Consider the following 112,469-nt stretch of genomic DNA (forward strand, 5'->3'; position numbering starts at 1 on the left):
CATCATTGCTGATGGGTCGCTCACTCAAAAAACTGACAGGCCACTACTTTCGTAGCGCCTATTTCATTATTTCTTGTGAACATTTGATATTTTAAGTTTTACAGCGACCCGAAGATCACTGCTGCACTTACATCAAATGCCCACACTTATCGACTGTTAATTGTTAAAGAACGTATTCGGTACTACTTATTTATCACTCTCGCGCTATCGACAAAGCGTTGTGTTTGTCAGCTGCGAAGAAGAAAGAGTATGAAGCGTTTCGGCTATTTCGTCAACCTTCTTTTTTCACCCTGCTTTACTCTGCATTTACATGCGTCGTTCAGCGAGGGGGCGAATTATAGCCCTGGCCCGCTTGCGTCGCAAGGACTATTTTGCGACCTTTTTCAGCTGGGCAAATATTGCTGTGTGATATCTTAGCGCTGGCAATACCCTGCCTCATTCACCTTGACTCTCATGCCTATTCCACACATCACCCCCACAGCCGATCCCGTACTGGCTAGCGAACTCGAACACTGTATCAATAGCAAAACCAAGCCGCTGGGCAGCCTGGGCCTCCTGGAAACTCTGGCCCACCAGATCGGCCTGATCCAGCAAAGCACGCAATTGACATTGCAGCAACCGGCCATCATCGTTTTTGCGGCCGACCATGGCGTGGTCGCCGAAGGCATCTCCGCCTATCCCCAAAGCGTAACTTGGCAAATGGTGGAAAATTTCCTCGGTAACGGCGCTGCCATCAACGTCTTCGCCCGCCAGTCCGATTGCGTGCTCTATATAGTAGATGCGGGCGTGAACCACGACTTCGGCCCACGCGACGGCTTGCTCGACCGCAAGCAAGGCCCGGGCACGCGCAACTTTGCCAAGCAAGCCGCCATGAGCAAGGAGCAGTGCATGGCCGCCATGCAGGCTGGGATGGACCTGGCCACCACGCTCGATGGCAATGTGCTGGGCTTTGGCGAAATGGGCATCGGCAACACCACCGCCGCCGCCGCACTCATGCACAAACTGACGCAAACACCGGTCGCCGATTGCGTGGGTGCCGGCACCGGCCTGTCCAAGGAAGGCATATTGCACAAACAGCATGTGATCGAAGCGGCCGTCGCGCATCATGCGGCAATCAATGATCCGCTCGACGTGCTCGCCACCTTTGGCGGTTTCGAGATCGCCATGATGGCAGGCGCCATGCTCAAAGCAGCCGAACGGCGCATGATTTTGCTGATCGACGGCTTCATCGTCAGCAGCGCCTTGCTGGTAGCGGCGCGTCTGCAACCTGCCATCCTTGATTATTGCGTGTTTTCGCACTGCTCCGATGAAAACGGTCACCGCCAACTACTGGCCAATCTGGGAGCGCGTCCGCTACTGCACCTCGATTTGCGCTTAGGTGAAGGTACGGGTTCGGCACTGGCCTTGCCGCTGCTGCATGCGGCCGTCAACTTCATGCGCGAGATGGCCACCTTCGCCTCGGCCCAGGTCAGCGAAAAGTCCACGCCGGACTAAGACGATGACTAATCCCGTTTCCGCTGCAGTCCATCAGTGCCGCCTGTTCTTCATTGCGCTACAGTTCTTCACGCGCCTGCCGATCCCGCGCTGGGTGGGTTTCGAGCCGGCCTGGCTGCAGCATGCCTCGCGCTACTTTCCGCTGGTCGGTGTCGTGGTAGCCACAATGTGCGGCGCCGTGTATCTGCTGGCCAGCTGGCTACTGCCTTCGGCGATGGCCGTGCTGCTGGCCGTCGCCGCCGGCATTTATCTGACGGGCGCCTTCCATGAAGACGGTTTCGCCGACATGTGCGACGGCTTTGGCGGCGGATTGACGCGTGAGCGGGTGCTGGAAATCATGAAGGATTCGCGCATCGGCGCGTATGGCGCCATCGGCATCGCCTGTCTGCTGGCCATCAAGTGCGCGGCGCTCGCTTCGCTGCCGCCAGCGGCCGTCGTGGCGACCTTATTCGTCGCCCATCCGCTCTCGCGCTTGGGCGCCGTCTCGCTGATCTGGTTGATGGACTATGCGCGCGGCGAAGGCAAGGCCAAGCCGATGGCGCAGCAGATGACGACGACTGAATTCCTCATCGCCGCCGTCTGCACCCTGTTGCCCATCATCGCCTGCGCCCTGCTGGGGATAATTGACTGGGCAGCGCTGGTCTTTGCCATCTTGGCGGCTGCAGCCGCCGCATTCTGGCTGGGCCGCAAATGCCAGCGCCGCCTGCAAGGCTACACGGGTGACTGCCTGGGCGCCGTGCAGCAACTGGCGGAAGTGGCGATTTACCTGGTCATCCTGTCCAGCTTTCAGCCACCAACACACTTCTAACTACTATTCGCCTCATGCGCCTGATTCTCGTTCGCCACCCCGCGCCGCAAGTGAACAGCGGCACTTGCTATGGCCGCAGCGACGTGGCGGTGGCGCCGCGCGCAATGGCCACGGTGCGCGCCAACCTGCAAGCGACTTTGCCGACCGGTGTGCCGCTCTACACCAGTCCGCTACGCCGCTGTGCCGGGCTGGCAACAGCATTGGCGCAAGACTTGCCTTCCAGCACCTTGCGCTTCGATGCGCGGCTGGCCGAAATGGATTTCGGTACCTGGGAAATGCAACCCTGGCACGCGATAGCGCGCGCGGACATCGATGCCTGGGCTGCCGACCTGGCCTATTACCGCCCTGGTGGAGGCGAGAATGTGCTGGCGATGGCCACCCGCGTCCATGCATTTCTAGGCGACCTGTTGTGCGAACAACACGAAACAGCCATCATCATCTGCCATGCGGGCACCATCCGTCTGCTGTTGGCACTACAGGCCCGGTTGCCATTGGAGGAAACCGCTCTGCGGGCCGCCAATAACGCCCACAAAATCGCCTACGGTGAGACGGTTGTCGTCGATTTCTGATGTCGAATCGTCCAGCCAGCCATTTCAGTCCACGCCCGCTGCACGTATAATAGCGGGGTTTTGGTGCCCGCGCTCATGTCCATGAGCGCAGTTAAACGGGAAACACGATGCCGCAACCGCGGCGCGCGTGTGCTGCCCCCGCAACGGTAAGCAAGTGTCTCCCCCTTCCTACAGGAAGCGGACGACAAGCTATCTCTAACAACCACTGTGCTTGCAATCATCGAGCATGGGAAGGTGGGATAGCCGTACTTGCCAGCCCGGATACCGGCCAGGACAGGTGGAAGTGCGGGCCTTGCCGGGTGCCGCTCCTTCCGTTGAATCTGGCTTGCGGGGACGCAGGCTGGATGCTTTTTCCGAAGAAAACGATATCATGACTGCTCCCGTATTACACCGCCGCACGCCGGCAATGGCGCCGCGCGCCCTGGTTTCCGCCATCTCCCTGTGTTTCGTCATCGCCGCTCCAGCATTCGCGCAAATCGCAAATAAGACGCTAGACAAGATCGTCGTCACGGGCTCCCGCTTCAACAGCGACCCGGCATTGCAACCGATCGGCGCCACGATCATCACGGCTGATGAGATCCGCCACGCAGGGATCACCGATGTAAATCAGGCTATCCGCAAGATCGGCGGCGTGTATGGCCGTCAAAGCCTCACCGGCAGTCCTGACTTTACCCTCGACCTGCGTGGCTTCGGCGCCACCGCCAGCCAGAACACGGTCGTGGTCCTCGATGGCGTACGCCTGTCGGAAAATGAGCTGACCGACCCAGTCCTGGCCAGCATCCCCATCGATAGCGTGGAACGCATCGAGATCACGCGTGGTGGCAGCAGCGTTCTGTACGGCGACGGCGCCACGGGCGGTGTAATTAATATCGTCACCAAGCGTCCAGGCAAGCAGGCTGGCCGTGGTACTGTCTTCGCCGAAGTGGGCCAACTGGGTCAGCGCGAAGTACGCGGCTCCGCAGCCCAGACCTGGAATAACGTTACTCTCGATGCCGCTGTCGGCAAGCAGGAAACCGACAACTATCGCGACAATAACGAATACAAACAGACCAACTTCGGCGGCGGCGCGCAATGGGCAGGCAAGGATGTACGTGCAGGTGTGCGTATCGGCAGCACACGTCAGGATAGTCGCTTCCCTGGCTCAATTACATTGGCCCAGTTTGACGCCAATCCGCGCCAGGCTAAAACACTGAAAGATTTTGGTTCGGTCGACAGCGACCGCTACACAGCATTCGCCGAAGGCCGCCTGGGTACCATTGATCTGGCAGCAGAACTGTCACATCGCGAAAAGACGGCTAAGTCCACCTATTTCAGCAGCTTCGGTCCTTCCGCATCAGAGCGCAAAACCAAGCAAAACCAGTTCTCTCCGCGTCTGCGCCACTTGGGCCAGTTCGACGGTATGCTCAATGAAATTGTCGCTGGCGCCGACTTCATCAAGTGGGACCTGGCGGTCGACGCTTCGTACTCCCAAGCAAAAGCAAAGCAGAAATCGCAGGCATTCTATGTGCGCGATGAACTGAAATTCGCTGACCCGAAAAACTTCCGCGTCGCGGCTGGCGTGCGCCACGAAACTTTTGACAAGGACTCCGTCGATCCGGCACCGTTCAGCACTGCCACCTACAACATCAAGCAGAACCTCAATGCCTGGGACGTACAAGGTAGTTTCGATGTTGTGCCGCAGGTAAATTTGTACGCCAAGGCTGGCCAGAGCTATCGCGTTGCTAACGCCGATGAAAATGGCTACACCCCTATCGCGAACAAACCCTTGCAAGGCCAAACCTCGCATGACCTAGAGCTGGGCGCGACCTACGACAACAGCATCGTCAAGCTAGATGCACGCATCTTCCGCCACAAGCTGAGCAACGAGATCTATTACGATCCGACGGCAGGCGAATCGGGCTGGGGTGCCAACACCAACCTGGATCCAACCAAACACCAGGGTGTTGAACTTGATGCCAGCGCGAACATTGCGGCCGATTGGCGTGTCAGCGGCCACTACCAGCACGTAAAGGCGACCTTCACCGAAGGCGTCAACTCGGGCAAGGAATTGACACTGATCCCGAAAAATACCCTGTCGACCCGCCTGTCATGGGTGCCGAAAGATGGCCAGAGCGCGGACATCGGCGCGCAATGGGTGGACAGCCAGCGCTATGGCAGCGATTTTGCCAATACCTGCGCTGCCAAGGTGCCTTCATTCACCACCTTCGATGCTCGCTATGCACGCAAGTTCGGCGCCTGGGAAGTTGCGGTCAATGCCCTGAACCTGACCGACAAGCAGTACTTCACCAACGCCTACAGCTGCAAAGGCGGCATCTATCCTAGCAATGGCCGCCAGATGAAACTCTCGGCACGCTACGATTTCTAAAGTGGCCAGGAGTTGACTACAATGGCCCGTACGCGCATCCGCATGCGGGCCATTTTTTTGCATTCTCACCATCAACGCATCTAAAGAAGTCCGCAGCCACTTGCACCGTTCCCGCTTCACCTAAGGCAGTCCATGCACCCATTTTTCCGCACTATGCGCCACCGCGCCACCGTGATCCTCACGGTGCTGGTCGTGTGCGCGATTGCCAGCCTCATTTTCTCCGGCATGATCGGTTCGATCGCGATTGCGCTCGCCGACCTGCCTTCCGCCCTGTTCCATGTCGTGCAGGGCAAGCCCGATACCCTCGCCGCCACCCTGCTCGACCTGCGCCTGGGGCGCGCGCTGACGGCCTTTGTCACCGGTGCGGCGCTGTCGCTGGCTGGCCTGATGATGCAAGCCCTGCTGCGCAATCCCCTTGCCGACCCGTATGTGCTGGGCATTTCCGCTGGCGCTTCCGTCGGTGCGCTGGCCGCGCTGCTATTCATGTGCGCGCTGTGGGTCGTTGACGCGGCCGCCTTTGCCGGCGCCGTCGGCGTGTCGCTGCTGCTGTACTTCTTTGCCCGGCGCGACCTGCGCGGCGGCACGGCGGCCGAAGGCGGCGCGTCGCTCTTGCTGCTGACGGGCGTGATACTCGCCTCGGCCTGCATGTCCATCGTCACCCTGATGCTCTCGATCGCTCCTGAAAGCCGCTTGCGCGGCATGGTGTTCTGGATGATCGGTGATCTGTCTGGCGCCCCCGCGCGGCTGATGCCTTGGCTAGTCCTGGCCGGCGCCATGGTGTTTGCGCTGCGCTGCGCGCGATCGCTGAACGTCATGGCGCTACATGCGGAAGCGGCCAGCACGCTGGGCGTGCGCGTGGGCGCCCTGCGCAAAGGATTGTTCTTCTGTTCCGCCCTGCTCACGGCCAGCGCCGTCACCAGCGCCGGCAGCGTGGGCTTCGTCGGCCTGATCGTGCCGCATGCGCTGCGCTTTGCCTGCGGCCCCGATCATCGCCTGCTGATACCGGCCGCCGCGCTGACCGGTGGCACTTTCCTGGTACTGGCAGATACCTTGGCGCGCACCGTGCTGGCGCCGTTGCAGTTACCCGTCGGCGTGGTCACGGCCATGATAGGCGCGCCCGTCTTCCTGTACCAGCTGCATCGATTGCGCAGGGGATGAAACAAACATGATACGCACCTACCAACTGGGCCTGAAAGCGGGCACGCGATGCCTCGTGGCAAACCTCACCTGGCAAATCAGGGATGGCGAATGCTGGAGCATCATCGGCCGCAATGGCGCCGGCAAGAGTACCTTGCTGCGCGCGCTGGCCGGCTTGCGCGAACCGGACGCCGGTCACGTAACAATACAAGGCCGTGCCCTGATCGACTGGCCTTTGGCAAAGCTGGCGCGTGAACGCGCTTTCCTGGCGCAGGCACGCCATGATGCGTTTTCGTATCGCGTGATCGAGACCGTGCTGTCGGCGCGCCACCCATATCACGACAACCATTACTGGGAAGGCAGCGACGACCAGCGCATCGCCCTGGCGGCGCTGGCTTCGATGGAAGTGGAACACCTGGCCGAACGCGATGTACGCAGCCTATCCGGCGGCGAACGCCAGCGCGTGGCGATTGCCGCCATGCTGGCGCAAGACACGCCCTTGCTGCTACTGGACGAACCGGCCAATGCGCTGGACCTGGCGCACCAGGTCAGCGTCATGCGTTTGCTATCGAGCTTGTGCCGCGAACAGCAGAAAACCGTGGTGATGGTGGGGCATGACCTGAACCTGGCGCACAGCGTCTCGACCCACGCACTGCTGCTGATGGGCGACGGCGCCTGGCTAGCCGGCACCGTCGCCGAAGTAATGCAGGCATCCATCCTGGGCGACTACCTGGGCCACCCGATCGACATCATCGAGCACGGCAAACGCAAGATATTCATACCGAAAGAAGACTGACATGAGCGACAACATCGACGCGGATTTGGCTGCCAATACCGCAGCTAATATCGACGCTATAAACGAACGCCACCGCGTGCGCATGGAGAGAAAAAAGGCCATCATCGACGCAGCCATCGCCAAGGCTGACAAGGAAATCGGCATCATCATCGTCAATACGGGCAATGGCAAGGGCAAGAGCTCAAGCGGCTTCGGCATGGCTATCCGCGCCATGGGCCACGGCATGAAGGTGGGCGTGGTGCAGTTCATCAAGGGCGCCATGTCGACCGGTGAAGAAAAATTCCTGCGCCGCTTCCCCGACGAAATCAGCTTTCATGCGATGGGCGAAGGCTATACCTGGGAAACGCAGAACCGCGAGCGCGACATCGAAAAAGCCGAACTGGCATGGGAACAGGCGAAGACCTTCCTGACCGACCCAAGCTACGGCCTGGTGCTGTTCGATGAACTCAATATCGCCCTCAAGTACAACTACCTCGACGTGCACAAGGTCATCGCCGACCTGCTGGAACGCCCGGCCATGCAGCACGTGGTCATCACGGGCCGCGGCGCGCCGGACGAATTGATTGCCATCGCCGACACTGTCACCGAAATGGCCGTCGTCAAGCATGCGTATGCGGCCGGCATCGGCGCACAAATCGGCACCGAGTGGTAGCAGCGCCATGACGCGCACCCTGGTCTTCGGCGGCGCCCGTTCCGGCAAGAGCGCCTATGCGGAAAAGCTGGCCCGCGAGTCGGGCAAGGAAGTCGTCTACCTCGCCACCGCGCAGGCGGGCGATGGCGAAATGGCCACGCGCATTGCGCATCACCGGCTACAGCGCCCGGCCCAATGGGCCACCGTGGAAGAACCGTTGCGCCTGGGCGACGTCATCTTGCAACAGGCGCGCCCAGGGCGTTTGCTACTGGTCGACTGCCTGACCCTGTGGCTGACCAACTTGATGTTTTCCACCGGCGAGACCTATCCGGACGTCGGCGATATCGCCCTGCCCGAACGGTTCCACAGCGAGCGCGCGCACCTGCTGTACGCGCTCGCCGAAGTGGAAGAAACCGGCGCCGACCTTGTGCTGGTATCGAATGAAGTGGGCATGGGCATCGTGCCGTATGGCGCTATCTCGCGTTGTTTCACCGATGAAGCGGGCCGTCTGAACCAGGCCGTGGCGGCCATCTGCGAGCGGGCCGTGTTTGTCGCCGCCGGCCTGCCCCTGTACCTGAAAGGCGGCCCATGTTAAGCGGCTTGTCGCTGCCCATGCTGGCGGCGCTGATGACGGCTGGCGTGCTGCTCGACCTGGTTCTGGGCGAGACGCGCCGCTGGCATCCGCTGGTGGGCTTTGGCCGCCTCTCCAGCGCGCTCGAGCGCCTGCTGAACCGGGGCCGGGGACGTTTTCTGCGCGGCGCGCTGGCCTGGTCGCTGGCCGTGCTGCCGATCAGCTATGCCGCCTACTGGCTGTGCGGCCTGGCCGGTGCGACGCTGCATGTTTTTTTGCTGTACCTGTGCCTGGGCTTGCGCAGCCTGCGCGACCACAATCAACCGATCGCCGATGCCCTGGCCATGGATGACCTGGACAAGGCGCGCCTGCTGACGGCGCGCATCGTCAGCCGCGACACGGCCAACGCCGACGCGACCAGCCTGGCCAAGGCCAGCACGGAATCCCTGCTGGAAAACGGCAACGACGCCGTCTTTGGCACGCTGTTCTGGTTTGCCGTGGCCGGTGGGCCAGGCGCGGTGCTGTTCCGCCTGGCCAATACGCTCGACGCCATGTGGGGCTACCGCACTGCGCGCTACGACTGGTTCGGCTGCTGCGCCGCGCGCATCGACGACATCCTTAATTACCTGCCGGCGCGCCTGACGGCCCTGTCCTATGTCTTGCTGGGCAAGACTATGGCCGACAAGCAGCGCGCCTGGCACTGCTGGCGCAGCCAGGCCCGCAACTGGGGCAGCCCGAACGCGGGCCCGGTGATGGCCAGCGGCGCCGGTGCCCTGGGCCTGGCCCTCGGTGGTGATGCCATCTACGACGGCGAACTGGAACGCCGCCCGCCGCTGGGCGCAGGACGCCCCGCCGAAGCGCGCGACATCGACCGCGCCTGGCGTCTGGTGGCTGAAACGGCCGTGCTGTGGCTGATCTGGATGGCGTTACTGGCCGGCCTGTACCACCTGCAGGGGCGATACCTTGCTTGAACATGGCGGCAACCTGCGCGACGCCGCGCGCGAGTATGGACGAGCGCTGGCCGACTGGATCGACCTGTCGACCGGCATCAACCCACACTGGTATGCAGCGCCAGCACCGCACGCCAGTGCATGGCACCGTCTGCCGGAAGCCGATCCAGCCTTGGCGGGCGCTGCCTGCGCCTACTACAAGGCGCCAGCCATGCTGCCGGTCGCGGGCACGCAAGCTGCCATCCAGGCCCTGCCGCGCTTGCGCGCCCCCTCGCGCGTGGTCGTGGCCGCGCCATCCTACGCGGAACACGCGCACCACTGGGGTCAGCATGGCCATCAATTGCGGCAAGTGCCGTATGCGCAACTGGGCGCAGCCGTCGACGGCTGCGACGTGCTGGTCGTCTGCAATCCCAACAATCCCACGGGCGAACGCATCGCGCCAGAGCTGCTACTGGAATGGGCCGCCAAGCTGGCCGCGCGCGGTGGCTGGCTGGTGCTCGATGAAGCGTTTGGCGACACGGAAACGCAAGCCGGCCTGGGATCGCACACGGGCAAGCCGGGACTCATCGTGCTGCGCTCGGTGGGCAAATTCTTTGGCCCGGCAGGACTGCGCCTGGGCTTTGTCGCCGCCCATCCCGCTTTGCTGGCCCAGTTGGCCGATATGCTGGGGCCATGGAGCGTCGGCGGCCCGGCGCAGCAGGTGGCGCTGGCAGCCCTGAACGACACGCACTGGCAGGAGGCAATGCGCGAGCGCCTGCGCGGCGAAGGCCTGCGTCTGCACCAGCTATTGGCAGCACACGACATCGCCAGCACTGGCACGGCGCTGTTTCAATGGTGGCCGGAAGAACGCGCCACCGCTTTTTGGCGCCACATGGCACAAGCAGGCATCTGGGTGCGCCTGTTCCGCCAAGCCGCCCATGGCATCCGCCTGGGCCTGCCCCCCGACGAACATGCCTGGCTGCGCCTGCAGCAGGCCCTCACTGCATGGAAGCACTTATGACGCACTTGAAAACCGCACTGCTGCTAGCCGGATTGATCTCGCTGCAGGCGCATGCCGCCATCACCGTGCGCGACGACGACGGCAATACCGTCACCGTGGAAAAGCCGGCGCAACGCATCTTGGCGCTGGCACCGCACGTCACGGAGCTGCTGTTCGCAGCCGGTGGCGGCGACAGGATCGCCGGTGTCGTCAGCTATAGCGACTATCCGGAAGCGGCGAAAAAAATCGCGCAGGTCGGCGACAACCGACAGTACGATATGGAGCGCATCATCGCCATGAAGCCCGACTTGATCGTCGTCTGGATGCATGGCAGCGCCGAGCGCCAGATCGCCATGCTGCGCCAGTTGAAGGTACCGATCTATCATAGTGAACCGCGCAAGCTGGCCGATATACCGGACAGCATGGAGCGCCTGGGCCAGCTGATGGGAACGGAAAAAGTCGCGAAAGCGGCCGCCGCCCAGCTGCGCGCGAAACTGGCAAGCTTGACGGCGCAGTATGCGCAACGCCCGCCCGTACGCGTGTTTTACCAGGTGTGGGACAAACCGATATATACCTTGAGCGGCGCGAGCATCGTCAGCGATTCCATGCGCTTGTGCGGCGCGCACAATATCTTTGCCGCGATGAAGGTGGTGGCGCCCGTCGTCACGCCGGAAGGCGTGTTGCAGGAAGACCCGGAAGTCATTTTCGGCACCAGCGAAAAAAGCGATCCGCGCAGTGAAGGCGGCTTGTCCATGTGGCGCGCCTTCCCGTCGATGACGGCCGTGCGCAGCAATAACCTGTTCCGTCTGAATGGCGATCTGCTGAACCGCGCCGGTCCGCGCATGATCGAGGGCACGGCCGCCATGTGCGAGCAGCTGGAAGTGGCACGCCAGCGCCGCGCCAATCCCGCCTCCAAGGGTGCAAAATGAGCCACACCGCGAGTCACTACCAGCGTATCGCCTGCCTCTCGACAGAAGCCGTGGAGACGCTGTATGCGCTCGGTGCGCAAGACGTCATCGCCGGTATTTCAGGCTTTACCGTGCGCCCGCCCCGCGCGCGTGCCGAGAAAACCAAGATCAGCGGCTTTTCGTCTTCCAGCCTGGAACGCATCCTGGCCGTAAAGCCCGACCTGGTAATCGGCTTTTGCGACATGCAGGCCGATATCTGCCGCGACCTGGTCAAGGCCGGCATCGAAGTGCACCAGTTCAACCAGCGCACGGTGGACGGCATCTTGCGCATGATCGCCGTGCTGGCCGCGCTGGTGCAGCGCGAAGAGGCCGGGCGCGTACTGATCGCCAGCCTGCGCGCGGACATCGCCGCCGCCCGGACCCGCGCCGCTTCCTGGACGCGCAAGCCCGTGATTTACTTTGAAGAGTGGAATGATCCACTGATGAGCGGCATCGGCTGGGCGGCAGAGTTGATCGGCATCGCCGGCGGCACGGACGCTTTCCCGCAATTATCCGTGCATCCGGGCGCCAGGGAACGCATTATTGCCGATCCTTTGGAGGTGGTGCGGCGCGCGCCCGACATCATCATCGCCAGCTGGTGCGGCAAGAAGTTCCAGCCCGCGCAATTTACGGCACGCCCCGGCTGGGACGCGATTCCCGCCGTGCAAAACAAGATGCTGTTCGAGATCAAGTCGCCCGACATTCTTTCGCCCGGTCCGGCCGCCATCACGCAAGGCTTGCGCCAGATCAGCGACATCATCGCGCAGTGGCAGCAGCAGGCATGAACGCCGCCTTCCCCGTCCTGATGGTGCAGGGCACGACTTCCGACGCGGGCAAGAGCACCGTCGTCGCGGCCCTGTGCCGCCTCTTGAAACGGCGTGGCGTGACGGTGGCGCCGTTCAAGCCGCAAAACATGGCGTTAAATAGCGCGGTGACGAGCGACGGCGGCGAAATCGGCCGCGCCCAGGCCTTGCAAGCACTGGCTTGCGGCATCGCGCCGCACACGGACATGAATCCGGTACTGTTGAAACCATCATCGAACACGGGCGCGCAGGTAATCATTCACGGCAAGGTGCGCGCCGAAATGGATGCGCGCGACTATCAGCAATACAAAACCATCGCCATGGGCGCCGTGCTCGAATCGTACACGCGCCTGCGCCAGCAATACGCCGCTGTCATCGTCGAGGGCGCCGGCAGTCCCGCCGAAGTCAACTTGCGCGCGCGCGATATCGCCAACATGGGCTTTGCCGAAACCGTCGACTGCCCCGTGATCCTGGTAGCCGACATCGACCGCGGCGGTGTCTTCGCGCACATCATCGGCACCCTGGCCTGCCTGTCCGACAGCGAGCGCGCGCGCATCCTCGGCTTTGTCATCAACCGCTTCCGCGGCGATATATCGCTGCTGCAACCGGGCATCGATTGGCTGGAGCAGCAAACGGGCAAGCCCGTGCTGGCCGTGCTGCCGTATTTGCAAGGCTTGTTTCTCGATGCGGAAGATGGCGTGGCAACGATGCAGGCCGAACGTGGTGCCTTCAAGGTAGTGGTGCCGCAACTGCCGCGCATCAGCAACCACACGGATGTCGACGCGCTGCGCGCGCACCCCGATATCGACCTGCAATTCATTCAACATGGACAGCCCATTCCACCAGCCGATCTGGTGATACTGCCCGGCAGCAAAAATACGCGCGGCGACTTGGCCTGGCTGCAGCAGCAGGGCTGGCCCACTTACCTGGCAAAACACCTGCGCTATGGCGGCAAGGTGCTCGGCATCTGCGGCGGCTTCCAGATGCTGGGACAAAGCGTGCGTGATCCGCTGGGCGTGGAAGGCGCGGCGGGCGAGTCCACGGCGCTGGGCCTGCTCGACATGGTGACAGAATTGACGGCAGAAAAACGCCTGCAGCAGGTCGCTGGCCACTGCGCGTTTGCCGGCGCGGCCGATGCGCCCGTGTCAGGCTATGAAATCCATATGGGCGTCTCGCATGGCGCGGCGCTGGCGCAGCCGGCCTTTGTCATCGATGGCCGCGCAGAAGGAGCCGTGTCGGATGACGGGAACATCCTGGGCAGCTATTTGCACGGCATGTTCGACACGCCCGCCGCGTGTACGGCGCTGCTGCGCTGGGCGGGGCTGGACTCCCGCCACACGGTGGACACCGCCGCCCTGCGCGAGGCCAGCCTGGAGCGTATCGCCGATGCGGCGCTGCCGCTGCTGGCCGCCCTGGAACACCTCCAACGCTAGCGACTATTGTTTCAGGCACATGCCCATGTACGAACGGTCGGTCGAAAACTCGACTGCCATGCTCGACGACACGGGCATGAACATCGAATAGTCGGCTGGCACATCGGCCGGGTCCTTGAATACGGCGACGCCATCGAAATCGACGGCTTGCGCGCCCAGGCCCAGCTTGTTGACGGTGATGGTTTCCGCATGCGTCTTGCCAGTCGTATTATTCGTCACGGTGGCGGTACTGCCGGCAACGACAATCTTCCCGCTGATGCCCTGCGCTGCGCAGGCGTAGCTGCCATTGAGTTCCGTGCCGATCTTCTGCTGTTTGGCGGCCACGATGGTGCCCACGCGCATGACGTTTTCCTGGTTGCGGCCGTAGCGATCGATAAACAGCGCCAGCCCCCGGTCCCCCGCATGCACATGCACGATGCCGAAGTCCTGGTCACCCTGGCGGGCGACGAGCAAGCCGCTCTTCGCATCCTTGACCAGCGTCAGGCTGGCGTTTTCCGCTGCCAGTTGCGGCGATACTGCAGAGCACACGCCTTGCGCGTTGAAGACGCCGCCATTGCACAGTTGGGCCGCTCCGTCGGCTGCGATCTTGAGAGTGCCTTTCGGATGGAAAGGGAAAGCGCCGTTCGAAGCATTGCGCATGGTCCCCAGGAAAATATAGTTGCCGGCCAGCTTGGCCACGTCACTGACCGCATAGCCGCTGCCGCTGACGGTCGAGACCATATTACCCAATTTGATATTGCCCGACAGCAGACGCGTGCGCGCATCGACGGTGACGCTGAAATCTGTCGCCGTGTCCGTGTAAGTGGTGAGATTGCCGCTGGTGCTAGCGCTAAACGTACCGCTGCGGTCACTCAAGCCGAACTGCGTCGACAAGACACGGATGGCATAGGTTTTCTTGACGCTGTCAAATGTGATGCGCCAGGTGTCGCCGATATCGGCGGCCACGTCATACACGCTTTCATCGGCGCTGGCGCCGGCAATGATATTGAGGCCAGCCTCTTTCGCCACCGCTTGCGATGCCAGCGTCACGCTGTCGGCAGGGACCACGGGAGGCGTCACCACAACGGGTGGCTTGACCGGTACTTCCGGCGCGCCACCATCGCTGCCGCCACCGCATGCGGACAGGGCCGCGCCCAACAAAACGATCGAAATTGTATTCTTCATCATTGACCTTCCAGGATTCTAGGACAAATTGCGAGTAACAGAGCCCGCAACGACAGCACTCATGCTAGATCCGGACGGAAGTTAATACTATGGAACAATTGTTCTATAGACTTTCTACGGCAACCTCTCGCTCAGCACGGCCAGCGACGGCGCCAATGCCGTCTTGTTATCCACATCGAACTTAATTCTCCCATGGTGCAATGGATCCACTTTCATCGGGCGATGGCGGCATTGTGCTGCGCGACACAAGACATGCCAAAATTGCAAGCATGGCAGGCCAGGAGGCGCGAGCGGCACGTCTGCGCCATCTATGTAACAATTCGCCCTACTGTAGGCTTTCCTCGCCAGGCGCACATCCATGAGCAGTTCTCCCGTTAAAAGCTACCTTCCATGGGTGGTTGCCACCGCCCTGTTCATGGAGCAACTCGACTCCACCATCGTCAACACCGCCATCCCCGCCATGGCCGCCAGCCTGCATGTGACGCCGCTCAGCCTGAAGGCCGTCGTCACCAGCTACATCCTGAGCCTGGCCGTCTGCATTCCCATCAGCGGCTGGATGGCCGACCGCTTCGGCACGCGGCGCGTGTTTTCGGCCGCTGTGGCCATCTTTACCCTCGCCTCCATCCTGTGCGGCCTGTCCGTGAATGCCCCCATGCTGGTGGCCGCGCGCCTGCTGCAAGGAGTGGGCGCAGCCATGATGATGCCGGTGGGCAGGCTCACCATCATCCGCACCTTTCCCAAGTCGCAATTGCTGGCGGCCATGAATTTCGTCATCATCCCGGCGCTGATCGGCCCCCTGCTGGGTCCCACGGTGGGCGGACTGATCGTGCACTGGCTGTCGTGGCGCGAGATTTTCTTCGTCAACGTGCCCGTGGGCCTGGCGGCGCTGTACCTGGCGCACCGCTACATGCCCGATTACTACGGCGACAAGCCCCGTCCGCTGGACTTGATCGGCCTGGTACTGTTCGGTACCGGCATCGCCTTGCTGTCGTGGCTGCTGGAAATCTTTGGCGAGCACAAGATCGATCCCACCTCGGCGGCCGTGCTGCTATTCATTTCCATCAGCCTGCTGGCCGCGTACGTCTGGCATGCGAGCGAAGTGCTGCACCCGCTGTTGCGTCTGACCCTGTTCAAGATTCGTACCTTCCGCGTCTCCGTGGTGGGCGGCTTTGTCACGCGCCTGGGCGTGGGCAGCCTGCCCTTTCTCTTGCCGCTGCTGTACCAGCTGGGCCTGGGCTTGCCCGCCTGGCAATCGGGCTTGCTGATGATGCCGTCGGCCGCAGCCGCCATGGGCATGAAATTCATTTCCGCGCGCGTATTGGCACGCTTCGGTTACCGCCAGGTGCTGGTCGTCAATACTGTGCTGATCGGCATCACCATCGCCATGTTTTCGCAGGTGGGCGCGGGCACGCCCCTGTCCCTGATCGTCGCCATCAGCCTGTGTTTGGGCTTTTTCAATTCCCTGCAATTTTCCAGCATGAACACCATCGCCTATGCCGATGTCGACCAGAGCGACTCCAGCATGGCCAGCACCATCGCCAGCTCGATGCAGCAACTGTCGATGAGCTTTGGCCTGGCCTTCGGTTCGCTGATCACGGGCTGGTACCTGGGCGACATGGCGCAGTCGGATCGCGCCATGCTCAGCACCGCCCTGCACCACACCTTCCTGACACTGGCCGCCCTGACGGTGCTGTCTTCGCTGACCTTCTGGACCTTGCGCCGCGACGATGGCGAAAGCATCAGCAAGGGCACGGACCGCGACGCGGAAGATGCGGCCGGCGTGAAGGCCCTGGCCCTCGTACAGACGGCAGTAAAAAGTACAAAAGGCTGAACCAGATCAAGCCTGCCGCAAGCGCCGCTGGTGCTTTTACCTGACGCTGCTACCGTGACGGCAGGAGGTGCGCATGGCGGCAGAGCGGCGGTTTGCATGGAAGGGTATCGACCGCCGTGGCAAGGCGGTCGATGGCATCTTGCGCGCCGCCGACGCCACCGCTGCCAGCATGGCCTTGCGGCGCCAAGGCATCCTCGCCACCAAGGTACGGGCTGCACGGGCCGCGCCGGGCAAGGCCATCACCGGCCAGGATATCGCGCTGTTCACGCGCCAACTGTCGACCATGATGGCGGCCGGCGTGCCGTTGCTGCAGGCCTTCGACATTGCCGGCAAGGGCCAGGTCAAGCCCGCCGTCACCGAGCTGATGCGCGACTTGCGCCACGACATCGAAGCGGGCAGCAGCCTGCAGCAGGCCTTCCGCCAATTCCCGCTGCTGTTTGACGAACTGTATTGCAAGCTGCTGGCCGCCGGCGAGCAGGCTGGCATCGTGCAAGATTTGCTGGCGCGCCTGGCCACGCACCAGGAAAAGGCCATTGCCCTGCGGCGAAAAATACGCGGCGCGCTGATGTATCCGCTGGCCATTGTGTGCGTTGCCATCGCTGTCACGGCCATCATCATGAGCGTAGTCGTGCCCGCCTTCCGCCAGGTATTTGACAGCTTCGGTGCGCCATTGCCATTACCGACCCTGCTCGTCATGGGCTTGTCCGCCTTTCTCGTGCGCCACTGGCTGGCCTTGCTGACGGCAGTGCTGCTGGCCTCGCTGCTAGCGCACCTGGCCTGGCAGCGCTGGCCTGCCCTGCGGCGCAAGATGCAACTGTGGGCCTTGCGCCTGCCCGTGTTCGGCGCGCTGCTGCGCAAGGCGGCAATTGCCCGCTGGACGCGCACCCTGGCCGCCATGTTCGCCGCAGGCGTGCCGCTGCTAGACTCGCTCGGCCTGGTAGGCGACGCCTCCGGCCACGCGCTGTACCAGGAAGCGACGACGCGCATCGAACGGGAAATCCGCGCCGGTGGCAGCCTGGCCCTGGCCATGCAACACAGCGCCGTGTTCCCCCCGCTGCTGACGCAGCTGGCGCTGATCGGCGAAGAATCTGGCGCGCTCGACGCCATGCTGTCGCGCGCGGCTGATATCATCGAGGCGGACATCGACGCCACGGTCGCCACCCTTTCGACGCTGCTGGAACCGGCGCTGATGGTGGTGCTGGGCGTGCTCGTCGGTTCACTCGTGATTGCCTTGTATTTGCCGATTTTCAAGCTGGGTGCCGTGATTTGACTGCGCCCTGCGCAAAACATCCCCATGTGCTGGCAGATGTTTTACACTACGGTCGTGCCAGGCAATGTTTGCGCGGCAACGATCTTCACCTCAGACAAATCCACCATGCTGCAAGATACCCTGCTGTTCGCTGCGCCCGGCAACCTGCCTGTCGCCCTCATCGCCGCCCTGTTCGGCCTGATCGTGGGCAGCTTCCTCAACGTGGTGATCCACCGCGTGCCAAAAATGATGCAGCGCGAGTCTGATAATTACGTGGCGCAAGAAAGCGGCTTGCCCCTGCCGCACACGCAGCGCTACAACCTGATGCTGCCGCACTCGCAATGCACCGCTTGTGGTCACCGCATCACGGCCATGGAAAACATTCCCGTCATCAGTTACCTACTGTTGCGCGGCAAGTGCAGCGCCTGCCAAGCGCCTGTCTCCGTGCGCTATCCACTGGTCGAGCTGCTGACGGGCGCACTGTCGGCCCTCTTGATCTGGCACTTCGGCAGCGGCTGGACGGGCCTGGCCACGCTGGTGTTTGCCTGGCTGCTGATCGCCATGACCTTCATCGATGCCGACACGCAAATGCTGCCCGACGACCTCACCTTTCCCTTGCTGTGGGCGGGGCTGCTGGTCAATATCAACGCCACCTTCGTGCCGCTGCAAGACGCCGTCATCGGCGCAGCCGCCGGCTATCTGGCCCTGTGGGCCGTCTATTGGGCCTTCAAGCTGGCGACAGGCAAGGAAGGAATGGGCTATGGTGATTTCAAATTGCTGGCGGCGCTCGGTGCCTGGCTGGGCTGGAGCATGTTGCCGACGATCATATTGTTGTCCTCGCTGGTCGGCGCCGTGGTCGGCATCGGCCTGATCGTCTTCGCCAAACGGGGCCGCGACAAACCGATCCCGTTCGGCCCTTACCTGGCAGCAGCAGGTCTGATCGCCCTGCTGTACGGCACGCCACTGTCGCGGCTGACGCTGGGCCTGACCGGCTGACCGGCGCAGCAGCGTGCACCTGATGGATAAACACATGCAACAACAAAACGCCCCTTATTTCAGCGTCGGTCTCACCGGCGGCATCGGTTGCGGCAAGAGCACCGTGGCCGACCTGTTCGCCGCGCGCGGCGCTTCCATCGTCGACACCGACCAGATCGCCCACAGCCTGACAGCGCCAAACGGCGCCGCCATGCCGGACCTGTTGGCGCAATTTGGCGCGGACTACGCCGATGCTCGGGGCGCCCTCGATCGCCCAAAAATGCGCAAGCTGGTGTTTTCCGATGCCGCCGCCAAGGCCAGGCTGGAAGCCATTCTGCATCCGCGCATCCGCCAGGCCACGCTGGCGGCGGCCGCCGAAGCGACGGGCAGCTATGTGATCTTTGCCGTGCCCCTGCTGGTCGAGTCAGGTGGCTGGGTGGAGCGCGTCAACCGCGTGCTCGTCATCGATTGCCCGGAAAGTTTGCAAGTATCACGTGTCATGGCGCGCAACGGCTTATCTGAAGAACAAGTCAAAGCCATCATGGCCACGCAAGCCACGCGCGCCATGCGCCTGGCGGCGGCGGACGATGTGATCGACAATCATGCCGATTTGGACGCCCTGACACCGCAGATTGCCCAGTTGCACGATTTATATCTGGCATTTTCAAAAAGAATGGCCGGAATCGGGCCGCAACGTTTGTAATTTGTCGACGCTTGGTTCAAAATCACGGGATTGTTTGCAGGTCCTTACTTAAGGGAATTATTTTGATTGTCTACGAATACCCTTTCAACGAACGCATACGTACCTTATTGCGACTGGAAGACCTGTACGACAAATTCAAGTTCTTCATCCAGCAAGAACATGCAATGCAGCATCATGTTGCCTTGGCGACTATTTTTGACATGCTCGAAGTGGCCGGCCGCGCCGACCTGAAGTCCGACCTGTTGCAAGAACTCGAACGCCAACGCCAAAGCCTGCTCGGTTACCGCAGCAATCCGAACGTGGAGCCGGAAACCCTCGATGCCATCCTTGCTGAACTCGACAGCGTCAGCGGCGCCCTGGTGGCCGCGCAGGGCAAGACGGGCCAGAATATCCGCGACAATGAATGGCTGATGAGCATCCGCGGGCGCACCATCATCCCGGGCGGTGCCTGCGAATTCGACTTGCCTTCCTACTTCGCCTGGCAAAAGCGCAGTTCCGAGCAGCGCCTGAACGATATCCACGCATGGTTTGCGCCGCTGGCACCGCTGTTCGATGCGCTGGCCTTGGTATTGCGTCTGCTGCGCGATTCCGGCGGCCCCGTGAAACTGATCGCCAATGGCGGCAGCTACCAGCAAATGCTGCAGGGCAAGGTGTACCAGATGCTGCGCCTGAGCCTGGATGAGAACAGCGGCGCCATCCCGGAAATCTCCGCCAACAAATATATGCTATGGATACGCTTCACTACCCAGGGCGGTGACTTGAAACCGAAGCCGCTGGAAGAAGATGTTCCGTTCGAGCTCACGCTCTGTAATTTTTAACTGCTACTTATTTGCCCCATCATGACCGTCGTTAACTGCCCTACCTGCGCTGCCAAAGTCGAATGGACTGAAGCCAATACATTCCGCCCCTTCTGCTCGGAACGCTGCAAGCAAATCGACCTGGGTGCCTGGGCCGAGGAAAAATATACGATCCCCGCCGCCGACCCGTTTGAAGATCCTCTGGCGGACGAAGACAACAAGCCGCAGTAAGCCGCAATTAGCCACAACTAAACGGATTTTCCAGGCGCAGCGCCTGCATGACGAACCTGTCGAGCCTGCCGCTCACCACCGTCAAGCCGTAGGCAATACCCATCGCCGCGATCTGTCCATCCACGCCGTGCGCGTGGCCGCGAGCATGCAGACGCGCACAGACATGTGCGCAATCGAGGTCAAATTCCAGCAGTCGCGGCGCATACTCTGCCAGCACAGCCTCCAGCCAGCCTTCCAGCGCCAGTGCTTCCAGCGCCGCTTCGCGCCGCCAGCTGTGCTGTATGCCTGCGCGCAACTGCGCGATCACCTGCACCGGCACATAGCGCGCCTCGGGCGGCACCCGTTCCAGAAAGGCGAGCACGCCTGTCGGCGCAACGCTACCCATGCGCGCCGCAACGATCACATCCGTATCGACCAGATAAGCGAGCGTAGGCATGGCCGGTCAGGAGCGGCGCCCGAAATCCGTATCGAGCCCGACGTCGGGCATGCTGGCCAAAATATCGTCGAGCGGACGCTTAGTCAGCGGCCGCAAGGCGCTGCGCAGGATGTCGCGATGCTCATCTTCGATGCTGCGCCCATGCGCTCGGGCACGCTTGTGCAGCGCGGCAATCAGCAATTCATCGGTATCGGTAAAGGTCAGTGTCAGCGGCATGCGAAACTCCCCGGTGCTTGATGCAAGCACTGTAGCGCACAGCGCGCAAGATACAAGGAGAGCAAAAGGAAAGTTTGCGCCAGCGCGCAGCATGGCGCTGCCCGCTGGCACTATTGAAGATCAGGCAGACGCCAGCAATTCCCGGCGCACCTCATCGAGCCATTCCAGCAGGGGAATGGTGGCCGGAAGCAAGGGTTCCACGCCGACCGTGCCCTGCCAGGCGAACGCCTGCCCTTCCAGGCTTTGCGGCTCGCCCCGCCAATGGCGACTGATATAAAAATGCAGGCGCACATGCGCATGCGGATACACATATTCGACGCCGCACCAGGCCTCGGCACTGTCAATATACAGCCCCAACTCCTCGACAAACTCGCGTTTCAAGGCGTCAAAGATGGCCTCGCCCGGTTCGACTTTGCCACCTGGAAATTCCCAATAACCGTCATACGGCTTCCCAGCCGGGCGCTGGCCCAGCAGTACGTCACCATTCGGCTTCATCAAGATACCCACGGCCACATCGACAGGCTGGACTTTATCCTTCAAGCTCACTTCGCTCATTGCGCCAGCTTTCCCGCGTAATCGCGCGCAAATTGCCAGGCCACCCGGCCCGAACGGGAACCGCGCTGCAAGGCCCAGCGCAGCGCCTCGCCACGCGCTGCCGCAATCTGTTCCGGCGTGCAGCCAAAGCTAGCGAGCCAGTGCGCGACGATGTCCAGATAGTCATCCTGCTTGAACGGGTAGAACGACAGCCACAGGCCGAAGCGCTCGGACAGCGAGATTTTCTCTTCCACCGTCTCGCCCGGATGCAAATCGCCATCGTCGTCCGTCTTGTAGCTGGTATTGTCCGACATCCGTTCCGGCATCAGATGACGGCGGTTCGACGTGGCATAGATCAGCACATTCTCCGATTGCGCGGCGATGCTGCCATCGAGCGCTACCTTCAACGCCTTGTAGCCGCTCTCGCCCTCTTCGAACGACAGGTCGTCGCAAAAGATGATGAAGCGCTCAGGGCGCGCCGCCACCAAGTCAACAATGTCGGGCAGGTCGACAAGATCGGCCTTGTCCACTTCGATCAGGCGCAAGCCCTGGCTGGCGAACTGGTTCAGGCACGCCTTGATCAAGGAAGACTTGCCCGTCCCCCGCGCGCCCGTCAGCAGCACGTTGTTGGCCGGACGCGCACCGACGAACTGGCGCGTGTTCTGTTCAATTTGCGCTTTTTGCGTGCCGATATTGTGCAAGTCATCCAAAGCGATCGATGACACGTGGGCCACAGCCTGCAAATAGGCTGCTGCGCCCTGGCGCCGGCGCCAACGGAAGGCAAAACTGTTCCAGTCGGGCGCGGGCGTCGGCTGCGGCAGGATCGCTTCCACGCGCGCCAGCAAGGCTTCGGCGCGGATCAGGAATTGATCGAGTGTGGTCATGAGCGGTAGTCGGCGTTGATCGACACGTAGTCATGCGACAGGTCGCACGTCCACAGGGTCGCCGTGGCATCGCCACGCGCCAGCTTCACGCGGATGGTAATTTCGCTTTGCTGCATCACGCGCTGGCCATCCTGTTCCTGGTAGTCCGGGTTGCGGCCGCCATTCTTGGCCACCCACACGTCGTCCAGGTATAGATTCAACTGGCCCACGTCGAGGTCGTCCACGCCCGCATAACCGATGGCGGCCAGGATGCGGCCCAGGTTCGGGTCTGAGGCGAAGAAGGCCGTTTTCACCAGCGGCGAATGGGCGATGGAATACGCGATCTTGCGGCACTCTTCCACGTTGCGGCCGTCTTCCACGGTCACGGTCATGAACTTGGTCGCGCCTTCGCCGTCGCGCACGATGGCTTGCGCCAGGAACGTCGACAGTTCGGTAACGGCAGCGGCCAGTTCGGCATAGTGCGGCGAATCGGTCGAATCGATATGCAGGCTGCCAGCGCCCGTGGCCACCAGCATGAACGAGTCATTGGTGGAGGTATCGCCATCGATGGTGATGCAGTTGAACGATTTATCGGCCGCCTGCTTCACCAGCTGGTCCAGCACGGGCTGGGACACGGCGGCGTCAAACGCGAGGAAACCGAGCATGGTGGCCATGTTCGGCTTGATCATGCCGGCCCCCTTGCTGATGCCCGTCAGCGTCACCGTGTGGCCACCGATGGTGACGCTGCGCGAGCCCGCTTTCGGCTGCGTATCGGTGGTCATGATGGCTTCGGCCGCCGAGAACCAGTTGTCTGAAGTGAGCGCGGCCACGGCTTGCGGCAAGCCGGCGACCAGGCGCTGTACGGGCAGCGGTTCCAGGATCACGCCGGTGGAAAACGGCAGAATCTGCTGCGGCGTGCAGCCCAGCAGCTCGGCCAGTGCGGCGCAGCTCGCTTGTGCATCGGCCAGGCCCGATTCGCCCGTGCCTGCATTCGCGTTACCCGTGTTGACCAGCAGCGCGCGGATAGGCGCAGCGCCGGCCGTCACGGCAGCGAGGTTGGCTTTCGAGATTTGCACGGGTGCAGCGCAGAAGCGGTTCAGGGTGAACACGCCGGCCACGGTGGCCGTCGGCGCCAGTTTCAATACCAGCAAATCTTTGCGGTTGGGTTTCTTGATGCCGGCTTCGGCAACACCGATTTCAATGCCGGCGACGGCTTTCAGGTCGGCGGCGACGGGCTTGGGGGAATTGACGGCCATAGGAGTTCTTCTGCGAGGGAAAAAGGAAACGCTATTGTAGCGCCTTCGCGGCGCCGCTCACATATGCAGCATGCAACAAGCCATCTGTCCATGCGCTCACTTCTGCCACGCGGCTACTTCCAATCTCCGCTCTACCCATTCGCGTCACGGCCACAGCAGTCATATCGGACATCTTCAATAAAGTCAGATGGAAGGTATTAGGTCAGCGTGCACTTTGGATAGCAGCATTGCACATGCGTATAATTTAAGAAATTGCAAAATTATATTTGCATATTAATGATCCCAATATGCAGTAGAATTTCGCCCCCCCTTCGCGCAAGCCTGAATGGCTGGCGCGGTGGAGACTCCAGCCACCCATTCGTTATTTATAAAAAAATAACGGCATTTATTGTTCCTATATGAAAAAAACTTCTTTGAGCATTCTGCTTTCAGCAGTGCTGCTTGCGGCATGCGGTTCAGGAGGCAAGGATGCTCCCGCTCCCGAGATACCAGCGCCCACCCCAACCTTCAAGACATTCACCGAAGCGGTTCGCAAGGCTGAAACTAGTGGGAGCATTCCTGTGCTCGATCGCAGCGCGACGCTGTCAGGCACGGACAGCAATGCGAACGGCATACGCGACGATATTGAAACCCATATCAACAGCATGCCAGATACCGCAACTCAAAAGAACGCGCTTCGGCAAACCGCGCAGGCATTTACCTCGGTACTCACCACGAATCTGGCTGACAGCAGCGCGTTGACGGCGTCGTCCACCAAACTGTCGAATGCATCGTCGTGCCTGTTCAGCCGATATCCGAGTCCGCTTGCGAGCAAGCGCGCCAGAGAAATGGAAAAGTTACATATCAATACCAGGCAGCGCTTCGATGCCTATGATGCATACAATGCAGCCCTGAGCGGTACGACTTCCCTGGCACCGGCAGGAGACGGCTGTGAAAATTAAGGCCTATTTTTTCCACAAACTGCTGGCCCTGATCTTGATCCCTGCCTTGCTGGCTCCGGCCTACGCAGCCATCCCTGCAAATGCACTTTGCACGCCGAAAGGTTATACGCTCGGCTTTTTTAATGGCGTCTGGAATACCAAGTTCGAAGCTGACAATGGACGCGATGCATTGCGAAATCTGCTGACTGACAGCTATAACAGCGAGAACGTCAAGTACGAAACCTTTTATAACTACAGCGGCAAAAATCCCGGTAGCGGCGCAACGATGATGCAAGATGTTGCCGAGGTATTTATTCAACGCGCGCGCGAAATCGACTCCAGCGGCGAAATGGGCAACAGATTTGAGTATTTCTGGGACAATCTTTCTGGGGACAAATCGTTCACCAATAAAATCCGCAATTTTCTGCCGTCCGCCGCCTTGATACTCGATCAGATCGCGACAAGCATCATGAACAAACTGATCGGAGCAATCAGTTCGCTCGTCAGCAATCCGCCAACCGAGGCCACCTACTCCCTGCACAAAACGCGGATCGAAGCGCTTTCAGTAGAAGGACAAAAGCTGATTTTTGTTGCTCATTCGCAAGGCAATCTATTCGTCAACCGCGCCTACGATTATGCGCTGACAAAAATCAGCGCATCGAGCATCGCTGTTGCGCAAATTGCGCCTGCATCGACGACCCTGCGCGGCGGCCATCTGCTGGCAGACATCGACCTGGTCATCAACGGCCTGCGTTTGACAGGCATCACTTCAGTGCCGCCGATTAACTTGAACCTGCCTGCATCGACTGCCGATGCTTCCGGCCACATGCTGGTGGAAACCTATCTTGATGCGAGCCGGCCGGCCCGCGCGCAGGTCAAATCGCTGGTGGAAAGAGCCATGCAGCAATTGCAGGCGCCGCCCAAGCAGGGTAACGTCGGCGCATTTACCGTGACGCTCACCTGGGACGGCCAGGGCGATGTCGATTTGCACAGCCTTGAGCCAAACGGCATGCAGGTCTATTACGCCAACCGCAATGGCAACGTCGGACGTCTCGATGTCGATAATGTCATTGCAAACGGACCCGAGCATTATTTCGCTTCGTGTGATGCAAAAGTGCTGCAAGCTGGAACGTACTCGTTCGGCATCAACAACTTCTCCGGCGCGACCGGGCGCACTGCAACAGTCCAGGTGTCCACCTCCAGCGGTGGCGTACTGTCATCCAAATCAGTCAATGTGGGGGCGGTCAGGGGCTCATCTGGCAGCAGCGCTCCCATCCCCGTCGTCAAGCTTGTGGTATCAAAGGATGCGAGTAGCGGGGCATTTGACTTCCTCGCCCAATAAGCTACCAACAGGGCGCAGCATAAAAAAACGGAGACCGCGGTCTCCGTTTTTTGTCAGGCTGTGAAACCGCCTTACGCCAGCTTGCCGTGGCAAGCCTTGTACTTCTTGCCGCTGCCGCAAGGACATGGGTCGTTGCGGCCCACTTTCAGGCCCATGCTCACGCTCATGTCGTCGACGTTGTCCATCTTGCCGCCGGCTGTAGGCGCCAGCAATTCTTCCGGCGCCGCGTTGGGGTCGAATTCAGCATGCTGGTAGTGCACGTTTTCCACGTGCGACTGCTGCATCGCCTGTTCGGCCGCATCGACTTCGGCGCGCGACTGGATACGCACCGTCATCACGTGCTTGGTGACATCGTTCTTGATCATGTCGAGCATCTGGCCAAACAGTTCAAACGCTTCGCGCTTGTATTCCTGCTTCGGATTCTTCTGTGCGTAACCGCGCAGGTGAATACCCTGGCGCAGGTGATCGAGCGCCGCCAGATGTTCGCGCCAGTGGCTGTCCACGCTTTGCAACATGACATTGCGCTCGAAGCCGCCAAACGAGTCCTTGCCGACGATATCGATCTTCGACTGGTACACGGCATCGGCTGCAACCAGCACTTTTTCCAGAATCTCTTCGTCCGTCAGGGTCGAATCGGCTTCCAGCATGGCCTGCAACGGCAAGTCAAGCTGCCATTCGCCCGACAGGGTGTTTTCCAGGCCCTTGATATCCCATTGTTCTTCCACTGATTCGCGCGGCACGTACTCATACACCAGGTCGGTGAACACGCCATGGCGCAACGAGCCGATCATTTCCGAAATATCGGTCGTTTCCAGCAGCTCGTTACGCTGCTGGTAAATCACCTTGCGCTGGTCGTTGGCGACATCATCGTATTCCAGCAATTGCTTGCGGATGTCGAAGTTGCGCGCTTCGACCTTGCGCTGCGCCGATTCGATCGAACGCGAGACGATGCCCGCCTCGATCGGTTCGCCTTCCGGCATTTTCAAACGGTCCATCACGGCGCGCACGCGGTCGCCGGCGAAGATGCGCAACAGCGCGTCGTCGAGCGACAGGTAGAAGCGGGACGAACCCGGATCACCCTGGCGACCGGCACGGCCACGCAACTGATTGTCGACGCGGCGCGATTCATGGCGTTCGGTGCCGATGATGTGCAAGCCGCCCGCATTGACCACGTGGTCATGCAGCGATTGCCATTCATCGCGCAAGGTCTGCGACTGGGCGGCCTTGTCGGCATCGCTCAGTTCAGCATTGGCTTCAATGAACTTGATCTGGTTTTCGACGTTACCGCCCAACACGATGTCGGTACCGCGACCGGCCATGTTGGTAGCGATGGTGATGGCTTTGGGACGGCCTGCCTGGGCGATGATTTCCGCTTCGCGGGCATGCTGTTTCGCGTTCAGCACGTTGTGCGGCAAACTGGCCTTGTTCAAGATGCCCGACAGCAGTTCCGAGTTTTCGATCGAGGTCGTACCGACCAGCACGGGCTGGCCGCGCTCGTAGCAGTCACGGATGTCGTTCAACATCGCGTTGTATTTTTCCGCCGACGATTTGTAGACCTGATCTTGACGATCCTTGCGCTGCAACGGACGGTTTTGCGGAATCACGACCGTTTCCAGGCCGTAGATTTCCTGGAATTCATACGCTTCGGTATCGGCCGTGCCGGTCATACCGGCCAGCTTGGCGTACATGCGGAAGTAGTTCTGGAAGGTGATCGAGGCCAGGGTCTGGTTCTCGTTCTGGATCTTGACGCCTTCTTTCGCTTCGACGGCCTGGTGCAAGCCATCGGACCAGCGACGGCCCGTCATCAGACGGCCCGTGAATTCATCGACGATGACGACTTCACTGTTCTGCACCACGTAGTGCTGATCCTTGAAGTACAGCGCGTGTGCGCGCAATGCCGCATACAGATGGTGCACGAGGGTGATATTGGCCGAATCGTACAGCGAAGCGCCTTCTGGCAGCAGCCCCATTTCCATCAGGATGCGCTCGGCCTTTTCATGGCCCGCTTCCGTCAGCAACACCTGGTGCGCCTTCTCATCCTTGGTGTAGTCGCCCGGTACGTCAACCTTGCCCTTGCCGTCCGGCGTTTCTTCGCCGATCTGCAAAGTCAACAGCGCTGGCACTTCATTGATCTTGTAATACAGATCCGTGTGGTTCTCGGCCTGGCCCGAAATGATCAAAGGCGTGCGCGCTTCATCGATCAGAATCGAGTCGACTTCATCGACGATGCCGAAGTTCAGGCTGCGCTGCACGCGCTCGCGCGCTTCGTAGACCATGTTGTCGCGCAAGAAGTCGAAACCAAATTCATTATTCGTGCCGTACGTGATGTCGGAGTTATACGCCTGTTGCTTGGCGCTGTGCTCCATCTGCGACATGTTCACGCCCGTCGACAGGCCCAGCCACGCATACAGGCGGCCCATGGTCTCGGCATCGCGCTGCGCCAGGTAGTCATTGACGGTCACGATATGCACGCCCTTGCCCGACAAGGCATTCAGGTACGCTGGCAAGGTGGCCATCAGGGTCTTGCCCTCGCCCGTGCCCATCTCCGCGATCTTACCAAAATGCAAGACCATGCCACCGATCATCTGTACATCGAAATGGCGCATGCGCAGGACGCGCTTGCTGGCCTCGCGACAAACGGCAAACGCTTCCGGCAACAAGGCATCGAGCGATTCGCCAGCGGCGATGCGTTCCTTGAAGGCCGGCGTCTTCGCTTGCAGCTCGGCATCCGACAGCTTTTCGATGGCCGGCTCGAGCGCATTGATCTCGCGTACCGTTTTTTGGTATTGCTTGAGCAGCCGCTGGTTGCGGCTACCGAAAATCTGGGTCAGTAATGACATGCTTGAATTCTTGAAAAAACGCCGTTAAAAAAAGCTCGGTAGGTAACAACGAGGTAACAATCGCGTGACCGCACGGAGTTCGACTATGGCAAAAGACGATGATTTTATCATGCGTCACCGTCAAGGTTGGGGTAATGCACTATATAACAATATCTTAATAGCAAACAAATGGCAGAAATTGCGGACATTTGCCATACTGTAAAGCAAACCAGCCCGCGCGCTTGCATCACGCGGGCCACCGCACTCGTCATGCGCGGGCGAGTGTGCTATGTTTCGGCCATGCGAACTCCCACTTACTTGAAGGCAGAGCGCCGCAGCTACGGCTTTGCCCGCTCAGGCCCGGCCGTGACGGGCGCAACCGATTTTCTGCGCGGCAATGCAACGATGGCATCGCTGATGCCCACCGTCATGCGCCTGGCCGCCCTGCAAAAAGATTGTGCCAAGGCATTGCCGGCGATGTTCGAACATTGCGACATCCTGCAATTCGAAAGCGGCCAGTTGGTGCTGGCCATACCGAACGCGGCACTGGCAGCCAAGCTCAAGCAGCAATTGCCGAAATTACAAGCAGAATTGGAAAGAAAAGGCTGGCAGATTTCAGGCATCCGACTGAAAGTGCAGGTGGTCAAGAGCATCGCGCCCATCGTGCACACGCGGGCGCTGGTCTTGCCGGAAAAAGCCATGTCGGCCCTGGAAGAGCTGAGCACGGCCCTGCCCGCGTCGAAGCAGAACGAGCAGCTGATCGCGGCGCTGCGCAGTTTAGTGCGCCACCACCGCGAGCCTAAAGATTAGCAACGCCAGGCGGCAGCACGTCGGATTACGGCCTGCGGCCTAATCCGACTTACCTTACGTCAACGCCCATTCGCGCTCCATTTGACGCAAGTACGATTGCGGCGCCGCCTCGTTGGTGGCGAACGAGACGATTTCATACGCATCGGGCTGTTCCAGCAGCGCCAGCAGCAGCTGATTGTTCAGTGCATGGCCCGACTTGTGCGCAGTGTAATAGGCGAGCAAGGGGTGGCCCACCAGATACAGGTCGCCGATGGCGTCGAGAATCTTGTGGCGCACGAACTCGTCTTCATAGCGCAAGCCATCGGCATTAAGGATGCGGTATTCATCCATGACGATAGCGTTTTCCAGCGAACCGCCACGGGCCAGGCCCATGCCGCGCAAGCTTTCCACGTCCTGCATGAATCCAAAGGTGCGCGCGCGCGCCACGTCGTGCACGTAGGACACGTCGCCAAAGTCGACGGAGGCGCGCTGCATCGTGCCATCGACGGCGGGGTGATTAAATTCGATGAAGAAATCGAGCTTGAAGCCGTCATACGGCGACAATCGCGCCCATTTCTCGGCGTCGCCCTTGCCGTGACGCACTTCCACAGGCTTGACGACCTTGATGAATTTCTTCGGCGCCTGCTGCTCTTCCACGCCAGCCTGCTGCAGCAGATAAACAAAGGACGAGGCGGAACCATCCATGATGGGAATTTCTTCCGCATTCACGTCGATAAACATATTGTCGATGCCAAGGCCGGCCGCGGCCGACATCAGATGCTCCACGGTAGACACCCTGGCGCCATCCTTGATCAGCACCGACGCCATGCGCGTATCGCCCACGGCCATGGCGCTGGCGGGAAACTCGACGATGGGATCGAGGTCGATGCGGCGAAACACAATGCCCGTGTTGATCGCGGCAGGACGCAAGATCAGCTCCACCTTGGTGCCAGAGTGCAAACCGACACCGATGGTGCGGACCAGTTGTTTGATAGTGCGTTGTTTTAACATCTGTCGATTATATCTATTTGCTGAGTTTTCGTTGCGACACGGCATGAGCGAGGCCAGAAAAACCACATCCGGCCGTCAGGGATGTTCGCTTTCCGCATGCACCGATTCACGCCGCACCAGGTAAATCCCGCTGCCGATGATGATGGCCGCGCCGATCAAGGTGTATTTATCGGGCAAGGCGCGCCACAGCATCCAGTCCAGGGCCATGCCCCAGGCCAGGGCCGAGTACTCGAATGGCGCCACGCTCGATGCCTTGCCATGGCGAAACGCCTCCGTAATGGCCAGCTGGCCCAGGAAACCACTGAGTGACAAGCCTGCCAGCAGCCACCAGTGTTCGTGCCGAATGCGCACCCACTCATGCGCCGACAAGGCCACGCCGCCGATAGCCATCATCAGCATCAGCCAGAAGACCATGCTTTCACTGGCGTCCGTGCGGCTCAGAATGCGCCCTGTGACAGCCGAAATGGCATAACAGGCGGCCGAACCGAGCACGGCCAGGCCGGCCAGCGAAAAGAATCCCGCACCGTCCGGGCGCAGCGCCACCAGCACGCCCAGCAGACCTACGGCGATCGCGCACCAGCGCGCCAAGTCGACTTTTTCCTTCAGGACAAACACCGACAAGACCGTAATGAGCAAAGGTGCGATGAAAAACAGCGCATACGTCTCGGCCAGCGACATGTGCTTCAAGCCATAGGCGAACAGGGCAATCATCAACACGCCCAGCGCGCCGCGCAGCAAGTGCAGCGGCCAGCGCACCTTGAGCACATTGTTAAAGGCACCGAGGTACAGCAGGTACAGGCAGACCAGCGGCAAGGATGACAGGGCGCGCAAGGCCGTCACCTGCATGGGCGGATAATGGGCGGACAGCAGCTTCATGGCTGCGTCCATCAGGGAAAACATGGCCACTGCGACCAGCATCACATAAATGCTGCGCAAATTTTGATTGCGGGCTATCAGGACAGACTCCGGACAAAAAACGGGACCGTCATCATGGCGACGGCCGGAGCCAGGACCGGTAGGCAAAGCCACACCGTCCGCCCGATTATAGCAAGCGCGACCGTTTACCTTATGACAGCGGCAACAGCATCACCAGTTTCAACTCATGCTGGCGCGCCAGGTGCAAGGTCACCTGATTGAACTCAAGCAGCCCCTGTTGCGCGTGCTGGAACTGGCGCAACCCCCCATCGCGGCCCTGTACTTGCTGCGCGCTCCACCACTGCCGAAATTCAAGGCTGGCGCCAGCCAGTTCGGCGATCAGGCCGGCCAGCGGTGCCTGGTCCGCCTGCCGGCCGACGTCGGCGCGAAACTCGGCTACCAGGCGCTGCGCTCTTTCGGGCCAGCCCACGATCAGGTCGCGCGCGCCAGGCTCCAGGAACATGAAGCGCAGCTGGTTCGGCATGGCCGCTGCGCCATGCAGCCAGGCCGCAAACAGCGTGGAAGCGGCCCCATTCCACACCACGGCATTCCATGCACGGTCGAGGATGTAGGCGGGCGCGGCGATGGCGGCAACGATGGCGGCCAGCTCGGCGCTAGCGGGCCCCTCGCCCTCGCCAGTGCCGTGGCTGGGGTCATGCTTGTCGGCCACGTCAAACAGGTAAGCGCGCTCTGCCGTACTGAGCTGCAGTATTTGCGCCAGGCGCGCCAGCATCTTGGCCGAGGCCGACACGGGCCGCCCCTGCTCGAGCCACGTCAGCCAGGTGGGGCTGACATCGCACAGCTGCGCCAGCTCTTCGCGTCGCAAGCCTGGCGTGCGGCGGCGCCCACCACCGGGCAAGCCGGCCATGGCAGGAGTGACAGCTTCACGCCGGGCACGGATGAATTGAGCGAGTTTATTTGACATGACAAGGGTGCATGGTAGTTAATATACCAGTATAAGTTATGGTCTTGTTACAGGATAATTTTATCCTTATCCTGCCGGGACGCCCCCATCACCAGGAGAAAACCATGCAGCAGCACGATGTTGTCACCGAACAGTTTGGCAAGACGGCCCATGCCTACCTGAGCAGCGCGATGTTCGCGCAAGGCGCCGACCTGGTGCTGCTGCAGGAATGCGCGCGCCGCCACGGCAAACAAGGAAAACCACAGGTGCTGGACCTGGGCTGCGGCACCGGTCACGCCAGCTTCGCCGTCGCACCCGTGGCAGCATCGGTCGTCGCCTATGATCTGGCGCAGCCGATGCTCGACGAGGTCGAACACGCCAAGGCGCAGCGGGGCTTGCACAACATTAGCACGCAGCAGGGCGACGTGACACGCCTGCCATTTGCCGACGCCAGCTTCGACATGCTCGTCACGCGCTTTTGCGCACACCACTGGAGCGACGTGGCAGGCGCGCTGGCCGAAGCCTGGCGCGTGCTGCGTCCCAACGGCACCTTGCTGGTGATCGACAGCGTGGCGCCGAAAACGGCCCTGTACGACAACACCTTGCAGGCGGTGGGAATGCTGCGCGATGCCTCGCACGTACGCCACTACCGCACCTGCGAGTGGGGCGCCATGTTCGATAATGCAGGATTCACGCACAGCTTGCGCAGCGTATGGAAGCTGCCTATGCAGTTCGACGCGTGGGTGGCACGCATGCGCACACCCGCCGAACGCGTAGCAGCCATCCGCAAGCTGTTCGATGGCGCGCCCGAGGAAGCGCGACGGTATTTCGCGCTGCAGGACGATTATTCGTTCAGCATCGATGCGGCCATGTTCGAGGCGACAAAACCGTCGGTACAATAAAAAAACGGCGCCAGTGGCGCCGTTTTTTTGAAGAGGTCAGACCCGCCGTTTGAAGGGGTCAGACCCGCCGGGTCTGACCCCTTATAGCTTAAGCCAGTTGGCCCAGCAGCGTCTCGGCATTCGACACTTCAAACTTGCCGCCCTGCTCGACGTTCAATTGCGTCACCACGCCATTGTCGACCAGCAGCGAATAGCGCTGCGAGCGCGTGCCCATGCCGAACTTGCTGAAGTCGGCGTCCAGCCCCAGTGCCTTGCTAAAAGCGGCGTTGCCATCAGCCATCATGCGCACGACGCCTGTGGCTTTCTGGTCGCGGCCCCAGGCGCCCATCACGAACGCATCGTTGACGGAGATGCACCAGATTTCATCGACGCCCGCAGCTTTCAGGTCGGCAGCGTGCTTGACGTAGCCGGGCACGTGTTGTGCGGAGCAGGTCGGGGTGTAAGCGCCTGGCAGGCCGAAGATAGCGATCTTCTTGCCCTTGACCAGGTCTTGCACGTTAAACGTGTTCGGGCCCAGTGCGCAACCTTCGGTTTCGCTTTCGATGAATTCAGCCAGGGTGCCTTCTGGCAGGGTGTCGCCGATCTTGATGGTCATGTTGACTCCTTATGTAATGTCGGTTAAAGACGCAGCCGCTTGCCTGCAGCAGACAGCGGACAACGCCCGGGATCTGGTTCTGCCGGCATGCTGCCGACACTGCGCAATAGTATGCCTGACTTGCCGCATTTATGCAGAAAATGGCCATAAAAGCAAAATCAAAAGTCAAAAAATGGCAAAAAAACGGCGACCCTCATGAACTCAGGCCGCCGTCGTGATTGCCGACATCATCTCACCTCTAAGTCTAAGCCTTAGTCTTAGTCTTAGTCTTAGCCTTAGTCTTAGTCTTAGTCTTAGTCTTAGTCTTAGTCTTAGTCAGCTTGTTTGCGCAGGAAAGCGGGAATGTCATACGTCTCCATCCCATTCTTTTCCATCGCGCGCACTTGCTCGGAAGCCGATTCGCGGCGCCATACGGCTGGCGCCTTCATGCCGTCGAAACCGGCTGCCGGCGTCGCCACGCCCACGCTGGTCGTCACTGCCTGCGCGCCGCCCATCGCTGCCGATGGCGTCAGCGGGCTGTTGTGCGTACCGGTGCGCAGCATTTGTTGCGGTACCAGCTGGATGTTTTTCTTCGCACGGCCCAAGCCCGTGGCCACCACGGTGACGCGGATGTCGTCGCCCATGGCGTCGTCGTAGGCGATGCCTTGCGCGATCGACGCATCTGGCGCCGCAAAAGCGCGCACGGCAGCCATGACCTCCTTGATCTCTTTACCCTTCAAGCCACGGCTGGCCGTGACGTTGACCAGCACGCCACGCGCGCCGGACAGGTCGATACCATCGAGCAGCGGCGATGCGACAGCCTGTTCGGCAGCGATGCGCGCGCGGTCGACGCCCGAGGCCGTCGCCGTGCCCATCATGGCTTTGCCCTGCTCGCCCATGATGGTTTTCACGTCGTTGAAGTCGACGTTGATATGGCCAGGCACATTGATGATCTCGGCAATGCCGGCGACCGCGTTGTTGAGCACATCATCGGCATGCTGCATCCATTCGAGCATGCTTTCGTCTTCGTAGATCTCTTCCAGTTTTTCGTTGAGGATGATAATCAGCGAATCGACGTGCAGGGACAGCTGTTCCAGGCCTTCGTCGGCGATATCCATGCACTTCTGGCCTTCGTACGAGAATGGCTTCGATACCACGGCGACCGTCAGCGCGCCCAGTTCCTTGGCCACTTCGGCGACGATAGGAGCGGCGCCCGTGCCGGTGCCACCGCCCATGCCGGCAGCGATGAAGACCATGTGCGCGCCGCGCAGCGAATCGGCGATGCGTGCCCGCGATTCTTCGGCCAACTGGCGGCCGACGGCAGGCTTCATGCCAGCGCCCAGACCGGTATCGCCGATCTGGATGATGTTGTGGGCCTTCGACGTCGACAGAGCCTGTGCGTCGGTGTTGGCGGCAATGAATTCCACACCCGACATGCCTTTATTGATCATGTGTTGGACTGCATTGCCACCCGCACCGCCGACGCCGACGACCTTGATGACGGTACCTAAAGCTGTGTTATCGACCATATCGAACTCCATGATGTACTCCTATCAGATGCGGTTTCCAAGCGCCAGGCCTCATATTCGTAGGAGAACTGGAGATTGAAAACTGCGGTTAAATATAAAATAAAGTTATGTGTGTGTACCTGCGATGCTGCCAAAAAACCTGTACTGCCGGGCGTAAATCAAGCCCTTAAAAATTCCCTAAAAACCATTCCTTCATGCGCTGCCAGACTGCTTTCACCGAGCCGTCCTGACGCGTCACGATGTGGCCGCGCAGATATTGCTTCTTCGCTTCCAGCAGCAAACCCAATACCGTGGCGTAGCGCGGACTGCGCACCACGTCGGCCAGCTGGCCCCGATACTCGGGCGTGCCCAGGCGCGCCGGTTTCAGGAAAATATCTTCTGCCATTTCCACCATGCCTGGCATGATGGACGTACCGCCCGTGAGCACGATGCCTGACGACAGCACACCTTCATAACCGGATTCGCGCACCACCTGGTGCACCATCGCGAACAGCTCCTCGACGCGCGGCTCGATCACCGCCGCCAGCGCCTGGCGCGACAGGTTGCGCGGGCCGCGGTCGCCCAGGCCCGGCACTTCCAGCGATTCGCCGGGATCGGCCAGGACCTGCTTGGCCACGCCATAGCGGATCTTGATTTCTTCCGCTTCCGCGGTCGGGGTACGCAAGGCCATGGCGATATCATTGGTAATCTGATCGCCGGCGATGGGAATGACTGCCGTATGGCGTATCGCACCATCAGAGAACACCGCCACATCGGTCGTGCCGCCGCCGATGTCGATCAGCACCACGCCCAGTTCCTTCTCGTCGGGCGTCAGCACCGCATCGGCTGATGCCATCGGCTGCAGGATCAGGTCCGACACTTCCAGGCCGCAGCGACGCACGCACTTGACGATATTCTGCACCGCCGACACGGCGCCGGTGACAATATGCACCTTCACCTCGAGCCGAATGCCGCTCATGCCGATAGGCTCGCGCACGTCTTCCTGGCTGTCGACGATGAACTCTTGCGGCACCGTGTGCAGTAATTGCTGATCGGTCGGAATGTTAACCGCTTTTGCCGTCTCGATGACGCGCGCCACGTCGGTCGCCGTCACTTCCTTGTCCTTGATGGCCACCATGCCGCTGGAATTGAAGCTGCGAATATGGCTGCCCGCAATGCCCGCATAGACATTGCGGATCTTGCAATCAGCCATCAGCTCGGCCTCTTCCAGCGCACGCTGGATGGACTCCACCGTGGCCTCGATATTGACCACCACGCCTTTTTTCAGGCCCTTCGATTCATGCTGGCCCAGCCCGATCACTTCGTGGCGCCCGTCGGACATCACTTCGGCTACCACCGCCACCACTTTCGAGGTGCCGATGTCGAGGCCGACGATCAGGTTTTTTGCGTCTTTTGTCATTTCTGTCGCCTAGTTTTTTGGGCTATTGTTAAATTAATTATTCGGTTAAGTCGTTTTTTTAAGCGCACTGCCACTTTTCTTCTTCATGACTGGCTTGCCATCCTTGCCTTCGGCAGGTATCACCAGGCCGGCGGAACTGAGCGCCAGGCCATTCTGATAGCGCATATCGATCGTATCGATATTTTCCAGCCGGCTCGCCAGCTGCGGATAGATGCCCACCAGCCGGTCGACCCGCGCCTTCAGGGTCGTATGATTGTGCTCGCGCCCCAGCGCCACGCTCATGCCGTTATCCAGTTTCACAGTCCACGCATAGCGGCTCGACAAGGACAGCGATTCAGGCACCATCTTCAGTGGCGCAAACCACTTTGCCAGCTGCAGGTAAGTAGCCAGCACTTCCTTCTCGCTGCCATCGGGACCGGCGAAGGCCGGCAATTCGTGGTCATCTTCGGCTTCCGCCACATTCGCCGTAAACACCTCGCCCTTGACCGACAGCAGGCGTCCATCCTCACCCCAGGTGCCCAGCGCTTCGTGTTCTTCCAGCGCCACGATCAGCTGGTTTGGCCATTCGCGCCGTACGCTGGCACGGCGCACCCAAGGCACCGACTCAAACACGCCACGCACGCTTTCCAGGTTGGTCGTGAAGAAATTGCCCTTGATGCGGCCCAGAGTGCCGCTGCGCAGGGTCAGGTAATTCACGTGGCGCAGGCCCTTGTCATCCGCGCTTTCCACCTTGATGGTGCGCAGCTCGAACATGGGACGCTGCGACACCCACCAGACGCCGGCCGCCACGCATACGACCAGCACCGCGGCCAGCAAGCCGTTGGCTGTCGTATTGAGGCTTTTAGCGTCATGCCACATATCAGTGCTGTCCCTTGTGCATTTTCAGGCGGGCACCAGCGGCGATTTCCAGGCACAGGTCTTCATAGCTGATACCGACCGCGCGCGCCGCCATCGGCACGAGCGAATGGCTCGTCATGCCCGGCGAGGTATTGACTTCCAGCAGGAACAGCTTGCTGTCGGCCGCGCGCATCAGCACATCGACCCGCCCCCATCCCTCGCAGCCGAGAGCGCGGTAAGCTGCCACGGCGATGCGCTCCATCTCCGCCACGATCGCCGGGTCGAGCTGCGGCGGGCAGAAATACTTGGTATCGTCCGTAAAGTATTTGTTCTGATAATCGTAGTTGCCTTGCGGGGCGACGATTTCAATCGGCGGCAGCGCGCGCGCCGTGGCGCCCTTGCCGAGGATCGCAACGGTGAATTCGCGGCCCTTGATGAATTCCTCGGCCAGCACCGAATCATCGAGGCTGGCGGCGATGTCATAGGCCGCCTGGAATGCCGATGCTTCGTTGACGGTGGTGATGCCGATGCTCGAACCTTCATGCGGCGGCTTGACGATCAGCGGCAAGCCCAGTTCGGCGGCGACCTTGGCCAGGTCGGATTGCGCGTCCAGTACCGCGTATTGCGGCGTCGGCAACTGGTGCATCAGCCAGATCATCTTGGTGTAGACCTTGTCCATGCCCACCGCGCACGCCATCACGCCGCTGCCCGTGTAGGGAATGCCCAGCTGCTCGAGCGCGCCTTGCAAGCTGCCGTCCTCGCCGAAGCGGCCGTGCAGCGCGATGAAGACGCGGTCAAATTTTTCAGCAGCCAGTTCGGCCAGGCTGCGTTCGCCCGTATCGAACGCGTGCGCGTCCACGCCGCGGCTTTGCAGCGCGGCCAGCACGCCGGTGCCGGACATCAGCGACACTTCGCGCTCGGCCGAACTGCCGCCGAACAGCACGCCAACCTTGCCCAATTGTTTTACGTCAATAGCTGAAGCTTGGTTCACGTCAGGCCTTTACAGTGTTGGATTGATACGTAGTCAGTTGTTGCGGGATGCCGCTGATGGAGCCCGCTCCCATGGTCAGCACGACGTCTCCGTCGCGCGCCACGCTCATGATGGTGTCAGCCATGTCCGTCATGAACTCGACGAAAATCGGTTCGATCTTGCCGCGCGCGCGCAGCGCATGCGCCAGTGCGCGGCCATCTGCGGCGACGATAGGCGCTTCACCTGCTGCATACACTTCGGACAGCAGCAGCACATCGGGCGCGCCCAGCACCTTGACGAAATCCTCGAACAGGTCGCGCGTGCGGCTGTAGCGGTGCGGCTGGAAAGCCAGCACCAGGCGACGGCCAGGGTAGGCAGCGCGCGCAGCGGCGAGGGTCACTTCCGTTTCCACTGGATGGTGACCGAAATCGTCGACCAGGGCGAAGCTGCCGCCATTCGGCAGCGCCACGTCGCCATAGCGCGTGAAGCGGCGGCCCACGCCAGAGAACTCGGCCAGGCCCTGCTGCGTGGCGCTGTCGTCGATGCCGATTTCACGCGCGATCGCAATCGCCGAGCAAGCATTCTGCACATTGTGCATGCCAGGCTGGTTCAACACCACGTCGAGGTCGGGATAGCCTTCCTGCAGCACGGTGAAATGCATTTCCAGGCCAACGGCGCGCGCGTTGATGGCGCGCACTTCCGCGTCTTGCGCGAAACCATAGGTGGTGACGGGTTTGGTGACGGACGGGATGATGGCACGCACGTGCGGATCGTCGATGCACAGCATGGCGCGGCCATAGAACGGCAAGCGGTGCGTGAACTGCACAAAAGCTTGCTTGAGCTTTTCGAAATCGTGCTCGTAGGTGTCCATGTGGTCGGCGTCGATATTCGTGATCACTTCGATCATCGGCGTCAGGTTCAGGAACGAGGCGTCCGATTCATCGGCTTCAGCCACCAAGTATTCGCCGGAGCCCAGCTTGGCGTTCGCGCCGGCACTGGTCAGGCGTCCACCGATCACAAAAGTAGGATCGAGCCCCCCCTGGGCCAGCACCGAAGCGACCAGGCTGGTCGTCGTCGTCTTGCCATGCGTGCCGGCGATGGCAATGCCACGTTTCAGACGCATCAACTCACCCAGCATCACGGCGCGCGGCACCAGCGGAATCTTGCGCGCGCGCGCGGCCACTACTTCCGGATTGTCTTGCGGGACGGCGCCCGAGGTCACGACCGCATCGGCGTCGCCGATATTGTCGGCCGCGTGGCCCAGCATGACGGTTGCGCCCAGGCTCGCCAGGCGCTGCGTCGCCGCATTGCTGCCGAGGTCAGAACCCGACACCTTGTAGCCCAGGTTGACCAGCACTTCGGCGATGCCGCTCATGCCGCTGCCGCCAATGCCGACAAAGTGGATATTATTTACTTTATGCTTCACAGAGCTAACCTCATGCCAATTTTTCCAATACGTGTGCGATCGCCTCGTTGGCGTCGCGCTTGCCTGCTGCGAGTGCCAATTGCGCCATCTGCTGGCAGCTATCGCGCGTCAAGGACGCCAGCATCGCGCTCAGCGATGCTGCACTCATTTCCGTCTGCGGCAGATGAATCGCCGCGCCCTGCTTCGCCATCCATTGCGCGTTGTCGCGCTGGTGACTGGTGGTCGACGCTACCAGCGGCACGAGCACGCTGGCCACGCCGGCCGCCGTCAGTTCCGACAGGGTGATGGCGCCTGCACGGCAAATCACCAAGTCGGCCTCGGTGTAGGCCTTGGCCATGTCGTCGATGAAGTCGACCACATTGGCCTGCACGCCCGCCTGCGCATACGCGCCATGCAGGGCGTCGATATTCTTCTTGCCCGACTGGTGCGTCACCAACGGACGTTCGCCCTCAGGCATCAGGGCCAGCGCAGCAGGCAAATTGTCGTTCAGCGCTTTCGCGCCCAGGCTGCCGCCAACGACAAGGATGCGCAGCGGCCCGCTGCGGCCCGCAAAGCGCGATGACGGCGGCGCCATGGCGAGGATCTCCGCGCGCACGGGATTGCCCGTGACGACGGCCTTGCCCGCAGCGATGCCGAAATCGGCGGGGAAACCGAAGCACACCTTTTGCGCCAGCGGCACCAGCGTTTTATTCGACAGCAGCAGCGCCGCGTCGGCATTGACCAGCACCAGCGGCACGCCCTTCAGGCGCGCCATCAGGCCGCCCGGCACGGTCACGTAGCCGCCCATGCCCATCACCACGTCCGGCTTGCGGCTGGCGATAAAGCGACGGATGGCAAAAAAGCTCGCCAGCATCTTGAAACCGCCTTTGAGCGTATGCGCCAGGCCCTTGCCGCGCATGCCGGAGAACGCGATGGCGTCCATGGGAATGCCGCTTTTCGGTACCAGTTCCTGCTCCATGCCATGGGTCGTGCCCAGCCAGCTCACTTCCCAGCCACGCGCGCGCATCGTCTGCGCAATCGCCAGGCCAGGGAAAATATGGCCGCCGGTACCGGCCGCCATAATCATCAATCTTTTCGTCGTTTTCAAGTTCGTCACGTTGTTCATAGCCGGCCTCCACGCATCAGGATCCGGTTTTCATAATCGATGCGCAGCAAAATCGCCAGGCCGATACAGTTAATCAGTACGCCCGTGCCGCCATAACTCATCAGGGGCAAGGTCAGCCCTTTTGTCGGCAGCAGGCCCAGGTTCACGCCCATATTGATGAAGGTCTGCACGCCGATCCAGATGGCGATGCCTTTCGCCGTCAGTCCGGCGAAGGTCTGGTCGATGGCAATCGCCTGGCGGCCGATATCGAAGGCGCGCTTGATGATCCAGTAGAACATGCCGATCACGACCAGGACGCCCGCCAGTCCCAGTTCTTCGCCGATCACGGCGAGCAAAAAGTCCGTATGCGCTTCGGGCAGGTAGTGCAGCTTTTCCACGCTGCCGCCCAGGCCCACGCCAAATAGTTCGCCGCGCCCGAAGGCAATCAGCGAGTGCGTCAGCTGGTAAGCCTTGTTGAGCGCATTGTCTTCCTGCCATGGATCGAGATACGCAAAAAACCGCTCGCGACGAAATTTCGACAAGGCGATGATGGTGACGAAAATTGCCGTCAGCATGGCGCCAATGCCGCCAAACCAGATGGCGTTGACGCCGCCCAGGAACAAGATACCCATGGCGATGCAAACGATCACGCCAAAAGCCCCCAGGTCGGGCTCCATCAGCAGCAGCAGGCCAACGAAGCTGACCGCCAGCGCCATCGGCATGAAGCCCTTGGTCAGCTTGTGCATGTATTCCTGCTTGCGCACCGTGTAGTCGGCGGCGTACAGCACCATCACCACCTTCATCAGTTCGGACGGCTGCGGCCGCAGGCCCGGCAAATTCAGCCAGCGGCGGCCACCGTTGACCGACACGCCCAAGCCAGGTATCAGCACCATCACCAACAACACCAGCGTACCGATGAACAGCCATGGCGCCATTTTTTGCCAGGTCGCGACACGGATTCGGAACACCAGCGCCGCAGCGATGATCGACACGCCGATGAACAGCGCCTGGCGCACGACGAAATAATTGTTCGTATAAGCGGCAAACTTGCGCGCGTCCGACAATGAGATCGACGCCGAATACACCATCACCATGCCCAACAACATGAGCAGCAGAACTACCCACACCAGCGGCTTGTCATAGTCCATCATCTTCGATTGCCGCGCGCGGCTATCCAACGGCTTGGCAGCCGAGCCGGAACCAAAGCTGAAGGGCAGCTGGAAAGCCATCAGATATCCTGTCCGTTTTCCAGTGCGATATCGCGCACGGCGTCGACAAACACCTGCGCGCGGTGCGCATAGTTCTTGAACATATCCATGCTGGCGCACGCAGGCGACAGCAGCACGGCATCGCCGGCCAAGGCCAGGCTGCTGGCTCGCTTGACGGCTTGCGGCAAGGTGGCGCAGTCGAAGATGTCCACGCCAGCAGGTTCCAGGGCCGTGCGCAGCGCCGGCGCGTCGCGGCCGATCAGCACCACGGCGCGTACATAGCGCGACACGGGTTCAGCCAGCGGCGAGAAATCCTGTCCCTTGCCATCGCCACCGGCGATCAGCACCAGACGCTGTTCTGCGCCGCCAAACGCCTTGCCCAGGCCAAACAGCGCAGCCACTGTCGCGCCCACGTTGGTGCCTTTGCTGTCGTCGTAGTATTCAACTTCATTGACGGCGGTGATCAATTCCACCCTGTGCGGCTCGCCCTGGTATTCGCGCAAGCCATGCAGCAACGGCGCGAATGGCAGGCCGATGGCGCGGCACAGGGCCAGCGCCGCCAGCGCATTCGAGGCATTGTGCTGGCCACGTATCTTCAGTGCATCGGCCGGCATCAGCTTCTTGGCCATCGTTGGCACAGGTTCCGGCGCCGGATCATTCTTCCTGCGTTTTTTCTCGATGACTTCTTCGCTCGGCACGGCTTGCGCCAGCCAGAAGATGCCCCGTTCGTTGACCAGGCCAAAGCTGTCCACCGCAAGCGGCTCGCCCGTACCGAAGGTGATCGTCTGTGCCAGCGGATTGGCCATCTGCATCACGGCGGCATCGTCGCGGTTCAGGATGCGCACGCTCTGGTGGCCGAAGATGCGCGCCTTGTCGCTCGCATAGGAGGCCATGTCGCCGTGCCAATCCAGGTGATCCTGCGACAGATTCAAGACCGTGGCTGCATCGGCCTGCAGACTGAAGGTCGTATGCAGCTGGAAACTGGACAGTTCCAGTATCCACGCCTGCGGCAAGGTGCTGGCGACGGCTTGCGCCGCTTCCTCGCCCTCGCCCTTGACAACAGGCTGCGGCACTGGCTCGGCATCGAGTACCTCGCGCAGCACGTCGAGCGCCGCCGGACTGATATTGCCGGCCACGCGCGTAACAAGTCCTGCGCGTTCGCACAGCAAGCCCACCAGGCTGGTCACCGTCGTCTTGCCATTCGTGCCCGTGATGGCGATGACTTTCGGCGCATAGCCGCGTTCTGCGTTCAGTGCGGCCAGTGCCTGCGCGAACAGTTCGATCTCGCCCCACACAGGGATATTTTTTTCAGCGGCGGCCGGTACGATTCCAGCCAGTTCACGGCCAGGCGCCAGGCCCGGACTGACGGCGACGAAGTCGACGCCGTCGAGCAGGTCGGCCGTAAAGGCGCCGGCGATGAATTGTGCCTGCGGCACGGCAGCCTGCAAGGCGGCCAGGCGCTCCGGGCTTTCCCTGGTATCTGCCACGCGCACGGTCGCACCGCTGCGGGCCAGCCACAGGGCCATCGCCAGCCCCGACTCACCGAGGCCCAGTACCAGTGCGGTTTTAGCGTCGTACATCATCAGCGCAGCTTCAAGGTGGTCAGGCCGAGCAGCACCAGCATCATGGTGATGATCCAGAAACGCACGACAACCTGCGTCTCCTTCCAGCCTTTTTGTTCGAAATGGTGATGCAAGGGCGCCATCAGGAAGACGCGGCGGCCCGCGCCATAGCGCTTCTTGGTGTACTTGAACCAGACAACCTGGATGATCACGGACAGCGTCTCGACAACGAAGATGCCGCCCATGATGAACAATACGATTTCCTGGCGCACGATGACGGCCACGGTACCCAATGCGCCGCCCAGTGCCAGCGCACCCACGTCGCCCATGAACACTTTCGCGGGGTGCGTGTTATACCAGAGGAAAGCCAGGCCGGAACCTGCCAGCGCGCCGCAGAAGATCACCAGTTCGCCGGCGCCCGGGATGTGCGGAATGAACAGGTAGCGCGCATACGTGGCGTTACCGGTCAGGTAGGCGAACAGGCCCAGGGCCGTGCCCACCATCACCGTCGGCATGATGGCCAGGCCATCGAGACCATCCGTAAAATTGACAGCATTGCTGGTGCCGACAATGACGCAATACGTCAACGCGATGAAACCCCATACACCCAGCGGATAGCTGATGGTCTTGAAGAATGGCACGATCAAATCGGCTTTCGGCGGCAAATCCATGGCAAAGCCGGACTGCACCCAGGCGTAGATCAGATTCCACACCTGGCCAGCATTGGGCTCGGAGATCGAGACGGAAAACGCCAGGTAAAACGCGGCGGCGATACCGATCAGCGACTGCCAAAAATATTTTTCGCGCGAGCGCATGCCTTCCGGATCCTGATGCACCACCTTGCGGTAGTCATCGGCCCAGCCGACGGCGCCAAAGCCCAGCGTGACGATCAGCACGGGCCAGATGAAGCGGTTCGACAAGTCGGCCCACAGCAGGGTGGAAATGCCGATGGCGATGAGGATCAGCACACCGCCCATGGTGGGCGTGCCGTGTTTTTTCAGATGCGTCTGTGGGCCGTCCGTGCGCACGGCCTGGCCGACCTTCATGCGCGTGAGCATGCGGATCACGGCGGGACCGGCGCACAGGCCGATCAAAATCGCCGTCAGCGTTGCGAAGACGGCGCGGAAGGTGATGAAGTTAAAGACCCGCAGTGGGCCAATGTCGTCCTGGAAATAATGAGCGAGCCAGAGCAGCATGATTAGTGAGCTTCCTTGTTATTGTTGTTTGAACCAATCAAATGCTGCACGGCCCGTTCCATTTTCATGAAGCGGGAGCCCTTGATTAATACTGTTGCATCCGAGCGGCCGGACAAATGCGCATCAAGCGCCGCCAGCAAACCGTCGAACTGTTCGAAATACTCCACGAGCGTGCCCGATTCCTGGCTCGCGGCAGCCTGCGCCGGATTGACCAGATGGCGCGCCAGGCCGCCCGTCGCCAGCACGTATTCGATGCCTTTGGCGGCGGCGTAGGCGCCAATCTCTTCGTGGAACTGCTGCCCCTGCGTGCCGACTTCACCCATCTCGCCCAGCACCAGGATGCGCGGTGCTGGGGCCTGCGCCAGTACATCGATGGCAGCGCGCGCCGAATCCGGATTGGCGTTATACGTGTCGTCGATGATGGTGGCGCCGTTGGCGGCACGTTTTTTCTGCAGGCGACCGTTCACAGGCGCGAACGACTCCAGGCCCTGCTTGATATGTTCCATGGCGATGCCCGCGCCAACGGCGCACGCCGCCGCAGCCAGCGCATTGCGCACGTTGTGCTCGCCCGCTGCCTGCAAGGCGACAAAAAACTGGCGCAAGCTGCCGTCCTGTGCGCGCACACTGACGAACATGTCGCTGCCAAAATCTTCGGCCGCACGGTGCGTACAACTGACATCGGCATCCTTCGACAGGCCGAAGCTGATGGCGGCGCGCGCGCCGGCCAGCTCGCGCCACAAGGGCGTGAATTCATCGCCATGCGGGAAAACGGCTACGCCGTCATCGCCCAATGCCGCCAGTGCGGCGCCGTTCTCGCGCGCCACCGCTTCCACCGTGTGCATGAATTCCTGGTGTTCGCGCTGCGCGTTGTTGACCATCGCCAGCGTCGGCGCGGCGATTGCCGCCAGGCGCGAGATTTCGCCAGGATGATTCATGCCCATTTCGATCACGGCCGCCTGGTGCCGCTCGCTCAGGCGCAACAAGGTCAATGGCACGCCGATTTCATTATTCAGGTTGCCGCGCGTGGCCAGGCGTGCGTCTTCGCCAAAGGCCGCCGCCAGGATGGACGAAATCATCTCCTTGACGGTGGTCTTGCCGTTGCTGCCGGTAACGCCGATGACGGGCAGCTTGAAACGGCAGCGCCAGTAATTAGCGATGCGGCCCAACGCGACCAGCGTATCGGCGACCACGATGGCGGGCACCTTGCTGCTATCCCAGTTTTCTGGCAAGCGCTCCACCACCACGGCGGCAACGCCGCTGACGGCCACTTGGTCGAGGAAATCATGCGCATCGAAACTTTCGCCGCGCAGGGCGACGAACAGCGAGCCGGCTGGCGCGCTGCGGCTATCTGTGCATACGCCGTCAAAAACGGCGTCGCCCGTCAGCTGCGCGCCGTGCAGGGCAGGCATCAGTTCGGCCAGGGTCGCGTGCATGGGGTGATCAATACGCTGGTGCATCAGTTCGTCCTCATCATCGTCAGGCGCGCGGACAGTGCCAGCTGCGCATGGTCGGCATCGGAGAACGGCAATTTTTTGCCCTTGATTTCCTGGTACGGCTCATGGCCCTTGCCCGCCAGCAGGATCACATCCGGCTTGGCAGCATGCTTGATGGCCGACAGGATGGCAGCGGCGCGGTCTTCGATGGCCTGCGGCTGCGGGCCATCTGCGCGCATGCCGGCGACGATCTGCGCGATGATGGCGTGCGGGTCTTCGCTGCGCGGATTGTCGCTGGTGACCAGCACGTGATCGGCCATCTGCGCAATGGCACCCATCTGCGCACGCTTGCCCGGATCGCGGTCGCCGCCACAGCCAAACACGCACCATAGCTGGCCGCCGCGCTCCTGCGCCACCTGGCGCAAGGCAGCCAAGGTTTTTTCCAGCGCGTCCGGCGTATGCGCGTAATCGATGACGACCATCGGCGCTTCCTGCCCACCCACCTGCTGCATGCGCCCGGGAGCCGGCTGCAGCGATTCGATGCCATCTATGGCGGCGCGCAGGCCGATGCCATGCGCCAGCAAGGCGCCCAGCACGGCCAGCGCGTTACTGATATTGAAGTGACCCACCAGCTGCGTTTTGACCTGCGCCACGCCCAGCGCGCATTCCAGGTGGAAGTCGGTGCCGGCATTGCGGTTGCGGAACTGGCTGGCGCGCAGCATCAGCACGCCCGGCAAATCTGGCTGGCTGGCCGCATCCTGCAAGGTGTAGCCGATGACCGGGTACTCACCCGCCAGCTTGGCCTTGACGTGCCGCGCCAGGCGCAGGCCCATGGCGTCATCGAGGTTGATGACGGCCGTCTTCAGGCCCGGCCAGTCGAACAGCTTGACTTTGGCCGCCTCATAGGTGGCCATGTCGCCGTGGTAATCGAGGTGATCGCGCGTCAGGTTGGTAAACATGGCGACATCGAAATGCATGCCGGACGCACGTTCCTGGTCCAGGCCGATCGAAGACACTTCGATGGCTACAGCCTTGGCGCCTGCGTCGCGCATGGCAGCGAGCTTACGCGCCAGCAGCACGGCGTCGGGCGTGGTGTAGCCGGTGACGTCGAATTCGATGCCGCCACGCGGCTTGCACAGGCCGACGCCCAAAGTACCGATAACGGACGATGTTTCGCCCAGTCGTGCCAAGGCTTGCGCCAGCCACAAGGCGCACGAGGTCTTGCCATTCGTGCCCGTCACGCCAGCGCTGAACATGGCACTATCGGGCATGTCGTACACAGCATGCGCCACCGGGCCAGCGAGGCGTTTCAGGTCGCTGACCAGCAGATGCGGCACATTCCATGCGGCATTCCATTCAACGGCGTCATGCACGACAGCGGCGGCGCCCTGGCCGATGGCAGCGTCGATGAAATGGGTGGCGCCCGCGTAGGCAAAAAATACGTCGCCACGCTGCACGCGGCGAGAATCGGAGGTCAATTGCCCTGACGGGGCAGCCGCCTTGATCCACGAACTGATATCTTGTATGGTCATGAGTAACTTCACATGGCCTCCGGGCCAGCATTGGCAGGGACCACGATTTCGGTAACGGAGGAATCGGGCGGTACGTTCATCGCGCGCAGCGCGTTGGTCGCAATCGCTGCGAAAGCAGGAGCGGCAACCTGGCCGCCATAGTGGGCAGCGCCGGTCGGCTCATCGATCATCACGGCAATGATGAAGCGCGGCGCCGACATCGGCACCATGCCGACGAAAGAACCGATGTATTTGCGCGGCATCGCGTAACGGCCGTTTTCGACCTTGTAGGCGGTACCCGTCTTGCCGCCGACGCGGTAGCCGGCGACTTGCGCGCGCTTGGCCGAGCCGTGCGCGCCGGACACCACCAGTTCGAGCATGCCACGCATGTCGGCAGCCGTCTTGGGCTTGATCACCTGCTGGCCCACGGGCAGCTCATTGACCTTCTGGAACGACAATGGAATCGTATCGCCATCGCGGGCGAACATCATGTAAGAGCGCGCCAGCTGGATCAGCGACACGGAAATGCCGTTACCGTAGCTCATGGTGGCCTGTTCCACTGGACGCCACGATTTGTAAGGACGTACGCGACCAGCCACGGCGCCGGGGAAACCCCATTTCGGCTGCTGGCCGAAGCCCACCTTGGTAAACATTTCCCACATTTCCTGCGACGGCATTCCGAGCGCGATTTTCGAGGTGCCGATGTTCGACGACATTTCGATGATCTCGGAGACGCTGATCACACCGTGTGGCTTGGTGTCGGTAATGGTACGGTCGGCGATGGTGTAGCGGCCCGGTCCTGTGTCGATCAGCGTGGTCGGCTTGACCCTGCCCGTGTCGAGCGCCAGCGAGACCGTGATCGGCTTCAGGGTCGAACCAGGTTCAAAGGTATCGGTCATGACGCGGTTGCGCAGTTGCTGGCCCGTCAGCTTACGGCGGTCGTTCGGGTCGTAGCTGGGATAGTTGGCCAGGGCCAGCACTTCACCGGTGTGCACGTCGAGCACCACGGCGCCGCCGGCCTTGGCGTTGAATTTTTCTACCGCTTCCTTCAACTGCGTGAAGGCGATGTACTGGATCTTGCTGTCGACGGACAGGGTCAAGTCCTTGCCGTCGTGCGGTTCGTGGATGAAGCCGATGTCTTCGACGATGTGGCCCAGGCGATCCTTGATCACACGGCGGCTGCCAGTGGCGCCGACCAGGGTTTTCTGCTGCGCCAGTTCCATGCTTTCCTGGCCCACGTCTTCCACGTTGGTAAAGCCCACCACGTGGGTCATCACTTCGCCCTGTGGATAAAAGCGCTTGTATTCCTTGCGCTCGTCGATGCCGTCGATGCCCAGCTTGGAGATTTTGTCGGCCACGTCCATCTCGACCTGCCGCTTGAGGTAGACGAAGCTGCGGTCAGAATCGAGCTTCTTGCGCAATTCGTTGACGTTCATTTCCAGCAAACCGGCCAGCGCATCGATTTTCTCGGGCGAGGCCTGCAGTACGTCGTCGGGAATGGCCCAGATGGCTTTCACGGGCACGGACGATGCCAGCACCTGGCCGTTACGGTCGGTGATCTTGCCACGCGTGGCCGGCAGTTCGAGCGTGCGCTCGTAGCGTGCCTTGCCCTGCTTTTGCAGAAACTGCGTCGACACGCCCTGCAGCCACAGTGCGCGCGCGCCCAGGCCGGCGAAAGCGAAGAACAGCAGGAACAGCACGACGCGCGAACGCCAGACGGGCAGACGCACTGCCAGTACGGGGTTCTTCGAGAATGGCACACCTTTCGATGCCGCCACCCGGCCGTTGCTATTACCGCCCAACTTCATTACTCACCCTCCGTCAGGTATTGCGTACGCGCCGCCGTCAGCGGCGTCATGCTCAGATCGCGCCGCGCAATCGCTTCGATGCGTTCATGCTTGCCCAGGGTGGATTGGTCCAGTTGCAGCTGCGCCCAGTCGATGTCGAGTTGGCGCGACAGCGCTTGTGCGCGTTCCAGGTCGATCAGCAGATGGCGCGACTGGTACTGCGCGTTCACCAGCGACAGGCCGCAGCACACCAGCAGGGCCGACAGCACGACACACAGCTTGCCAGTCATCGAGGGCCGCCATTGGCAGGGGCGGGCAGCGGCAGGCGCTGCGCCACGCGCATCACGGCCGAACGCGAGCGGGGATTACCCTCGATCTCGGCGTCGGACGGCTTCATCTTCAATATCAGCTTCATTTCCGGCTGCGGCAAATCGACCGCGCGGATCGGCAGGCGGCGGTCAGGCTGCTCCACGTTCGCCTTCGAGGCGAAGAAGCGCTTGACCATGCGGTCTTCCAGCGAATGAAAACTGATCACGGCCATGCGCGCGCCGGGCGCCAGGCAGGCATACGCCTGGTTCAACCCGATCTCGAGATCCTCGAGCTCTTTGTTAATGAAAATGCGTATGGCCTGAAAGGTGCGGGTAGCGGGGTCCTTACCCTTCTCGCGGGTCTTGACGGCGCCTGCCACGATGCTGGCAAGCTGTCGTGTGCTTGAAATTGGCTGGACTGCCCGGCCAGCAACAATCGCCTTTGCAATCTGAAAAGCAAACCGTTCTTCCCCATAATCGCGTATCACTTTCTCTAAATTCTGCTCGGTTTCCACCGCCAGCCATTCGGCCGCAGAGATGCCGCGCGTAGTATCCATGCGCATGTCCAGCGGTCCATCGTTGCGGAAGCTGAAACCGCGCGCCGCATCGTCGACCTGTGGCGACGAGATGCCCAGGTCGAGCAAGATACCGTCCACCTGCTGCACGCCGCGCGCGGCCAAGCTGGCCGTCATGGTGGCAAAGCTATCATGGACAATGGCAAAGCGCGGGTCGCCGATCTGTTCAGCCGTGGCGATGGCTTGCAAATCCTTGTCGAAGCCGACCAGGCGCGCGTCGGGCGCAAGGCGCGACAAAATCAGGCGGCTATGGCCGCCGCGGCCAAACGTGCCATCGACGTAAATGCCGTGTGCACGCTCGCCCGTCAGGTCGAGCGCATCGACCGCTTCATCGAGCAGCACCGTGCGATGCTGAAATTGCGGCACCGTGAGTTGTGTCATTACGGAGCCTTAAAAAGAAAAATTGGAAAGTACATCGGGGGTACCAGCATCGATCGCCTGCTGCTCTTTGTCAGCCAATTTGGCGGCATCCCAGATTTCAAAGTGGCTACCCATGCCGATCATCATGACCTCGCGCGACAGCCCCACGGCGTTGCGCAATTCGGGCGAGATCAGCACGCGGCCGGCCGAGTCCAGCTCGACGTCAACGGCGTTACCGAGGAAGATGCGTTGCCAGGCCCGCGCCGACATAGGCCAGGCGGCGATTTGCTGGCGATGGCTTTCCCACACGGAACGGGGGAAAAACAGCAGGCAGCCATCGGGGTGTTTGGTCAAGGTCAGACGGCCTTCGCACTGGATCGTCAGCGCGTCACGGTGCTTGGCAGGGATAGACATCCTGCCTTTGGCATCGAGATTGATTGCGGACGCGCCTTGAAACACGAAAGACCTTTTTTAACTTGGGTTGCGACACTTGCGCATCATGATGAAAAGGGGAAATTTCCCACAAAAATACACTTTTTCACACAGTTTCCTACTTTAGAGTAAGCACAGATAGTGGTCAAGCGGTTTCCGATTGGCAAAACAGGAATTTTATTAATGAAATTAAGGACTTAGCGCATATCGTTGAAGCAGTCTCAAATAAAATATATCGATAAATTAGATACTTATGAAAGATAGTGAATGTGCTACCTCATCTGCACACATGTGTTTTCCTACCGTAAACATCAAAAAAGACGAAATGGAAAAATTGAATTTTTTACAGCTAGTTGACATATGACAATATTTTCGCCACCCATACACATCGGTAAGCGAGCACCGCAAAAGACGTGATTTACGTCAAAAAAAAATCGTTCGTGACGCTTACCGGCGCTGTTTTCCGGGGCTAGCCTGAGGTGGATATACGATTTCGACAAAGCGGCAATTATTTGTTACAGGGAAACTTTAACCAATTGTTCATTTTTTAGTTGTATATACAACTTTATCTTAATTGCTATATTTTTAGAAACAAAAAAAGCCCCTCTGCAGGGGCTTTTTGGGTGGTGCACAGCAGGAAAACTGCCGTGACCGATACGCTCCCTGGCAGACCAGGGAGCAAAAATTCAAGTGAAGCAGGCCGGTAGGCCGGATTTTGTTACGGCACCTTCCCTTGCAGGTTGGTGCTATGACAGTCATTCCTCTAGGCGCCAAATTACTCGGGCGCTCAAGCTTTCTACCCGCACGCTCCGCGAGCAGCATCATCGCGTGCCTATTTGAAATTGCACCAGGTGGAGGTTACCGCGTTTCACCGTAACTTAATACGCTCGTCTCTGTGGCCCTATTCCTCGCCTTATACTCCCCCGGCATACAAGTACGCCGGGTCGGCTTTCGGCGGACGGCCGTTAACCGTCACCCCGCTCTATGGAGTCCGGACCTTCCTCCCGCCAGCGCATTGCTGCGCCGACCAGCGACTGTCTGGCCTGCTTCACCGCTCATTGTACCGCGCCGCAGCATGTTTCTGCAAAAGAGCGGCGCGGCAGTCGGGGAATTATGTAATTCGGTGTCGCCATTTCAAAAGCCGGAGCAAATCGGCTCACATAGAATGGGGCAAGCTGCTTGCATGCAAGCGCATGCGCAGCGCTTGCCCCACTTCTTTGCCACCCCACTAGAATATAAAGAGCCGAACATGACGCAACTATCCCGTACCGGCGGCCAGATCCTGGTCGATGCCCTGCAGATCCATGGTGTCGACACCGCGTTTGGCGTGCCTGGCGAAAGCTACCTGGATGTGCTCGACGCCCTGCATGACTCGGGCATCCGCTTCATCATCAACCGCCAGGAAGGCGGCGCCGCCTTCATGGCCGAAGCCTACGGCAAGATGACGGGCAAGCCGGGCATCTGTTTCGTCACACGCGGACCGGGCGCTACCAATGCCTCGATCGGCGTGCACACGGCTTATCAGGATTCCACCCCCATGATCTTGTTCATCGGCCAGGTAGGCAATGATTTCGTTGACCGCGAAGCGTTCCAGGAAATCGACTACCGCCGCATGTACGGCCAGATGGCCAAGTGGGTGGCACAGATCGACCGCGCCGAGCGCATCCCCGAGTACCTGGCGCGCGCCTTCCAGGTGGCCACCAGCGGCCGCCCAGGCCCGGTGGTGCTGGCCCTGCCGGAAGACATGCTCATCTCGCTGGCCACGGTGGCTGACACGCGCGCTTACCAGCCCGTGCAGGCCGCGCCATCACAGACGCAGCTACAGCAGCTGCGCGCCATGCTGGCCGCCGCAAAGCAGCCGCTGGTCTTGCTGGGTGGCACCACCTGGACGCCGCAAGCGTGCGCCGACCTGCAACAGTTCGCCGAAGCGAATCACTTGCCCGTCGCCTGCGCCTTCCGCTTTCAGGATTTGCTCGACAATGCCCACCCGAACTATATCGGCGACGTCGGCATCGGCATCAACCCGACACTGGCCGCGCGCGTGAAAAATGCCGACCTGGTCATCGCCATCGGCCCACGCCTCGGTGAAATGACGACGGGCGGCTACACTTTGTTCGACTCGCCCGTGCCGCGCCAGCGTCTGGTGCATATCCACACGGACGCCGAAGAGCTGGGCAGCGTTTACCAGGCCGAGCTGATGATCAACAGCGGCATGCCGCAAGTGTGCGCCATGCTGGCCGCCATGCCCCCCGTCGACGCTAGCGCATGGAAACACACACCGGCCGAAGCCAAGGCCGAGCTGGCCGCCTATCAGCAGCGCCCGCCCATCTTCCAAGATGGCCAGGCGCCGCTGGACCTGTGGCAAGTGACGCAAGAGATCATGGCGCAAGCGCCGCACGACACCATCCTGACGAATGGCGCCGGCAATTACGCCTCGTGGGCACACCGTTTCTACCGCTACGGCGGCATGCGCACGCAACTGGCGCCGACGAATGGCGCCATGGGCTATGGCGTGCCGGCGGGCGTGGCGGCGAAGATCGTGCACCCGGAACGCACCGTGATCACCTTTGCCGGCGATGGCGAATACATGATGAATGGCCAGGAACTGGCGACGGCCGTGCAATACCAGGCGGGCGTAGTCATCATCGTCTTCAATAACCAGATGTTCGGCACCATCCGCATGCACCAGGAACGCGATTACCCGGGCCGCGTCTCGGGCACGACCTTGCACAACCCGGATTTTGCGGCACTGGCCCTAGCGTATGGCGCGCATGGCGAAGTGGTGAACACTACAGCAGAATTCGCCCCTGCGCTGCAGCGGGCACTGGCGCACGCCACGGCGCACAATTTGCCGGCCTTGATCGAGCTGCGCTATGACGGCAACCTGATCACGCCGAACGCCACCCTGGCCACCATCCGCGCCACGGCGGAAAAAGCGCAGGCAGCCAAATAAGCGTGCTGCAAGGCGAGAAACAACAGAGGCCCGGTCGATACCGGTAATGCCGTTCAGTTAGTGTGTTAGTGGTGCTATTTTTAGCCCAAGAACCAGGACAGGGGTCGGACCCTGAGGGGGAATGTGCTTCAATGGAGCACATTCCGATCACGAAGTGACCGCCCCCAGCTCTTTGCCTCTGGGGTTAGCAAATTTACTGGCGCTCATAAATCACGCCAAAACCCTTAACTGAACGGCATTACGGTCGATACCGGGCCTTTTTCATGCGCAGGTGAACACAGTATCAGGCGACGGGCGCCTCGCCGCCACCCTGCACCGTAATGCTCTATCTGGCCCTATCCTGCACTATCCTGCACTATCCTGCACTATCCTGCACTATCTTGCGCTGGCAACTGCGCCGGCGCTTCCGGCAGCGGCGGACATGGCGTGCAATGCTTCAAGGGACGGCCAAAATCGCGCACGCGGCTCAATTTCATGGGCATGCGCACATTGCCGCCACAGTAATCACCGTCCAGGGTCAGGGTTTGCCCATCCCTGGAAAACTTGCCGACGATGGTGCGTTCTTCGCTGTCGGCACCGGCGATGGTGAAATCGAAGGCGCCCGTGGCGGCGTCGAGGTTGACGTCGTTGGCGACGATAGGCCAGCTCAGGGCACCGGCCGTGAATTCATAAATGACGGAATCGGCCTCGGCAAAGCGGTGCAGGGTCACGCGTTGGCCGCCGATTTCGCCGCTATCTTTTTGCAGGCACAGGTCCGAGTAGACGCTCACGCCGTAACGTTCCAGTCCAGCGGGCTTCTTGCCCTTGGCTGCAGCGAGGACGGCACCGCTGGCACTGGCGAGCAGCAGCGCGGCCAGCATGGCAGCCAGGCGCGGCGAGGTGTATGCATACATGGCATTCCTTTACTTGAGTAACAGCACCATTATAACTGGCGCCGCACATGCAAAAACGCGCCGCCAGGCCGAAGCCAGACAGCGCGTTTCTTTGCTTGCAGCATCCCCGAAGGGATGCCTTGGCGGTACTAAGCTTCGCTTGCGCGAATATTAGAACGAGTGACGAACACCAACGTTGAAGGCTTTGTCGCCCGTACCAACATTGCTGTTGTTACCAACGGTGTAGCCAGCGTTGTTTTTGTTCTTGATCTTAGCGTACGAAGCGTAGGTGCTGGTGCGCTTCGACAGAGCGTACGAGTAGCCCAGTGCCCATTGATCAGCATCAGCGTTCGTAGCAGCTTTGTCGTTCGTGCGGATGAACGAAGCCATCACGGTGCCAGCTGGGCCAACAGGTACGGTTGCGCCGACCAGCAGGTTGGTGCTGTCGTTGCTGTAAGCAGCGGTGGTGTAATTGAACGACTGAGCTGCGGTGAACGAACCGTTAGCGTTTTGCGTAGCATTGTTACCAACACCGCTGTTGTCGCCTTTGTTGACGCCATATGCCAGGAAACCCTTAGCAACTGCGAAGTCGTAGTTAGCTGCAGCCAACCAGTTACGTGCGCTACCTTTGTTGCTGGTAGCGGATTCGTTGCTGGTGGTGTTGTATGCCAGACGAGCATTCAAAGGACCGTTGCTGTAACCAGCCGACGCGCCGATTTGACGGCCGTATTTGTTCGAATCAGCTTTTTCGCCGAAGCTGTAAGCTACGTCAGCGTCAAAGCCGCTGAAGTTAGGCGAAGTGTACAGCACGGTGTTGCTGGTGCGGGTCAGCGCTTTCGATGGGAACAGGTTCTTGGCGGAACCAGCGTAGCCAACTGCGAATGGATCAGCAACTTTCGACAGGGTGTTGTACCAAGGCGTGTATTGTTGACCCAGGGTCAGGGTACCGGTGGTTTTGCTGCTCAGGCCAACGTAGGCTTGACGATTGAAGATCGAACCAGCTTTGTCTTGCGTACCGCTGTCAACGTTGAAACCCGATTCCAGAACGAACATTGCCGACAGGCCGCTGCCCAGATCTTCGGTGCCTTTGAAGCCCAGACGGGAAGCCGAAGCAACGCCGCTGTCCAGTTTGTTGGTGTTGCCGGCTTTGCCGCCGCGCTCGCTGACGAAACCAGCGTCAACGGTACCGTAGATAACAACGCTCGATTGAGCTTGGGCTACACCAGTGGCTGCTGCCAGGACTGCCAGGGTGATCAGAGTTTTTTTCATTGCGATTTCCTTTAATTTTTGAAGCAAAAAGTAATACAGCCTATGCATCTCGAGCTGCGCTCTAACAGAGCGCTTTTTATGAGTGAGGGCAAGGTCTCCACCTGCCACATTGCTGTTCCGATCAGGGGAACATTCATGTCGATATCGGCACGCTATTGCGCCGATAAGCTTGAAGGCTGCATAACGACCGTCATTCGTGCGCCGGTTCGGTGCTCAAATGGCACCGGAAACGGCACTATAACCAGCGTTTCACATTCCATCAAGTTCCCACATGTTACTTCCGGTACCAGTCCGGGTGCCTTTTCAGGTATCCCGAGCATCGCCAACCGTACTACGCGACAGGGCTAGCGCCCCTTACCAAGCAATGCATGGACCTGATTAACCATTCCATCATAGCGCATGGCTTCATGCCATCCGTTGTATTAGTGCAACAGTATCAGGCGAGTGATTAAAACATCAACATGCTTTAGCCACGATTTCCCGTCGAAGATTTACGCGACAAAGCACTCAATTTGTCAGGTGATCGTGGATAAACGGGAAGAAGCATACACGGCATCGCCAATATTTGCTGCCGGATGCACAAAAGTGGGAAATGACGTGCCCTTTTTTGGTGCGTTGCCGCATTATTCAGGGGCGTAGGGACAAATTTTCACGTCGACGTACATGCAAAAAAAATAGCCAGAGTATTAACTTAATTACTGACTTAACGGTAACTTAAATTATGCGCGTAGAAATGTTTTCCCTGTTTTCCAGTGCGTGCACCGGCTGGCCGAAAGGAAAGGATGAGGACGACTCTTGCTTGCAAATTGCGCATCAATTGAAACAATTTCTTACAATGTTGCCTTCTCAATATTTTGATATATTTGTGTCAAAAAAACTACACATTGATCGAAATCACGTTTCCCACGGTGCGGTTTCACGCAGTGCATCTTTTGCTTTTTTGCTTAAAAGCATCAAAAAGCACGCTCAGCGCTGACTTGCTCGCCGGAGCATGCGCATAAAACCGCCCAGCAGAGGCAGTTTTTCATACAATTCTTCGGCGGCATCCCAGTAATCGCGGTGCAAGACCACCCGCCCCTGCGCATCGAAGCGCACATGTGTTGCGCCGCGAATACATTGTTCGCCAGATACCAGGCGTTTCATGCGGAAACGAAACTCCCACGTCAGGAAGGCTTGCGCCCCCTGTCCCATACTTTCCAGCACGACAAACCGCGGCACATCGACTTGCACGAACATATGCTTGAAGATGGCCAGGATGGCGGCATGTCCCGCCACTTCGTTGAACGGGTCCTTGAAATGCGCGTCTGGTGCATACACGTCGCCCAGCTGAGCCAGGCTATCCATGCTCAAGTGCTCGTAAAACGCCACCAGGCGCGCCAGCGCAAGCTCCATCTGCGCCGCGTCCAGCATGCTGGCGCTCATAGGCCCGTCACCTTGCGGATCAGCCAAAAATAGGCACGGTAGGGCAACAGCCGCGCCAGGCGCAGCATATTTGTAAAGCGTTTGGGAAAGTGAATGTGAAACTGGCCCCGTTCGATGCCGTCGAGCATCGCGACGGCCGCGTCGTGCGCCGTCATCAAGGCAGGCATCTTGAAATCATTGCGCGCCGTCAGCGGCGTGGCGACAAAACCGGGATTGATTTGATATACATCAATCCCACGTCCGTGCAAATCCAAATACAGCGACTCCGTCAGGTTGATCAGTGCGGCCTTGCTGGCACCATACGCCAGCGCTTTCGGCAAGCCGCCGTAACCGGCCACCGAGGCAACGATGCCGATGCCACCACTGCCCTGGCGCAACAGCCACGGCAAGGCCTGCGCCAGGCAGTTGAAGACGCCGCCCACATTCAAGGCCAGCAAGCCCTGCGCCGCGTCGAGGTCGAAATTATCGGCGCGCATGGATTGATAGCCGCCAGCGACCACCAATATCAGATCGATATGTGCCCACTGCTGCTGCAATTGCGCGCAGACGCCTTGCAGTTGCGCGGGCTCGGTGATATCGAGCGGCAATGCCTGCGCCAGCGGCTGCCCCTGGCACAGCAGCTCCAGGCTGGCACGATGGCGGGCGGACAAGGCCACGCACGCGCCCTGCTCCAGCAGCAAGGTGGCGCACGCGGCACCGATGCCACTGGAGGCGCCGATGATCCACACGTGCTTGCCGGCCCAGCTGCTGATCTTGCGATTCATGGGGCCGCCTGTGGGCGCTTGCTAAACGATAAAGTCACAGCGCCCAGGTTGAAGCCGAATTTGCTCATGGCAGCACGGTTGAGCATAACCTTTTCATCCATCAGAAACATCCAGTCTTCGAAGTCAACGTGGTAGACCGTGCCATCGACGGGCAGTGCCAGCACGTATTGCCAGCGCAGCGCATTGCCAGCCACTTCGCCGGTGGCTTCTCCGATCACGTCGGGCGCCGTGCCGATGAAGCGTCCGGGCGCCGTCTTTCGCAGCGTCCACACGCGCCGCTGCTTAGTGCCGTCCGAATACGTGAAATCCTCGTCCAGCGTGCCGCTGTCACCCACCCAGCTAGCCCGCATGACCACCGTGAAGCGCTTGACCACCTTGCCCGAACGGTCCTGGAAAATACCGTGGGCATCGAGCGTGCCATTGAAGTACTGTTGCAAATCGAGCACGGGCAGTTCCTGTGCGTAGGTGGCCGGCGTGGGCGGCGTGGAGCAGGCGGTCAGCGCCAGCAGCAAGGCCGTCGCCGTGATACCGCGCCGGTAATATTTCATGAGCTTCATCGTCGCTTCTCCCTGGGTTGACTATCTATATGTTGTAAAGGCGCGCGCCACAGCAGCAGCGCCGCCAGCAGTTTCAGCGCACAGGGCAGCAAAGCGTAAGCCGCCGACAAGGCTGGCAAGCCACTGCTGCTGCCCGGCACATAGCCGAGCCAGGCCAACAGGGGCAAGGCGATGCCGGCAGCGAGCGCCAGGCTCATTTGCACGCCCCAGTTCCACCAACCGAAATACGCCGCCTCATGCCGACCGGCATGGCCTGCCGCGCCGATCAATCCCGCCAGCAGGGCCGGCGGCAGGGCCAGGTCGGCGCCCAGTGCCAGACCGGACAGCAGGCAGATGCTGGCAAAGCCCCAGGCCGCGCCTGCCTCAAGGCCATACGCCCAGACAAACACGGAGGCGGCCAGCAGCATGGCGCCGCCCCACGCACGCGCTTCGCCAAAGCGGCGCGCCAGGGCCACCCACAGGGGCATCGACGCGGCTGCCGCGCAAAAATACACTATCAGGAATGGCCCGGCGTAATGCTCGAGGCGCAAATAGTCGCCGGCAAAGAACAGGAACAGGGTGGCGGGAATGGCGGCGGCCACGCCATTGACGAGCAAGACGGCGAACAGCCAGCGAAATGCACGCTGGCGCAAAGGAAGCTTCCAGCCGCTACCAGCGACCACGCCTGCGGAACTGCGCAAGGCCGGGCGCGGCGCTCGCGCCAGCAGTAGCGCACCCGTCGCCAACAGGCAGACGGCAAAGGCCACTGACAAGCCATCATAGCCGAGCACGGAGGTCAGGGCCGCCGCCAGGATCACGCCGAGCAAGCCGCAGCCTTCGCGCACGGCCGCCACCCGCGCCCGCTGCGTGGGTGCCTGGCTCAGGGCCGCGCCCCAGCTCTGGTGCGCGATGCCGGCCAGGCCATAGGCGGTATATACCAGCAGCAACGATGCCAGGAACCAGGCCAGGGTGGCCCCATGCGACAGCGATGGCGGATGGAACAGGGCACCAAAGCCCAGCAGCAGCAAGGGCAGCGCGGCACCGACAAACACGGCATAGCTGCGCCCGCCGCGCGCCATCCAGGCCCCCAGGGCCGGATCGATGAAGGCGGCAGCGATGCGCGCCGCCAGCAGCACGGCGCCAATCTGCGCCAGATCAAGGCTGCTGCGCTGCGCGTAAAACGGCGCCACATAAATGTAAATGGGCAGCGCCAGCATGGCCAGCGGCAAGCCGAACAGGCCATACTGGAACAAGGCCGGCAAGGTCAACGCGCTGGCACCGGAACTCATGGCAGCGGTGCCGCATGCTGCAACAACGCACCGCGTAGCTTGGGCGCCGTCGAAGCGGGCGACAGCCAGATGGCGAAGAAGGCGCGCGCGAAATCGCCATCGCTCACGTCGGCCAGCACCTTGCCATCGAGGTAAAAGCGCACGCCGGGCGAGATACCGGCCCGGTAAGCGCCCGCGATGCGCTGGTCTTCCTTGACGTCAGGAAAAATACGCTGCATGGTCGCTAGCCACCCCAGGCGCTGGGCCTCGGTGCCGACGCCAATTTTCTGCATCTGTTCATAGCTGGCCTCGGCGATCTTGTTGCCATCGAGAGCGCGCGCGTAGCGCAATTCCAGCACAAAAGGTGCCGTTGCCGACGCGGTGCCCTGATAACCCTGCGTACCGACCCAAAGCTGCGCCCGATAAATACGCATGCCGAACCACTTATACTCGCCCTCACCCGCCAGGCGAGCCTCGGGCACGTCCGCATTCACAAAGGCCGGCGGCGCGGCCACGGCAGCGTACATACTCAAGTACAACACAATAGCAACAAGCAAACGGCGCATGATTACTCCTTGACCAAGGTAAATTGCATGACATCGGTGTTATGCGCCTGAAAGGCAGCCTCGCAATAGGCGAGGTAAAACTCCCAGGTCAGCAGGAAACGGCCGTCGAAAGCCTGCTTTTCGAGCGCCGTGCGCTGGGCCAGGAAGCTGGCGCGCCACAGGCGCAGGGTTTGCGCATAATCGAGGCCAAAGCTGAAGGCGTCCGCTACGCGCAAGCCTTGCGCTTCGGCGGCGCGGCGAAACTCGGTCGGCGAAGGCAGCATGCCGCCCGGGAAGATGTATTGCTGGATAAAATCGGTGCTCTTGCTGTAGCGCTCGAACAAGGCGTCGGCGATGACGATGGTCTGGATGCAGGCGCGTCCGCCCGGCTTCAGGTTGCGCGCCACGCATGCGAAATAGCCGGGCCAGTAGCTTTGTCCCACCGCTTCGAACATCTCGATCGAGGCGATGGCATCGTACTGGCCATGGCTGTCGCGGTAGTCGCACAGCTGCAAATCGGCCTGCGCCGCCAGCCCCGCATCTTGCAGGCGCTGGCGCGCATACGCCAGCTGTTCGGTCGACAAGGTCAGGCCCGTCACGTGGGCGCCGTAGTCACGCGCCGCCGTTTCCGCAAAGCCACCCCAGCCACAACCAATTTCCAGCACGCGCTGGCTCAGCTGCGACTGCAGTTGCAGCTGGTCGGCGATACGCCGGTATTTCGCAGCCTGCGCCTGTTCCAGGCTGGCGCCTTCGGTAAACAGGGCGCTCGAATACGTCATCGACGGGTCCAGCCACAGCTGATAAAAGGCGTTGCCAATATCGTAATGGGCATGGATATTCTTCTTGCTGCCGGCACGCGAATTGCGGTGCAGCAGATGGCGCATCTTGTAAATCAAGTTACCCCACCAGTTGCCGTAGATCAGGGACTCGATCTGTGCACGGTTGCGTATCATCAACTCGATCAAGCCCGGCAAATTGTCGGTGCGCCAGTCGCCGGCGATAAACGTTTCGGCAAAGCCGATGTCGCCCGAACGCAGCACGGCCGCACACAGGCGCCAGTTGTGCAAATCGAGGGTAACGGGATGGCTGCCATCGCCATACAGCACGATACGCCCATCCGGCGTGCGCAGGCGCAGGGCACCGCCTTGCAATGCTTCCAAGAGGCGCAGAATAATGCGCCCGGCGGCGGGCATGTCCCTCTGTTCATGGACGGGCGCGGGAGTAGGGCTGCGGCGCCCATGCAGGCCGGTCGGCAAGGAATCGGAGCTCATCGGGACACCTTTTCTTGTGGAGGTAAGGGTTTGCTGAAAAACGGGACGCGGCGCAGCCACAGGCGCAAGGCTTGCCAATGGATGCGCGCCATCACGCCAAACGTCATCAGTGGGTAGCGCAGCAAAGCCCAGGCGATGGCGCCATCGCGCAGCGGCTGCGCCGTGCCGGACAAGCTCGTTTCCAGAATCGGACCGTCGAGATCGTCGTAATCGACCCGTGCTAGGTGGCGCTCGCCGTCCTGCTCGCTGTTGCGCAGGAAACGGAAACGGTACGCCCCTTCCACCTTGCAAAACGGCGAGACATGAAAAATCTTCTTGGCACGCAACTCGCTGCCATAGGCGATGACGGCGCCGTGCTCGAGCAGGTACAGATGGCGCTCGCCAAAGGTATTGCGCACGTCGCACAGCACGGCGCGCAGCGCGCCGTCGGGACGGTGGCAAAACCAGAAACTGATGGGATTAAAAACATAGCCGAACATGCGCGGCATGGTTTGCAGCCAGATTTCACCATCCGCGTCCAGCACGCCATGCTGGCGCAGCAGGCCATCGATCCACGCCAGCAACGGTGTCGTGCCATCGCCATGGTCGCTGTCGCGAAACGCCAGCACATTGGCGCCGTTGCGCGAAATCATGCGAGCCGGGAAATCCTGGTTGCCCAGGCTGCGCAAGGGCAAGCGCAAATAGAACATGCCATAACTGAAAACATGCGTGCGCGGACGCAGCCGTGCATGGCGCACCCGTCCCAGGCACAGCTGCGGCTGCGCCGGCGCGGCTTGCGCGGAATCACGCGGCATGCACCAGCTCCGCAGACGCCAGGCCCAGCAAGCTTTGCGCCACGCCCAGGCCCGACTTCAAGCCATCTTCATGGAAGCCATACCCGGTCCAGGCACCCGCAAACCAGGTGTGCTGCGCACCCTGGAAACCGGCCAGGCTCGCCTGGGCGGCAATGGCTGCGCCATCAAACACCGGGTGGGCATAGGAAAACTCGTCGATGATGGTCGCCGGGTCTGGTTCGTCGAGTGGATTGAGCGAGACGATGACGGGCGTGGAAAATGGCAGCGGCTGCAACTGGTTCAGCAAATAATGCACGCACACCTGCGGCGCCTCGCCGTGCGCGGCCGGCCTGCCCTGGTAATTCCAGGCCGACCAGGCGCGGCGGCGTTGCGGCAGGCAGGATGTATCCGTGTGCAGCACGGCCCGGTTGGGCTGGTAGCGCACGGCTTCGAGTACCTTGCGCTCGTCGTCGCGGATATCGGCCAGCAAGGCCAGCGACTGGTCACTATGGCAAGCGAGCACCACGTGATCGACATGCTCGACGCCCCCAGCCGTGTGTAGCTCGACCGTGCGTGCGCCGCCGTGCTGCTGGCGGCGCACGGCCAGTACGGGGCACGCCAGACGCTGCTGGGGGATGCCCTCCAGCAATTTTTCCACATACACGCGCGAGCCACCGCGCACCGTGCGCCATTGCGGCCGGTCACTCACTTGCAGCAAGCCATGGTTGTGGCAGAAACGGATGAACGTGGCCAGCGGAAAGGCCAGCATCTGGCGCGCCGGACACGACCAGATGCAGGCGGCCATCGGCAGCAAATACCAGTGGCGAAATTCGTCGCCGTAGCCGTGCAGGTCGAGAAAATCGCCCAGCGACATGGCCGGCCCCGGCACGCTCGCCGTAGCCAGAGCGCTGGCCTGGCGGTTGAAACGCACGATGTCGCGCAGCATGCGCAAGAAGGCGGGGCGCAGCAGATTGCTACGCTGGGCAAACACGGTATCGAGATTGGCGCCCGCCCATTCCAGCACGCGGGCATCGGGCGTGGTGCCCAAGGGCATTTTGACGGAAAACGACATATCGCTATCGGCTGCCTCGACACCGAGCTCCTGGAACAGTTGCACCAGGTTCGGGTAAGTAGCGTGGTTAAACACCAGAAAACCCGTGTCGACGCCATGCGTGACGCCGTCGAGCGTGACATCCACCGTATGACTGTGACCGCCAAAATACTCACCCGCCTCATACAAGGTCACATCCTGGCCAGCCTGCGCCAGCCGATACGCGCAAGACAAACCGGCAATTCCCGCTCCGACGACGGCGATTTTCATGGCTGCACCCGTTTCATGTTTTCCTTGGACGAAATAAATTCATAGTCAGTCAAATATTGACCTATGTCAATCGGCTCCTTGAGCCATTCTAAAACTTATACGCCGACAATTTTCAATTGGATTCAGCTATTTGCAGCGCAGCGATGGCAGAGATAAATACCGCGCGTATTCTGTTGGCATGCGAGCCTATACAAATATTGCGCAAGCGCTGACTGGATCGCGGATTTCGGCTAGCCGCGCAATGTTGCCAATCGAACAGTAAAGCATGAAGGGCTGGGCGCGCTCTGGTAAAATAGTCCGCAACAACAGTGTCCGGCGCCGCCGGGCCTTAGGTCAGCACCCGCCACCACACATCCATGTTTAGTTTCTTCAAGAAAAAACCCGTCACTCCCGAGGCTGCGCCAGCCGAGCCCCTCGTTCTTCCTGCCACCACGCCGCCTGCCGCGCAGCCGGGTGCTGCTCCCCTGAGCGGCGCGCCGGCCGAGCTCGTGCCCGTGATCGTGGCCGCTGAACCCGAGAAAAAATCGTGGATGACGCGCCTGAAGGCCGGCCTGTCGAAAACCTCGAACACCTTATCCGTGCTGTTCGTCGGCGCGAAGATCGACGACGCGCTGTACGAAGAGCTGGAAGCGGCGCTACTGATGTCCGACGCGGGCATCGACGCCACCGAATTCTTGCTGACGGCATTGAAGAAAAAGGTCAAGGAAGACAAGCTGCTCGACGCCGCCGCCGTCAAGGCCGCGCTGAAGGTGCTGTTGATCGACCTCTTGAGCCCGCTGGAAAAACGCTTCGAGCTGGGCCGCCACAAGCCGCTGGTGATGATGATTTCGGGCGTGAATGGCGCCGGCAAGACCACTACCATCGGCAAGCTGGCCAAGCACATGCAGTCAAATAATCAATCCGTGCTGCTGGCCGCGGGCGACACCTTCCGCGCCGCCGCGCGCGAACAATTGATGGTCTGGGGCGAGCGCAACAACGTCACCGTCATCTCGCAAGAATCGGGCGACCCGGCCGCCGTGGCCTACGACTCGGTGCAATCGGCGAAAGCGCGCGGCATCGACGTGGTCATGGTCGACACGGCAGGGCGCTTGCCGACACAGTTACACTTGATGGAAGAATTGAAGAAAATCAAGCGTGTGATCGGCAAAGGCATGGACGGTGCGCCGCATGAAATACTGCTCGTCATCGATGGCAATACGGGGCAGAACGCGTTGACACAAGTCAAGGCCTTCGACGATGCCCTGCAGCTGAGCGGCCTGGTGATCACCAAGCTGGACGGGACCGCCAAGGGCGGCGTGCTGGCGGCGATTGCCCGCGTGCGCCCGGTGCCTGTGTATTTCATCGGCATCGGTGAGAAAATTGAAGACTTGCAGCCTTTCGTGGCTGCCGAATTTGTCGAAGCGCTGCTCGGATAAGCCTATACATGATTGAATTTCAGCACGTCTCCAAGCAATACTCTTCCGACGCCGTGGCGCTCAGCGACATTTCGCTGAGTATTGCCAAAGGCGAGCTGGTCTTCCTGGCCGGCCCGTCCGGCGCCGGCAAGTCAACCCTGCTGAAAATGATCGCCGCCATGGAACGCCCCAGCTCGGGCAAGCTGATCGTCAATGGCCAGGACATGGCAAAGATCAAGCCAGCGGGCGTCCCCTTCCTGCGCCGCAACATGGGCCTGATCTTCCAGCAGCAAAAATTATTGAACGACCGCTCCATCCTGGCCAACGTGATGCTGCCGCTGCTGGTCGTGGGCGCACACAAGGCGGCCGCCGAGCAGCGCGCGCGCGCGGCCCTTGACAAGGTGGGCCTGCTGGACCGCGCCATGGCGCGCCCCCTGTCGCTGTCGGGCGGCGAACAGCAGCGCGTCTCGATCGCGCGCGCCATCGTCAACCGGCCACAGATCATCCTGGCCGACGAACCGACGGCCAACCTCGACCGCGCCAGCGCCAACAAAGTGCTCGACGCCCTGAAAGCGTTTCATTCGGTGGGCGTGACCTGCCTCATTTCCAGCCATGACGAACAGATGCTCGACGCCGCCGCCCGCGTGATCCACTTGAAAAACGGCCAACTGGTAGCCATCGACAAGGCCACGCAGGCGCCCGTCTTCGCACCGCCCGATCCCGATTTCGCCCCGCCCCTCAACCCGGACGACGCACAGGGAGAGCAGGCATGAGAGGCTGGTTCCGTCAACACCGCTTTGCGCTCGGCTCGGCGCTGATCCATTTGCGCAAGTCGCCGGGCGGCTTTTTGTTGAACGTCGTCGTCGTTGCCATCGCCCTGTCGCTGCCATTCGCCGGCTTGACCATGCTCGACAATGTGCGCCCCATGTCGGAACAAATGTCGGTCGACCCGGAAATCAGCGTTTTCTTGAAAATAAGCACACCGCGCGAACAAGCAGTGGCCCTGGCCAGCGCCATGCGCAAGATCGTCGGCGCGCAACAGGCGAAGATCGTCTTCATCCCGCGTGAACAGGCGCTCGACTCGCTAAAAAACAAGAATGGCCTGGCCGACGTGCTCAGCACCCTGGGTGACAATCCCCTACCCGACAGCTATGTGCTAAAGCTCGATGCGTTCGGCAGCGCCAGCGAAGCGCAGGATGTCGATGCGGTGGCAGAACAATTGCGCCACCTGCCATTCGTGGAGTCGGCGCAAGTCGATTCGGCCTGGGTCAAGCGCCTGGCGGCCCTGCTGGGCGTGCTGCGCCTAGTATTGTTGCTGCTCGCCATTACCCTGGGTGTGGCCGTGATCGCCGTCGTCTTCAATACCATCCGCCTGCAAGTGATGCAGCAGCGCGATGAAATCAGCATCTCGAAATTGATCGGCGCCACCGATACCTTCATCCACCGCCCCTTCTATTACACGGGCGCCCTGCTGGGCCTGTGCGCCGGTGCGCTGGCCCTGGGCGCCGTAGCGCTTGCGTTGCAGCCACTCAATAGTGCGATTGCCGAATTTGCCCGCCTGTATGCGTCTGAATTCCAGTTGGTGCCGCTGGCACCGCTGCCGATGGCGGGCTTGCTGGCCGTCAGCGCCGGCCTGGGCCTGATCGGCGCCTTCCTCTGCGTGCAGCGCCATCTGGCGCGCCTGAACTGACCTGCCCTTCCATGGCGGCGCCGCTGGCGCCGCCATGCGTCACAGCGCCACAGCGCCACTTGTCGGGCGCTATCCGATACGCTAATTATCTTGATGTTTAGCAAGTATTATTAAGCTACTCTTCAGCTTGCGACCGTAGACTAGCCCTGTTGTCGCCAAGCGCCGTGCGGCCCTTTCGGGCGCGTCCGAAAGGGCGCATACTAAGGTGGTCAAGCGCCCTGGGGGTGCCTTTTGTAAAAATTATTGGCAGATGAATCGTCATAGCATTTAGGCTATCGGGATGATTAAAAGTGCTGATTGGCACTCTCAAGCAGAGAGTGCTAATATAAGCACATACCAAGCGCAGAACCGCCATCAGCCCCATCAGCGCCAGATATAGGTGGCGCCACGATCCGCAAAGTACAAGACCGAATACGCAAAACTGAACAGACAATCGGGCCATGTCGCGTGACATGGCCGACTGGAACAAAGCAAGACTACGAGGGAGAAAGCATGACTATGATGTCCGCAACGTCCGCATTGGTTCCGACCAAAAATAATGCACTGGGCCTCGGCTTCACTGGCAATCTGGGCAATATCGACGCCTATATCTCGGCCGTGAACCGCCTGCCCATGTTGACCCACGACGAAGAAATTTCGCTGGCAAAACGCTTGCGCGAAAAAAACGACTTGGCTGCCGCGCAAGAACTGGTGCTGTCGCACCTGCGCCTGGTGGTCTCGATTGCGCGTGGCTACCTGGGCTATGGCTTGCCACACGCCGACCTGATTCAAGAAGGTAATATCGGCTTGATGAAAGCCGTAAAGCGCTTCGACCCGGACCAGGGCGTGCGCCTGGTATCGTACGCCATGCACTGGGTGAAAGCCGAGATGCACGAGTACATCCTGAAAAACTGGCGTCTGGTCAAGGTGGCAACGACGAAGGCACAACGCAAACTGTTCTTCAACCTGCGCAGCCACAAGACGGGCCTCGATGCGATGACGCCCAAACAGATCGATGCACTGGCCAAGCTGCTCGACGTCAAGCGCGAAGAAGTGATCGAGATGGAAACGCGCTTGAGCGGCCGCGATATCGCCCTGGAATCGCCGACCGACGATGAAGACGACAAGTTCTCGCCAATCGCCTACCTGGCGTCGGAACATAGCGAGCCGACCAAGGTACTGGAAGCGAAACAGGTGACGCGCCTGCAATCGGAAGGCCTGGAAACGGCACTGTCGAAGCTGGACGCCCGTTCGCGCCGCATCATCGAAGCGCGCTGGCTGGCCAACGACGATGGTTCTGGCGCCACCCTGCATGCTTTGGCAGAAGAATTCGGCGTATCGGCCGAGCGCATCCGCCAGATCGAAGTGGCGGCGCTGAAAAAAATGAAGGGCGCGCTGGCCGCCTACGTGTAAGCACAAGCAATGCCGCAATGCAAAAGGCGCCGCAAGGCGCCTTTTAGTTTTATGACTTGATGTTTATCAACAGATAAACATGGCAGGCGATTAAGCTGCAGCCAGGCCCTTGAGCAAGGTTTCAGCGACCAGTTCATTCAGATCCGCATCGCGCTCCTTGGCCAGGGTCTGCAATTGCAAGACCAGATCGCTGTTCAGCTTGACGGCGAATGGCACCAGGCCCAGCGCCTGATCGCGCTTGCGCTGCTCGCGACGGTCGATGACCACCGCTTCCTTACCGAATGCACCGGCGCCGGGAACATTCATCTTTCCCATCAGTTTCTTGGCATCGCTTTTCGCCAGGGCAGTTTTTTTCATGGTTGTTTCCTGATTTTCAAAACAGCCATTCTACGCAGTAATCGGCGTGCCGCGTGGGCCGGCGCATCAATTCATTCGCCACGCGCCAATGGGGCGCCGCAGAAATATCATTTTGCTATCATTATCCCATGCGTGGACGCCACGCCGGGGACGCTTTACCTGAAAGGAAAAACATGGCTTATTTAAACGGCTCTGATCGTACCCTGCTGCTTCCGCTGCTGCTCTCCCTGCTGATCGCCTGCCTGGCAATGCTGTCTGGCTGCGGCGCGGCTGGCAGCGCCGGCGAGGCGGAAAACACACCACGTAGCGTCAGCCACGTGCTCTCGCCGGGCGAACAGGTTGCCATCACGGCCACCGATACCCTGAAACTGGAGCGTGTCAACGACAGCCGCTGCCGCAAGGGCGCCGTATGCGTGTGGAAAGGCTACGTCAGCTACAGCTTCAGTTTGCGCAACAGCGCGGGCGCCACGGACATCGTGTTGTCCGATTCCATGCCCGGTGCCGCCAGTTCCGTCAGCGTCCAGCACTTGACGTTCACGCTGCTCGACGTCGACCCGGCCACGCCGCCGGCGCTGAACGAGGCCGCGCCCACGTATCGGGTCAAAGTAAAAATCACGCAGGGCGCGCCCGCCGGCTAAACGCCAGGGCGCGCAGACTACCCCTCGAAGACAGGCAATCGCGCGTCCTCGGGTGTCAGCGCTATCTTCAGCAAAATGAAGCGGTGAAAATGTTATGTCGCATCGATATTTTTCCAGCTAAAAAAATGACACGCACGATGAATCGTGAGTGTCATTAGCGCAAGGATTCCAAGCGCCCGGCTGATTTAGATCAACCGACTACGCCTGCGCATGTAGCTGCGGCTTAATGCACCTTCCAATTCCTGCTCCGTTTTATGCTGGTTCACCGTGTACAGGGCCCACAGGGCCGCCGGCACCCAGCCGATCACAGTGCACTGCAAGATCAAGGCGGCGGCACCGGCCAGCGGGCGCCCCAGCATAAAAAACGTGAGACACGGCAGTAGCAAGGCTATCAGCAATCGCATCACAACATACTCTCCTTCAATGTAGAGCAGCGGACAATGGCCGGTATCCGGTCCGTCCCCCGCCCGCTGCGTACTGCTCCTTAATAACGTCTGGCAAAATCGTCGCGAGCGTAGGCGAGTTGTGGCCGAGAAGCGCAGCTGTGCGTAGGCACAGTGAGCATCGCAGGCCGCAAATCGCGGCGCGCAGCAGATTTGGCCTGACGTTTATAGATGCACAGCAATCTGCGGCATCAGGTCGTCGAAGGTGCGACCGTTGCCGTTTTCGCCGATGGCGTGCATCTTCCATTCGCCGTTATGGCGATACAACTTGGCCATGATCTGTGCCGTGTGGGAACCTTGCACAGACAGGTTGAAACGCGCGACTTCCTGGTTATTGCTGGCATTCAAGATGCGGCAATAGGCGTTTTCTACCTGCGCGAAGTTCTGGCCGGTAAAGCTGTTGACGGTGAAGACCAGGCTTTTCACATGCGCCGGCACGCTCGACAGATCAACATTGATCTGTTCGTCGTCGCCATCGCCTGCGCCCGTGCGGTTGTCGCCCGTATGAACGATGCTGCCGTCCTTGCTTTTCAGCTGGCGGAACCAGACGATATCGGACGTGCTCTTGTTCTCGTCGAACATGACGCACGAAGCGTCCAGGTCGACCGCTTCGGTCTTCGAACCGAAGCCAAGGAAACCCTTGGTCTTGACCGCATCCCATCCCAGGCCCATGGTGATACGGCTCAGGGTGGTACCAGCTTCTTTGTCCAGAGAAATCTTCTGGCCCTTGCTCAAATTGACAGACATACGCATTGCTCCTGTTTGTTTAGTTGCATCAAGTACTAATTACGCCGGCTTGCTTTGTGTCCAGGCGAGGAAGGCTGCGCGGTTACGCGAGCACACGAGGATTTTCCCCGTGCCTGAAAATTTCAGCACCATGCCCTCGCCGCTGGTCTGGCTATTGATCAGATTGCCCAGAAAGCCACCGCTACTGCCGGTCGTCATGGAAATTTCATATTGCAGGCTGCTATCCCAGCATACGACGTGCGAGTTATCAATCACCACGTCCTTGCCAGGCGTCACTTCGAGTATCGACATGGCGCCAAAACCAGACACCGCCAATTGGCCGCTGCCTGCCGTCTCGGTGATGAAAAAACCACCGCTCTGGGCAAACAGCGCATTACCCAGGCTTTGCGTGCGCACCTTCAATTCCACGCCTGCACTGGCCGCCACGAAGGCGCCGTCACTGATCATGTATTGCTGGGCACCGAGCTCCTTGCCCACATCAAGCACCCGCATCGCGCCGGGCAAGGTGGGCGACAGCAGGCAATCGCCGTCGCCCCGCACGGCCTCGATATGCTGCTGAAAGAACGATTCGCCGTTGGCAAAGGTGCGCATCAGCGCAGCGCCGATGCCGCCCGTCATCTTGCCTTTCAGCTCAAGATTGGTTTCCATCATCACCATCGCGTTAGATTCGCAATAAATCTTCTCGCCCTTGGCCAGCGACACATGCAGAAACGGATCGACGTCCCCGGTAATATTGAAAACTGGCATACCTATTCCTTCTTCAACTAGGTGATGATGGTGCCGGCCCGCACTGCGGACCGCCCTGACTCTACAACTTAAACGCCAACACCGAACGACGCTGCCAAAGGACCTAAACCGCCCTTGTAGCCCTGGCCGATGGCCTTGAATTTCCAATCGGCGCCATTGCGGTAGATTTCACCAAAGACCATGGCCGTTTCCGCCGAACCGTCTTCCGACAGGTCGAAGCGGGCGATTTCCGTGTTGCCGTTGGCGTTCACGCAACGCACGTACGCTTTGGACACCATACCAAAGTTTTGCTTGCGTGCCTCGGCATCGTGTATCGTCACGCAGACGGCAATCTTGTCGATCTCGGCTGGTACCTTGGCCAGGTCGACGATGACGGTTTCATCGTCGCCATCGCCGGCGCCGGTGGTGTTGTCGCCCGAGTGGGTGACGGAAGCGTCGCTCGATTTCAGGTTGTTGTAGAAAATCATGTCGACGTCGGCGCGTACCTTGCCGTCGGCCTTCAACAGGAACGCGGAACCGTCGATGTCGAACGCGGCGCCATCGGTGGCGCGGGCATCCCAGCCCAGGCCGATGATCATTTTCGACAGGCCAGGGGCTTCCTTGCTCAGGTTGACGTTGCCGCCTTTTTGCAGACTGATTGCCATGATGTATTTCTCCTATGTGAAATAAAGTCCAGCTAATGAAATAAATAACACCTGGCGCCCTCCACCGGCCTGACTCCCCAGGCCAGCGGCGGCGCTTGCTACAACTTGCCGACAAACCGGTGTAGTCGTTTGCCGCGCATTCTTTACGCTACTGTTGCCTTGACGGCTTCCAGCGCTTGCGTCTTGCCCTCTTCGTGCGCCATCCTGCGCTTGTAACGGATCGACGACCATAGCGAGGCGAGAATGAAGGCCACCCCAATCAGACCCGTAAAGATCTCGGGAATGTGAAACTTCATGCTGGCCAACATGATTACGGCCAGGATACCGATCGCATAGTGCGCGCCGTGCTCCAGATAAACGAACTCGTCGAGTGTACCCTTGCGTACCAGGAATACCGTCATCGAACGCACAAACATCGCGCCGATAGCCAGGCCCAGCATGATGATCACGACATCCTTGGTGATGGCAAACGCGCCGATCACGCCATCAAAGCTGAACGAGGCGTCGAGCACTTCCAGGTACAGGAAGCCGCCAATACCGCCGCGCTTGACGATGTCGCCCACGTTGCCGTTGCCGTTATCACCTTCCAGCAAGCCGCTGACCACATCGACGCCGACGTAAGTGAGGATGCCCCACAGGCCAGCCGTCAAGACCACCAGCTTCTGGCCTTCTTCGATCATCGACAGGCTGGCCATCAGGGTGCCCAGTGCGATCATCACGGAAAGCGAGGAAATTTTGCCCAGCGCGCCCAGTTTCTCTTCAATACGGCCCAGCCAGTGCGTTTCTTTTTCCGAGTCCAGCAGGAAGTTCAGGAAGACCAGCAGCAGGAAAATGCCGCCAAAGGCCGCCACTTCCGCATGGTGGTTCGTCAGGTGCATCGAATACTCTTCCGGATTGCTCAGTGCCAGATTCCATACTTCCAGCAAGCCCAGGTCGGCCGCTTGCGCCACGATGACCAGCGGGAACAACAGGCGCATGCCGAACACGGCGATGATGATGCCCACGCCCAGGAACAAGCCCTGCCAGAACTTGTCCCAGTTCTTCAGCACCGAAGCGTTGACCACCGCATTGTCGAACGACAGCGACACTTCCATCACGCCCAGGATCACCGCGATACCGAGCGCTGCCAGCATCGTTTGCACGCCACCGTGCGTGTAACCCCACCAGGCGGATATGCCCAGGCAGATAAATGTCACTAGAAATGACACTCTGAAATGCTTCATCGATAGTTCCCTTTATCTCAATTCAATGGAAGCCAGTATAGGGATGTGTGTAACATTTAAAAATAGAAGATAATGGAAGTGTTACTTCGTAAAAACAGAAGATAGAGAGTGCAGCGATGAAAACCACCGGTTTCAATTACCGCCATTTGTATTTCTTTTGGGTAGTCGCCAAGGAAGGCGGCGTGACGCGCGCGGCTGAACGGCTGGGCTTAGCCGTGCAAACCATCAGCACCCAGCTGGCCCTGCTGGAAAAGGAACTGGGTAAATCCCTGCTGCAGCCGCAGGGGCGGCGTTTGGTGCCGACGGAAGCGGGCCGCCTGGCGCTCGGCTATGCGGACCAGATTTTTTTGCTCGGCGAACAGATGCAGGAAGCGCTGGCCGATGCGGACGCGGAAAAAATGCGCCTGACGGTGGGTATTTCCGATTCCCTGCCGAAACTGATGGCCTATCGCATGCTCGACGCCACGCGCAGCCTGGAGCAGCCCGTCAAGCTGGTGTGCCTGGAAGATGAATTCGAGTCCCTGCTGGCCGACCTGGCACTGCACAAGCTGGACCTGGTGCTGACGGACCGCGCCGTGCCGGCCGGCGCCAGCCTGCGCGTGTCGAGCCACCTGTGGGGCGAAAGCGCCATGAAGCTGTTCGCCACGCCCGCGCTGGCCGCACAATACCGCGAAAATTTCCCGCACAGCCTGCACGGCGCGCCATTTTTACTGCCGGCGCGCAATAACGCCCTGCGCGGGCGCATCGATGAATGGATGGTGCAGCAAGGCGTACGCCCCGACGTGGTCGGTGAATTCGAGGACAACGCCATGCTTAACGCGTTTGGCCGCAAGGGCCTGGGCCTGTTCTTCGCCTCGGCCAGCCTGGCAGCCGACATCGAGGAACAGTTCGGCGCCGTGCTGGTGGGCGACGCCTCATCCCTGCGCGAACAATTTTACGTCATCTCGAACGAGCGCAAGATCATGCACCCGGCGCTGGATGTGATCCTGGCCGCCATCCAGAGTCGCCCCAGGATTCACAAGGAAATCTGATAAATCCATTCGAAAATAACGTTTGAATAATTAATCAAAAGCGATTGTAATGAAGCCTGCAACAAACACGCGCCCTTCCCTCGACGGCAGGGCGCGACCACCATAAAAAAACAGGAGCAGCAGCATGTCCACGGCAGGCAAGACCATCGATATTCCCGATCTCATCAATAACAACAAGATCGGCTCCTTCCAGGTCGGCATGCTGATCCTGTGCGGCCTGTGCGTCATCATGGATGGCTTCGACGTACAAGCGATGGGCTATGTGGCGCCCGCCATCATTGCCGACTGGCACGTCAGCAAGGCCAACCTGGGCCCCGTCTTTGGCGCGGGCTTGCTGGGCATGCTGGTCGGCTCGCTCGTCTTCAGTATCACGGCCGACAAGTTCGGCCGCCGCCCGGTGCTGATCGGCTCGACTATTTTCTTTTCGCTATGCATGCTCGTCACGCCGCTGGCCACCAACATTGAACAATTACAGCTGATCCGTTTCATCACGGGACTGGGCCTGGGCGCCGTGATGCCGAACGCCATGGCGCTGGCTGGCGAATACAGCCCGCTGCGCAAGAAAGTCACCCTGATGATGCTGGTGTCTTGCGGTTTTACCCTGGGCGCCGTGCTGGGCGGCTTGCTGTCCGCTGCGCTGATTCCCGCATTCGGCTGGCAATCCGTGTTCTACGTGGGCGGCGTGGTGCCGCTGATCATCGGCGTGCTGATGTTCTTCCTGCTGCCGGAATCGATGCAATTCCTGGTATTGAAGAAACGCAAGCTCGACAAGGTGGCGCAATGGCTGAAACGCATCGACCCGACGCTGAGCATCACGGCCGAGACCCAGTATGTCGTGCATGAAAAGGAACACAAGGGCGCGCCCGTGCTGCGATTGTTTACGGGTGGTCGCGCCAAGATGACGATTTTGTTGTGGATCATTAACTTCATGAACTTGCTGAATTTATATTTCCTGTCCAACTGGTTGCCGACCATCGCCAAGGAAGCGGGCCTGTCCACGGCCAACGCCGTGCTGGCCGGCACGGCCCTGCAAGTGGGCGGCACCATCGGCACCCTGGTCATGGGCCAGCTGATCGACCGCTCCAGCTTCCGCCGCGTACTGCTGCCCTGCTTCCTGGTCGCTGCCGTGGCAATTGCCCTGATCGGCCGTCCCGACGTGTCGCTGGCTTTCCTCTTCATCACGATTTTCATCGCCGGCTTTTGCGTGGTGGGCGGGCAGCCTGCCGTGAATGCCCTGGCGGCCAGCTACTATCCGACGACCCTGCGCTCGACGGGCATCGGCTGGAGCTTGGGCATCGGGCGCATCGGTTCCATCATCGGCCCCGTGCTCGGTGGCGAGCTGATCCGCCTGAACTGGCCTAACAGCACGATTTTCCTCGTCGTCGCCATCCCCGCCATCGTCTCGGCGGCCATGCTCTTTGTCATGCCCGGCGGGCAGCAAACGGCGGCCAAAGACTAAAGCAGCCTGAACAACCGAGCGCGCGCGCGCCGGCACGGGCGCGGCGCGCGGCTAAATTAGGCTATGCCGGCCTTCGTCGTTTAAGATGACGTTTTTACAGCCCATCTTCAGCGCCCCCATGCACAATGCCTTGCTAGTACTGCTCGCCCTCTTCCTGGTCGCGCTGAACGGTTTTTTTGTTGCCGCCGAGTTTGGCATCGTCACCTTGCGCCGCACGCGCATCCGCGCCATCGCCAAGACACAAGGACTGCGCGGCCGCATCCTGTCCAAGGTGCATGGCCAGCTGGACGCCTACCTGTCAGCCTGCCAGCTGGGCATTACCCTGGCGTCGCTGGGCCTGGGCTGGGTCGGCGAACCGGCCTTTGCCGGCTTGCTCGAACCTGTGTTCGGCGCCATCGGCGTCACCTCGCAAGAGCTGATCCACGGCGTCTCGTTCGTCGTCGCCTTCAGCGTCATTTCCTTCCTGCACATCGTCGTGGGCGAACTGGCCCCCAAGTCGATGGCCATCCGCAACCCGGAAGCGGTCGGCCTGTGGTGCGCGATTCCCTTGTATGGTTTTTATTGGGCCATGTACCCTGCCATTTACCTGCTCAACGCCAGCGCCAACTGGGTGCTGCGCATGGCTGGTCTATCCGGCAAGGGCGGCCACGATGCCCATTACTCGTCCGATGAATTGAAACTGATACTGCGCACCAGCCAGCCGGGCGAGAAATTCACGCGCGACGAGCGCAACATCCTGGCGCAATCGCTCGATTTCGAACAAATGACGGTGTCGGACTTGATGCGCCCGATCAATGAAGTGATCGCCCTGCACGCTTCGAGCACCTTGGAAGAAAACCTCGACACGGTGCTGCGCAACCGCTTCAGCCGCTACCCGTATTTCGACATGAATGAGGACGACGTGCTGGGCGTGGTGCACTTGAAAGACCTGTTCTTTGCCCAGCAGGCGGGCAAACCGATCACCTCGCTCACGCCCTTCCTGCGGCCCGTCGACATCATTTCTGCGCGCACGCCGGCGCTGGAACTGTTCCGCCGCTTCCGCGACGGCGCGCCCCACTTCGCCCTGATCGGCGAAAAGGGCAAGCGCCCGCTGGGCTTTATCACCCTCGATAACTTGCTCGGCGCCATGGTTGGCGAAATCCGCGATGAATTCCGCCGCAATGAAAACGACTGGCTCAAGCAAAGCGACGGCACCCTGATCGGCAAGGCCAGCCTGCCCATTTTCTCACTCGAACGCATCCTCGGCATCGATATCGAAAATGAGGAACTGGGGCTCGATGACGTGGAATCGGTGGGCGGCTTGATCATGGTCAAGCTGGGGGACATTCCGAAGCAGGGCCAGCGCATCACTTTTGTCGACTTCGACATCGTCGTCAAGAAGATGAACGGACCGCGCATCGTGCTACTGAAGGTAATCCCCAAGCAGGAGCGCGATCTGGATGCAGATTTAAGGGACTGATTACTTCTTGCGCGTCAGCGTATCCTTGCCCTGCGGCACGCTGGTCTCGCCCAGGGTCCACGTTTGCAGCAGGCTGTACAACACCGCCAGCAGGGTCGGTCCGATAAAAATGCCGACGAAGCCGAAGGCCAGCACGCCGCCCAGCACACCCAGCAGCACCAGCAGGAACGGCAGGCTGCTGCCGCGGCTGATCAAAATGGGCTTGACCACATTGTCCACGCCGCTGATCAGCAGCGCCCCCCACACCAGCATGAAAATGCCCCAGCCCGTCTGCCCGTCGTTCAACAGCCAGATGGCGGCGCCACCCCAGATCAAGGGCGGCCCCACGGGTATCAGCGAAAAGATGAAGGTGGCCACGCCCAGCAGCGCCACGGCTGGCACGCCGGCGATCAAGAAGCCCACTACGGCCACCAGCGCTTGCGCCAGCGCCGTACCCAGCAAGCCATACATCACGCCGCGCACGGTGCGGCTGATGGTCAGGCCCACGCCCGGCGCGCTGTCGCCGATGATGCGGCCGGCACCCGTCATCAGGGCACGACTCAGTTGCTGGCCGTCGCGGTAAAGGAAGAAGCTGACAAACACGGCCAGGCTGGTCTGCGCCAGGCCCGTGCCCAGCAAGATGCCGCCGGAAGCGAGGAAATGGCGCGCCGGTTCCAGCATGGTCTTACCCAAATTCAATAGTTCCTGGCGGTCTTCCAGCAAGCGCCGCACATAGCGATCAATGGTGTCGCCCACCACGGGAATGCTGGCCAGCCAGGCCGGTGGATGCAGGCCGCCCGATTCCAGCGCGACGCGGATCTGCTCGTACACGCGCGAGACATTATCGGCCAGGTTGTAGGTCACGAGAGCCAGCGGCAGCACGATGACGAGGATCAGCGACACGGTCATGATGGCGGCCGCCCAGTTGCGCCGGCCTTTCAGGCGCTCAAGCAAAAGCACATACAAGGGCCAGCTGGAAATGCACACGCAGACGGCGAACAGCATGGCGGCCAGGAAGGGCCGCAAGACAAAAAAGCAGCCGATCAGCAAGAAGATGATGGCTGCCAGGCGGGCGTAAGGCTCGAAACGTTTATCCATGTACTGCAAATCCTGAAGATGGCGCCTGGTGGCGCGAGCGGATCAGGATAGCAGAAGTTTAAGATCGTGCGCGATAGCGGCAGGTTTTTCGCCGTGACGCACGAACAGGCGAATCTTGCCTTCGCGGTCGAATACATAGGTACCGGCCGTGTGATCGACCGTATAACTACGATCTGTTTCGCCCTCGACCTTGGCGTAATACACTTTGAATTCCTTGGCTACCTTGGCCGTCGCGGCGGCATCGCCATACAGGCCGACAAAGCGCTGGTCGAACGCTGGCACGTACTGCGCCAGCAAGGCTTGCGTGTCGCGCTCGGGGTCGACGGTAACGAACAGCACTTGCACCTGCTGCGCCTGCGGGCCCATTTCCTGCATCACCTGCGCCATCTCGGCCATGGTAGTGGGACACACGTCCGGGCATTGCGTGTAGCCGAAGAACATCAGCACCAGCTTGCCCTTGTAGTCGGCCAGTGTACGCGGCTGGCCCGTGTGGTCCGTCAGCGCGAACTGGCGCGCGTAGCCCAGGCCCGTCACATCCGTGTTCTTGAATGCCAGCTTGGCTGCGGCCGGCTTGCCGCAGCCGGCAAGGACGGCGACCAAGGTAGCGGCCAACAACAGCATCAGGATTTTTTTCATGTTCCGAGCGGAATATAGTGGTCGACCAGCAAGGCCGCGAACAGCAATGCCAGATAAATGATGGAATACGTAAAGGCTTTGCGCGCGATCAAGTCCGTGTAGTGGCGGTACATCTTCCACGCGTAATACAGGAAACCGGCATTGAGCAGCACGGCCGACGCCAGGTAGATCAGGCCGCTCATGCGCACGGCAAAGGGCAGCAAGGTAGTGGCCGCCAGCGCGATCGAGTACAGCCAGACGTGGAACTGCGTGAATTTCAAGCCGTGCGTGATGGGCAGCATGGGCAAGCCCGAACGCGCGTAATCGTCGCGGCGGTACATGGCCAGTGCCCAGAAGTGCGGCGGCGTCCAGACGAAAATGATCAAGACCAGCAACCAGGCTTGCATCGGTACATCATTGGCGACGGCGGCCCAGCCCAGCGCGGGCGGCATGGCGCCGGACAGGCCGCCGATGACGATATTTTGCGGCGTGGCCGGTTTCAGCAGCATGGTATAGATCAGGGCATAGCCGACGAAGGTGACAAAGGTCAGCCACATGGTGAGCGGATTGACAAGGTTATACAGAATCGCCATGCCCAGGCCGCCGATCACCAGCGCAAACACCACCGTCTGCTTGACAGTGATGTCGCCCATGGCCATCGGACGGCGCGCCGTGCGGGCCATGCGCGCATCGATTTCGCGCTCGGCCAGGCAGTTGACGGCAAACGCGGCGCCGGCCAGCAGCCAAATGCCGAGGGTGCCAAACACCACCGCGCGCCAGTCAGGCAACTCGTCGCTGGCCAGGAACATGCCGATAACGGCGCAAAATACGGCCAGTTGCGTCACGCGGGGCTTGGTCAGCGCCCAGTACTGGGCGATGCGGGGGGAAGGTTTACGGCTGATGGTCTGAGTAGTCATTTATGCGATACGGGAAGGACTGGCTGGTGCCGTGGGCACTGTCGCGGGGGCGCAAGCAGATGTCCGCGCTACATCGAGTTGGAATTTAGCCTTGCAGTTTAACATGGTCAGCAACAACACGAGCAGCGCCGCGCCACCGTTATGCAGCACCGCAATCGACAGTGGCCAGCTCAGATAAATCGTCGCCAGGCCCGTGGCGACCTGCAAGGCCAGCACCAAGACCACCCAGCGCACCGTACCGCGCAAGGACGGCAGTTTCCATGCGCGCAACAGCGTATAGCCGACACCGGCCAGCACGACGAAGGCGAAATTGCGGTGTACCCAGTGGATGGCCGTCAGCGCGGAAAACGGCAGATAGTGGCCGGCAGCGGTCTTGCCCAGCTCGCGCCACAAATGGAAACCATGCTCGAAATCCATTTCCGGAATGACTTTGCCGCCGCACAGGGGGAAATCCATACAGGCCAGGGTGGCGTAGTTGGTGCTCACCCAGCCGCCCAGCGCGATCTGCAACGTCAACAGCGCGAGCGACATGACGGCCAGCGCCCGCACGGGGCGCAGCACGGCCACGTCGGCATCGGCGCGCTGCAAGGGCTTGACGGCATTGTCCTGGCGCCCGCCCAGCCACGTCAACATGGCCAGCAAGCCCATGCCCAGCAACAAATGGATGGTGACGATCACCGGTTGCAGCTTCAAGGTGACGGTCCAGGCACCGAAGGCGCCCTGCAGGCAGACAAAGAAGAAGAGCGCCGTCGGCAAAGCCGGAGCGAATTGTGCGCGTTTGCTTTTGCGCCACTGGCGCCACGCCTGCAGCAGCATCGCCACGATCAGCACGCCGATGGCCATGGCCAGGTAGCGGTGCGTCATTTCGATCCACGCTTTGACGACCGTCACGGGTCCCGTCGGCATCAGGGTTTGCGCCGCCACGATGTGCTCATGTGCGAGGAAAGGATTGGCAGAACCATAACATCCTGGCCAGTCGGGACAACCGAGGCCAGAATCGGACAGGCGCGTGAAGCCGCCAAACATGATCAAGTCCATCGTTAAAAAGACGGCAACCCACACCAGCTTGCGATATTTATTGGCGTCCGCAGACACCCAGACCATGGTCAATGGCAGCAGCGCCACCAGCAAGCCCGTCAAGCCCAGCTGGGCCAGCGCGGAAAAATTCATCATTGTCATACAGCTCCTTAACCAATCGCCGAAGCTTTGAGCAGCTTGGCAATGTCTTTCTTAATTTTGTTCGGGTCTGCGTCTTTCGGGAAGCGCATCATCAAATTGCCCAGCGGATCGATCAAGTACAGGTGGTCGCTACTGTGGCCACCGGGCGCCACCGGCAACCAAGCCTTCAGGGCGGCGCTATTCACGCGCAACATGCTGGTGCCGTCGAATTCGCGCATCACCAGTGTGTCGAGCGGCTGACCATCGGTCACCAGCCAGACCCGTTCCAGGCGCTCACGCTCCTTGCCCTGCATCAAGCGCAGTTGTTGCATGTCAAACAACTTTTTCTTGCACGCTTCCTGACAGTCGGATGGCCCCGTTTGCAGCAACACCCACTTGCCCCGCAATTGCGCCAGCGGCGCGGCCTTGCCGTCCAGTTCCGTCACCTGCAACGCCAGCTCGGGTATTGGGTGCAAACGGGGATCGATCAGGGCGCCATAATTGTTGCGGCCCGTGGGCTTGATGATGTAATACGTGAAATAAGAGGCGATGATGGGAAAAGCGCACACGGCCACCACGGCCAGCAGTTTCCAGCGTCCCGTGTTCTGTGCCTGCTTGTCTGGGTTGTCTTGCATTGCTTCACGCTTGTTTGTTTGCACGTCGAAATCCTGTAAAGACAAAAAATAGAAAAGCCATCAGTGCCAGTGCATACCACTGGAATGCGTAGCCGCGGTGCTTGTCGGCGCCCAGGTCGGGCGCTGGCCAGTCGCGCACGGGAAGCGCGCTGGCCACGATGGCTGTGGCACGAGCAACTGGGTCCACCGTTTGCTCGAAGAGTAAGGGCTGCAGGGCCAGAGCACTGGCCTGGGCCAGCTGGCCGATATCGGCATTTTGCACGATGGCGTGCGGCGCCAGGGCCGGTGACTTGCCCAGTTCCATCACATGGCCCGCGTTCAGACGCGCAATGCCATGTAACGTCAGCGTGCCCGTGGGCGTGGTGAAGTTGGGAATGCGCGTGCGCTCGGCATTGTTGCGCGGCAACCAGCCCTGCGCCACCAGCACGTGCATCTGCGAACCGTCGATCTGGAATGGCGTGAGCACGTGAAAACCGGCCTGCCCCTTGTAGGGGCGGTTGTCCAGGTACACCGTCCAGGCAGGCACGAAGCGGCCCGTGACGGTGACGCGGCGATACTCGATAGCTTGCGCATCGGCCGCCAGCAGGGGGGCGGACGTCAATGCCAGGGGGGCGGCCAGATTGCCTGCCGCAAGCCGGGCGGCGCGGGCGATTTTCTCGTCGCCACGGCGCTGCTGCCATTGCGCCAGAGAAATACCCAGCGCCACCAGTAGCAGCATTACAACAAATGGAATCACCCTAAAATGGAAGCCGATACGCATTACAATAAAACCTCCTCAAGCCTGGCGTTACCATACATGAAAATCCTCGTTGCCATCGCCTTCATCCTGATTCTGGGCAGCCTGGGCTCGGCCCTGTTCTTCCTCATGCGCGACAAGGGCAAGAGCAATCGCACCGTGCATGCGCTGGCGCTGCGCGTGGGCTTGTCGATCACCATGTTTTTGCTGATACTGCTGGCGCACAAGCTGGGCTACATTCAGCCGACGGGAATACATTAAATGCTGGGGTCAGACCCGCGGGGGAATGCGCCTCAATGGGGCGGATTCCGATCCCGCAGGGACTGACCCCGGTGCTAACGACGTTGCTTGGTTAGCAAAATTCTTAAACTAAGAAAAAAGCCGTACCCAGGATCTCCCGGTACGGCTTTTTTCATGCTGCAGGCGCACCCTTCAACGGCGCGCGCCCGGCCCAGCCATTATAACCAATACACGACTACGTACAGGCCCAGCCAGACGACGTCGACAAAGTGCCAGTACCAGGCGGCGCCTTCGAAACCGAAGTGCTGATCGGGCGTGAAATGCCCCTTCAGCACGCGGTACAGGATGACGGACAACATGATGGCGCCCAGGGTCACGTGGAAGCCATGGAAGCCCGTCAGCATGAAGAAGGTGGCGCCGTAGATGCCGGACGTCAGTTTCAAATTCAGTTCGCTGTAAGCATGCATGTATTCATAGACCTGGAAGCCCATGAAGATGGCACCGAGCACGATGGTGGCGAACAGGAACAGGGCCGTCATGGCGCGGTGGCCGGCGCGCAGCGCGTGGTGCGAGATGGTCAGGGTGACACCCGAGGTCAGCAGCAGGGCCGTATTGATGGTGGGAATCCAGAACGGCGTCATGGTGGTAAATTCCTGCACCGTGCCGGCCGGGCCCGTACTGCCCCACTGGGCGGCAAAATCGGGCCAGATCACCTTGTGGTCAAGATCGGCCAGCCACGGCATGGAAATGCTGCGGGCATAGAACAGGGCGCCGAAGAAGGCGGCGAAGAACATGACTTCAGAAAAGATGAACCAGCTCATGCTCCAGCGGAAGGAATGGTCGATGCGCTCGCTGTACAAGCCCTGTTCCGATTCGCTGATGGCGTCGCCAAACCAGAAGTACAGCACCAGCAGGATGCCGGCGATGCCCACGTAATTCACGTACGGGCCCCAGGCGACGTCGTTGACCCAGGCCGAGGCGCCTATCATGGCCAGCAGCAGGCTGGCACCGCCCAGCATGGGCCAGCGCGATGGGCCGGGCACGAAGTAATAAGGTACGGCGGCGTGGTTGGAACTCATCATCATCTCCTCAAAAACTTTACGGTGGTTTTTTTATAATTTATCAAACGACGAATTGAACAATTGAAATCAATATGCCGATCAGGCAAGCCACCGCCAGGAAGCCGGCGATGACGATATGCACAGGATTAAGCTTGGCCGAATCCGTGTCGAAATCGCTCTTGCGGCGCAGCCCCGTAAATGACCACACCACGGCCCGCAGCGAATACAGGAACGAGGCTTTTTCACGCTGCTTGGGTTCACCCATGCCACTCTCCTATTGGACTGCCGGCGTTTGAGCCTGGCTCAGACCGGCAATCTCGAAAAACGTGTAAGACAGGGTGATGGTTTTCACCTCTTTCGGCAGTGCTGGATCGAGGAAGAACACCACCGGCATTTGCCGCGCTTCGTGCGGTTTCAAGGTCTGCTGCTGGAAGCAGAAGCACTCGACCTTCTTGAAATGCGGCGTGGCGCTCTGCGGCGCGTAACTGGGAATGGCTTGCGCGTTGACCACGCGGTTTTGTGTATTGACCACTTCATACATGACCGTCACCAGTTCGCCCGGGTGCACCTGCATGCTCGACACCGTCGGGCGGAAGCGCCATGGCCCCTGCGCATTGCCGTCGAACTCGACGGTGATGCTGCGCGTCGTATCGACCTGCGTATTGTTATCGTAGGCGACGGTGCCATCTTTTTGCGTCAGCACATTGATGCCCATCACTTCGCAAATCTGCTTGTAGACGGGAATCAAGGCATAGCCAAAACCAAACATCAGGATGGCAATGACGATCAGCTTGCCCAGCATCTTGCGGTTCAGGCCGCGTGTTTCCTGTTGCAGGGGCGTCGTCACGTCAGAGCCACATGCGCTTGACGAATACGGACACGAAGAAGAGGGCCGCCAGGGCCCCCAGTATCAAGCCCGTACGCAGGTTGTTCGGTTTCTTGCGCTCAGTTTTCACTTCGGTCATGGCAGACACTCTATTCAAAGGGGCCGGCAGCAGCGCCGGCCCGTGACACTGGCATCAATTAACAATGACTACTTGACGGTAGGCGGCGTTTCAAACGTGTGGAACGGCGCCGGGCTTGGCACAGTCCATTCCAGGCCTTCCGCGCCTTCCCATGGCTTTGCTGACGCCGCCTTGCCGCCGCGTATGGTCGGCAAGACCACGAAGAACAGGAAGTACACCTGCATCAGGCCAAAACCGAAGCCGCCGATCGAGGCGATCATATTGAAGTCCGTGAACTGTGCCGGATAGTCGGCGTAGCGACGCGGCATGCCGGCCAGGCCCAGGAAGTGCATCGGGAAGAAGGTCACGTTGAAGGTGATCAGCGACAGCCAGAAGTGGATCTTGCCGCGCGTTTCGTTGTACATGTGGCCGGTCCATTTCGGCGACCAGTAGTAGAAGCCGGCAAACAGGGCAAACAGCGAACCGGCCACCAGTACATAGTGGAAGTGCGCCACCACGTAATAGGTATCTTGCAGCTGGATATCGATCGGCGTCACGGCCAGGATCAGGCCCGTGAAGCCGCCCATGGTAAACACGAAGATGAAGCCGACCGAGAACAACATCGGCGTCTCGAACGTCATGGAACCCTTCCACATGGTGGCGATCCAGTTGAATACTTTCACGCCCGTCGGCACGGCGATCAGCATGGTCGCGTACATGAAGAACAGCTGGCTGGTGACCGGCATGCCGGTGGTAAACATGTGGTGCGCCCAGACGATGAAGGACAAAATCGCGATCGACGCCGTGGCATACACCATCGAGGCATAGCCGAACAGGGGCTTGCGGGCGAACGCGGGCAAGATCTGCGAGACGATGCCGAAGGCCGGCAAGATCATGATGTAGACCTCGGGATGGCCAAAGAACCAGAAGATATGCTGGTACATGACGGGGTCGCCGCCACCTGCAGCGTTAAAGAAGGAAGTGCCAAAATGGCGGTCCGTCAGCGTCATGGTGATGGCGCCAGCCAGCACGGGCATCACGGCGATCAAGAGATACGCGGTAATGAGCCAGGTCCAGCAGAACATCGGCATTTTCATCAGGGTCATGCCGGGAGCGCGCATGTTGAGGATGGTGACGATGATGTTGATCGAACCCATGATGGATGAAGCGCCCATCAGATGCATGGCAAAAATCGCCATGTCCATGCCAGGGCCCATCTGCGTCGACAGCGGCGCATACAGGGTCCAGCCGGCAGCCGTGGCGCCGCCCGGCACGAGGAAGGACGTGGCCAACAGCAGCGCAGCCGGCGGCAGCAGCCAGAAGGAGAAATTGTTCATGCGCGCAAAGGCCATGTCGGAGGCCCCCACTTGCAGCGGGATCATCCAGTTGGCATAACCCACGAAGGCCGGCATGATGGCGCCAAACACCATCACCAAGCCGTGCATGGTGGTCAACTGGTTGAAAAATTCAGGGTGAAAGAATTGCAAGCCTGGTTGAAACAGTTCCGTACGTATCATCAAGGCCAGCACGCCGCCCGATAGCAGCATGATGAACGAGAACCACAGGTACAAGGTACCGATATCCTTGTGGTTGGTGGCAAACAGCCAGCGGCGGTAGCCAGTGGGGTGGTCGTGGTGATGGTCGTGACCGGCGTGGTCCAAGGTGCTAGTGCTCGTGCTCATGTACGGCTCCTCATTACTTGCGTGCAGCCGCGACTTCGGCTGGTTGAACGATGTTCTCTGCGGCCTTGTTCGACCAGGAATTGCGCGTGTAAGTGATCACTGCCGCAATTTCCGTGTCGGACAGCTGTTTCCAGGCTGGCATTTCAGCGGGGTACTTGCCGCTCTTTTGCCCGTTCAGCAAGACATGGATCTGTTCCGCTTTCGGACCGTTCACCAAGGCCGAGCCGTCGAGCGGCGCAAAGGCACCGGGCACGCCCTTGCCTGTCGCCTGGTGGCAGACCACGCAGTTGGCCGCATACACTTTCTCGCCCTTGACCTTCAATTCGTCGATGGTCCACACCTTGCTTGGATCATCAGCCAGCGCCGCCATTTCCTTTTGTTTTACCGCGACCCAGGCCTTGTAGTCATCGTTGGATACGACCTTGACGACGATGGGCATGAAGGCGTGTTCCTTGCCGCACAGCTCGGCGCAATTGCCGCGGAAGGTGCCAATATGGTCGGCCTTGAACCAGGTATCGCGCACGAAGCCGGGAATGGCATCCTGCTTCACGCCAAAGGCGGGCACGGACCAGGCGTGGATGACGTCGTTGGCCGTCAGCACCATGCGGATCTTCTTGTTGACCGGCACGACGACTTCGTTGTCGACTTCGATCAGGTAGTTTTCGCCCCGCTTTTCCGTCGCCGGCTGGCCTGGCGCGCCCACTTGCGCGCGCGGCGTGGCCAGGTTGGACAGGAAGGAAATACCTTCGCCCTCGCCTTTCAGGTAGTCATAGCCCCATTTCCACTGCATGCCGGTAGCCTTGATCGTGATATCGGCGTTCGAGGTATCCTTCATGCCCACCACGGTGCGCGTGGCAGGCAGGGCCATGCCGATGACGATCAGGAAAGGCACGACGGTCCAGGCGATCTCGACGGTAGTGCTTTCGTGGAAGGTGGCCGGCTTGTGGCCCAGGGACTTGCGGTGCTTGAAGATGGAATAAAACATGACGCCGAACACCGCCACGAAGATCACCAGGCAAATGATCATCATCCAGGTGTGCAAATCGTAGATTTCATGGGCGATCTGCGTCGCCGGTGGTTGCAGATTCATTTCAAACGGCACGGGACCGCCGGTGCCGGGATAGGTGCCCGCAGCAGGTGCCGCCGTGGCCCATCGCCCGATGCCAAACGCTGTCAAAGACAGCCCGAGCAGCAACGATTGAAGTCGCTTTGCATGTGTCATGTTTTCCCCAACCACCCAAAAAATAATGATATTTTAAACGGCTGCGGACTTCTCCGTACTGGACCGCTGCCGCTCCTCCATGAAAGCATCACGGCCAGAACACGGCCATATGCGTCAAGCACCAGCGAATCCCATGCTGGCTGCGGCAGCAAAAACGGCGGCGCGCAAGCATGCTGGAACCCTGTTTTTTTCCACACCTTGAAATAGCATCGCGCGGAACATGGTTACTATACTAATGCAGTAACTTCCAATAAGTCTTGCTTTGTTTTTTTTATTTTGTATGCAGCCCTTGTTTTTTACTGAGTAATCCTCGGGAAATTATTTGCTTGGGGTTACTTAGCAAGCTGACAAACAGTCAACGATTATAATCAAGTAAACTTCAATCCATCAAGCACTATACGGCTTTGTGCGCGCCCTTCTCCTGGCCGCCGCGCGCTTTGCAACGCTTGCTGTGGCATTCAAGCGCGGCGGCCGACCAAGTATCGGTTTCTTTGCCTTTTTATGTCGGCTTGCGCGGCAGGTCGAAACGGATGATCGCCTCGCCATTGCGCGTCACGCGTGGTGCGGGACGGAAGGCGTGGCCATAGATTACCTCGAAACTCAGGCCCAGCTTGCCGTCGGGACGGCGCGTTTTTTCCAGCGCGTCCAGCATGCGCTGCCAGGCCGCTTTGCCCATCAAGCCGCGCCGGCGCGTGGTGAGCGGGTTGCCGCCAAAGGCACGCACATCTGCCAGCAGTTTTTCCGCCGTAGCGTAGGTAACAGTGATGATCTCCATATCGAGCACGGGCGTGGAAAAGCCCGCCTCGACCAACATATCGCCAAAGTCATGCATGTCGACAAAAGGCAAGGCATGCGCAAACAAATCCGCCTCGGCAAAGGCGTCGCGCACTTCGCGCAACGTATCGGGGCCAAAACAGGAAAACATCAGCAAGCCATCGAGGCGCAAGGCGCGCCGCCATTCGGCAAACACGCGGTCGGGCTGGGCATGCCAGTGCAGCGCCAGATTGGACCACACGAGGTCGATGCTGCCCTGCGCCAGCGGCAAGTCGCCGAGGTCGCCGCACAACAAATCCACGCCTGCCTTGGCTGGCAGCAACTTGCTGAGGAAGTGATTCAGGCTGGCCAGTTTCGAGGCTGGCGCCCGCGCCGCCTGCACCATCGCTTGCGCTGCATCGAGACCGATAATCTGCGCGGCGGGATAATCCTTTTGCAACTGCGCCAGGTCCGCACCGCAGCCGCAGCCTGCATCGAGCACACGCTGCGGCGTGATTTTCACCAACTCCAGGCGCTCGTGCATGCGCGTTGAGACTTCGCGGCGCAGGAAGTCCGACGGCGCGATGCGCGTCGGACGGGAAAAGAAATCGCGTACTTGCACCGCATCGATGGGCGCACTCATTTTGGGCGGAGTGGTGGGAACTGGCATGTTGAAACCGGTGAGGTGAGATAATGTCGGCAGTGTACATGGAACGACGCCATCGCGATGCGGACCGCCACCCAGCGCCGCCTTGATGCCGCATGGCAGGCACTGCACCGTTGGCTGGGCGCGACAGTACTGCCGGCACAGTGCGCGCTATGCGGCATCGGCTGCCCGGAGGTGCTGTGCGCACCCTGTCGCGCGCAGTACTTGGGAAAGATCCGGCCGCGCTGCCGTCAGTGCGCCAATCGGCTGGCGGACATTGATGTGGCAACGCTGTGTGGCCGTTGTTTGCGCCACACGCCCGCCTACGACGCCACGATCACGGCGTTTGATTACGCGGCGCCGGTCGACCAGCTGCTGTTGCAGCTGAAGTTCGGCGCGCGTCTGGCACTGGCGCCCTTGTTTGCGCAACTGCTACATGCTGCTATTGAGCAACAATCACGCTGGGACGCACCGCAACTGCTGTGCCCCGTGCCGCTGGGTCCGGCGCGACTGGCGCAACGGGGATACAACCAGGCGCTGGAAATTGCCCGTCCGCTGGCGCGCCTGCTGGACGTACACTTGCAGCCTCGCCTGGCGCTGCGCGTGCGCGAAACCCGGGCGCAAAGCAGCGTGACGCCGCAGGAACGGCAAGCCAACCTGGCGCACGCGTTCGCCATCGCGCCGCAGCATGTGGCGTTATTGCAAGGATGCCATGTGGGCATCGTCGACGACGTGATGAGCAGCGGCCACACCGTCAACGCGCTGGCCGCCGCCTGCAAGCGCGCGGGAGCAGCGAAGGTCAGCATCCTGGTCGTGGCGCGCACGCCGCTGCGGCAACGATAGATTTTTTATATATATCAAGAGAGCATCATGAGGAGAGCATCGTGTTTCACGTAGTGTTGGTAGAACCTGAAATCCCGCCCAATACGGGCAACGTCATCCGCTTGTGCGCAAATACGGGCGCACAGCTGCACTTGGTCGAACCGCTGGGCTTCCCGCTCGACGACGCCAAGATGAAGCGCGCCGGCCTCGATTACCATGATTACGCCAAGATGAAGGTGCACAAGAACTGGGCTGCTTTCCTGCTCGACACCCAGCCCGACCCGAGCCGCATGTTCGCCATGACCACGCGTGGCTCGCGCCCGTTCGGCGAGGTGGCGTTTTTACCGGGTGACGTGTTCGTATTCGGCTCGGAAACAAAAGGCCTGGACCCCGCCCTGCGCGACGGTTTTCCTGCCGAGCAGCGCATCCGCCTGCCCATGCGTCCCGACAACCGCAGCCTGAACCTGTCCAATACGGTGGCAGTGGTGGTCTACGAAGCCTGGCGCCAGCACGGGTACCAGGGCGGCGCGTAAGTCGGATTAGGCCCAAGGGGCCGTCATCCGACAACATTGTTGGCGTTAGTGGTGTTGTCGGACTACGCGGGGCTTTACCCCGCTAATCCGACCTACGCGTTTGCATACGGCAATCAGCGCAGCGCCAGCTGCGCCGCGCCGCCATGCTCGTCCAGCCTCACGAGCTGCGTGCGCAAGTCGCGCGTAGCGGCCAGCTTGCCGTTCACGTACAGATTCGTCTTGATGCCATACAGGCCCTGCGACACGCCGGCAGGCAAGGTCAGCTCAAACGAGTTTTCAAAGCGCCCGCCCGATTTATTGCTGCTGGCCAGCGCTTTCGAGCCAGACTTGAATGGCTGGCCCTGCGGGTCGAGCACCACCAGCTCTTCGCGCACGTCGTTGACGCTTTGCGCGCTGCCATTGACCAGCTCCACCACCGAAGTGACCTTGAACGGCTGGCCGCGCTTGACGGTCGACGTGCTCAGCTGCGGCGTGTACGACACCACTTGCGGTTCGCGCGGCAGCGCGCCACGCGCGCGAATGTAGTCGCGATCGGCCTGCGCCGCCGTCTTGGTTTGGCGCGAATTGACATTGATGGCCAGGCAACCTGCCGCCGCCAGGCCGCCACCGATGGCCGCGCCCTTGAGTGCGCCATCCCTGCCGCCCGCCAGCGCGCCCAGCAGCGCCCCCACGGCTGCGCCGGCCGCCGCCGACGTACCCACGCTGCACGGGTCTTCATCCGTTGCCGACTGGGTTACGTCTTGCCGATGGCGACCATCGTGGCGCCTGCCGTTCGGCGACATCGTCGGCGTGGCGCAGCCAGCCAGCATGGCCGCGATAGTGAGTGCTGCAGCCGCGCGCAAGGTGGTGTAATTGAGCATGGTGACTCCCCCTGTGACTAATTGATCGTTGTTTCCGTCTGCAGCACTTGCCGTTCACGCTCGCGGATGCGGCGCGACAGATTGTCGATGCGCGTATTGCCGGGATCGACGCGGCGCGCGCTTTCCAGATACGTCTTGGCCGCATCGAACTTGCCTTCCAACAAAGAACGCTCGGCATCGCGCAAGAATGATTGCGCCATCTCGTTGCGCGTGGCCGCGCCGCTATCGCGCGGCGACGTTTCCAGCGGACGGCGTTCAGCCACCGCTGAACGTTCGACCGCGCGCACGGGCGACGGTTCCGTTGTCACGACGCGGGCCGGTGCCGTTTCCGGCGCTGGCGCAGCAGAAGCGGGCGCAGGGGCAGGGGCAGGGGCCGCCGACAACGCTTGCACCTCCGCCTTCAACTGCGGCAATTCCACCGCTTCGCGGTCGATCGCTTCGAGACGGGCTATGCGACTGCGTGCCGCCACCGCATCGTTGCCATCGAGCGCCTGACGCACCCCCACCAGCACGGATGCGGCCGCCGCCTGCTGGCGCGCCAGTTGCTTGCGCAACGATGCCACGCTGGCAGCACCGGCGCAATCGACGTCGAGTGCGGCGATGCGGCGGGTGGCGTTTTGCAATTGATGCTCATCCATGGCGCGCTTGACGCTACGCACGTCGCGCTGGCAAGCACTGGACGCGGCGCCCGCCTTGCTGATCGCCGCCTGCAAATCGTCGGCCTTGGCGCTCGACTGGCCCGTGCACGCATTTTTCGCCGTCGCCAGTTTCTGGCGGGCACCGTCCAGGCTGCCATTGACTACCAGCTTCAAGCCGCTATCGATGGCGTCATTGCAAGCGGCATCATTGCTGCCGCCCGGCTTGCCATGCATGTAGGTAATGACGAGCGCCAGCACAGCCACGCCGCCCAGCCAGCGCAGCCACTTGCGCGGTGGCGGTGGCGGTGGCGATGGCGATGGCGATGGCGATGGCGATGGCGGCAGCAGTATTGCCGGGGCCGGAGCCGGGGCTGGCGCCGGTGGTGGCATCGGCACCGGTGCTGCTTTCGGCACAGGCGCCGCAGCAAGCGGTTGGGGCGGCGGCTTGGGCGCCACTGGCGCTGAAGCGGACACAGGCGGCAGCGGCGGCGGTGCGACCACGGCTGGCCGGGCAGCGCCAGCGACGGCGCGACCGCAGTACGGGCAATGGCTGACCGCGCTGAACAGACCGCCCTGACACTTGATGCAGATATCCACAACTAATCCTTCATTCCAACGTCATACGTCATTCCAGGATTCACAGCGGCGGCGGCGTCAACGGTGGCGGTGCGCTCAGCAACAGCAGCGCCAGCTCGGGAAACTGGACCAGGTCTAGCCAGGCCGGCAAGCCGGCGCGCCACACCTTGGTGGTGCTTGGCACGACCTGCCCCGCCTGGACGTACTGCACGATCTGCTGGGCCGTAAACGGCCCCTGCTGCTGGCCATTGATGCCCAGGAAATACTGGTATTCCACCAGCGGCGGCGGCATGCCGCCCAGCAGTGGTGGCGCCATGCCAAAAACCGGCGTCGCGGGGGACGCCGGCGTGGCAGCCGGGCGCAGCAATTGCTCCAGACGCCCCGCTTCCAGCATTTCCCCCTTGATCGCGTATTTCAAACGCGGCTGGCCATCCGCTTCCGGCTCACGCACTTCCCAGTCATACGCATCGCTATCGGAGTCGCCGATGACATTCGCCCATTCCTTCAGGCGGCCCAGCAAGGCTTGTACCGTGCGGTCGAGCTCATCGCCGGCCATGCCCTTGCGCCGCGCCGACTCACCCAGGCGCTTGCCCACTTCGGCGGCGATGGCGCTACCGAAGCCGATATAGGGCAGTTGCGAGCCATCGGCCTGGGCCACCAGCTTGGGCGCATACACGCCCCGTTCATAGTATTTTGCCAACGCCGCCAGGGCCGCCGTCTGCACGGCGTCAAGCGCAGCGAGCTTTTCTTCGATACGCATGGTGATATTTTTTGCGTAGGAAGCGGGCATGCCGTTCTGGCGTATGGCCCGTTCATTGCCGATGCGGCGCAGGTCGCCCGGTTCGACCGCAAACTGATACTGCCCCGGCGGCACGACCCGGCCCGTGTGGCGCGTCAGTATGCACAGCATGATCGCTTGCAGGAATTCGCCGAAATCTTCCGCCAGGCGCTTCATTTCGTCCGTGTTCGGTGCGATCGGGTGCGTAAATTGGGTGGGATCGATATGCGTGTGGGTCGGCGCCTTGTCGTTGTCGCCCTCCTTGCGGTAACTGGTGCGCCAGCCTTCCAGGCCGCGCAGCACCGTCATCGGCACGCCGGCCAGCTCGCAATAGCAGACGGCGCGCCCGCGTATGCCCGTCTCGACGATTTCCAGCTGGCTCACGGTGATGCCCACCTGGGTCGGCAAGCACGATTCGAGTTCGGCGCCGAACTTCGCCTTGAAGGCGGCAGCGTTGGCCACGCCGATCACGCACTTGAACTGGTCCGACACGACCGTGAAGTCGCCTGCCATATTGGCGTCGATCCACGGCATGGCGCAGGCCAGCAGCTTGCGAAAGCGGTCCAGGCGTTCGGACACGTCCATCTGTTCGAGCGCCTCGAACAGGGGCTCGGGCGTGCTCGTCGCCCCTTCGGCCAAGCCTGCAGTGGCGATCATGTTCTCGGCCATGCGCGTGACCTTGGACAGTATCAAGCCCCGCTGCGCCGCTTCGCCCAGCATGGGGAACAGCGCTTTCGAGCCGCCCATGTCCTTGAACGCTTCATCGGCCCACTGGCGCAAGGTGGCCGCCGACGGCAGCACAATGTCTTTTTCCGTGACGGGGATGACGATCAGGGTCGCGTGTTCCTTGAGCAAGTCCTTTTGCAAGATAATATTTGCCGTTTTCAATTCGGCCAGCATGGCCAGCACGCCTTCGCGGCCCGTTTGCAGTTCGCCCACCAAGCCATTCCACTGCGCGCGGCCTTGCGCATCGACGCCGACGCGGTTACCCAGCCAGCGCGACAATTCGCCCAACAGGATGACCGATTCGTCCGCCGCCTTGGCGCGCAAATGGAATTTCAGTGCGTTTGCCATTTCCGTACGCAAATGGTCCATCACCACGCCAGCCTGCTTTTCACCATTGCTGAGGAAACCGAAGGTGCTGCGCGTCTGCTCCAGATTATTCAACAGGCGCTCGTATTCGCGCGAGCGCACGGCCTCCTTGATTTCTCGGTAGCGCTCGGCATTCGCGCCGATCTGCGCCGTCAAGCCGCTGCCGGGCGCCTCGATGCGGTCCTTGATCTGTTCCACCAGCGACAGCACGTATTCCAGGCCGCCAAACTCTTTATTATCGAGATAACCATACAACTGGTCGCGCACGACTTTCTTGACGTCTTCGAGCACTTCGCGGCGGCGCTTGCTGATGCGGTCTTCCGTCGTGTCGGCCGTGGAATCCTGGTCGCGCACGGCGTCGCGTTCCAGGTGTTTCATGGCGTCGCGCACCTGCGCCGGCCATTCGCTGCGGTCAAAGCCGGTACGAATATCGTTGATGCGCGTATTGACCCGATTTTCCACGCCGGCGAGCAAATGGCCGTGACGGTCTTCCAGCAATTCGTCGACGAGGCGGAAATCGATGAAGTCGCCGCTGGAGCGCTTCAATTCAATGCTTCTGTCGGAAAACTCGGGGAAATCGCTGAACGGCGTGCCCTTGAGGAACATATTGGCGGCCAGGAAATGGTCGCGCTGCGCATCGGTGGCGCGGTTGGCGCCCGCATCCGTGCCACCGACGCCAAAGAACGCTTGCAGCATGGCGCCGGCCCAGCGGTGGGCCCGTTCGTCGCGCGCCGCTTCCTGGCGCGTATCGAGCACGGCCATGCCGAATGAGGAAAAGCGCTTCGAAAAATACAGGCGCATGTCGCCGAAACGGTCTTGCGGCACGGGCGCGTTGTACGGGGAATTCTTGTGCTGCGCCTGGTTGACGGCGATCGAGCGCTTGGCGCGCGCAAAGTCGGCCGAGGCGAAATCCTCGAACAGCGAGTCGGCCACCATATGGTAAACATCGCTGACATCCTTGGTGTGCTGCTGGGCAAGATTACCTGAATCGATGAGGTAGACTTCGCTGTACGGCTCACGCGTCAGTTCCGGCCGATCATACATATCCCAGCGGCCCACATAGCCCTTGTTGCCCATCATGGCCGATTCCAGCTCCATCAGCGCCGCATAGCCGTTGGCCTCGACCCGGTCCTTATTGGCCTTGGTGTAGCCGGTCGGCAAGAACAGCATCAGCTCCACGTCGGCCGCGCCCACTTCGCTGCGCGCCAGCCAGCGCGCCAGCAAGCCCATGTCGAGGAAGGAACCGGAACCCGTGCCGCCTGCCACGGAACCGACGATGACGATGCGGAAACGGTTTGTTTCCATGCGCAACCCCAGTTCGGCCAGCTGGCGCTCGTGCGACAGGCCCGCCTTCAGGGCTTTCAACTTCAAACGGATCTTGTCGCGGATCTTGGCATATTTATCGAAGAAATACAGACGCGAGACGGCGCGGATCTGGCCGGCGCCGCTGCTCATGTCGAAACGCAATTCACGGATGCGCTGCGGCGTCAGCGGCAGCCATTCCTTGATGTGCGGATATTTTTCCAGAGAGTCTTCATCGCGGCTGTACTTGTCCATATCGAACGATTCGACCACCTTGTCGTCATCCGTGAACTTCACCTGGTCGAACTGCAAGTCCTTCGCCTGCGACTCGCCGCTTTCGATCACGGCGCCATTGTCGAGGTCGAAATGGATGAATTGCGCGATGGGGAAGTCCGCCAGCCCCTCAATGCGCTTGCGCTTGCCCGCACCGCCCCAGACGGTGTTGAGGATGCGCCGGCGCACGCGCATCAGCACTTGCATGCCCGTGCCGCCGATGCCGATGAACAAGGTCGGGCGCAGTTCGATGATCTTGTCCTGCTTGCGCTCGCTGGCGCCGCCGGTGATGGTTAGGTTCAGGTTCTCTGCCATGGTGGTTCCTTCGATGATGCGTGCAACGGTCAATTCTTAGCGGCGGCTCGATGTAAAGGTCAACAGTAACGCGACCAGGCCCACCAGCACCAGCGGTCCCATGAACAGTGGCGCAAGAAATTTATGCGCATTCACGGCGGCCAGCACCACGCCCGTGGCCAGGCTGGCCAGGAAGATGAACAGCCACCAGCCCGAGGCGTTGGCCTTGTTCGGCGGCACGCGCTTGGCCACCAGGCCGTTCGCATACGCATTCTTGGCAAAGAAAAAGGCGATGAACAGCAGCAGCAGTACCACGCCGCCGAGCAGGGTGTCGCGCGACGAGGTATCGGTCATGCTGGCAGAATCGAGCGTCGGCACTGACTCAGTGCTGCCGCTGGCTGCGAAGGCATCGGCGGCGGGCGGCGCGGACGCCGGGACCGGGGCCGGGACCGGGGACGGGGACGGCAAGGTAAAGCCTGTGTTGTCTTTGGGAGTATCTTGCGCCATATTATGCCTCTGTTGAATGGAAGTAATTTTTAAGGAATCGGGGTTCAGGCCAGGCGCAGGGTATGGCCTTCGGTCACGCGCACGACGACCGGCTTGCCCAGTCCACGCTTGAGTTCGCCGATCTCGCGGCCGTTATCATCGCGAATCTGCACGCTTTTGAACGGCTTCAAACCCACCTGCCGCTGCACGCCGTCGGCCATCACCTTGTAGCGCGTGGCGCGCGTGCCGAGCAGGCCCAGCGCCAGCAAGCCCAGCACGAGTGCCAGCACAGCAGCGAGTATCACCAGCACGGGCAGCAGCGGATACTGTATGCGTACCAGCAACGGTATCGTCGCTTGCGAGGCGCGCACGCTGTCGGGCGACGTAAACATGTCCGAGATTGGGTCGCCAGGAAACAGTTCCTGCAAGTCCTTGCTAAAACTGCCGGCCAGGGCCAGCCGCTGCTGCGACAGGCCCACTTGCGCCTGCATGGGCAGCATCACTTGCTTGCCCATGGCGACAATCGCCTGCGCCGACCACGGCGAGGCAATCTGCGCCATCGGCAACGAAAATTGTACTTGCACGGACTGGCTGGCACCGGGTTGCAACTGGTGGATTTGGTCTGGCGCAACGTGCAAGGAGGCATTCTGGCCCACCAGGCTGGCGTGCACCTTGGCACTGTCGATGACGTACGGGAAAAACATGTTTTGCAGTGACGCCTGCAGCACCACTTGCGGCACCAGGTTCGCCGCATCGACGTCGAGCACGATGGTGCGACCGTCGCGGCCCAGGCTGGCATGCACATTCGCGCTGTTCTTGACGGACTGCGGCACGATGCGCACGCCATCCTGGTCTACCGGTTTCAAGCGCGCGGGCGGGCGCGTCAGCACTTGCGACAAGCGCCCTTCGGCCAGGATGCGGGTCAGAGCCTCGGATGCCGGCTGGCCATATGCGAGCGCATACACCATCAAGCCCTTGGCGCTGTACAGCTTGCCCTGCACCGGCATGCGCAGCGGAAACACCAGCGTCTTGGTGATCGACGGCTCCAGGTGCAGCAAGCGATAAAAATCGCGGTTGCGTTCGGCCGTCTGGCTGTCGTTGTTCGGGCTGTTCTTGTTATTGGTAAAGATCCACACGATGCCGGAGGCCGACTGGAACGGGCCGGTGATGGTTTTTGTGACGGCTTCCTGGAAATCCGTGTCGGCCAGCGCGCCGCCATTGCCCTTGCGCGCCAGGCCCAGGCTGGCCAACTGGCCCGCCACGCCGGCGCCGCCCTGTCCCTGCCCCAGCAGCGATGGCGACACGTGCGCACCGCTGCTCTGGCTGAAGGCCAGCGTATAAACTTTATCGGACGGCTGCGTGGCTGCCTGCGCCACGGCGCCCACCAGGGCCTTCAATTGCGAATGCTCATCCGTATAAAACGGCTCCATCCAGCCCGAGTTTTGCACCAGAAACGCTTGCTGGATACCCACCGCTTGCACACCGGCTGCGCTGAATAAAGATAAAGCGGCACAGGCCGCGCTCAGGACATGCGCCTTCATGCCTGCAGGGTCCAGCCATCGATGCGCGACAGCAGCCGGTGATATGCCCACAGCATGCCTTCATGGACAAACAGGCGCATGCGCCACGGCTCGCTGACGGCAAAGGTGTGAAACGCGGTTTCACGCAATTGATCGTCCTGCACCAGCTGGGCCGCCACGCGTTCGTTCGAGCGCAGCACGCTCGACAGGCCGGCGCTGGTGGCGAACTTGACGCCGAAGACGCTGTTGCCCCCGCCCGATTCGAGCAGCGGCATGACCGCCTGGTTCTTGCCGCCATCGTCGCCGTGTTCCGGTTCTTCCCACGGCGCCGTCTTCAGCTTGGTGGCGAAGCGGTAATTGAAGCTGCCCGAACACAGGCGCGGCGCCAGCGCGTCGGCCATCTCGACCTGGCCACCGAGTTTCACATACACATAGGTGTCACGGCGGCTTGCAAAGCACAGTTGCCACAGGCCACCGTCGCGCGACAGGTAGGGGCTGCCGAATTCAAAGCGCGGCACCAGCCCTTCGGGCCAGGGCGTCAATGAGGCGGCCACGTTGCCATCGGGCTGCAGTTGCAGCCGCAGCTGGCCGTTAGCGCAAGGCCACACGGCCATGCGGTGGTAGGCCACGGGGGCGCTCACGGCACCCAGGTCTACCATGCCATCGAGCAGCACATCGCTGCCAGGCTTTTGTTGCGCATCGAGGTTGACGAAGCGGATGCGGCCATCGGCATCGCGCAAGGGCGCCCACAGACGATTCTGGAACCAGACGGGGGCAGCCGCGCACGGCGCGTCGCCCACATGCTCGACGACGTAACTCAGCGAAGGCACGTCGGGACGAATGCACGCGAGGCCATGGCTGGTCGGCAAGACCAGCACGCTGTTGAACTGCGGTACCAGTTCGGCACGCCATGCGCCGTGGGCCAAGTCCGACTCGGCCAGCAAGCCGCCATACTCGGGGTCCAGCGCCAGCCAGCGTTTCGAGGCGGGCAGCCAGGCGTGCAAGACGGCCTTGCGCGGGTCGAGCGCCAACAGCGCAGCGGCGCTGGTACCAAACTGGGCGGAAAAAAATTCGTATTCTCCCGGCGGCGGCATGGGTAGCGAGGCGTCGGCCTGCGCATGCTCTTCACGCACGCACCGGTCGAGCAATTTCAGTGGCACGCTGGCCTGGCGCAAGCCGGCTGCGCCAGCCGACGGCACATCGCTGACGGGCTGCGCCGCGTAGGGTGGCACCCAAGGCGGCGTGACGGCCGTGTCGGACGGCACTTGCAAGGCCGCGCCCGACACGGGATCGAACGAGAATTCAGGCGGAAACTGCCGCACGGGGGCGCCGGCTGCTGCCGGCAAGCGCCGCGCGTGCATCAGCTTGCCGATATCGGCAGCACTCAACAAAGACGAGACATTCTGGCCGCCCGCGCTACGCTGCATGGTCCACGCGCCATCGTCATCGACGTACCAGACGCCGGAGGGCACTGCCCAATCCCCAGAAGTTTTAAGATCCATGTATTTTCTATGACAAGCAATGCATATCGGACGGTGTAACGGGTGCTGGGGCTGGCACAATGAAGTCGCAGCCCTGGCACTTCTCATAGTATCGTCTTTTTATCTATGTGAAAACATTGACGACCTTCCTCAGCCCTGCTGCATCCGCACCTTCGTCAGCAGCTTGGTGGTCGAGCGGTCATGCGCGAAGTCGATGGCCACGGCCTGGCCGCCATACGCCAGCACGGCCTGCCCTTCAGGGATGGCCGTCATGTCGTAGTCGCCGCCCTTGGCATAGATTTCCGGTTCGATTTCCTGCACCACGGCCAAAGCGCTATCTTCCGAGAATGGCACCACCAGGCTCACCGCTTCGAGTGCGGCCAGCACGGCCATGCGGTCTTCACAGCTATTGAGGGGGCGGTCGTCGCCCTTGCCCAAGCGTTTTACTGAAGCATCAGTATTCACGGCCACCACCAGCGAGGCGCCCAGCGCGCGCGCCTGCGCCAGATAGGTCACGTGTCCGCGGTGCACAATATCGAACACGCCATTCGTTACCACCACCGGTTTCGGCAGCGCTTGCGCGCGCGCGCGCAGGTCGTCACGAGCGCACAGTTTGTTTTCAAAATCAGGCATGGATGTCTCTTGTTGGGTTAAATATGGGCACGCTCCGGCGTGGCTATCGCCTTGCCTGCCGCCGCCACGGTGGCACCAGGCATCGATCCACACCAGGATAGCCGGCTCCAGACAGTCTTCGGCGATGCACTCTTGCCGAGATTAAATCGTCAAAGCATCCCCGCCGGCCAGAAAGCTGACCAGACAGCTGACGGGCGGCGACGGCGCATATGCATTGCCGCGCGACGCTTGCCTGCGACGCCAGTCATTGATTGCCGCTTCCAGCGCCTGCATCTGCATCTGCAGTAGCATCGCCGCCGCACTGCGCGGCCCGGTCCCGCATTATAGGGGGCGATCCGCTACAATACGCCATCGGCGCCACAGTTTTACGTTTGCGCCACCTTTCATTCATTGCAAGTAAGCACTTCCTGTGTTTCAATCACCCCATGACACTGACTGAACTGAAATATATCGTTGCAGTCGCGCGAGCGAAGCACTTCGGCCATGCCGCTGAGGCTTGCTTCGTCGCCCAGCCCACCCTCTCGGTGGCTATCAAGAAACTCGAAGACGAATTGGGTGTGCTGCTGTTCGAACGGGGCGGCACGGAAATCTCCGTCACGCCCCTGGGCGCGCAGATCATTGCGCAAGCCGAACGCGTACTGGAACAGACGGCCGCCATCAAGGAACTCGCCAAGCAAAACAAGGACCCGCTGGCCGGTCCCCTGCGCCTGGGCGTCATCTATACGATAGGCCCCTATCTGCTGCCGCCCCTGGTCAAGGCCATGATAGAACAAGTGCCGCAGATGCCCTTGATCTTGCAGGAAAACTTCACGGTTCGCCTGCTCGAATTGCTGCGCCAGGGCGAACTGGACGTGGCCATCATGGCCCTGCCCCTGCCCGAACACGGCATGGCCATGCAGGAACTGTATGACGAACCGTTCGTCGTGGCCATGTCGCGCCAGCATGCGTGGACGGCGCGTGAAAAAATCGCCGCGCAAGACTTGAAATCGGAAACCATGCTGTTGCTAGGCAATGGTCACTGCTTTCGCGATCAGGTACTGGAAGTGTGCCCCGAAATGGCGCGTTTTTCTTCGCCAGGCAATGGCATGCAACGCACGTTTGAGGGTTCCTCACTGGAAACCATCCGCCACATGGTGGCCAGCGGCATTGGCCTGACCGTCTTGCCGCGTGCCTCCGTATCGAATATGCATACCGCCGAAGGCATGCTCGAATACCGGCCATTTGCCGCTCCCGTGCCATCGCGCCGGGTGGTGATGCTATGGCGCAAGAGTTTTACGCGCAAGGCGGCCATCGATACCCTGTGCGCGGCGATCGCCAGCTGCGACTTGCCCGGCATCACCCCCTTGGGCCAGGAAAAACACTAGCGCCCCAAGCGCAAAATAGTACATTCACATACTATTTGCGATAATCGACTTTTCTCTTCAACAAGATTGAGTCTTCCATGAACAAGCTGGCGCTGTATTTCCGCCTGATACGGCTCGACAAGCCTATCGGCACCGTATTGCTGCTATGGCCTACCCTGTGTGCACTGTGGCTGGCGCAGCAGGGCGTACCGGACTGGCGAATGCTGCTCATCTTCACCCTCGGTACTTTCCTGATGCGCTCGGCTGGCTGCGCCATCAACGACTACGCCGACCAGGATATCGACAAATTCGTCAAGCGCACGCAGGACCGCCCGATCACCAGCGGGCGCATCAGCGGCAAGGAAGCGCTGGCCGTCGCTGGCGTGCTGAGCGTGCTGGCCTTCTGCCTGACCCTGCCCTTGAACGCCCTCACCAAGCAATTGTCGGTGGCCGCCGTCATCATCGCCGGCACTTATCCTTACTTCAAGCGTTTCTTTGCGATTCCGCAAGCCTACCTGGGCATCGCCTTCGGCTTCGGCATTCCCATGGGCTTTGCCGCCATCACGGATGGCGTGCCCGTCGTTGCCTGGCTGCTGCTGCTGGGCAATGTCTTCTGGGCCGTAGCCTACGATACGGAATACGCGATGGTCGACCGCGACGACGATATAAAGATCGGCATCAAGACCTCGGCCATCACCTTTGGCCGCTACGACGTAACTATCATCATGCTGTGCTATGGCGCTTTCCTGCTGCTGTGGCTAGTCTGCGGCTGGTACCTGGGCTTGCGCTACTGGTATGCGGCAGGCCTGCTGGTGGCGGCCGGCTGCGCCGCTTACCATTACACCCTGATCCGCGCACGCGAGCGTATGCCGTGTTTTGCGGCGTTCCGGCATAATAACTGGCTGGGAGCAGCGGTGTTTGCGGGCGTGGTGCTGGACTTTGCTTTCCGCTAATCAACGATCCTTGCGCTGCGGCAGCCCTTGCGCCGACGCAAGGCTAAGCCGTCCGCTGCTGCCTACACTGGTATTTCACTGTGCAGTTTCACTTCCATGAGGTAATACATGAGCTCAATACATACCGGAAAATCCAGCAGCGACAGCTTTCTCGCCGACGCCGACAAGGCCCGCGACAAACTGGTCGGCGACCTCAAGACCGTCATCAATGAAGCGGAAGGCTGGCTCGATGGCGCCAAGGATCAGACGGGCGAGAATGTCAAAGCCGTCAAGGACAAGTTCATCGCCACCCTGGAAACGGCCAAAAAAGACTTGATCAAGCTGGAAGAAGACTTGCTCGAACGCACCAAGAAGGCAGCCAAGGCCACCGACGAATACGTGCAGGACAATCCATGGAAAGCCGTAGGCGCAGGCGCCGTCGTGGGCGTGCTGTTCGGCCTGCTGCTGGCTTCGTCACGGCGCTAGACAGCACGGCACAGTACCGGCGGCGCCGACCGTCGCCTGACGCGAAAGGCAGCAGATGGCTATCGTGCAGCCATCTGCCCTAGCGCCCTGGCACCCAAGCCGCAGCGAAGCGGCCGCCATCGTCCAGACCCGTCTGGCACTGGCGGGCGTGGACATGGAAGAAGAATCGCTGCGTTTCCTGTCCTATCTGGCGCTAATGCAGCGTTTTAGAAAAAATAACAGGACGACCACGGCCACGCTGGTCGTGGCAGTACTGGCCGTCATGTTCAGCGTGTAGCTGCAAGCAGCTAGCGCACCCGGCTATCTACTACAATATACTTCTATCTACTGCTATCTGCCGCCATTTGCTGCCAACGCCGCAGGATCAATCGCCGGGCCGGCCCATGCAGGCGGGCTGACGCGGCGGCAAGCTGATATGCTTACTCAGCCACTTATTTCCCCACTCATTTCCCCACTCACTTCCCCAATTCCTCGCCCATCTCGCGCCCGCGCTGCGCGGCCGCCTTGATGCCTTTGACGATGGCCTCCTTCACGCCGCTCTCTTGCATGCTGGTCAGCGCTGCATAAGTCGTGCCGCCTTTCGAGGTGACGCGCTCGCGCAGCAGCGACACGGCTTCGCTGGAGTTCGCCGCCAGCTGCGCTGCGCCCGTGAAGGTGGCAAGCGCCAGTTGCGTACCCTGCTCCGGCGTCAAGCCCAGTTCGGTGGCCGCCTGCTGCATCGCTTCGATAAAGTAAAACACATATGCCGGGCCACTGCCGGACAGCGCCGTGACAGGGTCGATCTTGGCTTCGTCAGCCAGCCAGACGGTTTGGCCGACGGCGCGCAGGATGGCGTCCGCCGTCTTCTTTTGCTCTTCGCTGACGCCGCCGCTGGCCACCATGCCCGTGATGCCCATGCCGATCAGGGCCGGCGTGTTCGGCATGCAGCGCACGATGGCGCGATAATCGCCGAGCCAGCGCGACAGGTCGGCGGCGCGGATGCCGGCGGCAATCGAGAGTATCAATGGCGCTCGTTCCCCATCGAGGAAGGGCAGCAACTGCGCCGCCACCTCGCGCATGCTTTGCGGCTTCACGGCCAGCACGATCACGTCCACGGCACGCAGCGCGTCGCTGGCGCAAGGGGCCGTCGTGACGCCAAATTGCGCCTGCAATTTTTCCAGCGCAGGCGCATACGGGTCGATCACGTGGATGTTGCCGCCCAGGGTCAGCTTGCCTGCCAGGCCGGCAATCAGGGCCGCGGCCATGTTGCCGCCCCCCACAAAGGCGATAGTTAATTCTGTCGTCATGGCTGTGCTTTCAAAAAATCAGGAATAATCAGGAGTAATTCCGGGAACCGAAGATGGCACTGCCCACGCGCACGATGCTGGCGCCTTCCAGCACGGCGGCGCGCAAGTCGGCCGACATGCCCATCGAGAGGGTGTCGAGCGCCAGCCCATCCGCATTCAATTGTTGGTACAGCGCACGCAATTGCCCAAACGCAATGCGCTGGCGTGCAAGTTCCGTTTCCGGCTCGGGAATGGCCATCAGGCCGCGCAAGCGCAAGCGCGGCAGTTGCGACACGGCGCGCGCCAGCGCCGGCAGTTCTGCCGGCGTCACGCCGCTCTTGCTGGCCTCGCCGCTGATATTGACTTGCAGACAGATATTCAGGTCCGGCAAGCCGGGCGGGCGCTGCTCGGACAGGCGCACGGCGATCTTTTCCCGCTCCACCGTGTGCACCCAGTCGAAGTGTTCGGCGATGGGGCGCGTCTTGTTGCTCTGGATGGGGCCGATAAAGTGCCAGACGGGACCGCCTTGCGGCACTGCCAGCGCGACGGCGGCCATCTTGTCGAGCGCTTCCTGCAAATAATTTTCGCCAAACGCCGTCTGGCCCGCACGCATCGCTGCCAGCACGGCATCGGCGCCGAAGGTCTTCGAGACAGCCAGCAGGCTCACCTCGTCCGGCGCGCGCTGCGCCGCCATCGCCGCTTGCGCAATACTGTCGCGCACGGCTTGCAAGTTCTGTTCGATTGTGGACATAATCATTTTCTAGTGTATAGGGGCTGCGGCACAGTGCGCCAACCCATCAATGCAGGCACAGGGATTATAAATGGACATCTCCGAACTACTCGCTTTCTCCGTCAGCAACAAGGCTTCCGACTTGCACCTGTCTTCCGGCCTGCCGCCGATGATACGCGTGCATGGCGATGTGCGCCGCCTGAACGTGGCGCCGCTCGAGCACAAGGAAGTACACAGCATGATCTACGACATCATGAACGACAGCCAGCGCAAGGCGTATGAAGAAGCGCTGGAATGCGATTTTTCGTTCGAGATTCCCGGCCTGGCACGCTTCCGCGTCAACGCCTACAACCAGGAACGGGGCGCCTCGGCCGTGCTGCGCACGATTCCCTCGACGGTGCTGACGCTGGACGAACTCAACGCCCCGCGCATCTTCGGCGAGCTGGCCATGCGTCCACGCGGCCTTGTGTTGGTGACGGGCCCGACCGGTTCCGGCAAGTCGACCACCTTGGCGGCGATGGTGAACCACGTCAACGAGCGCCTGCACCAGCATATTCTCACCATCGAAGATCCGATCGAATTCGTGCATGTGCCAAAAAAATGCCTGATCAACCAGCGCGAGGTGGGCGCGCACACGCATTCGTTCAGCAATGCACTGCGCTCGGCCCTGCGCGAAGATCCGGATGTGATTTTGGTGGGCGAATTGCGCGACCTGGAAACCATCCGCCTGGCACTGACGGCGGCAGAGACGGGCCACCTGGTGTTCGGCACTCTGCACACCTCGTCGGCGGCGAAATCGATCGACCGCATCATCGACGTTTTCCCGGCCGAGGAAAAGGAAATGGTGCGCGCCATGCTGTCCGAATCCTTGCAAGCCGTCATTTCGCAGAACTTGCTGAAAACCAAAGACGGCAGCGCCCGCGTGGCTGCGCATGAAATCATGCTGGCCACGCCGGCCGTGCGCAACCTGATCCGCGAAGCGAAAGTGGCGCAAATGTATTCGGCCATCCAGACGGGCAGCAACGTCGGCATGCAAACACTCGATCAGTGCCTGTCCGACCTGGTGCGGCGCGGCACAATCTCGCCCGAAACGGCCCGCACGGCCGCCAAGTCCCCTGAAAACTTCCCCGGATAAGCCATGCAAACGACGCACGAACACTATGGCGCCATGCACGCGCTGCTGGCGCAGATGCGCGCGCGCGGCGGCTCGGACCTGTTCATCACGGTCGGCTTTCCCGCCGCCATCAAGCTCGACGGCAAACTGACGCCGCTGGCCGGTGGCGTGCTCGACGCGCAGCAGGCGGCTGGCTACGTGCGCGCCATCATGAATGCACGCCAGGCCGCCGAGTTCGAGTCCAGCCGCGAAGCCAATTTTGCCATCAGCCCGGACGGACTGGGACGCTTCCGCGTGTCCGCCTTCATGCAGATGGGCCAGGCAGGCATGGTTTTGCGCTTGATCAATACCGCCATCCCCACGCTGGACGCACTGGGCTTGCCCAGCATCTTGCAAGATATCGTGATGAGCAAGCGCGGGCTCGTCATCATGGTGGGCGCTACCGGCTGCGGCAAGTCGACCACGCTGGCCGCCATGCTGGGCCACCGCAACGCCCACAGCCATGGCCACATCATCACCATCGAAGACCCCGTGGAATTCATCCATCCGCACGGCAACTGCATCGTCACCCAGCGCGAAGTAGGCGTCGACACGGACGACTGGGCCACGGCCCTGAAAAACACCTTGCGCCAGGCGCCCGACGTGATCCAGATCGGCGAAATCCGTGACCGCGACACCATGGACCACGCCATCGCGTTTGCCGAAACGGGACACTTGTGTCTGGCGACCCTGCACGCGAACAATGCCAACCAGGCGCTGGACCGTATCATCAATTTCTTCCCCGAAGAGCGGCGCCAGCAACTGCTGATGGACCTGTCACTGAATTTGAAAGGCATGATTTCGCAGCGTTTGATCCCCAACAAGGATGGTGGCGGACGCAAGGCGGCGCTGGAAATCTTGCTCAATTCGCCGCTGATGAGCGAGCTGATCTTCAAGGGCCAGGTGCACGAAATCAAGGAATTGATGAAAAAGTCGCGCGAGCACGGCATGCAGACCTTCGACCAGGCCCTGTTCGACTTGCACGAGGCGGGCGCCATCAGCCATGAAGACGCGCTGCGCAATGCGGACTCCGTCAACGACCTGCGCCTGGCAATCAAGCTCAAGGGCGCAACGGCGTTCGCAGCGGCGCCGGCGAACGCCACCACACTGGGACTGCTCTGACATGAGCAGCATCTACGATTTCCAGGCCGAGGCGCTGGACGGCGCGCCGGTCGACCTGGCGCGCTACAGGGGCAAGGTATTGCTGATCGTCAACACGGCCAGCGCCTGCGGCTTCACGCCGCAATACCAGGGGCTCGAAGCGCTGTACCGCACATTCCATGCGCAGGGCCTGGTCGTATTGGGCTTTCCCTGCAATCAATTTCGCCAGCAGGAAAGGGGCTCGAACGAGGAAATCAAAGCCTTTTGCGAAAAGAACTTCGGCGTCACCTTTCCCCTGTTTGCCAAGATCGATGTCAATGGCCCGCATACTCACCCCCTGTTTGCGCAACTAAAACAGGCAGCGCCCGGCGTACTGGGCACGCAGTCCATCAAATGGAATTTCACCAAGTTTTTGGTGCGCAAGGATGGCAGCGTGTTTCGCCGCTACGCCACGACCAGCAAACCGGCCAGCCTGGCGGCTGACATTCGGCAATTGCTGCAAGAATAGCGATTCGATGATTTGATTTGTAACAAAAAGCGCTGAAATCAAGCTATCCGTGTTTATTTCATGCTTGATATTATTATTGTGTTTCCAATAGCAAATTTCGGTGATAATGTTGACATAATTATTCGTCAATATCGATCAAAAAACGATGCCAGTCTTTGGGAAAATAATAGCTTCATGGATGCGGATGGGCATTTATTGCCGCCTATTCATTCCTATTTCCTGCCTGATACTCGTCGTTTCCGCTGTCCGTTATCATGCCTTGCTCAGTACTGAAAGCGCGCTGGCCAGCGCGCGCTACCAGAGCGATGCCCGGCAACTCGACCTGTTCCTGGCCAATAAGGTGCTGCCGCTGGCCGTGCGCACTGACCGCCACGCAATGCACGACAGCGTGCGCCAAGTGCTGCGCAGCGCCCTGCCGCTGAACCGCAGCCTCGCCTCCGCGCGCTGGCATACAGCTGACGGACAGGTCGAGGTATTGGCAGACACAGCGCTGGCCGGCACTGCTACGGCCAGCGTACCGGTCTGGTTCGCGCGCCTGGCCGGCATCACGGCCATGCGCAGCCGCCTGACAGTGGCGCTGCCCGACGGCGGCGACGGCATCCTCGATTTGCACTACACGCCCGGCCTGCCCCTGGCGCAGGTGTGGCACAGGGTGTGCGAGCAGGCCGTCCTCAGCGCCATCAATATCGTGCTGGTCTTCCTCCTGCTGGGCATGATCCTGGCATCGCACCGGCGGCTGCTGGCGCGGCTCGTGCAAGCGACCGACCGCTTCCGTGAAGGCAACTTCGGCGTGCGTCTGGCAGCCGGTACCACGCCCGAAGCGCACGCGGTATCACAGTCGTTCAACAGCATGGCCGGCGATATCGAAGAGCTGTTGACCTCGCTCAAGACCAGCCAGCGCCAACTGGGTGAACAACTGAACGAGACCGTGCACATGCAGCAAGCGATGCAAAAAATGTCATGGCAGAACTACAATGATGTGCTGACGGGCTTGCCGAACCGCGCCGCGCTGGCCGCCCGTTTCGAACAGGAACTGTTCCTCGCGCGCGAACGTCAGCGCCTGCTGGCCATCTGCCTGTTCGACCTCGACCACTTCCAGGCCATCAACGACCGCCATGGCGCCGAAGCGGGCGATGAAATCCTCAAGCAGGTGGCGGGCCGGCTGCACAGCTTTACGGGCCAGGTCCACTACGCGGCGCGCCTGGGCGGCGATGAATTCGTCATTCTGCTGTGCGGCCAGGCCAACATCGCCAGCATCGAACACAATGTCACGCAATTGTTGCAGGAATTGAGCCACCCCTACCAGTGCGACCAGCAGGCGCTGCACATGACGGCCAGCGTCGGTATCGCCGTCTACGCGGGCAAGGATCTGAATACGGAAAGCCTGCTGCGCCACGCCGACCACGCCGTCTACCAGGCGAAACTGACGGGACGCAACCAATACCACTTCTTCGACACCAACCTCGATGAAGAAGTGCGCACTCACCATAACCAGCGTACGGAAGTGCGCCATGCCCTGATCAACGGCGAGCTGCGGCTGTACTACCAGCCCAAGGTGGACATGCGCGCCGGCACCGTGGTGGGCATGGAAGGACTGCTACGCTGGCAGCATGCGCGCCGCGGCGTGCTGGCGCCCGCGCAATTCCTGCCGCTGGTGGAGCAGACGGACCTGATCATCAACATCGGCGAATGGGTGCTGCGCCAGGCCCTGCGGCAGATGCAGCGCTGGAGCGCCGCCGGCAAGCACTGGGTGGTCAGCGTGAATATCGCGGCACGCCACTTCCAGCAAGCAAACTTCGTCTCGCGCCTGGAAACCATCCTTGGCGAATTTCCCGGCGTGTGCGCCAGCATGCTGGAACTGGAGATCCTCGAATCGTCAGCCCTGCACGACATCGAGGACGTGCGCCGCATCATCCGCGCCTGCCAGGCGCTGGGCATCACGTTCGCGCTCGACGATTTCGGCACCGGCTACTCGTCGATGTCCTATTTGAAGCGCCTGCCGGCGAACATCGTCAAGATCGACCAGAGCTTCGTGCGCAATATGCTCAACGACCGCGACGACCTGCACCTGGTGCGCGCCGTCATCGGCCTGGCCCGTTCATTTTCCCTGACAGTGATTGCCGAAGGCGTGGAAAGCGTCGAGCATGGCGCGCGCCTGATACAGCTCGGTTGCGACCTCGCGCAAGGCTACGGTATCGCCCGCCCCATGCAGGCTGACGCCGTGCTGGAGTGGGCAAATAATTTCATCCCTGCCCCGCAATGGCGCATCGCGCAGTACAGCGAAACGCCTATTTAACGGCGCTCAAGGCCGCGTCAATCAGCTCGATCCAGTGCCGCACGGGCGTCTGTGTGCCCGACTGCAGGTGGCTCAGGCAGCCGATATTGGCCGACACTATCATCTCCGGCTCGCACGCTTCCAGGTTCGCCACCTTGTTGTCACGCAGCTGCTGCGAGAGTGCCGGCTGCAAGATCGAATACGTACCGGCCGAACCGCAGCACAGATGGCTGTCGGCGCATAGGCGCACGTCGACGCCGACGGCGCGCAGCACCTGCTCCACCTTGCCGCGCACTTGCTGGCCATGCTGCAGGGTGCATGGCGGGTGGTAGGCGACTCTTTTGCCGATGCCGCCCTTCAGCTGCGCCACCAGCTGCGCTTCAAACGCCGGCATGATCTCGGACAAATCGCGCGTCAGCGCGGCGATGCGCCGCGCCTTGTCCGCGTACTGCGCATCGTGCGCCAGCAGATGGCCATATTCCTTCACCGTGGCGCCGCAACCAGACGCCGTCATGACGATGGCTTCCGCGCTCTCGACATACGGCCACCAGGCATCGATATTGCGGCGCATATCGTCCAGCGCCGCCTCTTGATCGTTCAAGTGATGGCGCAGCGCGCCGCAGCAGCCGGCCTTCGGTACATTGACCAACTGCACGCCCAAGGCGTCGAGCACGCGCGCCGTGGCCGCGTTGATGTTCGGCGACATGGCCGGCTGCACGCAGCCGTCAAGCAGCAGCATGCTGCGCGCATGCTGGCGTGTGGGCCATGCGCCAGCCTCGGCGCCCGGACGCAGCTTGTCCTGCAAGCTTTTTGACAGCAAGGGCCGCAGCGCCTGCCCCACCTTGTAGACGGGCGTAAACAGCCAGCGGCGCGGCAAGGCTTGCTTCAGCGCGAAGCGCAAGGCCCGCTCGCGCAAGGGTCGCTGCACGCGCTGATCGACGACGTTGCGGCCGATGTCGACCAGGCGCCCGTACTGCACCCCCGAGGGACAGGTCGACTCGCAGTTGCGACAGGTCAGGCAGCGGTCCAGGTGCATCTGCGTCTTGGCAGTGACGGGCGCGCCTTCGAGCACTTGCTTGATCAAATAAATGCGTCCGCGCGGGCCATCGAGTTCATCGCCCAGCAGCTGGTAAGTGGGACAGGTGGCCGTGCAAAAGCCGCAATGCACACAGGCGCGCAGGATGGCTTCGGCTTCGTCGCCTGCCGGCGTATTTTTGATGAAATCGGCGAGATTGGTTTGCATGCGCGCTCAATACATTCTGTGCGGGTTGAAGATGCCGGCAGGATCGAAAGCCTGCCGCAGGCGCTGGTGGATAGTTGCAACAGCCGGCGCCAGCGGATGGAACACGCCCACCGTCTTGTCGCCGCCGCGGAACAGGGTGGCGTGGCCGCCGGCGGCAGCCACCGCCTGGCGGATTTCCTGAGCACCTTGCACGTCGGCGGCGGCATCGAGCTTCAGCCAGCGCTGCGCGCCACCCCACTCGATCAGTTGCTGCCCTTTTAAAATCATGGCGCTGGCGTGCGGCGGCAACGATAAGCGCCACAGGCTGTCCGCGTCTGTAAAGAAAGCGTGCGTCTGCTCGCGCACGGACAACCAGAAGGCGGCCGCGTCTTCGGCTGCCAGCAACTGGCCGCCCAGCGTGCGCAGCGCCGCCGACACGGCCGCTTCGGCGCCGGACAGGCGTAGCGTCAGCACGCCGTCATGCCAGCAGCTGGCCGATATCGGCAACGGTTTTCCCGCCCATTCATTGAGCATGCGCAAGGCGGCGATTTCCGCGCACGCCACGCGCAAGGTCGCTTCGCGCAGCGGCAAGGGCAGTACTTTCAGCGACACTTCCAGGATCAGGCCCAATGTCCCCAGCGAGCCGGCCAGCAGGCGCGAGACATCGTAGCCGGCCACGTTTTTCATGACTTGCCCGCCAAAAGCCAGGCGTTCGCCATGGCCGTCCATCA

110 protein-coding genes, 1 other RNA gene and 1 riboswitch (1 of these 112 running past the window's edge) are annotated in these 112,469 nt (G+C 61.0%); of the genes, 44 read left to right on the top strand and 67 right to left on the bottom strand.

The window, feature by feature from the left end:
* Positions 1–453: 453 nt before the first annotated feature.
* The 13 genes from cobT to ACQ4V8_RS18380 all read left to right on the top strand — a co-directional run bounded on the left by cobT (position 454) and on the right by ACQ4V8_RS18380 (position 13,483).
* Positions 454–1,494: a nicotinate-nucleotide--dimethylbenzimidazole phosphoribosyltransferase gene (cobT, locus tag ACQ4V8_RS18320; RefSeq protein WP_010395032.1), complete on the top strand. Its 1,041-nt coding sequence runs from the start codon at positions 454–456 to the stop codon at positions 1,492–1,494.
* Positions 1,495–1,498: 4 nt separating this feature from the next.
* On the top strand, positions 1,499–2,302 hold the full coding sequence (locus ACQ4V8_RS18325) for an adenosylcobinamide-GDP ribazoletransferase (protein ID WP_010395030.1): 804 nt from the start codon (positions 1,499–1,501) through the stop codon (positions 2,300–2,302).
* A 14-nt stretch (positions 2,303–2,316) separates the two neighbouring features.
* Entirely contained in the window at positions 2,317–2,871 is a 555-nt protein-coding gene (locus ACQ4V8_RS18330) for a histidine phosphatase family protein (RefSeq protein WP_010395028.1), read from the top strand.
* Between the two features lie 44 nt (positions 2,872–2,915).
* A riboswitch (cobalamin riboswitch) is annotated at positions 2,916–3,158 on the top strand.
* A gap of 83 nt (positions 3,159–3,241) precedes the next feature.
* Positions 3,242–5,236: a TonB-dependent receptor gene (locus ACQ4V8_RS18335; protein ID WP_029496163.1), complete on the top strand. Its 1,995-nt coding sequence runs from the start codon at positions 3,242–3,244 to the stop codon at positions 5,234–5,236.
* A 132-nt stretch (positions 5,237–5,368) separates the two neighbouring features.
* Positions 5,369–6,394 (top strand): FecCD family ABC transporter permease, encoded by a 1,026-nt coding sequence (locus ACQ4V8_RS18340; protein WP_010395025.1) that lies wholly within the window; start codon positions 5,369–5,371, stop codon positions 6,392–6,394.
* A 7-nt stretch (positions 6,395–6,401) separates the two neighbouring features.
* On the top strand, positions 6,402–7,169 hold the full coding sequence (locus ACQ4V8_RS18345; RefSeq protein WP_010395023.1) for an ABC transporter ATP-binding protein: 768 nt from the start codon (positions 6,402–6,404) through the stop codon (positions 7,167–7,169).
* A gap of 1 nt (position 7,170) precedes the next feature.
* Positions 7,171–7,821 carry a cob(I)yrinic acid a,c-diamide adenosyltransferase gene (gene cobO / locus ACQ4V8_RS18350; protein ID WP_010395021.1) on the top strand — a complete coding sequence of 217 codons (651 nt, stop codon included), beginning with the start codon at positions 7,171–7,173 and terminating at the stop codon, positions 7,819–7,821.
* Between the two features lie 7 nt (positions 7,822–7,828).
* The gene (gene cobU / locus ACQ4V8_RS18355; protein WP_436571972.1) at positions 7,829–8,395 is read left to right on the top strand and encodes a bifunctional adenosylcobinamide kinase/adenosylcobinamide-phosphate guanylyltransferase; all 567 of its coding nucleotides are present in this window, start codon (positions 7,829–7,831) and stop codon (positions 8,393–8,395) included.
* The gene (gene cbiB / locus ACQ4V8_RS18360; RefSeq protein WP_436571973.1) at positions 8,389–9,342 is read left to right on the top strand and encodes an adenosylcobinamide-phosphate synthase CbiB; all 954 of its coding nucleotides are present in this window, start codon (positions 8,389–8,391) and stop codon (positions 9,340–9,342) included. The genes cobU and cbiB overlap by 7 nt, the downstream gene beginning before the upstream one ends.
* Positions 9,335–10,321: a threonine-phosphate decarboxylase CobD gene (gene cobD, locus ACQ4V8_RS18365; RefSeq protein ID WP_436571974.1), complete on the top strand. Its 987-nt coding sequence runs from the start codon at positions 9,335–9,337 to the stop codon at positions 10,319–10,321. Before cbiB ends, cobD begins: the two co-directional genes overlap by 8 nt.
* Positions 10,318–11,229: a cobalamin-binding protein gene (locus ACQ4V8_RS18370; protein WP_436571975.1), complete on the top strand. Its 912-nt coding sequence runs from the start codon at positions 10,318–10,320 to the stop codon at positions 11,227–11,229. The genes cobD and ACQ4V8_RS18370 overlap by 4 nt, the downstream gene beginning before the upstream one ends.
* Positions 11,226–12,032 carry an ABC transporter substrate-binding protein gene (locus tag ACQ4V8_RS18375; RefSeq protein ID WP_010395011.1) on the top strand — a complete coding sequence of 269 codons (807 nt, stop codon included), beginning with the start codon at positions 11,226–11,228 and terminating at the stop codon, positions 12,030–12,032. Before ACQ4V8_RS18370 ends, ACQ4V8_RS18375 begins: the two co-directional genes overlap by 4 nt.
* A complete protein-coding gene (locus ACQ4V8_RS18380) occupies positions 12,029–13,483 on the top strand; it encodes a cobyric acid synthase (protein ID WP_436571976.1) in 1,455 nt (484 codons plus the stop codon). Before ACQ4V8_RS18375 ends, ACQ4V8_RS18380 begins: the two co-directional genes overlap by 4 nt.
* Before the next feature lie 3 nt (positions 13,484–13,486).
* Here the strand turns inward: ACQ4V8_RS18380 and ACQ4V8_RS18385 are convergent, their stop codons facing one another.
* Positions 13,487–14,650 (bottom strand): hypothetical protein, encoded by a 1,164-nt coding sequence (locus tag ACQ4V8_RS18385; protein ID WP_050855863.1) that lies wholly within the window; start codon positions 14,648–14,650, stop codon positions 13,487–13,489.
* A 355-nt stretch (positions 14,651–15,005) separates the two neighbouring features.
* Between ACQ4V8_RS18385 and ACQ4V8_RS18390 the strand changes: the two genes are divergently transcribed.
* From ACQ4V8_RS18390 to yacG, 6 genes are all read left to right on the top strand, one after another.
* Positions 15,006–16,478, top strand: a complete 1,473-nt coding sequence (locus ACQ4V8_RS18390) for a DHA2 family efflux MFS transporter permease subunit (RefSeq protein ID WP_436571977.1) — start codon at positions 15,006–15,008, stop codon at positions 16,476–16,478.
* Positions 16,479–16,551: 73 nt separating this feature from the next.
* Positions 16,552–17,748 carry a type II secretion system F family protein gene (locus tag ACQ4V8_RS18395; RefSeq protein WP_010395004.1) on the top strand — a complete coding sequence of 399 codons (1,197 nt, stop codon included), beginning with the start codon at positions 16,552–16,554 and terminating at the stop codon, positions 17,746–17,748.
* Positions 17,749–17,853: 105 nt separating this feature from the next.
* Positions 17,854–18,723 (top strand): prepilin peptidase, encoded by an 870-nt coding sequence (locus tag ACQ4V8_RS18400; RefSeq protein WP_196856260.1) that lies wholly within the window; start codon positions 17,854–17,856, stop codon positions 18,721–18,723.
* A gap of 34 nt (positions 18,724–18,757) precedes the next feature.
* Positions 18,758–19,405 carry a dephospho-CoA kinase gene (coaE, locus tag ACQ4V8_RS18405; RefSeq protein ID WP_010394997.1) on the top strand — a complete coding sequence of 216 codons (648 nt, stop codon included), beginning with the start codon at positions 18,758–18,760 and terminating at the stop codon, positions 19,403–19,405.
* Positions 19,406–19,467: 62 nt separating this feature from the next.
* The gene (gene zapD / locus ACQ4V8_RS18410) at positions 19,468–20,223 is read left to right on the top strand and encodes a cell division protein ZapD (RefSeq protein WP_010394995.1); all 756 of its coding nucleotides are present in this window, start codon (positions 19,468–19,470) and stop codon (positions 20,221–20,223) included.
* 18 nt (positions 20,224–20,241) lie between these two features.
* Entirely contained in the window at positions 20,242–20,433 is a 192-nt protein-coding gene (gene yacG / locus ACQ4V8_RS18415; RefSeq protein WP_029496160.1) for a DNA gyrase inhibitor YacG, read from the top strand.
* Positions 20,434–20,440: 7 nt separating this feature from the next.
* Here the strand turns inward: yacG and ACQ4V8_RS18420 are convergent, their stop codons facing one another.
* From ACQ4V8_RS18420 to argJ, 5 genes are all read right to left on the bottom strand, one after another.
* Positions 20,441–20,869, bottom strand: coding sequence for a PIN domain-containing protein (locus ACQ4V8_RS18420; RefSeq protein ID WP_436571978.1), 429 nt, complete (start codon positions 20,867–20,869; stop codon positions 20,441–20,443).
* 6 nt (positions 20,870–20,875) lie between these two features.
* Positions 20,876–21,085, bottom strand: coding sequence for a FitA-like ribbon-helix-helix domain-containing protein (locus tag ACQ4V8_RS18425; RefSeq protein ID WP_010394988.1), 210 nt, complete (start codon positions 21,083–21,085; stop codon positions 20,876–20,878).
* A 120-nt stretch (positions 21,086–21,205) separates the two neighbouring features.
* A complete protein-coding gene (locus ACQ4V8_RS18430) occupies positions 21,206–21,640 on the bottom strand; it encodes an NUDIX domain-containing protein (protein ID WP_010394985.1) in 435 nt (144 codons plus the stop codon).
* The gene (locus ACQ4V8_RS18435) at positions 21,637–22,503 is read right to left on the bottom strand and encodes an ATP-binding protein (RefSeq protein ID WP_010394983.1); all 867 of its coding nucleotides are present in this window, start codon (positions 22,501–22,503) and stop codon (positions 21,637–21,639) included. Before ACQ4V8_RS18435 ends, ACQ4V8_RS18430 begins: the two co-directional genes overlap by 4 nt.
* Positions 22,500–23,738, bottom strand: a complete 1,239-nt coding sequence (gene argJ / locus ACQ4V8_RS18440; RefSeq protein ID WP_070345778.1) for a bifunctional glutamate N-acetyltransferase/amino-acid acetyltransferase ArgJ — start codon at positions 23,736–23,738, stop codon at positions 22,500–22,502. The genes ACQ4V8_RS18435 and argJ overlap by 4 nt, the downstream gene beginning before the upstream one ends.
* Positions 23,739–24,136: 398 nt before the next feature.
* Here argJ and ACQ4V8_RS18445 point away from each other — a divergent pair, with 398 nt between their 5' ends.
* On the top strand, positions 24,137–24,679 hold the full coding sequence (locus ACQ4V8_RS18445) for a hypothetical protein (protein ID WP_128089095.1): 543 nt from the start codon (positions 24,137–24,139) through the stop codon (positions 24,677–24,679).
* Entirely contained in the window at positions 24,669–26,000 is a 1,332-nt protein-coding gene (locus ACQ4V8_RS18450) for a DUF2135 domain-containing protein (RefSeq protein WP_436571979.1), read from the top strand. The genes ACQ4V8_RS18445 and ACQ4V8_RS18450 overlap by 11 nt, the downstream gene beginning before the upstream one ends.
* A 71-nt stretch (positions 26,001–26,071) precedes the next feature.
* Here the strand turns inward: ACQ4V8_RS18450 and secA are convergent, their stop codons facing one another.
* Complete coding sequence (gene secA, locus ACQ4V8_RS18455; protein WP_010394974.1) at positions 26,072–28,840, bottom strand: preprotein translocase subunit SecA; 2,769 nt, start codon at positions 28,838–28,840, stop codon at positions 26,072–26,074.
* A 279-nt stretch (positions 28,841–29,119) separates the two neighbouring features.
* Between secA and ACQ4V8_RS18460 the strand changes: the two genes are divergently transcribed.
* Positions 29,120–29,629, top strand: a complete 510-nt coding sequence (locus ACQ4V8_RS18460) for a DciA family protein (protein WP_043460764.1) — start codon at positions 29,120–29,122, stop codon at positions 29,627–29,629.
* A gap of 54 nt (positions 29,630–29,683) precedes the next feature.
* Here the strand turns inward: ACQ4V8_RS18460 and lpxC are convergent, their stop codons facing one another.
* The 3 genes from lpxC to ACQ4V8_RS18475 all read right to left on the bottom strand — a co-directional run bounded on the left by lpxC (position 29,684) and on the right by ACQ4V8_RS18475 (position 32,459).
* Entirely contained in the window at positions 29,684–30,619 is a 936-nt protein-coding gene (gene lpxC, locus ACQ4V8_RS18465; protein ID WP_010394970.1) for a UDP-3-O-acyl-N-acetylglucosamine deacetylase, read from the bottom strand.
* A 75-nt stretch (positions 30,620–30,694) separates the two neighbouring features.
* Positions 30,695–31,537: a DMT family transporter gene (locus tag ACQ4V8_RS18470; RefSeq protein ID WP_070346553.1), complete on the bottom strand. Its 843-nt coding sequence runs from the start codon at positions 31,535–31,537 to the stop codon at positions 30,695–30,697.
* 148 nt (positions 31,538–31,685) lie between these two features.
* A complete protein-coding gene (locus ACQ4V8_RS18475) occupies positions 31,686–32,459 on the bottom strand; it encodes a helix-turn-helix transcriptional regulator (RefSeq protein WP_029496158.1) in 774 nt (257 codons plus the stop codon).
* Between the two features lie 104 nt (positions 32,460–32,563).
* On the opposite strand from ACQ4V8_RS18475, the gene ACQ4V8_RS18480 reads away from it, so the two are divergent.
* On the top strand, positions 32,564–33,340 hold the full coding sequence (locus ACQ4V8_RS18480) for a class I SAM-dependent methyltransferase (protein ID WP_010394962.1): 777 nt from the start codon (positions 32,564–32,566) through the stop codon (positions 33,338–33,340).
* 88 nt (positions 33,341–33,428) lie between these two features.
* Here ACQ4V8_RS18480 and ACQ4V8_RS18485 read toward each other — a convergent pair whose 3' ends face one another.
* From ACQ4V8_RS18485 to rnpB, 17 genes are all read right to left on the bottom strand, one after another.
* Positions 33,429–33,935 (bottom strand): peroxiredoxin, encoded by a 507-nt coding sequence (locus ACQ4V8_RS18485; protein ID WP_010394960.1) that lies wholly within the window; start codon positions 33,933–33,935, stop codon positions 33,429–33,431.
* Positions 33,936–34,246: 311 nt separating this feature from the next.
* Positions 34,247–35,455, bottom strand: coding sequence for a cell division protein FtsZ (gene ftsZ / locus ACQ4V8_RS18490; RefSeq protein WP_010394957.1), 1,209 nt, complete (start codon positions 35,453–35,455; stop codon positions 34,247–34,249).
* A 154-nt stretch (positions 35,456–35,609) separates the two neighbouring features.
* Positions 35,610–36,842 (bottom strand): cell division protein FtsA, encoded by a 1,233-nt coding sequence (ftsA, locus tag ACQ4V8_RS18495; RefSeq protein WP_010394955.1) that lies wholly within the window; start codon positions 36,840–36,842, stop codon positions 35,610–35,612.
* 45 nt (positions 36,843–36,887) lie between these two features.
* Complete coding sequence (locus ACQ4V8_RS18500; RefSeq protein WP_010394954.1) at positions 36,888–37,700, bottom strand: cell division protein FtsQ/DivIB; 813 nt, start codon at positions 37,698–37,700, stop codon at positions 36,888–36,890.
* Position 37,701: 1 nt separating this feature from the next.
* Positions 37,702–38,670 carry a D-alanine--D-alanine ligase gene (locus tag ACQ4V8_RS18505; RefSeq protein ID WP_050855862.1) on the bottom strand — a complete coding sequence of 323 codons (969 nt, stop codon included), beginning with the start codon at positions 38,668–38,670 and terminating at the stop codon, positions 37,702–37,704.
* 1 nt (position 38,671) lies between these two features.
* The gene (gene murC, locus ACQ4V8_RS18510) at positions 38,672–40,075 is read right to left on the bottom strand and encodes a UDP-N-acetylmuramate--L-alanine ligase (RefSeq protein ID WP_010394948.1); all 1,404 of its coding nucleotides are present in this window, start codon (positions 40,073–40,075) and stop codon (positions 38,672–38,674) included.
* A gap of 10 nt (positions 40,076–40,085) precedes the next feature.
* Positions 40,086–41,180, bottom strand: a complete 1,095-nt coding sequence (gene murG, locus ACQ4V8_RS18515; protein WP_010394946.1) for an undecaprenyldiphospho-muramoylpentapeptide beta-N-acetylglucosaminyltransferase — start codon at positions 41,178–41,180, stop codon at positions 40,086–40,088.
* Positions 41,177–42,388, bottom strand: a complete 1,212-nt coding sequence (gene ftsW / locus ACQ4V8_RS18520) for a putative lipid II flippase FtsW (protein ID WP_010394943.1) — start codon at positions 42,386–42,388, stop codon at positions 41,177–41,179. Before ftsW ends, murG begins: the two co-directional genes overlap by 4 nt.
* On the bottom strand, positions 42,388–43,950 hold the full coding sequence (gene murD / locus ACQ4V8_RS18525; protein ID WP_436571980.1) for a UDP-N-acetylmuramoyl-L-alanine--D-glutamate ligase: 1,563 nt from the start codon (positions 43,948–43,950) through the stop codon (positions 42,388–42,390). Before murD ends, ftsW begins: the two co-directional genes overlap by 1 nt.
* Complete coding sequence (mraY, locus tag ACQ4V8_RS18530; RefSeq protein ID WP_010394938.1) at positions 43,950–45,125, bottom strand: phospho-N-acetylmuramoyl-pentapeptide-transferase; 1,176 nt, start codon at positions 45,123–45,125, stop codon at positions 43,950–43,952. Before mraY ends, murD begins: the two co-directional genes overlap by 1 nt.
* Before the next feature lie 2 nt (positions 45,126–45,127).
* Complete coding sequence (locus tag ACQ4V8_RS18535; RefSeq protein ID WP_436572001.1) at positions 45,128–46,558, bottom strand: UDP-N-acetylmuramoyl-tripeptide--D-alanyl-D-alanine ligase; 1,431 nt, start codon at positions 46,556–46,558, stop codon at positions 45,128–45,130.
* A 23-nt stretch (positions 46,559–46,581) separates the two neighbouring features.
* A complete protein-coding gene (locus ACQ4V8_RS18540) occupies positions 46,582–48,090 on the bottom strand; it encodes a UDP-N-acetylmuramoyl-L-alanyl-D-glutamate--2,6-diaminopimelate ligase (RefSeq protein WP_070345784.1) in 1,509 nt (502 codons plus the stop codon).
* A gap of 8 nt (positions 48,091–48,098) precedes the next feature.
* A complete protein-coding gene (locus tag ACQ4V8_RS18545) occupies positions 48,099–49,877 on the bottom strand; it encodes a peptidoglycan D,D-transpeptidase FtsI family protein (RefSeq protein WP_010394932.1) in 1,779 nt (592 codons plus the stop codon).
* Positions 49,877–50,146, bottom strand: coding sequence for a cell division protein FtsL (ftsL, locus tag ACQ4V8_RS18550; RefSeq protein WP_010394930.1), 270 nt, complete (start codon positions 50,144–50,146; stop codon positions 49,877–49,879). Before ftsL ends, ACQ4V8_RS18545 begins: the two co-directional genes overlap by 1 nt.
* Positions 50,143–51,120 (bottom strand): 16S rRNA (cytosine(1402)-N(4))-methyltransferase RsmH, encoded by a 978-nt coding sequence (gene rsmH / locus ACQ4V8_RS18555; protein WP_010394927.1) that lies wholly within the window; start codon positions 51,118–51,120, stop codon positions 50,143–50,145. The genes ftsL and rsmH overlap by 4 nt, the downstream gene beginning before the upstream one ends.
* A 9-nt stretch (positions 51,121–51,129) precedes the next feature.
* Positions 51,130–51,558, bottom strand: coding sequence for a division/cell wall cluster transcriptional repressor MraZ (gene mraZ / locus ACQ4V8_RS18560; RefSeq protein WP_010394924.1), 429 nt, complete (start codon positions 51,556–51,558; stop codon positions 51,130–51,132).
* A gap of 661 nt (positions 51,559–52,219) precedes the next feature.
* An RNA gene (gene rnpB / locus ACQ4V8_RS18565) (RNase P RNA component class A) lies at positions 52,220–52,581 on the bottom strand.
* 199 nt (positions 52,582–52,780) lie between these two features.
* On the opposite strand from rnpB, the gene ACQ4V8_RS18570 reads away from it, so the two are divergent.
* A complete protein-coding gene (locus ACQ4V8_RS18570; protein ID WP_029496155.1) occupies positions 52,781–54,484 on the top strand; it encodes a thiamine pyrophosphate-binding protein in 1,704 nt (567 codons plus the stop codon).
* 365 nt (positions 54,485–54,849) lie between these two features.
* On the opposite strand, the gene ACQ4V8_RS18575 is transcribed toward ACQ4V8_RS18570, so the two are convergent.
* The 10 genes from ACQ4V8_RS18575 to ACQ4V8_RS18620 all read right to left on the bottom strand — a co-directional run bounded on the left by ACQ4V8_RS18575 (position 54,850) and on the right by ACQ4V8_RS18620 (position 64,525).
* The gene (locus ACQ4V8_RS18575; protein ID WP_436571981.1) at positions 54,850–55,377 is read right to left on the bottom strand and encodes a hypothetical protein; all 528 of its coding nucleotides are present in this window, start codon (positions 55,375–55,377) and stop codon (positions 54,850–54,852) included.
* 150 nt (positions 55,378–55,527) lie between these two features.
* Entirely contained in the window at positions 55,528–56,625 is a 1,098-nt protein-coding gene (locus tag ACQ4V8_RS18580; RefSeq protein WP_010394918.1) for a porin, read from the bottom strand.
* Positions 56,626–57,591: 966 nt separating this feature from the next.
* Positions 57,592–58,047 carry a nuclear transport factor 2 family protein gene (locus tag ACQ4V8_RS18585; protein ID WP_010394917.1) on the bottom strand — a complete coding sequence of 152 codons (456 nt, stop codon included), beginning with the start codon at positions 58,045–58,047 and terminating at the stop codon, positions 57,592–57,594.
* The gene (locus ACQ4V8_RS18590) at positions 58,044–58,811 is read right to left on the bottom strand and encodes an SDR family NAD(P)-dependent oxidoreductase (protein ID WP_010394914.1); all 768 of its coding nucleotides are present in this window, start codon (positions 58,809–58,811) and stop codon (positions 58,044–58,046) included. Before ACQ4V8_RS18590 ends, ACQ4V8_RS18585 begins: the two co-directional genes overlap by 4 nt.
* Entirely contained in the window at positions 58,808–59,368 is a 561-nt protein-coding gene (locus ACQ4V8_RS18595; RefSeq protein WP_010394912.1) for a DUF3833 domain-containing protein, read from the bottom strand. Before ACQ4V8_RS18595 ends, ACQ4V8_RS18590 begins: the two co-directional genes overlap by 4 nt.
* On the bottom strand, positions 59,365–60,636 hold the full coding sequence (locus tag ACQ4V8_RS18600; RefSeq protein ID WP_436571982.1) for an MFS transporter: 1,272 nt from the start codon (positions 60,634–60,636) through the stop codon (positions 59,365–59,367). Before ACQ4V8_RS18600 ends, ACQ4V8_RS18595 begins: the two co-directional genes overlap by 4 nt.
* Positions 60,633–61,181 (bottom strand): chalcone isomerase family protein, encoded by a 549-nt coding sequence (locus ACQ4V8_RS18605; protein WP_010394906.1) that lies wholly within the window; start codon positions 61,179–61,181, stop codon positions 60,633–60,635. The genes ACQ4V8_RS18600 and ACQ4V8_RS18605 overlap by 4 nt, the downstream gene beginning before the upstream one ends.
* Before the next feature lie 2 nt (positions 61,182–61,183).
* Positions 61,184–62,431 carry a class I SAM-dependent methyltransferase gene (locus ACQ4V8_RS18610; protein ID WP_029496153.1) on the bottom strand — a complete coding sequence of 416 codons (1,248 nt, stop codon included), beginning with the start codon at positions 62,429–62,431 and terminating at the stop codon, positions 61,184–61,186.
* Complete coding sequence (locus ACQ4V8_RS18615; RefSeq protein ID WP_010394902.1) at positions 62,428–63,225, bottom strand: DUF1365 domain-containing protein; 798 nt, start codon at positions 63,223–63,225, stop codon at positions 62,428–62,430. Before ACQ4V8_RS18615 ends, ACQ4V8_RS18610 begins: the two co-directional genes overlap by 4 nt.
* Positions 63,215–64,525, bottom strand: coding sequence for an NAD(P)/FAD-dependent oxidoreductase (locus tag ACQ4V8_RS18620; RefSeq protein WP_010394901.1), 1,311 nt, complete (start codon positions 64,523–64,525; stop codon positions 63,215–63,217). The genes ACQ4V8_RS18615 and ACQ4V8_RS18620 overlap by 11 nt, the downstream gene beginning before the upstream one ends.
* 356 nt (positions 64,526–64,881) lie before the next feature.
* Here ACQ4V8_RS18620 and ftsY point away from each other — a divergent pair, with 356 nt between their 5' ends.
* The 4 genes from ftsY (at position 64,882) to rpoH (ending at position 69,001) form a co-directional block, all read left to right on the top strand.
* On the top strand, positions 64,882–65,940 hold the full coding sequence (gene ftsY, locus ACQ4V8_RS18625; protein ID WP_196856239.1) for a signal recognition particle-docking protein FtsY: 1,059 nt from the start codon (positions 64,882–64,884) through the stop codon (positions 65,938–65,940).
* Between the two features lie 8 nt (positions 65,941–65,948).
* Positions 65,949–66,692 (top strand): cell division ATP-binding protein FtsE, encoded by a 744-nt coding sequence (locus ACQ4V8_RS18630; RefSeq protein ID WP_010394898.1) that lies wholly within the window; start codon positions 65,949–65,951, stop codon positions 66,690–66,692.
* Positions 66,689–67,609, top strand: a complete 921-nt coding sequence (gene ftsX / locus ACQ4V8_RS18635; RefSeq protein WP_010394896.1) for a permease-like cell division protein FtsX — start codon at positions 66,689–66,691, stop codon at positions 67,607–67,609. The genes ACQ4V8_RS18630 and ftsX overlap by 4 nt, the downstream gene beginning before the upstream one ends.
* A 498-nt stretch (positions 67,610–68,107) precedes the next feature.
* Complete coding sequence (gene rpoH / locus ACQ4V8_RS18640) at positions 68,108–69,001, top strand: RNA polymerase sigma factor RpoH (RefSeq protein ID WP_010394894.1); 894 nt, start codon at positions 68,108–68,110, stop codon at positions 68,999–69,001.
* A 90-nt stretch (positions 69,002–69,091) separates the two neighbouring features.
* On the opposite strand, the gene ACQ4V8_RS18645 is transcribed toward rpoH, so the two are convergent.
* Positions 69,092–69,358: a hypothetical protein gene (locus tag ACQ4V8_RS18645; RefSeq protein ID WP_010394892.1), complete on the bottom strand. Its 267-nt coding sequence runs from the start codon at positions 69,356–69,358 to the stop codon at positions 69,092–69,094.
* Positions 69,359–69,531: 173 nt separating this feature from the next.
* Between ACQ4V8_RS18645 and ACQ4V8_RS18650 the strand changes: the two genes are divergently transcribed.
* The gene (locus ACQ4V8_RS18650; RefSeq protein WP_010394890.1) at positions 69,532–69,996 is read left to right on the top strand and encodes a hypothetical protein; all 465 of its coding nucleotides are present in this window, start codon (positions 69,532–69,534) and stop codon (positions 69,994–69,996) included.
* A 185-nt stretch (positions 69,997–70,181) separates the two neighbouring features.
* Here ACQ4V8_RS18650 and ACQ4V8_RS18655 read toward each other — a convergent pair whose 3' ends face one another.
* The 5 genes from ACQ4V8_RS18655 to ACQ4V8_RS18675 form a co-directional block, all read right to left on the bottom strand.
* Positions 70,182–70,400 carry a hypothetical protein gene (locus ACQ4V8_RS18655; RefSeq protein ID WP_010394888.1) on the bottom strand — a complete coding sequence of 73 codons (219 nt, stop codon included), beginning with the start codon at positions 70,398–70,400 and terminating at the stop codon, positions 70,182–70,184.
* A 204-nt stretch (positions 70,401–70,604) separates the two neighbouring features.
* Positions 70,605–71,186, bottom strand: a complete 582-nt coding sequence (locus ACQ4V8_RS18660) for a TerD family protein (RefSeq protein WP_010394886.1) — start codon at positions 71,184–71,186, stop codon at positions 70,605–70,607.
* 39 nt (positions 71,187–71,225) lie between these two features.
* Positions 71,226–71,933 carry a TIGR00266 family protein gene (locus tag ACQ4V8_RS18665; RefSeq protein ID WP_436571983.1) on the bottom strand — a complete coding sequence of 236 codons (708 nt, stop codon included), beginning with the start codon at positions 71,931–71,933 and terminating at the stop codon, positions 71,226–71,228.
* Between the two features lie 68 nt (positions 71,934–72,001).
* Positions 72,002–72,577, bottom strand: coding sequence for a TerD family protein (locus ACQ4V8_RS18670; RefSeq protein ID WP_010394880.1), 576 nt, complete (start codon positions 72,575–72,577; stop codon positions 72,002–72,004).
* Between the two features lie 143 nt (positions 72,578–72,720).
* On the bottom strand, positions 72,721–73,800 hold the full coding sequence (locus ACQ4V8_RS18675; RefSeq protein WP_029496151.1) for a DUF475 domain-containing protein: 1,080 nt from the start codon (positions 73,798–73,800) through the stop codon (positions 72,721–72,723).
* Positions 73,801–73,916: 116 nt separating this feature from the next.
* Here ACQ4V8_RS18675 and nhaR point away from each other — a divergent pair, with 116 nt between their 5' ends.
* The 3 genes from nhaR to ACQ4V8_RS18690 all read left to right on the top strand — a co-directional run bounded on the left by nhaR (position 73,917) and on the right by ACQ4V8_RS18690 (position 77,749).
* A complete protein-coding gene (gene nhaR, locus ACQ4V8_RS18680) occupies positions 73,917–74,831 on the top strand; it encodes a transcriptional activator NhaR (RefSeq protein WP_010394875.1) in 915 nt (304 codons plus the stop codon).
* A gap of 124 nt (positions 74,832–74,955) precedes the next feature.
* Positions 74,956–76,290, top strand: a complete 1,335-nt coding sequence (locus tag ACQ4V8_RS18685) for an MFS transporter (protein WP_436571984.1) — start codon at positions 74,956–74,958, stop codon at positions 76,288–76,290.
* A 118-nt stretch (positions 76,291–76,408) separates the two neighbouring features.
* Positions 76,409–77,749 (top strand): hemolysin family protein, encoded by a 1,341-nt coding sequence (locus ACQ4V8_RS18690; RefSeq protein WP_029496150.1) that lies wholly within the window; start codon positions 76,409–76,411, stop codon positions 77,747–77,749.
* Here the strand turns inward: ACQ4V8_RS18690 and ACQ4V8_RS18695 are convergent, their stop codons facing one another.
* Genes ACQ4V8_RS18695 through ACQ4V8_RS18720 form a run of 6 tightly spaced genes read right to left on the bottom strand, consistent with a single transcriptional unit; the run spans position 77,750 to position 82,911 of the window.
* The gene (locus ACQ4V8_RS18695; protein ID WP_010394869.1) at positions 77,750–78,826 is read right to left on the bottom strand and encodes an AI-2E family transporter; all 1,077 of its coding nucleotides are present in this window, start codon (positions 78,824–78,826) and stop codon (positions 77,750–77,752) included.
* A gap of 42 nt (positions 78,827–78,868) precedes the next feature.
* Positions 78,869–79,462 carry an SCO family protein gene (locus ACQ4V8_RS18700; RefSeq protein ID WP_010394867.1) on the bottom strand — a complete coding sequence of 198 codons (594 nt, stop codon included), beginning with the start codon at positions 79,460–79,462 and terminating at the stop codon, positions 78,869–78,871.
* A complete protein-coding gene (gene cyoE / locus ACQ4V8_RS18705; RefSeq protein WP_010394865.1) occupies positions 79,459–80,358 on the bottom strand; it encodes a heme o synthase in 900 nt (299 codons plus the stop codon). The genes ACQ4V8_RS18700 and cyoE overlap by 4 nt, the downstream gene beginning before the upstream one ends.
* Positions 80,359–81,531 carry a COX15/CtaA family protein gene (locus tag ACQ4V8_RS18710; protein ID WP_436572002.1) on the bottom strand — a complete coding sequence of 391 codons (1,173 nt, stop codon included), beginning with the start codon at positions 81,529–81,531 and terminating at the stop codon, positions 80,359–80,361. It abuts the gene before it with no gap.
* Positions 81,532–81,545: 14 nt separating this feature from the next.
* On the bottom strand, positions 81,546–82,151 hold the full coding sequence (locus ACQ4V8_RS18715; protein ID WP_070345789.1) for an SCO family protein: 606 nt from the start codon (positions 82,149–82,151) through the stop codon (positions 81,546–81,548).
* A gap of 4 nt (positions 82,152–82,155) precedes the next feature.
* Entirely contained in the window at positions 82,156–82,911 is a 756-nt protein-coding gene (locus ACQ4V8_RS18720; RefSeq protein ID WP_029496149.1) for an SURF1 family protein, read from the bottom strand.
* Positions 82,912–82,947: 36 nt separating this feature from the next.
* Here ACQ4V8_RS18720 and ACQ4V8_RS18725 point away from each other — a divergent pair, with 36 nt between their 5' ends.
* On the top strand, positions 82,948–83,148 hold the full coding sequence (locus ACQ4V8_RS18725) for a twin transmembrane helix small protein (RefSeq protein ID WP_010394856.1): 201 nt from the start codon (positions 82,948–82,950) through the stop codon (positions 83,146–83,148).
* A gap of 197 nt (positions 83,149–83,345) precedes the next feature.
* On the opposite strand, the gene ACQ4V8_RS18730 is transcribed toward ACQ4V8_RS18725, so the two are convergent.
* The 7 genes from ACQ4V8_RS18730 to ACQ4V8_RS18760 form a co-directional block, all read right to left on the bottom strand.
* Positions 83,346–84,206 carry a cytochrome c oxidase subunit 3 gene (locus tag ACQ4V8_RS18730; RefSeq protein WP_010394854.1) on the bottom strand — a complete coding sequence of 287 codons (861 nt, stop codon included), beginning with the start codon at positions 84,204–84,206 and terminating at the stop codon, positions 83,346–83,348.
* A gap of 43 nt (positions 84,207–84,249) precedes the next feature.
* Entirely contained in the window at positions 84,250–84,453 is a 204-nt protein-coding gene (locus ACQ4V8_RS18735) for a DUF2970 domain-containing protein (RefSeq protein ID WP_010394851.1), read from the bottom strand.
* A 9-nt stretch (positions 84,454–84,462) separates the two neighbouring features.
* A complete protein-coding gene (locus ACQ4V8_RS18740; RefSeq protein ID WP_010394849.1) occupies positions 84,463–85,035 on the bottom strand; it encodes a cytochrome c oxidase assembly protein in 573 nt (190 codons plus the stop codon).
* Between the two features lies 1 nt (position 85,036).
* Positions 85,037–85,153 (bottom strand): cytochrome oxidase small assembly protein, encoded by a 117-nt coding sequence (locus ACQ4V8_RS18745; protein WP_222838417.1) that lies wholly within the window; start codon positions 85,151–85,153, stop codon positions 85,037–85,039.
* 68 nt (positions 85,154–85,221) lie between these two features.
* Positions 85,222–86,814 carry a cytochrome c oxidase subunit I gene (ctaD, locus tag ACQ4V8_RS18750; protein ID WP_070345790.1) on the bottom strand — a complete coding sequence of 531 codons (1,593 nt, stop codon included), beginning with the start codon at positions 86,812–86,814 and terminating at the stop codon, positions 85,222–85,224.
* Between the two features lie 13 nt (positions 86,815–86,827).
* Complete coding sequence (gene coxB / locus ACQ4V8_RS18755; RefSeq protein WP_029496147.1) at positions 86,828–88,036, bottom strand: cytochrome c oxidase subunit II; 1,209 nt, start codon at positions 88,034–88,036, stop codon at positions 86,828–86,830.
* A gap of 499 nt (positions 88,037–88,535) precedes the next feature.
* Positions 88,536–89,432 (bottom strand): methyltransferase domain-containing protein, encoded by an 897-nt coding sequence (locus ACQ4V8_RS18760; protein WP_010394840.1) that lies wholly within the window; start codon positions 89,430–89,432, stop codon positions 88,536–88,538.
* A gap of 285 nt (positions 89,433–89,717) precedes the next feature.
* On the opposite strand from ACQ4V8_RS18760, the gene ACQ4V8_RS18765 reads away from it, so the two are divergent.
* Both ACQ4V8_RS18765 and trmL read left to right on the top strand, forming a co-directional pair.
* Complete coding sequence (locus tag ACQ4V8_RS18765; protein ID WP_436571985.1) at positions 89,718–90,278, top strand: ComF family protein; 561 nt, start codon at positions 89,718–89,720, stop codon at positions 90,276–90,278.
* A gap of 41 nt (positions 90,279–90,319) precedes the next feature.
* A complete protein-coding gene (trmL, locus tag ACQ4V8_RS18770; protein WP_010394836.1) occupies positions 90,320–90,790 on the top strand; it encodes a tRNA (uridine(34)/cytosine(34)/5-carboxymethylaminomethyluridine(34)-2'-O)-methyltransferase TrmL in 471 nt (156 codons plus the stop codon).
* A gap of 113 nt (positions 90,791–90,903) precedes the next feature.
* Here trmL and ACQ4V8_RS18775 read toward each other — a convergent pair whose 3' ends face one another.
* Complete coding sequence (locus ACQ4V8_RS18775) at positions 90,904–91,650, bottom strand: hypothetical protein (RefSeq protein WP_436571986.1); 747 nt, start codon at positions 91,648–91,650, stop codon at positions 90,904–90,906.
* Between the two features lie 17 nt (positions 91,651–91,667).
* Positions 91,668–92,546: a hypothetical protein gene (locus ACQ4V8_RS18780; protein ID WP_436571987.1), complete on the bottom strand. Its 879-nt coding sequence runs from the start codon at positions 92,544–92,546 to the stop codon at positions 91,668–91,670.
* Between ACQ4V8_RS18780 and ACQ4V8_RS18785 the strand changes: the two genes are divergently transcribed.
* Positions 92,530–92,865 carry a hypothetical protein gene (locus ACQ4V8_RS18785; protein WP_436571988.1) on the top strand — a complete coding sequence of 112 codons (336 nt, stop codon included), beginning with the start codon at positions 92,530–92,532 and terminating at the stop codon, positions 92,863–92,865. The two genes, ACQ4V8_RS18780 and ACQ4V8_RS18785, sit on opposite strands and share 17 nt — an antisense overlap.
* 60 nt (positions 92,866–92,925) lie before the next feature.
* Here the strand turns inward: ACQ4V8_RS18785 and ACQ4V8_RS18790 are convergent, their stop codons facing one another.
* The 5 genes from ACQ4V8_RS18790 to rfaE2 all read right to left on the bottom strand — a co-directional run bounded on the left by ACQ4V8_RS18790 (position 92,926) and on the right by rfaE2 (position 100,723).
* Positions 92,926–96,624, bottom strand: coding sequence for a tubulin-like doman-containing protein (locus ACQ4V8_RS18790; RefSeq protein ID WP_436571989.1), 3,699 nt, complete (start codon positions 96,622–96,624; stop codon positions 92,926–92,928).
* Between the two features lie 36 nt (positions 96,625–96,660).
* Positions 96,661–97,110, bottom strand: a complete 450-nt coding sequence (locus tag ACQ4V8_RS18795) for a hypothetical protein (protein WP_436571990.1) — start codon at positions 97,108–97,110, stop codon at positions 96,661–96,663.
* A gap of 44 nt (positions 97,111–97,154) precedes the next feature.
* On the bottom strand, positions 97,155–98,630 hold the full coding sequence (locus ACQ4V8_RS18800) for a hypothetical protein (RefSeq protein ID WP_070345794.1): 1,476 nt from the start codon (positions 98,628–98,630) through the stop codon (positions 97,155–97,157).
* Positions 98,627–100,111: a hypothetical protein gene (locus ACQ4V8_RS18805; RefSeq protein ID WP_142303284.1), complete on the bottom strand. Its 1,485-nt coding sequence runs from the start codon at positions 100,109–100,111 to the stop codon at positions 98,627–98,629. Before ACQ4V8_RS18805 ends, ACQ4V8_RS18800 begins: the two co-directional genes overlap by 4 nt.
* 129 nt (positions 100,112–100,240) lie before the next feature.
* A complete protein-coding gene (gene rfaE2 / locus ACQ4V8_RS18810; protein WP_070345795.1) occupies positions 100,241–100,723 on the bottom strand; it encodes a D-glycero-beta-D-manno-heptose 1-phosphate adenylyltransferase in 483 nt (160 codons plus the stop codon).
* Positions 100,724–101,148: 425 nt separating this feature from the next.
* On the opposite strand from rfaE2, the gene ACQ4V8_RS18820 reads away from it, so the two are divergent.
* The 4 genes from ACQ4V8_RS18820 to ACQ4V8_RS18835 all read left to right on the top strand — a co-directional run bounded on the left by ACQ4V8_RS18820 (position 101,149) and on the right by ACQ4V8_RS18835 (position 103,761).
* The gene (locus ACQ4V8_RS18820; RefSeq protein WP_010394816.1) at positions 101,149–102,087 is read left to right on the top strand and encodes a hydrogen peroxide-inducible genes activator; all 939 of its coding nucleotides are present in this window, start codon (positions 101,149–101,151) and stop codon (positions 102,085–102,087) included.
* Between the two features lie 77 nt (positions 102,088–102,164).
* Positions 102,165–103,019 carry a 4-hydroxybenzoate octaprenyltransferase gene (gene ubiA, locus ACQ4V8_RS18825; protein ID WP_010394814.1) on the top strand — a complete coding sequence of 285 codons (855 nt, stop codon included), beginning with the start codon at positions 102,165–102,167 and terminating at the stop codon, positions 103,017–103,019.
* 108 nt (positions 103,020–103,127) lie between these two features.
* The gene (locus ACQ4V8_RS18830) at positions 103,128–103,484 is read left to right on the top strand and encodes an ElaB/YgaM/YqjD family protein (protein ID WP_010394811.1); all 357 of its coding nucleotides are present in this window, start codon (positions 103,128–103,130) and stop codon (positions 103,482–103,484) included.
* Positions 103,485–103,548: 64 nt separating this feature from the next.
* Complete coding sequence (locus ACQ4V8_RS18835) at positions 103,549–103,761, top strand: hypothetical protein (RefSeq protein WP_436571992.1); 213 nt, start codon at positions 103,549–103,551, stop codon at positions 103,759–103,761.
* A gap of 178 nt (positions 103,762–103,939) precedes the next feature.
* Here ACQ4V8_RS18835 and proC read toward each other — a convergent pair whose 3' ends face one another.
* Both proC and ACQ4V8_RS18845 read right to left on the bottom strand, forming a co-directional pair.
* On the bottom strand, positions 103,940–104,770 hold the full coding sequence (gene proC, locus ACQ4V8_RS18840) for a pyrroline-5-carboxylate reductase (RefSeq protein ID WP_196856253.1): 831 nt from the start codon (positions 104,768–104,770) through the stop codon (positions 103,940–103,942).
* A gap of 28 nt (positions 104,771–104,798) precedes the next feature.
* Positions 104,799–105,500, bottom strand: coding sequence for a YggS family pyridoxal phosphate-dependent enzyme (locus ACQ4V8_RS18845; protein ID WP_010394808.1), 702 nt, complete (start codon positions 105,498–105,500; stop codon positions 104,799–104,801).
* Positions 105,501–105,570: 70 nt separating this feature from the next.
* On the opposite strand from ACQ4V8_RS18845, the gene ACQ4V8_RS18850 reads away from it, so the two are divergent.
* The 4 genes from ACQ4V8_RS18850 (at position 105,571) to ACQ4V8_RS18865 (ending at position 110,537) form a co-directional block, all read left to right on the top strand.
* Complete coding sequence (locus ACQ4V8_RS18850) at positions 105,571–106,614, top strand: type IV pilus twitching motility protein PilT (RefSeq protein WP_070345799.1); 1,044 nt, start codon at positions 105,571–105,573, stop codon at positions 106,612–106,614.
* 3 nt (positions 106,615–106,617) lie between these two features.
* Positions 106,618–107,754, top strand: a complete 1,137-nt coding sequence (locus ACQ4V8_RS18855) for a PilT/PilU family type 4a pilus ATPase (protein ID WP_208760698.1) — start codon at positions 106,618–106,620, stop codon at positions 107,752–107,754.
* Position 107,755: 1 nt separating this feature from the next.
* On the top strand, positions 107,756–108,241 hold the full coding sequence (locus tag ACQ4V8_RS18860; protein ID WP_010394802.1) for a glutathione peroxidase: 486 nt from the start codon (positions 107,756–107,758) through the stop codon (positions 108,239–108,241).
* A 259-nt stretch (positions 108,242–108,500) separates the two neighbouring features.
* A complete protein-coding gene (locus ACQ4V8_RS18865) occupies positions 108,501–110,537 on the top strand; it encodes a putative bifunctional diguanylate cyclase/phosphodiesterase (RefSeq protein WP_436571993.1) in 2,037 nt (678 codons plus the stop codon).
* Here the strand turns inward: ACQ4V8_RS18865 and glcF are convergent.
* Both glcF and glcE read right to left on the bottom strand, forming a co-directional pair.
* Positions 110,530–111,759, bottom strand: coding sequence for a glycolate oxidase subunit GlcF (gene glcF / locus ACQ4V8_RS18870; protein ID WP_436571994.1), 1,230 nt, complete (start codon positions 111,757–111,759; stop codon positions 110,530–110,532). The genes ACQ4V8_RS18865 and glcF overlap by 8 nt on opposite strands.
* Before the next feature lie 6 nt (positions 111,760–111,765).
* A protein-coding gene (gene glcE, locus ACQ4V8_RS18875) for a glycolate oxidase subunit GlcE (RefSeq protein ID WP_196857038.1) crosses the window boundary here: on the bottom strand, positions 111,766–112,469 show its 3' portion. Its footprint extends 367 nt past the window's final position; the window shows 704 of its 1,071 coding nt (coding positions 368–1,071); the start codon falls outside the window, past its right edge; it ends in the stop codon at positions 111,766–111,768.

It is taken from the genome of Janthinobacterium paucivorans (genome assembly GCF_051380805.1).
Classification (GTDB): Bacteria; Pseudomonadota; Gammaproteobacteria; order Burkholderiales; family Burkholderiaceae_D; genus Janthinobacterium; species Janthinobacterium lividum_D.

Excerpts from the sequence above, each read along its gene's own strand:
- cobT (WP_010395032.1), top strand. The coding sequence starts at position 454 with ATGCCTATTCCACACATCACCCCCACAGCCGATCCCGTACTGGCTAGC.
- ACQ4V8_RS18325 (WP_010395030.1), top strand. The coding sequence starts at position 1,499 with ATGACTAATCCCGTTTCCGCTGCAGTCCATCAGTGCCGCCTGTTCTTC.
- ACQ4V8_RS18330 (WP_010395028.1), top strand. The coding sequence starts at position 2,317 with ATGCGCCTGATTCTCGTTCGCCACCCCGCGCCGCAAGTGAACAGCGGC.
- ACQ4V8_RS18335 (WP_029496163.1), top strand. The coding sequence starts at position 3,242 with ATGACTGCTCCCGTATTACACCGCCGCACGCCGGCAATGGCGCCGCGC.
- ACQ4V8_RS18340 (WP_010395025.1), top strand. The coding sequence starts at position 5,369 with ATGCACCCATTTTTCCGCACTATGCGCCACCGCGCCACCGTGATCCTC.
- ACQ4V8_RS18345 (WP_010395023.1), top strand. The coding sequence starts at position 6,402 with ATGATACGCACCTACCAACTGGGCCTGAAAGCGGGCACGCGATGCCTC.
- cobO (WP_010395021.1), top strand. The coding sequence starts at position 7,171 with ATGAGCGACAACATCGACGCGGATTTGGCTGCCAATACCGCAGCTAAT.
- cobU (WP_436571972.1), top strand. The coding sequence starts at position 7,829 with ATGACGCGCACCCTGGTCTTCGGCGGCGCCCGTTCCGGCAAGAGCGCC.
- cbiB (WP_436571973.1), top strand. The coding sequence starts at position 8,389 with ATGTTAAGCGGCTTGTCGCTGCCCATGCTGGCGGCGCTGATGACGGCT.
- ACQ4V8_RS18370 (WP_436571975.1), top strand. The coding sequence starts at position 10,318 with ATGACGCACTTGAAAACCGCACTGCTGCTAGCCGGATTGATCTCGCTG.
- ACQ4V8_RS18375 (WP_010395011.1), top strand. The coding sequence starts at position 11,226 with ATGAGCCACACCGCGAGTCACTACCAGCGTATCGCCTGCCTCTCGACA.
- ACQ4V8_RS18380 (WP_436571976.1), top strand. The coding sequence starts at position 12,029 with ATGAACGCCGCCTTCCCCGTCCTGATGGTGCAGGGCACGACTTCCGAC.
- ACQ4V8_RS18385 (WP_050855863.1), bottom strand. The coding sequence starts at position 14,650 with ATGATGAAGAATACAATTTCGATCGTTTTGTTGGGCGCGGCCCTGTCC.
- ACQ4V8_RS18390 (WP_436571977.1), top strand. The coding sequence starts at position 15,006 with ATGAGCAGTTCTCCCGTTAAAAGCTACCTTCCATGGGTGGTTGCCACC.
- ACQ4V8_RS18395 (WP_010395004.1), top strand. The coding sequence starts at position 16,552 with ATGGCGGCAGAGCGGCGGTTTGCATGGAAGGGTATCGACCGCCGTGGC.
- ACQ4V8_RS18400 (WP_196856260.1), top strand. The coding sequence starts at position 17,854 with ATGCTGCAAGATACCCTGCTGTTCGCTGCGCCCGGCAACCTGCCTGTC.
- coaE (WP_010394997.1), top strand. The coding sequence starts at position 18,758 with ATGCAACAACAAAACGCCCCTTATTTCAGCGTCGGTCTCACCGGCGGC.
- ACQ4V8_RS18420 (WP_436571978.1), bottom strand. The coding sequence starts at position 20,869 with ATGCCTACGCTCGCTTATCTGGTCGATACGGATGTGATCGTTGCGGCG.
- ACQ4V8_RS18425 (WP_010394988.1), bottom strand. The coding sequence starts at position 21,085 with ATGCCGCTGACACTGACCTTTACCGATACCGATGAATTGCTGATTGCC.
- ACQ4V8_RS18430 (WP_010394985.1), bottom strand. The coding sequence starts at position 21,640 with ATGAGCGAAGTGAGCTTGAAGGATAAAGTCCAGCCTGTCGATGTGGCC.
- ACQ4V8_RS18435 (WP_010394983.1), bottom strand. The coding sequence starts at position 22,503 with ATGACCACACTCGATCAATTCCTGATCCGCGCCGAAGCCTTGCTGGCG.
- argJ (WP_070345778.1), bottom strand. The coding sequence starts at position 23,738 with ATGGCCGTCAATTCCCCCAAGCCCGTCGCCGCCGACCTGAAAGCCGTC.
- ACQ4V8_RS18445 (WP_128089095.1), top strand. The coding sequence starts at position 24,137 with ATGAAAAAAACTTCTTTGAGCATTCTGCTTTCAGCAGTGCTGCTTGCG.
- secA (WP_010394974.1), bottom strand. The coding sequence starts at position 28,840 with ATGTCATTACTGACCCAGATTTTCGGTAGCCGCAACCAGCGGCTGCTC.
- ACQ4V8_RS18460 (WP_043460764.1), top strand. The coding sequence starts at position 29,120 with ATGCGAACTCCCACTTACTTGAAGGCAGAGCGCCGCAGCTACGGCTTT.
- lpxC (WP_010394970.1), bottom strand. The coding sequence starts at position 30,619 with ATGTTAAAACAACGCACTATCAAACAACTGGTCCGCACCATCGGTGTC.
- ACQ4V8_RS18470 (WP_070346553.1), bottom strand. The coding sequence starts at position 31,537 with ATGCTGGTCGCAGTGGCCATGTTTTCCCTGATGGACGCAGCCATGAAG.
- ACQ4V8_RS18475 (WP_029496158.1), bottom strand. The coding sequence starts at position 32,459 with ATGTCAAATAAACTCGCTCAATTCATCCGTGCCCGGCGTGAAGCTGTC.
- ACQ4V8_RS18480 (WP_010394962.1), top strand. The coding sequence starts at position 32,564 with ATGCAGCAGCACGATGTTGTCACCGAACAGTTTGGCAAGACGGCCCAT.
- ACQ4V8_RS18485 (WP_010394960.1), bottom strand. The coding sequence starts at position 33,935 with ATGACCATCAAGATCGGCGACACCCTGCCAGAAGGCACCCTGGCTGAA.
- ftsZ (WP_010394957.1), bottom strand. The coding sequence starts at position 35,455 with ATGGAGTTCGATATGGTCGATAACACAGCTTTAGGTACCGTCATCAAG.
- ftsA (WP_010394955.1), bottom strand. The coding sequence starts at position 36,842 with ATGACAAAAGACGCAAAAAACCTGATCGTCGGCCTCGACATCGGCACC.
- ACQ4V8_RS18500 (WP_010394954.1), bottom strand. The coding sequence starts at position 37,700 with ATGTGGCATGACGCTAAAAGCCTCAATACGACAGCCAACGGCTTGCTG.
- murG (WP_010394946.1), bottom strand. The coding sequence starts at position 41,180 with ATGAACAACGTGACGAACTTGAAAACGACGAAAAGATTGATGATTATG.
- ftsW (WP_010394943.1), bottom strand. The coding sequence starts at position 42,388 with ATGGCTTTCCAGCTGCCCTTCAGCTTTGGTTCCGGCTCGGCTGCCAAG.
- murD (WP_436571980.1), bottom strand. The coding sequence starts at position 43,950 with ATGATGTACGACGCTAAAACCGCACTGGTACTGGGCCTCGGTGAGTCG.
- mraY (WP_010394938.1), bottom strand. The coding sequence starts at position 45,125 with ATGCTGCTCTGGCTCGCTCATTATTTCCAGGACGACATTGGCCCACTG.
- ACQ4V8_RS18535 (WP_436572001.1), bottom strand. The coding sequence starts at position 46,558 with ATGCACGCGACCCTGGCCGAACTGATGCCTGCCCTGCACGGCGCGCAG.
- ACQ4V8_RS18540 (WP_070345784.1), bottom strand. The coding sequence starts at position 48,090 with ATGACCATACAAGATATCAGTTCGTGGATCAAGGCGGCTGCCCCGTCA.
- ACQ4V8_RS18545 (WP_010394932.1), bottom strand. The coding sequence starts at position 49,877 with ATGAAGTTGGGCGGTAATAGCAACGGCCGGGTGGCGGCATCGAAAGGT.
- ftsL (WP_010394930.1), bottom strand. The coding sequence starts at position 50,146 with ATGACTGGCAAGCTGTGTGTCGTGCTGTCGGCCCTGCTGGTGTGCTGC.
- rsmH (WP_010394927.1), bottom strand. The coding sequence starts at position 51,120 with ATGACACAACTCACGGTGCCGCAATTTCAGCATCGCACGGTGCTGCTC.
- ACQ4V8_RS18570 (WP_029496155.1), top strand. The coding sequence starts at position 52,781 with ATGACGCAACTATCCCGTACCGGCGGCCAGATCCTGGTCGATGCCCTG.
- ACQ4V8_RS18575 (WP_436571981.1), bottom strand. The coding sequence starts at position 55,377 with ATGTATGCATACACCTCGCCGCGCCTGGCTGCCATGCTGGCCGCGCTG.
- ACQ4V8_RS18580 (WP_010394918.1), bottom strand. The coding sequence starts at position 56,625 with ATGAAAAAAACTCTGATCACCCTGGCAGTCCTGGCAGCAGCCACTGGT.
- ACQ4V8_RS18585 (WP_010394917.1), bottom strand. The coding sequence starts at position 58,047 with ATGAGCGCCAGCATGCTGGACGCGGCGCAGATGGAGCTTGCGCTGGCG.
- ACQ4V8_RS18590 (WP_010394914.1), bottom strand. The coding sequence starts at position 58,811 with ATGAATCGCAAGATCAGCAGCTGGGCCGGCAAGCACGTGTGGATCATC.
- ACQ4V8_RS18595 (WP_010394912.1), bottom strand. The coding sequence starts at position 59,368 with ATGAAGCTCATGAAATATTACCGGCGCGGTATCACGGCGACGGCCTTG.
- ACQ4V8_RS18600 (WP_436571982.1), bottom strand. The coding sequence starts at position 60,636 with ATGAGTTCCGGTGCCAGCGCGTTGACCTTGCCGGCCTTGTTCCAGTAT.
- ACQ4V8_RS18605 (WP_010394906.1), bottom strand. The coding sequence starts at position 61,181 with ATGCGCCGTTTGCTTGTTGCTATTGTGTTGTACTTGAGTATGTACGCT.
- ACQ4V8_RS18610 (WP_029496153.1), bottom strand. The coding sequence starts at position 62,431 with ATGAGCTCCGATTCCTTGCCGACCGGCCTGCATGGGCGCCGCAGCCCT.
- ACQ4V8_RS18615 (WP_010394902.1), bottom strand. The coding sequence starts at position 63,225 with ATGCCGCGTGATTCCGCGCAAGCCGCGCCGGCGCAGCCGCAGCTGTGC.
- ACQ4V8_RS18620 (WP_010394901.1), bottom strand. The coding sequence starts at position 64,525 with ATGAAAATCGCCGTCGTCGGAGCGGGAATTGCCGGTTTGTCTTGCGCG.
- ftsY (WP_196856239.1), top strand. The coding sequence starts at position 64,882 with ATGTTTAGTTTCTTCAAGAAAAAACCCGTCACTCCCGAGGCTGCGCCA.
- ACQ4V8_RS18630 (WP_010394898.1), top strand. The coding sequence starts at position 65,949 with ATGATTGAATTTCAGCACGTCTCCAAGCAATACTCTTCCGACGCCGTG.
- ftsX (WP_010394896.1), top strand. The coding sequence starts at position 66,689 with ATGAGAGGCTGGTTCCGTCAACACCGCTTTGCGCTCGGCTCGGCGCTG.
- rpoH (WP_010394894.1), top strand. The coding sequence starts at position 68,108 with ATGATGTCCGCAACGTCCGCATTGGTTCCGACCAAAAATAATGCACTG.
- ACQ4V8_RS18645 (WP_010394892.1), bottom strand. The coding sequence starts at position 69,358 with ATGAAAAAAACTGCCCTGGCGAAAAGCGATGCCAAGAAACTGATGGGA.
- ACQ4V8_RS18650 (WP_010394890.1), top strand. The coding sequence starts at position 69,532 with ATGGCTTATTTAAACGGCTCTGATCGTACCCTGCTGCTTCCGCTGCTG.
- ACQ4V8_RS18655 (WP_010394888.1), bottom strand. The coding sequence starts at position 70,400 with ATGCGATTGCTGATAGCCTTGCTACTGCCGTGTCTCACGTTTTTTATG.
- ACQ4V8_RS18660 (WP_010394886.1), bottom strand. The coding sequence starts at position 71,186 with ATGTCTGTCAATTTGAGCAAGGGCCAGAAGATTTCTCTGGACAAAGAA.
- ACQ4V8_RS18665 (WP_436571983.1), bottom strand. The coding sequence starts at position 71,933 with ATGCCAGTTTTCAATATTACCGGGGACGTCGATCCGTTTCTGCATGTG.
- ACQ4V8_RS18670 (WP_010394880.1), bottom strand. The coding sequence starts at position 72,577 with ATGGCAATCAGTCTGCAAAAAGGCGGCAACGTCAACCTGAGCAAGGAA.
- ACQ4V8_RS18675 (WP_029496151.1), bottom strand. The coding sequence starts at position 73,800 with ATGAAGCATTTCAGAGTGTCATTTCTAGTGACATTTATCTGCCTGGGC.
- nhaR (WP_010394875.1), top strand. The coding sequence starts at position 73,917 with ATGAAAACCACCGGTTTCAATTACCGCCATTTGTATTTCTTTTGGGTA.
- ACQ4V8_RS18685 (WP_436571984.1), top strand. The coding sequence starts at position 74,956 with ATGTCCACGGCAGGCAAGACCATCGATATTCCCGATCTCATCAATAAC.
- ACQ4V8_RS18690 (WP_029496150.1), top strand. The coding sequence starts at position 76,409 with ATGCACAATGCCTTGCTAGTACTGCTCGCCCTCTTCCTGGTCGCGCTG.
- ACQ4V8_RS18695 (WP_010394869.1), bottom strand. The coding sequence starts at position 78,826 with ATGGATAAACGTTTCGAGCCTTACGCCCGCCTGGCAGCCATCATCTTC.
- ACQ4V8_RS18700 (WP_010394867.1), bottom strand. The coding sequence starts at position 79,462 with ATGAAAAAAATCCTGATGCTGTTGTTGGCCGCTACCTTGGTCGCCGTC.
- cyoE (WP_010394865.1), bottom strand. The coding sequence starts at position 80,358 with ATGACTACTCAGACCATCAGCCGTAAACCTTCCCCCCGCATCGCCCAG.
- ACQ4V8_RS18710 (WP_436572002.1), bottom strand. The coding sequence starts at position 81,531 with ATGATGAATTTTTCCGCGCTGGCCCAGCTGGGCTTGACGGGCTTGCTG.
- ACQ4V8_RS18715 (WP_070345789.1), bottom strand. The coding sequence starts at position 82,151 with ATGCAAGACAACCCAGACAAGCAGGCACAGAACACGGGACGCTGGAAA.
- ACQ4V8_RS18720 (WP_029496149.1), bottom strand. The coding sequence starts at position 82,911 with ATGCGTATCGGCTTCCATTTTAGGGTGATTCCATTTGTTGTAATGCTG.
- ACQ4V8_RS18725 (WP_010394856.1), top strand. The coding sequence starts at position 82,948 with ATGAAAATCCTCGTTGCCATCGCCTTCATCCTGATTCTGGGCAGCCTG.
- ACQ4V8_RS18730 (WP_010394854.1), bottom strand. The coding sequence starts at position 84,206 with ATGAGTTCCAACCACGCCGCCGTACCTTATTACTTCGTGCCCGGCCCA.
- ACQ4V8_RS18735 (WP_010394851.1), bottom strand. The coding sequence starts at position 84,453 with ATGGGTGAACCCAAGCAGCGTGAAAAAGCCTCGTTCCTGTATTCGCTG.
- ACQ4V8_RS18745 (WP_222838417.1), bottom strand. The coding sequence starts at position 85,153 with ATGACCGAAGTGAAAACTGAGCGCAAGAAACCGAACAACCTGCGTACG.
- ctaD (WP_070345790.1), bottom strand. The coding sequence starts at position 86,814 with ATGAGCACGAGCACTAGCACCTTGGACCACGCCGGTCACGACCATCAC.
- coxB (WP_029496147.1), bottom strand. The coding sequence starts at position 88,036 with ATGACACATGCAAAGCGACTTCAATCGTTGCTGCTCGGGCTGTCTTTG.
- ACQ4V8_RS18760 (WP_010394840.1), bottom strand. The coding sequence starts at position 89,432 with ATGAGTGCGCCCATCGATGCGGTGCAAGTACGCGATTTCTTTTCCCGT.
- ACQ4V8_RS18775 (WP_436571986.1), bottom strand. The coding sequence starts at position 91,650 with ATGCTCAATTACACCACCTTGCGCGCGGCTGCAGCACTCACTATCGCG.
- ACQ4V8_RS18785 (WP_436571988.1), top strand. The coding sequence starts at position 92,530 with ATGACGAGCGCCAGCACAGCCACGCCGCCCAGCCAGCGCAGCCACTTG.
- ACQ4V8_RS18790 (WP_436571989.1), bottom strand. The coding sequence starts at position 96,624 with ATGGCAGAGAACCTGAACCTAACCATCACCGGCGGCGCCAGCGAGCGC.
- ACQ4V8_RS18795 (WP_436571990.1), bottom strand. The coding sequence starts at position 97,110 with ATGGCGCAAGATACTCCCAAAGACAACACAGGCTTTACCTTGCCGTCC.
- ACQ4V8_RS18800 (WP_070345794.1), bottom strand. The coding sequence starts at position 98,630 with ATGAAGGCGCATGTCCTGAGCGCGGCCTGTGCCGCTTTATCTTTATTC.
- ACQ4V8_RS18805 (WP_142303284.1), bottom strand. The coding sequence starts at position 100,111 with ATGGATCTTAAAACTTCTGGGGATTGGGCAGTGCCCTCCGGCGTCTGG.
- rfaE2 (WP_070345795.1), bottom strand. The coding sequence starts at position 100,723 with ATGCCTGATTTTGAAAACAAACTGTGCGCTCGTGACGACCTGCGCGCG.
- ACQ4V8_RS18820 (WP_010394816.1), top strand. The coding sequence starts at position 101,149 with ATGACACTGACTGAACTGAAATATATCGTTGCAGTCGCGCGAGCGAAG.
- ubiA (WP_010394814.1), top strand. The coding sequence starts at position 102,165 with ATGAACAAGCTGGCGCTGTATTTCCGCCTGATACGGCTCGACAAGCCT.
- ACQ4V8_RS18830 (WP_010394811.1), top strand. The coding sequence starts at position 103,128 with ATGAGCTCAATACATACCGGAAAATCCAGCAGCGACAGCTTTCTCGCC.
- proC (WP_196856253.1), bottom strand. The coding sequence starts at position 104,770 with ATGACGACAGAATTAACTATCGCCTTTGTGGGGGGCGGCAACATGGCC.
- ACQ4V8_RS18845 (WP_010394808.1), bottom strand. The coding sequence starts at position 105,500 with ATGTCCACAATCGAACAGAACTTGCAAGCCGTGCGCGACAGTATTGCG.
- ACQ4V8_RS18850 (WP_070345799.1), top strand. The coding sequence starts at position 105,571 with ATGGACATCTCCGAACTACTCGCTTTCTCCGTCAGCAACAAGGCTTCC.
- ACQ4V8_RS18855 (WP_208760698.1), top strand. The coding sequence starts at position 106,618 with ATGCAAACGACGCACGAACACTATGGCGCCATGCACGCGCTGCTGGCG.
- ACQ4V8_RS18860 (WP_010394802.1), top strand. The coding sequence starts at position 107,756 with ATGAGCAGCATCTACGATTTCCAGGCCGAGGCGCTGGACGGCGCGCCG.
- glcF (WP_436571994.1), bottom strand. The coding sequence starts at position 111,759 with ATGCAAACCAATCTCGCCGATTTCATCAAAAATACGCCGGCAGGCGAC.